This is a genomic window from Rhodoferax sp. (assembly GCF_023700745.1).
Classification (GTDB): domain Bacteria; phylum Pseudomonadota; class Gammaproteobacteria; order Burkholderiales; family Burkholderiaceae_C; genus Rhodoferax.
On record NZ_JAMPYG010000005.1, the window covers coordinates 57,672 to 173,014 of the forward strand.

General features: G+C 60.6%; 93 protein-coding genes and 1 tRNA gene (2 of these 94 cut by a window edge). 53 read left to right on the plus strand and 41 right to left on the minus strand.

Annotation, left to right across the window (positions count from 1 at the left end; all coding sequences use genetic code 11):
- Both NDJ10_RS06355 and speB read right to left on the minus strand, forming a co-directional pair.
- Nucleotides 1-304, minus strand: the 5' portion of a protein-coding gene (locus NDJ10_RS06355; protein WP_296160367.1) for an FAD-binding oxidoreductase. 995 nt of this gene lie to the left of the window's left edge; 304 of the gene's 1,299 nt are visible here — the first part of the coding sequence; its start codon is at nucleotides 302-304; its stop codon lies off the left edge, out of view.
- 12 nt (nucleotides 305-316) lie between these two features.
- Complete coding sequence (speB, locus tag NDJ10_RS06360) at nucleotides 317-1,234, minus strand: agmatinase (protein ID WP_296160368.1); 918 nt, start codon at nucleotides 1,232-1,234, stop codon at nucleotides 317-319.
- Between the two features lie 203 nt (nucleotides 1,235-1,437).
- On the opposite strand from speB, the gene NDJ10_RS06365 reads away from it, so the two are divergent.
- Nucleotides 1,438-2,364 (plus strand): DMT family transporter, encoded by a 927-nt coding sequence (locus tag NDJ10_RS06365; protein WP_296160475.1) that lies wholly within the window; start codon nucleotides 1,438-1,440, stop codon nucleotides 2,362-2,364.
- On the opposite strand, the gene rraA is transcribed toward NDJ10_RS06365, so the two are convergent.
- Complete coding sequence (rraA, locus tag NDJ10_RS06370; protein WP_296160369.1) at nucleotides 2,342-2,863, minus strand: ribonuclease E activity regulator RraA; 522 nt, start codon at nucleotides 2,861-2,863, stop codon at nucleotides 2,342-2,344. The two genes, NDJ10_RS06365 and rraA, sit on opposite strands and share 23 nt — an antisense overlap.
- A gap of 189 nt (nucleotides 2,864-3,052) precedes the next feature.
- On the opposite strand from rraA, the gene NDJ10_RS06375 reads away from it, so the two are divergent.
- The 6 genes from NDJ10_RS06375 to NDJ10_RS06400 all read left to right on the plus strand — a co-directional run bounded on the left by NDJ10_RS06375 (nucleotide 3,053) and on the right by NDJ10_RS06400 (nucleotide 9,215).
- The gene (locus NDJ10_RS06375) at nucleotides 3,053-3,505 is read left to right on the plus strand and encodes an SWIB/MDM2 domain-containing protein (protein ID WP_296160370.1); all 453 of its coding nucleotides are present in this window, start codon (nucleotides 3,053-3,055) and stop codon (nucleotides 3,503-3,505) included.
- Between the two features lie 87 nt (nucleotides 3,506-3,592).
- Nucleotides 3,593-4,597 (plus strand): ABC transporter permease subunit, encoded by a 1,005-nt coding sequence (locus tag NDJ10_RS06380; protein WP_296160371.1) that lies wholly within the window; start codon nucleotides 3,593-3,595, stop codon nucleotides 4,595-4,597.
- Nucleotides 4,598-4,607: 10 nt separating this feature from the next.
- A complete protein-coding gene (locus NDJ10_RS06385; protein WP_296160372.1) occupies nucleotides 4,608-5,504 on the plus strand; it encodes an ABC transporter permease subunit in 897 nt (298 codons plus the stop codon).
- Nucleotides 5,505-5,516: 12 nt separating this feature from the next.
- The gene (locus NDJ10_RS06390; protein WP_296160374.1) at nucleotides 5,517-6,524 is read left to right on the plus strand and encodes an ABC transporter ATP-binding protein; all 1,008 of its coding nucleotides are present in this window, start codon (nucleotides 5,517-5,519) and stop codon (nucleotides 6,522-6,524) included.
- Entirely contained in the window at nucleotides 6,521-7,534 is a 1,014-nt protein-coding gene (locus NDJ10_RS06395; protein WP_296160375.1) for a peptide ABC transporter ATP-binding protein, read from the plus strand. Before NDJ10_RS06390 ends, NDJ10_RS06395 begins: the two co-directional genes overlap by 4 nt.
- Nucleotides 7,535-7,589: 55 nt before the next feature.
- Nucleotides 7,590-9,215 carry an ABC transporter substrate-binding protein gene (locus NDJ10_RS06400; RefSeq protein ID WP_296160376.1) on the plus strand — a complete coding sequence of 542 codons (1,626 nt, stop codon included), beginning with the start codon at nucleotides 7,590-7,592 and terminating at the stop codon, nucleotides 9,213-9,215.
- Nucleotides 9,216-9,339: 124 nt separating this feature from the next.
- On the opposite strand, the gene NDJ10_RS06405 is transcribed toward NDJ10_RS06400, so the two are convergent.
- Nucleotides 9,340-10,557, minus strand: coding sequence for an MFS transporter (locus NDJ10_RS06405; protein WP_296160377.1), 1,218 nt, complete (start codon nucleotides 10,555-10,557; stop codon nucleotides 9,340-9,342).
- Between the two features lie 117 nt (nucleotides 10,558-10,674).
- Entirely contained in the window at nucleotides 10,675-13,263 is a 2,589-nt protein-coding gene (gene clpB / locus NDJ10_RS06410; RefSeq protein ID WP_296160378.1) for an ATP-dependent chaperone ClpB, read from the minus strand.
- A 118-nt stretch (nucleotides 13,264-13,381) separates the two neighbouring features.
- On the opposite strand from clpB, the gene hpnC reads away from it, so the two are divergent.
- The 8 genes from hpnC (at nucleotide 13,382) to NDJ10_RS06450 (ending at nucleotide 24,654) form a co-directional block, all read left to right on the plus strand.
- Nucleotides 13,382-14,257, plus strand: a complete 876-nt coding sequence (hpnC, locus tag NDJ10_RS06415; RefSeq protein WP_296160379.1) for a squalene synthase HpnC — start codon at nucleotides 13,382-13,384, stop codon at nucleotides 14,255-14,257.
- 29 nt (nucleotides 14,258-14,286) lie between these two features.
- Complete coding sequence (locus tag NDJ10_RS06420) at nucleotides 14,287-15,786, plus strand: CYTH and CHAD domain-containing protein (RefSeq protein WP_296160381.1); 1,500 nt, start codon at nucleotides 14,287-14,289, stop codon at nucleotides 15,784-15,786.
- A gap of 49 nt (nucleotides 15,787-15,835) precedes the next feature.
- Entirely contained in the window at nucleotides 15,836-16,675 is an 840-nt protein-coding gene (gene hpnD, locus NDJ10_RS06425) for a presqualene diphosphate synthase HpnD (RefSeq protein WP_296160382.1), read from the plus strand.
- Nucleotides 16,672-17,967, plus strand: a complete 1,296-nt coding sequence (gene hpnE, locus NDJ10_RS06430; protein WP_296160383.1) for a hydroxysqualene dehydroxylase HpnE — start codon at nucleotides 16,672-16,674, stop codon at nucleotides 17,965-17,967. Before hpnD ends, hpnE begins: the two co-directional genes overlap by 4 nt.
- 88 nt (nucleotides 17,968-18,055) lie before the next feature.
- Nucleotides 18,056-19,162, plus strand: a complete 1,107-nt coding sequence (hemH, locus tag NDJ10_RS06435) for a ferrochelatase (protein ID WP_296160384.1) — start codon at nucleotides 18,056-18,058, stop codon at nucleotides 19,160-19,162.
- Between the two features lie 89 nt (nucleotides 19,163-19,251).
- A complete protein-coding gene (locus NDJ10_RS06440) occupies nucleotides 19,252-20,355 on the plus strand; it encodes an HD domain-containing phosphohydrolase (protein ID WP_296160477.1) in 1,104 nt (367 codons plus the stop codon).
- A gap of 29 nt (nucleotides 20,356-20,384) precedes the next feature.
- Nucleotides 20,385-23,393, plus strand: a complete 3,009-nt coding sequence (locus tag NDJ10_RS06445) for a PAS domain S-box protein (RefSeq protein WP_296160385.1) — start codon at nucleotides 20,385-20,387, stop codon at nucleotides 23,391-23,393.
- Between the two features lie 37 nt (nucleotides 23,394-23,430).
- A complete protein-coding gene (locus NDJ10_RS06450) occupies nucleotides 23,431-24,654 on the plus strand; it encodes a class I SAM-dependent methyltransferase (RefSeq protein WP_296160386.1) in 1,224 nt (407 codons plus the stop codon).
- Between the two features lie 79 nt (nucleotides 24,655-24,733).
- On the opposite strand, the gene NDJ10_RS06455 is transcribed toward NDJ10_RS06450, so the two are convergent.
- From NDJ10_RS06455 to NDJ10_RS06470, 4 genes are all read right to left on the minus strand, one after another.
- Nucleotides 24,734-26,737, minus strand: a complete 2,004-nt coding sequence (locus tag NDJ10_RS06455) for a tripartite tricarboxylate transporter permease (protein WP_296160388.1) — start codon at nucleotides 26,735-26,737, stop codon at nucleotides 24,734-24,736.
- A gap of 18 nt (nucleotides 26,738-26,755) precedes the next feature.
- Nucleotides 26,756-27,736, minus strand: a complete 981-nt coding sequence (locus NDJ10_RS06460) for a tripartite tricarboxylate transporter substrate binding protein (RefSeq protein WP_296160389.1) — start codon at nucleotides 27,734-27,736, stop codon at nucleotides 26,756-26,758.
- Between the two features lie 97 nt (nucleotides 27,737-27,833).
- Nucleotides 27,834-28,922, minus strand: a complete 1,089-nt coding sequence (locus NDJ10_RS06465; RefSeq protein WP_296160390.1) for a tartrate dehydrogenase — start codon at nucleotides 28,920-28,922, stop codon at nucleotides 27,834-27,836.
- A gap of 107 nt (nucleotides 28,923-29,029) precedes the next feature.
- Entirely contained in the window at nucleotides 29,030-30,196 is a 1,167-nt protein-coding gene (locus NDJ10_RS06470; RefSeq protein ID WP_296160391.1) for a mandelate racemase/muconate lactonizing enzyme family protein, read from the minus strand.
- Between the two features lie 94 nt (nucleotides 30,197-30,290).
- Here NDJ10_RS06470 and NDJ10_RS06475 point away from each other — a divergent pair, with 94 nt between their 5' ends.
- The gene (locus tag NDJ10_RS06475) at nucleotides 30,291-31,232 is read left to right on the plus strand and encodes a LysR family transcriptional regulator (protein ID WP_296160392.1); all 942 of its coding nucleotides are present in this window, start codon (nucleotides 30,291-30,293) and stop codon (nucleotides 31,230-31,232) included.
- Here NDJ10_RS06475 and NDJ10_RS06480 read toward each other — a convergent pair.
- Nucleotides 31,187-32,104: a LysR substrate-binding domain-containing protein gene (locus NDJ10_RS06480; RefSeq protein ID WP_296160394.1), complete on the minus strand. Its 918-nt coding sequence runs from the start codon at nucleotides 32,102-32,104 to the stop codon at nucleotides 31,187-31,189. The genes NDJ10_RS06475 and NDJ10_RS06480 overlap by 46 nt on opposite strands.
- A 99-nt stretch (nucleotides 32,105-32,203) precedes the next feature.
- On the opposite strand from NDJ10_RS06480, the gene NDJ10_RS06485 reads away from it, so the two are divergent.
- Complete coding sequence (locus NDJ10_RS06485) at nucleotides 32,204-33,286, plus strand: tartrate dehydrogenase (protein WP_296160395.1); 1,083 nt, start codon at nucleotides 32,204-32,206, stop codon at nucleotides 33,284-33,286.
- Between the two features lie 67 nt (nucleotides 33,287-33,353).
- On the opposite strand, the gene NDJ10_RS06490 is transcribed toward NDJ10_RS06485, so the two are convergent.
- The 7 genes from NDJ10_RS06490 to NDJ10_RS06520 form a co-directional block, all read right to left on the minus strand.
- The gene (locus tag NDJ10_RS06490; protein ID WP_296160396.1) at nucleotides 33,354-33,935 is read right to left on the minus strand and encodes a Fe-Mn family superoxide dismutase; all 582 of its coding nucleotides are present in this window, start codon (nucleotides 33,933-33,935) and stop codon (nucleotides 33,354-33,356) included.
- Between the two features lie 56 nt (nucleotides 33,936-33,991).
- Entirely contained in the window at nucleotides 33,992-35,269 is a 1,278-nt protein-coding gene (xseA, locus tag NDJ10_RS06495) for an exodeoxyribonuclease VII large subunit (protein ID WP_296160397.1), read from the minus strand.
- A gap of 344 nt (nucleotides 35,270-35,613) precedes the next feature.
- Nucleotides 35,614-37,152, minus strand: a complete 1,539-nt coding sequence (locus NDJ10_RS06500; protein WP_296160398.1) for an adenylate/guanylate cyclase domain-containing protein — start codon at nucleotides 37,150-37,152, stop codon at nucleotides 35,614-35,616.
- Between the two features lie 293 nt (nucleotides 37,153-37,445).
- Nucleotides 37,446-39,323, minus strand: a complete 1,878-nt coding sequence (locus NDJ10_RS06505; RefSeq protein WP_296160399.1) for a patatin-like phospholipase family protein — start codon at nucleotides 39,321-39,323, stop codon at nucleotides 37,446-37,448.
- A gap of 31 nt (nucleotides 39,324-39,354) precedes the next feature.
- Nucleotides 39,355-41,295 carry a GNAT family N-acetyltransferase gene (locus NDJ10_RS06510; protein ID WP_296160400.1) on the minus strand — a complete coding sequence of 647 codons (1,941 nt, stop codon included), beginning with the start codon at nucleotides 41,293-41,295 and terminating at the stop codon, nucleotides 39,355-39,357.
- A gap of 99 nt (nucleotides 41,296-41,394) precedes the next feature.
- Nucleotides 41,395-43,080, minus strand: a complete 1,686-nt coding sequence (locus NDJ10_RS06515) for an AMP-binding protein (RefSeq protein ID WP_296160402.1) — start codon at nucleotides 43,078-43,080, stop codon at nucleotides 41,395-41,397.
- A 271-nt stretch (nucleotides 43,081-43,351) separates the two neighbouring features.
- Complete coding sequence (locus NDJ10_RS06520) at nucleotides 43,352-43,669, minus strand: DUF1840 domain-containing protein (protein ID WP_296160403.1); 318 nt, start codon at nucleotides 43,667-43,669, stop codon at nucleotides 43,352-43,354.
- A 357-nt stretch (nucleotides 43,670-44,026) separates the two neighbouring features.
- Between NDJ10_RS06520 and NDJ10_RS06525 the strand changes: the two genes are divergently transcribed.
- Together NDJ10_RS06525 and NDJ10_RS06530 are read left to right on the plus strand one after the other, a co-directional pair.
- The gene (locus NDJ10_RS06525) at nucleotides 44,027-44,482 is read left to right on the plus strand and encodes a pilin (protein ID WP_296160404.1); all 456 of its coding nucleotides are present in this window, start codon (nucleotides 44,027-44,029) and stop codon (nucleotides 44,480-44,482) included.
- A 136-nt stretch (nucleotides 44,483-44,618) separates the two neighbouring features.
- Entirely contained in the window at nucleotides 44,619-46,388 is a 1,770-nt protein-coding gene (locus tag NDJ10_RS06530) for an O-antigen ligase family protein (RefSeq protein WP_296160405.1), read from the plus strand.
- Nucleotides 46,389-46,442: 54 nt separating this feature from the next.
- On the opposite strand, the gene NDJ10_RS06535 is transcribed toward NDJ10_RS06530, so the two are convergent.
- Nucleotides 46,443-46,982 (minus strand): winged helix DNA-binding protein, encoded by a 540-nt coding sequence (locus NDJ10_RS06535; protein ID WP_296160406.1) that lies wholly within the window; start codon nucleotides 46,980-46,982, stop codon nucleotides 46,443-46,445.
- A gap of 230 nt (nucleotides 46,983-47,212) precedes the next feature.
- On the opposite strand from NDJ10_RS06535, the gene NDJ10_RS06540 reads away from it, so the two are divergent.
- The 6 genes from NDJ10_RS06540 to NDJ10_RS06565 are packed head-to-tail and all read left to right on the plus strand — an operon-like array spanning nucleotide 47,213 to nucleotide 52,639.
- A complete protein-coding gene (locus NDJ10_RS06540; RefSeq protein ID WP_296160479.1) occupies nucleotides 47,213-48,160 on the plus strand; it encodes a TRAP transporter substrate-binding protein in 948 nt (315 codons plus the stop codon).
- A gap of 59 nt (nucleotides 48,161-48,219) precedes the next feature.
- A complete protein-coding gene (locus NDJ10_RS06545) occupies nucleotides 48,220-48,738 on the plus strand; it encodes a TRAP transporter small permease (protein ID WP_296160407.1) in 519 nt (172 codons plus the stop codon).
- A 6-nt stretch (nucleotides 48,739-48,744) separates the two neighbouring features.
- Nucleotides 48,745-50,046 (plus strand): TRAP transporter large permease subunit, encoded by a 1,302-nt coding sequence (locus NDJ10_RS06550; protein WP_296160481.1) that lies wholly within the window; start codon nucleotides 48,745-48,747, stop codon nucleotides 50,044-50,046.
- A 3-nt stretch (nucleotides 50,047-50,049) separates the two neighbouring features.
- Nucleotides 50,050-50,826: an allophanate hydrolase subunit 1 gene (locus NDJ10_RS06555; protein ID WP_296160408.1), complete on the plus strand. Its 777-nt coding sequence runs from the start codon at nucleotides 50,050-50,052 to the stop codon at nucleotides 50,824-50,826.
- Nucleotides 50,814-51,851, plus strand: a complete 1,038-nt coding sequence (locus tag NDJ10_RS06560; protein ID WP_296160410.1) for a biotin-dependent carboxyltransferase family protein — start codon at nucleotides 50,814-50,816, stop codon at nucleotides 51,849-51,851. Before NDJ10_RS06555 ends, NDJ10_RS06560 begins: the two co-directional genes overlap by 13 nt.
- A gap of 14 nt (nucleotides 51,852-51,865) precedes the next feature.
- On the plus strand, nucleotides 51,866-52,639 hold the full coding sequence (locus NDJ10_RS06565; RefSeq protein ID WP_296160411.1) for a 5-oxoprolinase subunit PxpA: 774 nt from the start codon (nucleotides 51,866-51,868) through the stop codon (nucleotides 52,637-52,639).
- Nucleotides 52,640-52,795: 156 nt separating this feature from the next.
- Here NDJ10_RS06565 and lpdA read toward each other — a convergent pair whose 3' ends face one another.
- The 3 genes from lpdA to aceE form a co-directional block, all read right to left on the minus strand.
- Nucleotides 52,796-54,640 (minus strand): dihydrolipoyl dehydrogenase, encoded by a 1,845-nt coding sequence (gene lpdA, locus NDJ10_RS06570; RefSeq protein ID WP_296160412.1) that lies wholly within the window; start codon nucleotides 54,638-54,640, stop codon nucleotides 52,796-52,798.
- Between the two features lie 137 nt (nucleotides 54,641-54,777).
- Complete coding sequence (aceF, locus tag NDJ10_RS06575) at nucleotides 54,778-56,430, minus strand: dihydrolipoyllysine-residue acetyltransferase (RefSeq protein WP_296160413.1); 1,653 nt, start codon at nucleotides 56,428-56,430, stop codon at nucleotides 54,778-54,780.
- Nucleotides 56,431-56,529: 99 nt separating this feature from the next.
- Nucleotides 56,530-59,241 carry a pyruvate dehydrogenase (acetyl-transferring), homodimeric type gene (gene aceE, locus NDJ10_RS06580; RefSeq protein ID WP_296160414.1) on the minus strand — a complete coding sequence of 904 codons (2,712 nt, stop codon included), beginning with the start codon at nucleotides 59,239-59,241 and terminating at the stop codon, nucleotides 56,530-56,532.
- Nucleotides 59,242-59,434: 193 nt separating this feature from the next.
- Here aceE and NDJ10_RS06585 point away from each other — a divergent pair, with 193 nt between their 5' ends.
- The 5 genes from NDJ10_RS06585 (at nucleotide 59,435) to NDJ10_RS06605 (ending at nucleotide 66,340) form a co-directional block, all read left to right on the plus strand.
- Complete coding sequence (locus NDJ10_RS06585) at nucleotides 59,435-61,951, plus strand: PAS domain-containing sensor histidine kinase (protein WP_296160415.1); 2,517 nt, start codon at nucleotides 59,435-59,437, stop codon at nucleotides 61,949-61,951.
- Nucleotides 61,948-62,574 (plus strand): response regulator, encoded by a 627-nt coding sequence (locus tag NDJ10_RS06590; RefSeq protein ID WP_296160416.1) that lies wholly within the window; start codon nucleotides 61,948-61,950, stop codon nucleotides 62,572-62,574. The genes NDJ10_RS06585 and NDJ10_RS06590 overlap by 4 nt, the downstream gene beginning before the upstream one ends.
- Before the next feature lie 76 nt (nucleotides 62,575-62,650).
- Nucleotides 62,651-63,520 (plus strand): bifunctional methylenetetrahydrofolate dehydrogenase/methenyltetrahydrofolate cyclohydrolase FolD, encoded by an 870-nt coding sequence (gene folD / locus NDJ10_RS06595; protein WP_296160417.1) that lies wholly within the window; start codon nucleotides 62,651-62,653, stop codon nucleotides 63,518-63,520.
- A gap of 60 nt (nucleotides 63,521-63,580) precedes the next feature.
- Nucleotides 63,581-65,635 carry a M3 family metallopeptidase gene (locus NDJ10_RS06600; RefSeq protein ID WP_296160418.1) on the plus strand — a complete coding sequence of 685 codons (2,055 nt, stop codon included), beginning with the start codon at nucleotides 63,581-63,583 and terminating at the stop codon, nucleotides 65,633-65,635.
- 12 nt (nucleotides 65,636-65,647) lie between these two features.
- A complete protein-coding gene (locus tag NDJ10_RS06605) occupies nucleotides 65,648-66,340 on the plus strand; it encodes a glutaredoxin family protein (protein WP_296160419.1) in 693 nt (230 codons plus the stop codon).
- An 11-nt stretch (nucleotides 66,341-66,351) separates the two neighbouring features.
- Here NDJ10_RS06605 and NDJ10_RS06610 read toward each other — a convergent pair whose 3' ends face one another.
- A complete protein-coding gene (locus tag NDJ10_RS06610; RefSeq protein WP_296160420.1) occupies nucleotides 66,352-67,596 on the minus strand; it encodes a nitronate monooxygenase in 1,245 nt (414 codons plus the stop codon).
- Nucleotides 67,597-67,859: 263 nt separating this feature from the next.
- Here NDJ10_RS06610 and NDJ10_RS06615 point away from each other — a divergent pair, with 263 nt between their 5' ends.
- Nucleotides 67,860-68,765, plus strand: coding sequence for a CoA transferase (locus NDJ10_RS06615; RefSeq protein WP_296160421.1), 906 nt, complete (start codon nucleotides 67,860-67,862; stop codon nucleotides 68,763-68,765).
- Between the two features lie 3 nt (nucleotides 68,766-68,768).
- On the opposite strand, the gene ispF is transcribed toward NDJ10_RS06615, so the two are convergent.
- A complete protein-coding gene (gene ispF / locus NDJ10_RS06620) occupies nucleotides 68,769-69,245 on the minus strand; it encodes a 2-C-methyl-D-erythritol 2,4-cyclodiphosphate synthase (protein ID WP_296160422.1) in 477 nt (158 codons plus the stop codon).
- A gap of 22 nt (nucleotides 69,246-69,267) precedes the next feature.
- Nucleotides 69,268-69,993 (minus strand): 2-C-methyl-D-erythritol 4-phosphate cytidylyltransferase, encoded by a 726-nt coding sequence (ispD, locus tag NDJ10_RS06625; RefSeq protein ID WP_296160423.1) that lies wholly within the window; start codon nucleotides 69,991-69,993, stop codon nucleotides 69,268-69,270.
- Nucleotides 69,994-70,101: 108 nt separating this feature from the next.
- On the opposite strand from ispD, the gene mfd reads away from it, so the two are divergent.
- From mfd to NDJ10_RS06650, 5 genes are all read left to right on the plus strand, one after another.
- Nucleotides 70,102-73,590 carry a transcription-repair coupling factor gene (mfd, locus tag NDJ10_RS06630; RefSeq protein WP_296160483.1) on the plus strand — a complete coding sequence of 1,163 codons (3,489 nt, stop codon included), beginning with the start codon at nucleotides 70,102-70,104 and terminating at the stop codon, nucleotides 73,588-73,590.
- A 16-nt stretch (nucleotides 73,591-73,606) separates the two neighbouring features.
- A complete protein-coding gene (locus NDJ10_RS06635; protein WP_296160424.1) occupies nucleotides 73,607-74,368 on the plus strand; it encodes an NRDE family protein in 762 nt (253 codons plus the stop codon).
- Nucleotides 74,369-74,431: 63 nt separating this feature from the next.
- Nucleotides 74,432-75,145: a phosphoserine phosphatase SerB gene (gene serB, locus NDJ10_RS06640; RefSeq protein ID WP_296160425.1), complete on the plus strand. Its 714-nt coding sequence runs from the start codon at nucleotides 74,432-74,434 to the stop codon at nucleotides 75,143-75,145.
- Between the two features lie 8 nt (nucleotides 75,146-75,153).
- Entirely contained in the window at nucleotides 75,154-76,803 is a 1,650-nt protein-coding gene (locus tag NDJ10_RS06645) for an ExeA family protein (protein WP_296160426.1), read from the plus strand.
- Between the two features lie 4 nt (nucleotides 76,804-76,807).
- The gene (locus NDJ10_RS06650; RefSeq protein ID WP_296160427.1) at nucleotides 76,808-77,533 is read left to right on the plus strand and encodes a general secretion pathway protein GspB; all 726 of its coding nucleotides are present in this window, start codon (nucleotides 76,808-76,810) and stop codon (nucleotides 77,531-77,533) included.
- Nucleotides 77,534-77,562: 29 nt separating this feature from the next.
- On the opposite strand, the gene NDJ10_RS06655 is transcribed toward NDJ10_RS06650, so the two are convergent.
- Both NDJ10_RS06655 and rpiA read right to left on the minus strand, forming a co-directional pair.
- Entirely contained in the window at nucleotides 77,563-78,933 is a 1,371-nt protein-coding gene (locus NDJ10_RS06655) for a TrpB-like pyridoxal phosphate-dependent enzyme (protein WP_296160428.1), read from the minus strand.
- 88 nt (nucleotides 78,934-79,021) lie between these two features.
- Nucleotides 79,022-79,702 (minus strand): ribose-5-phosphate isomerase RpiA, encoded by a 681-nt coding sequence (gene rpiA, locus NDJ10_RS06660; protein WP_296160429.1) that lies wholly within the window; start codon nucleotides 79,700-79,702, stop codon nucleotides 79,022-79,024.
- 57 nt (nucleotides 79,703-79,759) lie between these two features.
- Here rpiA and NDJ10_RS06665 point away from each other — a divergent pair, with 57 nt between their 5' ends.
- On the plus strand, nucleotides 79,760-80,854 hold the full coding sequence (locus NDJ10_RS06665; protein WP_296160430.1) for a quinone-dependent dihydroorotate dehydrogenase: 1,095 nt from the start codon (nucleotides 79,760-79,762) through the stop codon (nucleotides 80,852-80,854).
- A 176-nt stretch (nucleotides 80,855-81,030) separates the two neighbouring features.
- Here NDJ10_RS06665 and NDJ10_RS06670 read toward each other — a convergent pair whose 3' ends face one another.
- Complete coding sequence (locus NDJ10_RS06670; RefSeq protein ID WP_296160431.1) at nucleotides 81,031-82,128, minus strand: NAD(P)/FAD-dependent oxidoreductase; 1,098 nt, start codon at nucleotides 82,126-82,128, stop codon at nucleotides 81,031-81,033.
- A gap of 143 nt (nucleotides 82,129-82,271) precedes the next feature.
- Between NDJ10_RS06670 and NDJ10_RS06675 the strand changes: the two genes are divergently transcribed.
- The 4 genes from NDJ10_RS06675 to rsxB are packed head-to-tail and all read left to right on the plus strand — an operon-like array spanning nucleotide 82,272 to nucleotide 86,542.
- A complete protein-coding gene (locus NDJ10_RS06675; RefSeq protein WP_296160432.1) occupies nucleotides 82,272-83,468 on the plus strand; it encodes an amino acid aminotransferase in 1,197 nt (398 codons plus the stop codon).
- A 14-nt stretch (nucleotides 83,469-83,482) separates the two neighbouring features.
- Nucleotides 83,483-84,334: a Rossmann-like and DUF2520 domain-containing protein gene (locus NDJ10_RS06680; RefSeq protein ID WP_296160433.1), complete on the plus strand. Its 852-nt coding sequence runs from the start codon at nucleotides 83,483-83,485 to the stop codon at nucleotides 84,332-84,334.
- A gap of 46 nt (nucleotides 84,335-84,380) precedes the next feature.
- A complete protein-coding gene (phaZ, locus tag NDJ10_RS06685) occupies nucleotides 84,381-85,886 on the plus strand; it encodes a polyhydroxyalkanoate depolymerase (protein WP_296160434.1) in 1,506 nt (501 codons plus the stop codon).
- The gene (gene rsxB / locus NDJ10_RS06690) at nucleotides 85,883-86,542 is read left to right on the plus strand and encodes an electron transport complex subunit RsxB (protein WP_296160436.1); all 660 of its coding nucleotides are present in this window, start codon (nucleotides 85,883-85,885) and stop codon (nucleotides 86,540-86,542) included. The genes phaZ and rsxB overlap by 4 nt, the downstream gene beginning before the upstream one ends.
- Here rsxB and NDJ10_RS06695 read toward each other — a convergent pair.
- The 8 genes from NDJ10_RS06695 to scpA form a co-directional block, all read right to left on the minus strand.
- On the minus strand, nucleotides 86,539-87,015 hold the full coding sequence (locus tag NDJ10_RS06695) for a VOC family protein (protein WP_296160437.1): 477 nt from the start codon (nucleotides 87,013-87,015) through the stop codon (nucleotides 86,539-86,541). The two genes, rsxB and NDJ10_RS06695, sit on opposite strands and share 4 nt — an antisense overlap.
- Entirely contained in the window at nucleotides 87,012-89,060 is a 2,049-nt protein-coding gene (locus NDJ10_RS06700; protein WP_296160438.1) for an acetyl/propionyl/methylcrotonyl-CoA carboxylase subunit alpha, read from the minus strand. Before NDJ10_RS06700 ends, NDJ10_RS06695 begins: the two co-directional genes overlap by 4 nt.
- A gap of 365 nt (nucleotides 89,061-89,425) precedes the next feature.
- On the minus strand, nucleotides 89,426-90,958 hold the full coding sequence (locus tag NDJ10_RS06705; RefSeq protein ID WP_296160439.1) for an acyl-CoA carboxylase subunit beta: 1,533 nt from the start codon (nucleotides 90,956-90,958) through the stop codon (nucleotides 89,426-89,428).
- 63 nt (nucleotides 90,959-91,021) lie between these two features.
- Nucleotides 91,022-92,038 carry a methylmalonyl Co-A mutase-associated GTPase MeaB gene (gene meaB / locus NDJ10_RS06710; RefSeq protein WP_296160440.1) on the minus strand — a complete coding sequence of 339 codons (1,017 nt, stop codon included), beginning with the start codon at nucleotides 92,036-92,038 and terminating at the stop codon, nucleotides 91,022-91,024.
- A 9-nt stretch (nucleotides 92,039-92,047) separates the two neighbouring features.
- On the minus strand, nucleotides 92,048-92,944 hold the full coding sequence (locus tag NDJ10_RS06715; protein WP_296160441.1) for a restriction endonuclease: 897 nt from the start codon (nucleotides 92,942-92,944) through the stop codon (nucleotides 92,048-92,050).
- Nucleotides 92,945-92,972: 28 nt separating this feature from the next.
- Complete coding sequence (locus tag NDJ10_RS06720; RefSeq protein WP_296160442.1) at nucleotides 92,973-93,380, minus strand: type II toxin-antitoxin system VapC family toxin; 408 nt, start codon at nucleotides 93,378-93,380, stop codon at nucleotides 92,973-92,975.
- Entirely contained in the window at nucleotides 93,377-93,628 is a 252-nt protein-coding gene (vapB, locus tag NDJ10_RS06725; RefSeq protein ID WP_296160443.1) for a type II toxin-antitoxin system VapB family antitoxin, read from the minus strand. Before vapB ends, NDJ10_RS06720 begins: the two co-directional genes overlap by 4 nt.
- A 57-nt stretch (nucleotides 93,629-93,685) precedes the next feature.
- Nucleotides 93,686-95,863, minus strand: a complete 2,178-nt coding sequence (gene scpA / locus NDJ10_RS06730) for a methylmalonyl-CoA mutase (RefSeq protein WP_296160445.1) — start codon at nucleotides 95,861-95,863, stop codon at nucleotides 93,686-93,688.
- Between the two features lie 129 nt (nucleotides 95,864-95,992).
- Here scpA and NDJ10_RS06735 point away from each other — a divergent pair, with 129 nt between their 5' ends.
- From NDJ10_RS06735 to NDJ10_RS06745, 3 genes are read left to right on the plus strand one after another with little or no spacing between them, the layout of a single operon-like run.
- A complete protein-coding gene (locus NDJ10_RS06735) occupies nucleotides 95,993-96,640 on the plus strand; it encodes a GntR family transcriptional regulator (RefSeq protein ID WP_296160446.1) in 648 nt (215 codons plus the stop codon).
- A 28-nt stretch (nucleotides 96,641-96,668) separates the two neighbouring features.
- On the plus strand, nucleotides 96,669-97,781 hold the full coding sequence (ribD, locus tag NDJ10_RS06740) for a bifunctional diaminohydroxyphosphoribosylaminopyrimidine deaminase/5-amino-6-(5-phosphoribosylamino)uracil reductase RibD (RefSeq protein WP_296160447.1): 1,113 nt from the start codon (nucleotides 96,669-96,671) through the stop codon (nucleotides 97,779-97,781).
- 10 nt (nucleotides 97,782-97,791) lie between these two features.
- The gene (locus NDJ10_RS06745) at nucleotides 97,792-98,418 is read left to right on the plus strand and encodes a riboflavin synthase (protein WP_296160448.1); all 627 of its coding nucleotides are present in this window, start codon (nucleotides 97,792-97,794) and stop codon (nucleotides 98,416-98,418) included.
- Between the two features lie 14 nt (nucleotides 98,419-98,432).
- Here the strand turns inward: NDJ10_RS06745 and NDJ10_RS06750 are convergent, their stop codons facing one another.
- The 3 genes from NDJ10_RS06750 to NDJ10_RS06760 form a co-directional block, all read right to left on the minus strand.
- Nucleotides 98,433-101,057, minus strand: a complete 2,625-nt coding sequence (locus NDJ10_RS06750; protein WP_296160449.1) for a diguanylate cyclase — start codon at nucleotides 101,055-101,057, stop codon at nucleotides 98,433-98,435.
- Between the two features lie 52 nt (nucleotides 101,058-101,109).
- Nucleotides 101,110-102,477 carry a beta/gamma crystallin-related protein gene (locus NDJ10_RS06755; protein WP_296160450.1) on the minus strand — a complete coding sequence of 456 codons (1,368 nt, stop codon included), beginning with the start codon at nucleotides 102,475-102,477 and terminating at the stop codon, nucleotides 101,110-101,112.
- Nucleotides 102,478-102,577: 100 nt separating this feature from the next.
- Nucleotides 102,578-102,700, minus strand: a complete 123-nt coding sequence (locus NDJ10_RS06760; protein ID WP_296160451.1) for a hypothetical protein — start codon at nucleotides 102,698-102,700, stop codon at nucleotides 102,578-102,580.
- On the opposite strand from NDJ10_RS06760, the gene NDJ10_RS06765 reads away from it, so the two are divergent.
- From NDJ10_RS06765 to NDJ10_RS06790, 6 genes are all read left to right on the plus strand, one after another.
- Nucleotides 102,668-102,874, plus strand: coding sequence for a c-type cytochrome (locus NDJ10_RS06765; protein WP_296160485.1), 207 nt, complete (start codon nucleotides 102,668-102,670; stop codon nucleotides 102,872-102,874). The two genes, NDJ10_RS06760 and NDJ10_RS06765, sit on opposite strands and share 33 nt — an antisense overlap.
- A 104-nt stretch (nucleotides 102,875-102,978) precedes the next feature.
- A complete protein-coding gene (locus NDJ10_RS06770; protein WP_296160453.1) occupies nucleotides 102,979-104,190 on the plus strand; it encodes a multidrug effflux MFS transporter in 1,212 nt (403 codons plus the stop codon).
- Nucleotides 104,190-105,197 (plus strand): tRNA (adenosine(37)-N6)-dimethylallyltransferase MiaA, encoded by a 1,008-nt coding sequence (gene miaA / locus NDJ10_RS06775; protein WP_296160454.1) that lies wholly within the window; start codon nucleotides 104,190-104,192, stop codon nucleotides 105,195-105,197. The genes NDJ10_RS06770 and miaA overlap by 1 nt, the downstream gene beginning before the upstream one ends.
- Nucleotides 105,188-105,850, plus strand: coding sequence for an ABC transporter ATP-binding protein (locus NDJ10_RS06780; protein ID WP_296160455.1), 663 nt, complete (start codon nucleotides 105,188-105,190; stop codon nucleotides 105,848-105,850). Before miaA ends, NDJ10_RS06780 begins: the two co-directional genes overlap by 10 nt.
- Nucleotides 105,834-107,624, plus strand: a complete 1,791-nt coding sequence (gene pabB, locus NDJ10_RS06785) for an aminodeoxychorismate synthase component I (RefSeq protein ID WP_296160456.1) — start codon at nucleotides 105,834-105,836, stop codon at nucleotides 107,622-107,624. Before NDJ10_RS06780 ends, pabB begins: the two co-directional genes overlap by 17 nt.
- The gene (locus NDJ10_RS06790) at nucleotides 107,617-110,184 is read left to right on the plus strand and encodes an FtsX-like permease family protein (protein ID WP_296160457.1); all 2,568 of its coding nucleotides are present in this window, start codon (nucleotides 107,617-107,619) and stop codon (nucleotides 110,182-110,184) included. Before pabB ends, NDJ10_RS06790 begins: the two co-directional genes overlap by 8 nt.
- A 111-nt stretch (nucleotides 110,185-110,295) precedes the next feature.
- Here NDJ10_RS06790 and NDJ10_RS06795 read toward each other — a convergent pair.
- A tRNA-Pro gene (locus tag NDJ10_RS06795) sits at nucleotides 110,296-110,372 on the minus strand.
- A gap of 75 nt (nucleotides 110,373-110,447) precedes the next feature.
- On the opposite strand from NDJ10_RS06795, the gene aat reads away from it, so the two are divergent.
- Genes aat through NDJ10_RS06810 form a run of 3 tightly spaced genes read left to right on the plus strand, consistent with a single transcriptional unit; the run spans nucleotide 110,448 to nucleotide 112,806 of the window.
- Complete coding sequence (gene aat, locus NDJ10_RS06800) at nucleotides 110,448-111,212, plus strand: leucyl/phenylalanyl-tRNA--protein transferase (RefSeq protein WP_296160458.1); 765 nt, start codon at nucleotides 110,448-110,450, stop codon at nucleotides 111,210-111,212.
- The gene (locus NDJ10_RS06805) at nucleotides 111,209-111,991 is read left to right on the plus strand and encodes an arginyltransferase (protein ID WP_296160459.1); all 783 of its coding nucleotides are present in this window, start codon (nucleotides 111,209-111,211) and stop codon (nucleotides 111,989-111,991) included. Before aat ends, NDJ10_RS06805 begins: the two co-directional genes overlap by 4 nt.
- A gap of 26 nt (nucleotides 111,992-112,017) precedes the next feature.
- Complete coding sequence (locus NDJ10_RS06810; RefSeq protein ID WP_296160460.1) at nucleotides 112,018-112,806, plus strand: IclR family transcriptional regulator; 789 nt, start codon at nucleotides 112,018-112,020, stop codon at nucleotides 112,804-112,806.
- Here NDJ10_RS06810 and pbpG read toward each other — a convergent pair whose 3' ends face one another.
- Both pbpG and NDJ10_RS06820 read right to left on the minus strand, forming a co-directional pair.
- Nucleotides 112,807-113,886: a D-alanyl-D-alanine endopeptidase gene (pbpG, locus tag NDJ10_RS06815; RefSeq protein ID WP_296160462.1), complete on the minus strand. Its 1,080-nt coding sequence runs from the start codon at nucleotides 113,884-113,886 to the stop codon at nucleotides 112,807-112,809.
- Nucleotides 113,887-113,987: 101 nt separating this feature from the next.
- Nucleotides 113,988-115,343, minus strand: the 3' portion of a protein-coding gene (locus NDJ10_RS06820; RefSeq protein WP_296160463.1) for a 2-isopropylmalate synthase. The gene runs 183 nt beyond the window's last position; 1,356 of the gene's 1,539 nt are visible here — the last part of the coding sequence; its start codon lies off the right edge, out of view; it ends in the stop codon at nucleotides 113,988-113,990.

The window sequence follows — 115,343 nt, forward strand, 5'->3', positions numbered from 1 at the left end:
CCAGCATGGCCTGGGCGGGACCGAGTTGCTGCTCAAAGGGTTCCTGGCCACTGGCATACCCCACAATGGCCTGGCCGCCGTTGCGCCCGGAAGCCCCGGCACACACCCGGTCGGCTTCGAGCACCACCACTTGGTAGCCGCGCTGCGCCAGCTCAATGGCAGCCGACAAACCGGCAAAACCGGCGCCCACCACCAGCACGTCGGCAGTGACCTCGCCTTGCAACGGCGCTGCCACGGCGTCGCGCGTGACGCTGGCTTCGTAATAGCTGCGCTGGTTGAGTTGGGTATCCGAGTCAAGCAGCATGCCATGTCACTTTCAGGCCAATTTTGCAATCTGGCCGCACAAATAGGTCCAGACGAACGTGGCGGCGGCGTTGCTGGTGAGCTCGGCGTGGTCATAGGCGGGCGCCACTTCGACGCAGTCCATGCCGACCATGTTGAGCAGGCTGAGTTCTTCTAGCAGGGTCAGCAGCTGCGAGCTGCTCAGGCCACCGGGCTCGGGGGTGCCGGTGCCGGGCGCAAAGGCGGGGTCAAGGCAGTCGATGTCGAGCGTGAGGTAACACGGGCGGTTCCCGAGGCGCGCCAAAATTTGCGCCACCACGGGCTGCAGGGCCGCGCCGTCGAGGCCGCGCAACTGGCGCCCGGTAAAGATCAGGCCACCCTGGTCCTGCACGTAGTGGCGCGCCGCACGCGCGCCGCTGGAGCGCAGGCCGATTTGTACCGTGTGCTGCGGGCTGACCAGCCCCTCCTGAATGGCTTCATAGGTCCAGGTGCCATGGCCCGAGGGCTCGCCAAAGTGGTCGATCCAGGTGTCGCAGTGGGCGTCAAAGTGGACCAGCGCCAGCGCGCCATGTTTTTCATGGGCCGCCCGCAACAGCGGCAAGGTGATGGAATGGTCGCCCCCCAGAAATACGCAGTGGTGGCGCGCCATGAGTGCGCTGGCCTGGGCCTGGATGCGCGCACGAACTTCGGCCAGCGGCGAGGCATTGGGCAGACGCATGTCGTGGCCGTCACCCAGGTGCCCGAGCGGTGTGACCTCGAAATGCGGGTGCAGGCCGTCGCACAGCATCAGGCTGGCGCTGCGAATGGCCTGCGGGCCAAAGCGTGCGCCGGGCCGGTGGGTGACCGCGCCGTCAAAGGGCACCCCGACCACGGCAAAGCGCTGCTGCGCCAAGGCCGGCGCAGCCAGAAAACGGTTGCTGTTGTTGGCGTAGGCAAATTCACCGATTGGCATGGACACCTCCTTGAAAATAAATCCCCGGCCCGCGTTGGCCCGTCGCCACGGGCACGCCAAATTATTCTGAGTTAAGCCAATTTCAAGGGGCCAATTCACCTACCATTGATCAATCCACTGACCCGCAAAGCGTCTGAGCCTTTGGCATCGGGCCTCATGGATGCCATTTTTTCATCGTTCCATTCTTAAACGTGACACCACCCATCCAAGATTCGACCCACGCCGCACCCCGCTGGCTCGCCTACCTGTTGCTGGCCACCAGCATGTCCCTGGTCGGCAGCTATGTGGCCCTGAGCAAACCCCTGGTGCTCGCCCTGCCCGTCTTTTTATTGGCCTGGCTACGCTTTGGTATCGGCGTGCTGGCCATGCCGCACTGGTTGATCAAACCAGACCATGAACCGCCCATGCGCCGAGGCACCCATGGCCTGTTGTTTCTGGAGGCCTTGCTGGGTAATTTTCTGTTCACAATTTGTATGTTGTTTGGCGTCAGCATGACCACGGCGGTGTCAGCCGGCATCATCATGGCCACCCTACCTACTGTCGTGGCACTACTGAGCTGGCTGGTTTTAAGGGAGCGTATTGACCTGCGCGTGTGGGCGGCCATCGCCTTGGCCGTCATCGGCATCAGCTTGTTTTCGATCGTCAAACCAGCGCTGTCCGTACCGGCTGGGCACAACGCGTTTTGGGGCAACCTGCTGGTCTTTGCCGCCGTGCTGTGTGAAGCCGCTTATGCCGTGATTGGAAAGAAGCTGACCGGCAGCTTGACACCCAAACGCATCACCGCACTGATCAACTTGTGGGGCTTTGCCTTGATGACCCCTTTTGGGGTGTATGCCGCCTGGGGCTTTGACTTTGCGGGCGTGCCCACTCCCATGTGGCTGCTGCTGGTGTTTTATGCGCTGGCCGCCAGCGTCTGGACGGTGTGGCTTTGGATGACCGGGCTCAAAACCATTGCGGCTGCACGCGCCGGCGTGTTCACCGTCATGCTGCCCATTTCAGCGGCTCTGGTGGGCGTGCTCTTTTTAGGTGAAAGCCTGGGTGGCCTGCAATTGTTTGCGTTTGCGCTCTGTCTGGCAGGCGTGCTGCTGGCAACACTGCCGGGGCGCGTCAAAGCAGCCGCGCCGCGCTGACCACCATGCCGTCGGCGTCGGCATACAGCCACTCGCCGGGCTTCACCCAGACACCCTGGACCTGCACCGGCAAGTCTTTCAAGCCCTGATTCTGCTTGTCAGTGGGCATGGGCATGCTGGCCAGTGCCCGGATGCCCACATCCAGCACCGCGAGTTCAGCCACATCACGCACACAGCCGTCGATCACCACACCGGCCCAACCGTTTTTGGCAGCGGCTGCACCCAGGTTGCCACCCAGCAAGGCGCGCCGCAAGGAGCCGGCACCATCGACCACCAGCACCTTGCCGACCCGGCCTTCGGGCGTCTCCTCAAAGCCGCAGGAATCTACCGCCGCCTTGACCAGCGTGTTGTCTTCGAAGCACTTGACGGTGACCACCGGACCGCAAAAAACACGACGCGCACCGAAGTCCCTGAACACCGGTGGCAGCGTCCGAAAGTGCTCCGGGGTCGCATTTTTGTGGGCATCGCACAAATCACAGGTGGCAAAAGATGGGGTCATGAAAATCGTCCTGGCTTGGTTAATTGGCACTGAAAATTGTAAATCTGCAAAAAACCCAACATAAATAACTTTTTCCTCGCAGAATTTGCGTCTTCCCCCTATGAAGGTGCTGCTTTCTCCAGTAGGATTCGCCCCAACCAGCCGATCTTTTTTTGCTGGTGTTTGATCAACTACGAAAAGGACTTTCTTATGGCAACTGCAAAAAAAGCACCGGCTAAAAAAGCTGCTCCCGTCACCAAAGCCGCTCCCGCTAAAAAAGCAGCCCCGGCAAAAGCTGCGGCACCCGCTAAAAAGGTCGCTGCAAAAGCTGCGGCTCCTGCTAAAAAAGCTGCTCCTGCCAAGAAAGCCGCTCCCGCTAAAAAAGTCGCTGCAAAAAAAGCTCCCGCTGCCAAACGCGCCGTCAATGCCGCTTTCATGAAAGCCATGACACCCAGCGCTGCACTGGCTGCCGTCGTGGGTTCAAAAGCCCTGCCACGTACCGAGGTGGTCAAGCAATTGTGGGTCTACATCAAGGCCAACAAACTGCAGGACGCTATCAACAAACGCCTGATCAACGCTGATGCCAAGCTCAAGGAAGTTTTTGGCAAAGCGCAAGTCACCATGTTCGAAATGGCTGGCTTGATTGGCAAACATTTGAAATAAAACAGCCAAGCCAGAGTTTTCAAGGCCGACGCAAGTCGGCCTTTTGTTTGTGGCATCATTGCGCCCAACAACACCAATCGTTTACCGATGCTTCGTTTTTTCCTGACCCGATTCAGCCTGATCATCCCCACCTTCATCGGCATGACGCTGGTTGCGTTCTTTCTGATCCGCATGGTGCCGGGTGACCCCATTGAAACATTGGCCGGCGAGCGCGGCATTGACCCACAACGCCACGCCGAGCTGCTCAAAGCCTACGGACTGGACCGCCCGGTGCTGGTGCAATACGGTATCTACATTGGCCGTGTCCTGCAAGGCGACCTTGGCAAATCCATCATCACGCATGAGCCAGTCCTCAATGAATTCATGGCACTGTTCCCGGCCACCATCGAACTGGCAGTTTGTGCCATTTTGTTCGCGCTGAGCATCGGCATTCCGGCGGGCATCCTGGCCGCAGTGAAGCGCAACACCATTTTGGACCACGGCGTGATGGGCGTCTCGCTCACCGGCTACTCGATGCCGATTTTTTGGTGGGGTCTGCTGCTGATCCTGCTGTTTTCAGTGCAACTCGACCTGACCCCGGTGTCCGGTCGCATTGCGGTGCAGTATTTCATTGAACCCGTGACCGGTTTCCTGCTGATCGATACCTGGCTGGCCGGTGACATGGACGCCTTCTGGTCAGCTGCCACCCATCTGATCCTGCCCACCATCGTGCTCGGTACCAACCCGCTGGCCGTGATCGCCCGCATGACGCGCTCGGCCATGCTCGAAGTCCTGGGCGAAGACTACATTCGTACCGCACGGGCCAAGGGCCTGTCGAACTTCCGGGTAGTCACCCTGCATGCGCTGCGCAATGCCCTGATCCCGGTGATCACGGTGATTGGCTTGCAGGTCGGCGTGCTGTTCACCGGAGCGATCCTGACCGAGACCATTTTTTCCTGGCCCGGCGTGGGCAAGTGGATGATCGAAGCCATCGGCCGGCGTGACTACCCTGTGCTGCAAGGCGGCATGCTGTTGCTGGGCGGCATGGTCATGGTGGTTAACCTGCTGGTGGACGTGACCTACGGCATCATCAACCCACGTATCCGGCACTGAAGACCCCACCATGACCACGCTTGCCGACACCCCTGCCCTGATCGAGCCCCCGCACCGTTTGCGCGAATTCTGGGATTATTTCAGCACCAACAAAGGCGCTGTAGCGGGCCTGGTTATCGTGCTGCTGGTGCTGCTGATGGCAGCGTTTGCGCCCTGGATTGCCCCTTACGCCCCCAATGACACCGACCCCAGCGTCTTCCTGACACCGCCGGCCTGGCAGACCGGTGGCTCCAGTGCGCACTGGCTGGGCACCGACGCCATTGGCCGCGATATCTTGTCGCGCCTGATTCATGGCGCCCGCCTGTCCCTCGCCATTGGGCTGGCAGTGGTGGCGCTGTCGGTGGTGCTGGGCACCGTGCTGGGCCTCACGGCGGGCTATTTCCGCGGCATCTTCGAGGTGGCGGTGATGCGCCTGATGGACATCATCCTGACCCTGCCCAGTCTGCTGCTGGCAATTGTGATCGTGGCCATTCTTGGCCCCGGACTGGTCAACGCCATGCTGGCCGTGGCCGTGGTGGTGCTGCCGCATTACGTGCGCATCACACGGGCCGCCGTCATCACCGAGATGAGCCGCGACTACGTCACCGCAGCCCGCATGAACGGAGCCGGCCATCTGCGCCTGATGTTCAACGAAGTGCTGCCCAACTGCACCGCGCCGCTCATTGTGCAGGCGTCATTGGGCATTTCCTCGGCCATCCTGGACGCCGCCGCGCTGGGCTTTCTGGGCCTGGGTGCGCAGCCACCGTCGCCCGAGTGGGGCACCATGCTGGCCGATGCGCGCGAGTTTGTGTTGCGCGCCTGGTGGGTCGTGACCTTTCCCGGGCTCGCCATTTTGATCACCGTGCTGGCCTTCAACCTGCTGGGTGACGGTCTGCGAGACGCATTTGACCCCAAGCTCAAACGCTAACCAATACGTTTTATGGCGCTCCTTGAAATAGAAAATCTCTCGGTCAAGTTTCCCTCCAAAACCGCCGTGATGCACGCCGTCGATGGGGTTTCCCTGTCGATCGAAGCAGGCGACGTGTTGGGCATTGTGGGCGAATCGGGCTCGGGTAAAAGCGTCACCATGATGGCGCTGATGGGGCTGGTGTCTTTCCCCGGCGTGGTCACGGCCGACAAGCTGCGCTTTGACGGCCATGACCTGCTCCAGCTCTCGGGCAGTGAACGCGCCAAGCTCACCGGCAAAGACGTGGCCATGATCTTCCAGGACCCGACCACCAGCCTGAACCCCTGCTTTACCGTGGGTTTCCAACTGGCAGAAACACTCAAGCTCCACTTGGGGCTGGACGGCAAAGCGGCGCGCAAACGCTCCATCGAGCTGCTGGAGCAAGTGGGCATCCCGGCGCCTGAAAGCCGCTTGAATGTGTTTCCGCACCAGATGTCGGGCGGCATGAACCAGCGCGTCATGATTGCCATGGCCATTTCCTGCAATCCCAAGCTGCTGATTGCCGACGAGCCCACCACGGCGCTCGACGTCACCATCCAGGCGCAGATTCTGGACTTGCTGCGCACCCTGCAAAAAGAACGCAACATGGCGCTGGTGCTGATCACCCACAACATGGGCGTGGTGTCCGAGATGGCGCAGCGCGTGGCCGTGATGTACGCCGGCCAGATCATGGAGACGCGCAGCGCCTACGATATTTTCGAGTCACCCCAGCACCCTTACACCGAGGCCCTTTTGGCCGCCATGCCCGAGCGCAGCGACGGCGCCAGCCGCCTGGCCACCATCCCCGGCATGGTGCCCGGCCTATATGACCGGCCTACCGGCTGCCTGTTTGCGCCGCGCTGCCTCTACGCCAACAACCATTGCCGCGCCGAGCGCCCTGCCCTGCGTGAATGGCAAAACGGCTGGGTGCGCTGCCATTACCCATTGGAACCTCTGTCTGACGCAGCGTTGTCGGCACCGCTGCAAGGGGCAGCCCTATGACCGAGACCCTTCAAAACGTGATGCCAACGACCGAGCCCGTGGTGGTGGCGCGCGACCTGAAACAGGTCTACAAGATCAGCCGCGGGTTCATGCACCCGGCCGACCACCTGCAAGCGGTCAGCGGCGTCTCGTTCACCGTGCAGGCGGGCAAAACGCTGGCCGTGGTGGGTGAGTCTGGCTGCGGCAAGTCGACCCTGGCACGCATGGTGTCACTGATCGAAACACCGACTTCCGGCGAGTTGTCGCTGGGCGATGTCGACGTGGTCAAAGCCAGCCCGCAGCAGCGCCATGCCTTGCGCCGCACCGTACAACTGGTGTTCCAGAACCCTTTTGGCTCGCTCAACCCGCGCAAAAAAATCGGTGCCATTCTTGAGTCACCGCTGGAAATCAACACGGACCTGGATGCCAAATCGCGCACTGAGCAGGCCCGTGCCATGCTGGCGTTGGTGGGTTTGCGCCCTGAACACTATGACCGCTACCCGCACATGTTTTCAGGTGGCCAGCGCCAGCGCATCGCGATTGCGCGTGCACTCATGCTCAAGCCGGCCCTGATCGTGGCCGACGAACCAGTTTCGGCGCTCGACGTGTCCATTCAAGCCCAGGTGCTCAACCTGCTGGCCGACCTGCAACAAGAGCTCGGGCTGGCTTATTTGTTCATTTCGCACGACCTCGGCGTGGTCCGGCACATTGCCCATGATGTGCTGGTGATGTACCTCGGCCATGCCGTCGAGCAGGGCGAAAAGAAAACCATTTTTGCCCAGCCGCTGCATCCCTACACACAAGCCTTGCTGGCCTCAACACCCGGCATTGTCGGCACCGGCGCGGCGAAAAAACGCATCGTCCTCACTGGCGAACTGCCCTCCCCTTTGAGTCCGCCCAGTGGCTGCGTGTTCTCCACCCGCTGTCCGCACGTTGTAGCACAATGCCACAACGAACGGCCGCCATTGCGAGAGCTTGCCGGACGGCATGTGGCCTGCCATCTGGCTGAACAATTTGTCCAATCCGCTTAGTTCCTGATTCAACCACCCTGCTGCAGCGCAGCATCAACCTGTAGGAGTCCACAAGATGACTGTTCTCAAATCAAACCACAAGTTTGCGCTCAAGCGCACGGCGCTGTGCGCCCTGGCGCTGCCTGCGCTGTTGGCCGTTGGTCAGGTCGGTGCCAAAACGCTGGTGTACTGCTCCGAAGGCAGCCCGGAGAATTTTGCCCCCAGCATCAACACCACCGGTACCTCGTTTGATGCCAGCGAACAAATTTACGACAACCTGGTCGATTTCGAGCGTGGTGGCACCAAGGTCGTTCCGGGTCTGGCCGAAAAGTGGGAAGTCTCCAAAGACGGCTTGGAATACACCTTTCACTTGCGCAAAGGCGTGAAGTGGCAATCCAACAAAAACTTCAAGCCCTCGCGCGACATGAACGCCGACGACATCCTGTTCATGTTCGAGCGCCAATGGAAGGAAAACGACCCCTACTTCAAGGTCACCAGTTCCAACCATGCCTACTTTGGCGACATGGGCATGCCCAAGCTGCTCAAGTCGGTCGACAAGGTTGACGAGTACACCGTCAAGATCGTGTTGAACGCCCCTGAGGCACCGTTCCTGTCGAACCTGGCCATGCAATATGCGGGTGTCCAGTCCAAGGAATACGCCATTGCCATGCTCAAGGCCGGTACCCCTGAAAAGCTGGACCAGGAACCCGTGGGCACCGGCCCCTTCATGCTGGTGCAGTACCAGAAAGACGCCATCATCCGCTACAAGGCGTTCCCCCAGTACTGGGCGGGCAAGGCCAAGATTGACGACCTGATCTTCTCGATCACACCCGATGCCTCGGTGCGCTGGGCCAAGCTGCAAAAAGGCGAGTGCCATGTCATGCCCTACCCCAACCCGGCTGACCTGCCCGCCATCCGCAAGGATGCCAATGTGGTGGTGATGGAGCAACCCGGCCTGAACATCGGCTACCTGGCCTACAACACCACCAAGAAACCGTTCGACGATGTGCGTGTGCGCAAGGCCGTCAACATGGCCATCAACAAGAAAGCCATTGTCGATGCCGTCTACCTGGGCACCGGCGTGCCGGCCACCAACCCGATTCCGCCAACGCAGTGGTCTTACAACAAGGCCATCAAGGACGACGCCTTCAACCCCGAAGAAGCCAAGAAATTGCTGGCTGCGGCCGGCCTGAAAGACGGCTTTGCCACCGACCTGTGGGCCATGCCGGTGCAGCGCCCCTACAACCCCAACGCCAAGCGCATTGCCGAGCTGATGCAGGCTGACCTGGCCAAGGTGGGTATTAAGGCCGAAATCAAGAGCTTTGAGTGGGGCGAGTACCGCAAGCGCATGCAGTCCGGTGAACACCAGATGGGCATGCTGGGCTGGACCGGCGACAACGGCGATCCGGACAACTTCCTGAACACGCTGCTGGGATGCAGTTCCGCCAAACAAAACGGCTCGAACGTGGCCAAATTCTGCTACCAGCCGTATGAGGACCTCATCCAAAAGGCCAAGGTGGTTTCCAACCCGGCTGAGCGCACCAAGCTCTACGAAAAAGCCCAGGTGATCTTCAAGGAACAAGCGCCCTGGTTCACCATTGCCCATGCGGTGCAGATCAAACCGGTGCGCAAGGAAGTCATCGGCTTCAAGCTGAGCCCGTTTGGCCGTCACAGCTTCTATGGTGTGGACATGGCCAAGTAAGCCTTTTCTGCTTGATAAAAAAGCCGGCGCAAGCCGGCTTTTTTATAGCGCACCAGCGAACTGCCGCGCTGCTGCCTCTGTCTTTGTCTGAGAGACGGCACCTACCCCATCCAGGGCCACTGACTCATGGCCTGGCGAGCGTACGCTGACCCACCCCCAGTGCCGCCACCACGCTGAGCGACAGCACCACAGCGGCCCCCAGCAGCGTAGCGCCATACCAGCCGCGGTCCATGAAAACGCCAAAGATCAGCGGCGAAATAGCAAAGCCAGTGTCCAGACCCGAGTAGACCAGGCCATAAACCCGGCCAGTGGCGCCTTTGGGTGTGGCTTTCTTGATCATCATGTCACGCGACGGCCCGCCGATGCCAACCGCAAAACCGGTGGCAGCCAGCACCACCATGGTCAGTGTGGCGCCCAAAAGACCAGTCGCACACAGCGCCAGCAACAAAGCACCCGCTGCCATCGCCAGCGCCACCACCCGGTCGCTATGGCGCGATTTGGCGGCCACAAAACCACCCACAAACATGCCCATGGCGCCGCACAGCATGTAGGCCGTGAGCGTCAGCGTGGCCGACTCGAAACTCACGCCATGCATGGCCTTGAGAATGGACACCGAAAAACTCTGTACCACCGCCAGCGTCATGGTGGAAAGCAAAAAGAAGGCAAAACACCACCACACCACCGGCAGCTTCATGAACGCCATACTGTGCTCGGCCGGCGTGTCTGCATGGTGCACCACGGCCTGTGTCCTGAGCTTGTCACGCTGCAGCCACATCAGCGCCAGCACGCCCACATAAAGCAGCGCAGCCACGACATAGGCCGTGCGCCAATTACTCACCGCGGTGAAGGTGGCAAAAAACACCGGCGCCGCCGCCCAGCCCAGATTGCCCGTGAGGCCATGGGCGCTGAAAGCGTGGCCCAGGCGCGGCGCCGACACGCGCTGGTTCAAAATGGTGAAGTCCACCGGGTGAAAGGTGGCATTGGCCAGGCCCGCCAGCGCCGCCACCATGAGCAAGCCGCTGTAGCCCGTCACTGTGGAGGCCAGCAACGCAGCCAGCGCGAACAGCGCCAGCGCAGCAAACAACATGGGCCGGGCGCCAACCTTGTCGACCACAAAACCAGCCGATGCTTGGCCGATCCCCGACACCACAAAAAACACGCTCATGAGCGCACCCAATTGCGAAAAGCTGAGGCCAAATTCAGCCATGAACACCGGGAACAACGGCGGCAGCAACAAATGGCCGAAGTGCGAAGACGCGTGCGCCAGGCCCACCAGGCCAATGATGGTGGCGTCTTGCTTGAGCGGAACGGAAATGGGTAAGGTTTGGGAAGCTGCGGTCATGCCGGGATGTTAGCGGGAAGATCCCGAAATGATCCGCAAAGGGTTTCTAAAAGGACATGCGGCGATGCATGGTGCAAGCATCATCAACTTCGCTCATGACAGCGCACGCAGCCCTCCTCACGCAAAGTTGAACTGCCCCGGCGCGCGGATCGGGTCCACATCGACATGAATGCTGTCCTTGGGCGCAAACTTGCCTTCCAGCAGCAGCTTGGACAGCGGGTTTTCCAGCCGCTGCTGAATCGCACGCTTGAGCGGCCGGGCACCAAATACCGGATCAAAACCGACCTTGGCCAGTTCGGCCACCGCGGCCTCGCTCACCACCAGACCCAGCTCCATGTGTTCCAGTCGCGCCTTGAGCACCGCCAGCTGGATGCGGGCAATGTCGGCAATGTGGCTGGCGTCGAGCGAATGGAACACCACGGTTTCGTCGATGCGGTTCAGGAACTCGGGACGGAAATGGTTCTTGAGTTCACCGGTCACTGCTTCCTTGACGTCTTCGTAATCCTGCCCCACCATGGCCTGGATCATCTGCGAACCGATGTTGCTGGTCATCACGATCACGGTGTTCTTGAAGTCCACGGTGCGGCCCTGGCCGTCGGTCAGGCGGCCATCGTCGAGCACCTGCAACAGCACGTTGAACACGTCAGGATGGGCTTTTTCCACCTCGTCGAGCAGCAGCACGCTGTAGGGTTTGCGGCGCACCGCTTCGGTCAGGTAACCACCTTCCTCGTAACCGACATAGCCGGGCGGTGCACCAATCAGGCGGGCCACGGAATGTTTTTCCATGAATTCACTCATGTCGATGCGCACCAGGTGGTCCTCGCTGTCAAACATGAAGCCGGCCAGCGCCTTGCACAGCTCGGTTTTGCCGACACCCGTCGGGCCCAGGAACAGGAAGCTCCCCGTAGGTCGGTTCGGGTCACTCAGGCCCGAACGCGAACGCCGGATGGCGTTGGCCACGGCAGCAATGGCCTCGTCCTGGCCCACCACGCGCTGGTGCAGTTTGCCCTCCATTTGCAGCAATTTGTCGCGCTCGCCCTGCATCATCTTGGCCACCGGAATGCCGGTGGCACGGCTCACCACCTCGGCAATTTCCTCGGCGCCGACCGAGGTGCGCAACAGCCGTGGGGCAGCGCCTTCGGCACGGTTGCTCTCCTTGTCCTGCGCTTCCTTGAGTTGTTTCTCAAGCTCGGGCAGCTTGCCGTATTGCAGCTCGGCGACCTTGTTGAAGTCGCCCTTGCGGGTGAGTTCCTCGATCTGGAACCTGAGCTGGTCAATCTGCTCGCGCAGATCGCCACTGCCCTGGGCGCTGGCTTTCTCGGTCTTCCAGATTTCATCGAGGTTGGCAACTTCCTTTTGCAGGCTGTTGATTTCCTCGTTGATCAGGTCCAGGCGTTTGCGCGAGGCCTCGTCCTTTTCTTTTTTGACGGCTTCGCGTTCAATCTGCAACTGGATCAGGCGCCGGTCCAGCTTGTCCATGACCTCGGGCTTGGAGTCCATCTCGATCTTGACTTTGGACGCCGCTTCGTCGATCAGGTCGATCGCCTTGTCGGGCAGGAAGCGGTCGGTGATGTAGCGGTGGCTCAGCTCGGCCGCCGCCACGATGGCCGGGTCGGTAATGTCGACGTTGTGGTGTTTTTCGTAGCGCTCCTTGAGGCCGCGCAGGATGGCAATGGTGGCCTCCACGGTGGGCTCGCCGACCAGGATTTTCTGGAAACGGCGCTCCAGCGCAGCGTCTTTTTCGATGTATTTGCGGTATTCGTCGAGCGTGGTCGCGCCCACGCAATGCAGTTCGCCACGCGCCAGCGCGGGTTTCAGCATGTTGCCGGCATCCATGGCGCCTTCGGCCTTGCCGGCGCCCACCATGGTGTGCAACTCATCGATGAAAACAATGGTCTGGCCTTCATCTTTGGCCAGGTCCTTGAGCACGTTTTTCAGGCGTTCCTCGAACTCACCGCGGAACTTGGCGCCAGCCAGCAGCGAGGCCATATCAAGCGAAAGTACCCGTTTGCCCTTGAGCGACTCCGGCACCTCGCCGGCCACAATGCGCTGCGCCAGACCTTCCACGATGGCGGTCTTGCCGACACCGGGTTCACCGATCAAAACGGGGTTGTTCTTGGTGCGGCGCTGCAGCACCTGGATGGCGCGGCGGATTTCGTCGTCGCGGCCAATCACCGGGTCGAGCTTGCCTTGGCGCGCGCGTTCGGTCAGGTCCAGGCAATACTTTTTGAGCGATTCACGCTGGTCTTCGGCGTCGGCGCTGTCGACATTCTGGCCACCGCGCACCGCCTCGATGGCGGCCTCCAGGCTCTTGCGCGTCAGGCCGTTGGCGCGTGCCATGTCGCCCAGAGCACCCTTGGCGTCGGTCACCGCCAACAGAAACAGCTCGCTGGCAATGAACTGGTCGCCACGCTTGAGCGCTTCTTTCTCGGTCGCCTGCAGCAATTTGGCCAGCTCGGGGTTGACCTGCACCTGTTCCTGACCGCTGACCTGGGGCAGGCGTTTGACGGCAGCCTCGGCTGCGCTCAACAGGCCGGGCACATTAACGCCGGCGCGCTGCAACAGCGCTTTCGGGCCGTCGGCCTGCTTGAACATGGCCACCAGCAGGTGCACCGGCTCGATGTAGGCGTGGTCCTGGCCCAGCGCCAGGCTTTGCGCGTCGCCCAGGGCTTCCTGAAATTTGGTGGTCAATTTGTCTTGTCGCATGAGAGTTCCCTTGAGATTGGATTGTTCAGGAGATGAGGCCATAGTGACGGTTTTCAAGCCTGTGCCTGCTACAGTTGCCCTCCATCTTGCGCAAGAGCCGATCTCTGCGCCAACCCCTGTGAATACACCGCCCCCTAGCACCCACACCGTCAGCCCCCCGCTTGACCACTACGAAAATTTTCCGGTGGCCTCCTGGCTGTGCCCGCCGCGCCTGCGCCCGGCCATTGCCGCCATCTACCACTTTGCCCGCACTGCCGACGACCTGGCGGACGAAGGTGATGCCGACGCTGCGCAAAGGCTGGACGCGCTGGCGCAGTACCGGGCTGACTTGCTGGCCATTGCCAGCGGCCAGGCCCACAGCGGTCAATGGACGCAGGTGTTTGACCCCTTGCGCAAGATGCTGCAGGACTTTCAGCTGCCGGTGCCGCTGCTGGCCGACCTGCTCGACGCCTTTGCGCAGGACGTGCGTTACACCGCAACCCAGCGCCGTTACCGCGATGACGCCGAGCTGCTGGACTACTGCACGCGCTCGGCCAACCCGGTGGGCCGACTGCTGCTGCACCTGTACGGCGTGACTGACGCGGCGTCACTGGCGCAAAGCGACCGGATTTGCAGTGCCTTGCAGCTCATCAATTTCTGGCAGGACGTGTCGGTGGACGTGGCGCGCGGGCGCTGGTACCCGTCACAGCAAGCCATGGCCGCGCATGGCGTGCTGGACGCCGACCTGCAAGCCGACAGTACTTCGGAGAATGCACGGCGCTTGATTGCCGCCTACGCCAACGCGGCCAAAGCCCTGATGCAAGCTGGCGCGCCGCTGGCCTGCCGCATCCCGGGCCGGGCGGGCTGGGAGTTGCGGCTGGTGGTGCAAGGCGGCCTGCGCATGCTGGACAAGATCGAGGCGCTGGACTTTGCCACCTGGCGTACCCGGCCCAAGCTGACGGTGTGGGATGCCCCACGGCTGGCGTGGCGCGCGGTGTGGATGCGCCAGCGATAAACCATCTTCACGCAACCAATCATTACTTCATGAAACAACGCCTTCACAAGCCCCTGTCACAGGAAATCGAACTCAAATTGTGGCTGCCAAACCCGGACCCATCGGCCCTGACCAGGCGGCTGGCGCGCACTTCCGTGCTGGCGCGTCGCAAGTCATCGCAGCAGTCCTTGCACAATATTTACTTTGATACGCCGGATCAGCAATTGCGCCAGCAGCAAACGGCCTTGCGACTGCGCTGCATTGATCACGCGACGGGCCCCCAGTGGCTGCAGACGCTCAAAACAGGCGACAGCACCTCCTCCGCCTTGAGCCGGCGTGGTGAATGGGAAACGTCTGTTGCGGGCGCCCGGCTGGAGCGCGATGCGCTTGATGCCACACCCTGGCCAGACCTTGACCCCGATGGCCGCCTGTTTGCATCCCTGGTGCCATGTTTTGCCACGATTTTTCAAAGAACCCTCTGGTGGGTACGCCGGCGCGATGGCAGTGTGGTCGAGGTGGCGCTGGATATCGGCTACATGGAAGCTGACGGCCGGCGTGCGCCCATTTGCGAACTGGAACTTGAACTGAAGTCTGGTCAGCCAGCCGCCTTGTTTGACGTCGCCCGTGACATTGCGGCCACGGTTGCCGTGCTTCCGGCCAGCCAGAGCAAGGCCGAGCGCGGTTTTCTGCTGGCACAGGGTGACTTGCATCAGCCGCTGGGCGCCCAGGCCCTCGACTTGCCTGTCAAACTGCCCAAAGTGGTGCTGGCCCACACGGTGTTGCGTGAAATGTTCACCCAATTCACCACCAACCTGAACGCGTTGCAAACGTCGGACGACCCCGAGCTGGCACACCAGGCCCGAATTGGCTGGCGGCGCTTCAAAAGCGGCCTGCAACTTTTCAGGAAAGTGCTGGCCGACACCCCGCCGCCTTCCCGGGAAGCGCTGCGCCCGCTGCTGTCGTGCCTGAGCGAACTGCGCAACCTGGATGTGGCCCTGACCGAGACGCTGCCACCACTGACAGCCGCTTATTCAATGGGAGACGGGCAACGCACCCAAGCATGGCAAGCCCTGATGCTGGCCCTGGCGCAAACCACCGGAATCCAACGCAAAGCGGTTCGCTACGCACTGCATGAACCCACGGTTGGCGCCTGTTTGCTGACCATCACGCAGTGGCTGGAAAACCTGTCAGCCACGGCAGAGAACCAGCGTGTTCGCCCAAATTCCCTGCGTCACTGGGCCAAGCACCGGGTCCGGCGATGGCGTGCCCAACTGGAACATGCGCAACAACACGCCAGCACCCCCGAGGATTGGCACCGCGTCCGGATACTCGCCAAACGTCTGCGCTACGGCACGCAAACCCTGGGCAACCTGTTGCCCAGCCGGCTTGCCAAGCAGTGTTCCCGGCAGGCCACCGAGCTGCAGACAAGCATCGGTGCCAGGCGTGACCTGTCGCAAGCGGCAGTGCTGGTAGCCCAGCTCGAGTTGAACCGTGGCATGGTGGAGTTTTTGCGCGGTGTGGCGGTAGGTGCCTCTCTTCCCGGCGCGTAATCAGTTGGCTCGTTCCTGATTAAACTCGGACGCAATTCTCAAACTGCCCATGACCCCCCAAGACTACGTCCAGCAAAAAGCCGCCGCCTCGGGCAGCAGCTTTTATTACGCTTTTTTGTTTTTGCCAGCGCCCAAGCGCGCCGCCATCACCGCTTTTTACGCCTTTTGCCGCGAAGTCGACGATGTGGTGGACGAGATGGTGGATCCCGGCGTGGCCGCCACCAAACTGCAATGGTGGCGCACCGAGGTAGCACAGGCTTTTGCAGGCACGCCCAGCCACCCGGTACTGCAGGCACTGATGCCGCTGGCGGCCAGTTACCAGATTGAGCAGCGCCACTTGCAGGCCGTCATCGAGGGCTGCCAGATGGACCTGAACCAGACCCGCTACCTGGACTACGCAGGCCTGCAGAATTACTGCCATCTGGTGGCCGGCGTGGTGGGCGAGGTGGCAGCGCAGATTTTTGGCCAGACCGATTCCCAGACCACCCGGTACGCGCATACCCTGGGGCAGGCACTGCAACTCACCAACATCATTCGCGATGTCGGCGAAGACGCCCGGCGTGGCCGGATTTACCTGCCAGTCAACGACCTGAAACAGTTTGACGTCACCGCGCAGGAAATTCTGGACGGCAGCTACTCAGACCGTTTTACCGCGCTGATGCGCTTTCAGGCCGAGCGCGCCCAGGGCTTGTATGACCAGGCGCTGGCGCTGCTGCCAGCCGCCGACTGCCGCGCGCAAAAACCTGGCTTGATGATGGCCAGCATTTACCGCGCCTTGCTGGCAGAGATCGAGCGCGACAACTTTGCCGTGCTGCACCAGCGCATCAGCCTGACGCCCTTGCGCAAATTCTGGCTGGCCTGGAAAGTGCAGGCGCTGGGCCGCCTGTGAAAGTTGCCATCGTCGGCGCCGGCTGGGCCGGTTTGACGGCAGCCGTCAAAGCCACCGAGGCCGGCCACCACGTCACCCTGTTCGAAGCAGCCCATGCCATGGGTGGCCGTGCCAGAGCCTTGCCCGGCAACCCTGCCCGGGTCCTGCCGGACGGCACACCGATACCACTCGACAACGGCCAGCACATCTTGATCGGAGCCTACACCGAAACCCTGGCCTTGATGTGCCTGGTCGGCATCTCCCCCAAAGCCGCGCTGCTCGACGTGCCCATGACACTGCAGTTCCCAGATAGCCAGGGCCTGCAATTTACCGGCTGGCCGACACCACTGGATGCACTGGGCGGCATCCTGCAAGCGCAGGGCTGGTCGCTGGCCGACAAGTGGTCATTGCTGCGTGCTGCGCTGGGCTGGCAAGGCCAGGGCTTCCGTTGCGCTGAGACGCTTTCCGTGGCTGACTTATGCCAGCGCCTGACGCCCAGAATCAGGGCCGAACTGATCGAGCCCCTGTGTGTCTCGGCACTCAACACCCCGCCCGGACAAGCCAGCGCCCAGGTGTTTTTGCGCGTCATGCATGACGCCCTTTTTGGTGTGCAGGGCGGCTCGCGCCTGCTGCTGCCCCGAGTCGACCTGGGCGCCCTGTTTCCTGACGCGGCAGCAAGCTGGCTGCTTGAACGTGGCGGCCTGCTGAGGCTGGGGCAGCGGGTTGCATCGCTGCAGGCACAAGGCCCGCAATGGCTGGTACAAGGTGAATTGTTTGACACGGTGATCCTCGCCACCGCGGCCTCCCAGGCAGCCCAGGTGCTGACGCAATCTGTGCTTCAAGTTCCGCAAGACAGCGTGGCAAACGTAACGGACTGGATTCGTCTGACCCAGAGCCTGCGCCATGAAGCCATCGCCACGGTCTATGCCTGGGCCCCGCAAATTGCCCTGCCCCGGGCCATGCTGGCCTTGCGCAACAACACGCAGCAGCCAGCCCAGTTTGTCTTCGATCGGGGTCAGCTGGGTGGCCCGGCAGGCTTGCTGGCTTTTGTGGTGAGCGCTGCCCAGGGTGGGCGTGCCACGCTGCAGGCACAGGTGCTGGCGCAGGCCCGGGCCCAGCTCGGCCTGGACTTGCAAGCGGTACAAACGGTCGTTGAAAAACGGGCCACCTTTGCCTGCACCCCGGCGCTGCAGCGGCCGCCACCCGCCATTGCGCCGGGCCTGCTGGCCTGTGGTGATTACCTGGCAGGCCCCTACCCCGCCACGCTGGAAGGTGCCGTGCGCAGTGGCTGCGCTGCGGCGGCGCTGCTGTGACCCCTGCCGCTCCTGCAACCTGGCCATCATTGGAAAACAGACCCAATCCCCGTATGCGGTGTCAATCCGACTCAACGAAAATAGCAAGATGAATCTTCTCACCTCCCCCTTCGCCAAAGAGCCGCCTTTTACCCACGGACAAAAGCCACGCACCGCCGTGCTTTACTGCAACCTGGGTACACCGGACTCGCCCGGTACCCCTGATGTGCGTCGCTTCCTGGGTGAGTTCCTGGGCGACCCGCGGGTGGTCGAAGTGCCCCGACTGCTCTGGCTGCTGATCCTGCACGGCATCATCCTGCGCTTTCGACCGGCCAAATCAGGCGCCAAGTACGCCAGCATCTGGCTGCCCGAAGGTTCACCCCTGAAAATCTGGACCGAAAAGCAGGCCAAGATGCTGCAAGGCTGGCTGGCCCAGCGTGGCCACGACGTGCAGGTGCGCTACGCCATGCGTTATGGCAGCACCTCGATTGCCTCGCAACTCGACCAGCTCAAGGCTGCGGGCACGACCCGCGTGCTGATCGTACCGGCTTATCCGCAGTATTCGGCCACCACCACGGCCAGCCTGTTCGATGCGGTTTATGACTGGGCCGGCAAGGTGCGCAACCTGCCTGAACTACGTTTCATCAACCACTACCATGACGACGCCCGCTACATCGCTGCCCTGGCAGGCCGGGTGCGACACCATTGGCAAGTGAACGGCCGCCCCGATGTGCTGTTGATGAGTTTTCACGGCGTGCCTGAGCGCACCCTGCATCTGGGCGACCCCTACCACTGCGAATGCTTCAAGACGGCGCGGCTGCTGGCCGAGCAACTGGGCCTGTCCAAAGAACAATACAAAGTGAGTTTTCAGTCGCGCCTGGGCCGGGCCAAATGGTTGCAGCCCTACACCGAACCGACCCTGATTGCGATGGGCCAGGCCGGCGTCAAACGGGTCGACGTGCTGTGCCCGGCCTTCACCAGCGACTGCCTGGAAACGCTGGAAGAAATCAACATGGAAGGACGCGAGGCGTTCCTGCATGCCGGCGGCCAGGAATTTCATTACATCCCCTGCCTCAACGACGACCCCGCCTGGATCACCGCGCTGTGTGACATCACCCAGCAACACCTGCAGGGCTGGCCGACCCAGACCGCGCCAGACACGGCAACGCTGGACGCCGCCAGGGCGGCAGCACTGGCGCTGGGTGCAAGGCAATAAAGCCACGCCCTCAGTGACAGACAGCAACGCATATACTTTTCATGTTTAATACAGCCTGGATCAAGCATTCCAACATGAGCAAAACCTGCATGAATGACTCGACCCGCCCGACTTTGTTGATTGTGGACGACGCACCAGAGAACCTGTTTGTTCTGAGTGAATTATTGCAACCGCACTACCGGGTACTGGCCGCCAACAATGGCGAACGCGGTCTGCAGGTAGCCCGCAGCGCACCACGGCCCGATCTGATTTTGCTCGACGTGATGATGCCGGGAATGAACGGTTACCAGGTGTTGCAGGCATTGCAGGCTGACGCACTCTGTGCCAATATCCCGGTCATTTTCCTGACCGCACTCGCCAGCCCGCGCGAGGAAGAGCGTGGCCTGAGCCTGGGTGCGGTGGACTACATCACCAAACCCATCACGCCGGCCATTGTGCTGGCCCGGGTGCGCACCCAGTTGCAGGCCAAGCAGGCACGCGACTGGCTCAAAGATCAAAATACTGCGCTGGAAGCAGAGGTAGCCCGGCGCATGGCCGAGAACGACCTGACCCAGCAGGTGAGCATCCGCGCGCTGGCGCATCTGGCCGAAACACGCGATCCCGAAACCGGCAAACACCTGGCACGCACCCAGGGCTACATGGCGTTGCTGGCTGACTTACTCAAAGGGCACCCCCGATTCCAGCACACCCTCTCGCCACGTTGCATCAGCCTGTTGACGCGCTCGGCCCCCATGCACGACATCGGCAAGGTGGGCATCCCCGACCATATTCTGAACAAACCCGGCAAGCTCACGGCGCCGGAATGGGCCATCATGCAAACCCACGCCAGACTGGGCAGCGATGCAATCGAACTGGCCGAACAAGACATCGAAAGACCATTGGAGTTTCTGACCCTGGCCAAGGAAATTGCCCACTGGCACCATGAAAAATGGGACGGCACGGGCTACCCCGACCAACTGGCAGGCGATGCCATTCCCGTCTCCGCCCGCCTGATGGCCATCGCCGATGTGTTCGACGCCCTGATCTCGGCGCGGGTGTACAAACCGGCGTTTTCCTTTGAGATGGCGCGGGAACTGATCGCCGAGCAGCGCGGCAAACATTTTGATCCCGATATGACAGATGCCTTTCTGAGTCATTTCGCCGCCTTTGTTGCCATTGCCATGCAACACCGGGACGACCAGGCCAGTGCCTGAACCCGACCATCGGCGCCCTCCATCACACCATGCGAGCGTCTCAACTCACGCCCAAACAGGTGGCGCAGAAAATCGCCCTGAGTTATGCCACCTTTGCCGCGTTATGGATCGTCTTTTCTGACCATGTCCTGGGCTGGCTGGTCACTGACCCGGCCGATATCGTCAGATTCAGCACCTTCAAGGGGGGTGTCTTTGTACTGGTGACCACCACCTGGCTGTTTGTCTTGAGCCGGCGCTGGCTGCAAAAATCAACCCGGGCGTTGCTGCACGAACAACACACCATCGCCCAGTTGGCCCGGCGCACGCAGACGCTGCTGGACCTGCCCGTTGCCGCCGAAACCATGGACGAGTCCAGCTTCATGCAACAGGGTCTGAACGCCGCCGAACAACTCACCGGCAGCCAGATTGGCTTTATCCACTTTGTCAACGAAGACCAGGAAAGCCTTGAAATGGCGACGTGGTCCGGTGGCTCGCTGACCCATTACGGCAGCGCTGCCTTTGACAGCCATTACCCCATCCATCAGGCCGGCATCTGGGCCGATGCGCTGCGCCAGCGGCGCGCGGTGGTGTTCAACGACTACCCCCATGCCGGCGACCCATACGGCCTGCCCGAAGGACACGCCCCTTTGCACCGGCTGATCAGCGTGCCCGTGATGGAGGGTGGCCTGGTACGTATGATGGTCAGTGTGGGCAACAAGCCAGCGCCCTACAGCGACACCGATACCGAAACGGTGCGTCTGGTCGCCGAGGCCATCTGGCGCATCGTGCGCCAACGTCGCGCCGATACCGCTTTGCAACGTAGCGAAGCCCTTTACAAAACCATGTTTGACAACAATCCACTGCCGATGTGGGTTTACGAGTTGCAAACGCTGGCGTTTATGGCGGTGAACGACGCGGCAGTGGCGCACTATGGCTACAACCGCACAGAATTTCTGGCCATGACACTGCGTGACATTCGGCCAGCAGAAGATGTGCCGCGAATGCTTGACAACATTGCGCCGGACCGCAAAGCGGGTGAACACTGGCGGCACCGGCACAAAAACGGCGACATTCGACTGGTAGAAATTACCTCGAACCCCCTCACTTTTATGGATCGTGCGGCAAAACTGGTACTTGCCTATGACATCACCGAGCGCGAAAAAACACTTGAACAATTGCGCAAGTTGTCACAGGCCGTGGCGCAAAGCCCCGAGAGCATCGTCATCACCAATCTGAATGCCGAAATTGAATACGTCAACGAGGCGTTTGAGCACATCACCGGTTATCTGGCGCACGAAGTGATCGGTCAAAACCCGAAAATTTTGCAATCTGGCAAAACGCCCAAACGCACCTACGAGGATCTTTGGGCGGCCATGACACAAGGCCGCATGTGGAAAGGCGAGTTTTACAACAAGCGCAAGGACGGCAGCGAATACATTGAATTTGCCATCATCACCCCGCTGCGCCAGGAAGATGGCCGTATCAGCCACTATGTGGCGGTCAAGGAGGACATCACCGAAAAGAAACACATCGGCATCGAGCTTGACGGCTACCGCCATCACCTCGAAGATCTGGTCGCGCAGCGGACCCAGGAACTCACCGCAGCACACCAGGAAGCGAACGCGGCGAACCAGGCCAAAAGTGCCTTTCTGGCCAACATGAGCCATGAAATCCGCACCCCCATGAACGCCATCATGGGTTTGAACCACCTGCTGCGCAGCGACTGCGCCAGCCCGGCACAACTGGACAAACTCAACAAAATCGACAGCGCCTGCCGCCATCTGTTGAACATCATCAACGATGTGCTGGACATTTCCAAAATTGAAGCCGGAAAAATCACGCTGGAGCAGCAACTGTTCCAGATCACCGAGGTGGTCGGCAACGTGCAAACCCTGATTGAACCCGACGCACTGGCCAAAGGTTTGAACTTGCAGATCGGCGGAGACGCCTTGGCACTGTGGGTGCAGGCCGACGCCACCCGGCTGCGTCAGGCGCTGCTCAACCTGGCCAGCAATGCGATCAAGTTCACCCCCAAAGGGGGCGTCAGCATCGACGTCTCCAAAGTGGAACAGCAAGGTGAACAAGCCACCTTGCGCTTTCAAGTGAATGACACCGGCATTGGCATGGATGAAGAGACCATGCAGCGGCTGTTCAGGAATTTCGAGCAGGGTGACGCCTCCACCACCCGGCGCTATGGGGGTACCGGTTTGGGGCTGGCCATCACCCGCAGCCTGGCGCAACTCATGGGGGGTGACGCCGGAGCGAGCAGCGTGCCGGGCCAGGGCAGCACGTTCTGGTTCACCGCCAGGGTCACACTCAGCCACAGTCCGCAGCACCTGCTCCCGCAGCCACTGACCACGGATTCCGGGCAACAACTGCTGGCCCGGCACCGCGGTCAGCGTGTGTTAGTGGTCGATGACAACCGCTTGAACCTGGAGGTGGCACAAGAGCTGCTCAGCCACGTCGGCCTGCAGGTGCGCACCGCCAGCGATGGTCAGCAGGCGCTGGCACAGGTCTGCGAATCAGATGAAACCTATGACCTGGTCCTGATGGACCTGCAAATGCCGCTGATGGACGGTTTTCAGGCCACCCGTGCCCTGCGCGCCTTGCCCCAGTGGCAAAACCTGCCCATCATTGCCTTGTCGGGCAGCGCCTTTGCGCCCGACCGGTTGGCCGCCCGCGAGGCGGGCATGAACGACTTCATCAGCAAGCCGATCGAGCCTGAAACCCTGTACACGACCCTGCTGACCTGGCTGCCAGGCCCCGGCAGTGGCAGCACCGACACGACCGGTGATGGCGCATCTGTCAAACTGCCTCCAGAGGTTCAGAACCCGCCAGTCATGCCCGATGCGGGTCTGATGCAACAGGTGTTGACGCAGCTTGAAGACTTGCTGCGCCACAGCGATGCAGCGGCCTTGCACCTGTTCCAGCAACACAACAAGGAACTGGCGCTGGTACTGGGCGAAGACTTCAGCCCGCTGGCAAGCCAATTGCAGCAATTCGCTTTTGACGAAGCCTGTCAAACCCTGCGGCAAAGAGGCCGATCAGGCCCGACTTGATGTTACAACTCACAGGTTTCAAATTTCCCATCACTTTATGCCACTCACGCCACCTGACACTCTGCCCGAACAATCGCCCAGCCACCTTCAATGGCAGGAGAACGGGCTGCCATGCAGTGCCCGCTGGCGCTCGGAACGCGGCCTGATGCCAGCGCAACGCGTGCTGCTGGCCGATGACACCATACCGGCTGACAGCGCCTTCCGAGCCGCCTGCGAAGGCACTGCCCTGCTCTGGCGCGGCGACTTTCAAAACGCACGCCACCTGCTGCAGGCCATGGCCCGCCGGGCTGATCAGGTGTCACCCGGCAAACGCCAAAAAATGACGCAACCCGCGACTTTGCTTGATGCCCTGAACCAGCATCGCCAGGCGCAGGCGCGGCGCGCCCGCCTGCTCGGCATGCTGCTGATCGAGGTGAATGCCGACTACAGCATCAGCTTGCGCCGGGCCCCGGACACCAAGGAGGCATTGACCGAAGCCTGGGGTGCACCCGACCTGGACGGTGCCAAATCGGTGGTGTCACTGCGCGAGCTGCTGGGCATTCGCAGCGCCCATGAATGGCAACGCGTCGGGGTGGAAATCCCGGCGCTTGGGACACCGCCGCACAACCGCATTCACCCGCATTACGGCGTTTTTTCACCAGTTCGGGGGGAATACCTCCAGTTGGTGGCCACCGCCCATTTGCCCAAGCCGCCCAAGGGCCAAAACCAGCTCACCGCCTTCGACATCGGCACCGGCACCGGGGTACTGGCCGCCGTGCTGGCACGCCGTGGTGTGGGCCAGATTGTGGCCACCGACACCGACCCGCGTGCGCTGGCCTGTGCCCGCAGCAACATCGCGCAACTCGGACTGGAACAACAGGTGAGCGTGGTCCAGGCTGACCTGTTTCCCGCTGGGCTGGCCTCTTTGATAGTCTGCAACCCACCCTGGCTGCCGCTGCGACCGGGATCGCCGCTGGAGCGCGCGGTGTACGATGAAGAGGGGCGCATGTTGCTTGGTTTTCTGCAGGGCTTGTGCGCCCACCTGGCGGCCAAGGGTGAGGCTTGGCTGATTTTGTCGAATCTGGCCGAACTGCTGGGCCTGCGCACCCGTGACGAATTGCTGGCCGAGTTTGAGCGCAATGGCTTGCGCGTAGTAAGCCGTATCGACGCCAAGCCGCTGCACCCCAAAGCCAGCGATGCCAGTGACCCACTGCACCAGGCGCGCGCCAAAGAGGTCACCTCGCTGTGGCGACTGGCGGCCCTGCCGGTAGCCACAGCCTGAGGCCACCCGCATGAAGCTGCTCTTGATCAAGGATGACGTTGCACTGCACGCATGGTGGGCGACCGGGTGCAGGTCTTGGTCAGAATAAAAGTCCGGCTGGCATCCGCAGTCCCAGTACCTTGTCCATCAACAGCTGGAAACTGCCCACAATGAGCAAGGCCGTCACGGCATACAGGACCAGTTCACGGACACTGGGCCGCTCAAACGATGCGATTGCAGTCAGAACCCCAAAGGCCACCAGACTGGTGACAAAAAAGCCAATGGAAGGCAGTAACAACGCCCAGAGCGCCATCGCCACGATCAGTGCCAAACGCCTCGGCGTCGACGGCTTGACCTCGTCAGGTACTTCGGTTTTCCTGGGCGCCTTTGGTCGCCCCACCTGAAAAGCAAACAGCATCACCGACAGCAAAACCAATGCCGCTGACAAGGTGCCGGGGAAAACCGATCCCATCGACGACATGTCTTTGGTCTGCACATAGGCCATCACACCCATAACCACAAACAGCACGCCAAAAAGCATGGCGGGAACGTCCCGGTACTTTGCCTGCACCGCAGACTTCACCACAGTGTCGGTGGCCTCAACCACGCCGGCTTTGCGACGGCGGCTGAACAAACCGGCAAGCAAGGGGTAAAACAGCGTCAGCAAGGAAAACGCAATGATGCCCATGCTGATCGGTCGTCCGAAAAACATGGCTGCGAGCGAATTGGTGGCGTTGCCAATCATGTAGGACTGCACGAACCCCTGCTCGGCGATTTGCCCCAGCACCAGCCCCAGCACAATGGGCGACGGTGCGAAGCCGTAGCGCTGCAGTACCCAAGCCAGCACGCCCAGCACAAACATCATCTGCATGTCGTGCGCATTGCTGTGGATGGCAAAGCTGCCCAAAATGGTCAGAAAAGCCACCGTGGGAACCAGCAGAGACTTGGGAATGCGGACAATGGATTTGTAGGCGTAACGGCCCAGCAGCAAACCCACCGGCAGCATCAGGATGGTGGCAATCAGCAAGCCGAACATGAAGGTGTAGACCACATCACCTTGTTCATTGAACAGGCTGGGGCCAATCTTGAGACCCTGCACCAGCAGCGCGCCCAGAATGATGGCGTCGGGTGGCGTACCAGGAATACCCAGCACCAGGGTTGGAATAAAACCGCCACCCACCGTCGCATTATTGGAAGATTCGGTCGCAAGGACACCGTTCGGCTCACCCCTGCCAAAGCGTTCCGGGTGTTTTGACGCACGACGCGCCTCGGAGTAAGCGATCAGGCCGGCAATGGAGCCACCCGCCCCGGGCAGGATGCCGACGACTGTGCCAATCAACGAGCTCCGGATCATGTTGAACTTGCTTGACCAACTGATGCGTAGCGCCTCGGGCAAGCGGTAACCTCGTGTGTCCTCCAGCACCGACAGGTGCGGTGCCCTGGTGGCGACCAGATCAATCACAACAGGGACGCAATACAAGCCGATCAAAGCCGAAGTGATGTCAATACCGCCCAGCAATATCTGGGAATCCATCGTGTAGCGCACATCACCGCCAACCACGGCCACGCCAATGGTGGACATCAGCAGGCCCAGACAGGCGCCGATCAGACCCTTGACGGTGTTGCCCACCGAGAGCGCCGAAATCAGGGTCAGCCCGAAGATCGCCAGCCAGAAATACTCGGTCGGACCAAAAGCCAGCGCCACATTGGCCAGCGGAGGTGCCAGCAGAATCAGCGTCAGCGCGCCAACGAGGCCACCAAACACCGAGGCTATCGTGGCCAGTGTGACCGCCAGACCGCCATCCCCCCGCTTGGCCATCGGGTAACCATCAAAGGTGGTGGCGATCGACGAGGGCGTGCCCGGGGTATTGACCAGAATGGCAGCAAAGGCACCGCCGTAGATGGCCCCGGTGTAGATCGCCCCCAGGGCGATCAAGCCCGATGCCGGCGCCATGGCGAAGGTAAATGGCACCAGAATGGCCACGGCCATGGTCGCCGACAGGCCCGGCAAGGCCCCGATGATGGTGCCCAGCGTCACCCCGGCCAATGCCAATACCAAATTGAAGAGCGTCAGGGCATCGATCAGGTAGCTGAGGATTTCCATGGCAGCGTCTCTCTTCGATTACTGCTTTTTGATGCCGAGTTTTTCAGCCAGCGCAGCGTATTCCTTTTTCTTCTCGGTCATGAACTTGGGCATGTCCTTGTAGGTGATGTCGGTCAGAACAAAGCCGCCGTCTTCCATTTTCTTTTTGAATGTGGGTTCGGCATTGATGCTGCTGATGATGTCGGACACCTTTTGGCGCACCGCCTCAGGCGTTGACTTGGGCACCGACAGGCCACGGTAAGCACCGCCGACCAGGTCAAAACCCAGCTCACGGAAAGTGGGCACATCCGGGAAGGCGGGCATGCGCTTCTCTGACGCAACAGCCAGCATGCGCATCTTGTCGGCATGGGCAATGGCAGAAGGGGCGTAATTGAAGCCGGCGACGGTTTGCTTGCCCAGAATGGCCGTGACGGCCGGGCCGGTGCCACTGAACGGAATGTAGGTGGTCTTGATGCCGGCAAGTTCATCAAAGCGCACCTGCGCCAGGTTGTTCGACGAGTTCGAACCGGAGCCGCTGAAAGTCACCATGCCGGGTGATTTTTTGGCATAGTCGATCAAGTCTTTGAGCGTCTTGAACTGGCTGTCCTTGTGCACAAAAATGGCGTCGGGCGTGTAGTGAAAGTAGTGCACCGGCGTCAGGTCATCTGTTTTGTAACCGACGTCTTTTTGCATCGGCTGCAGCACGGTGTGTGGCAGGTTGATGCCCATGATGGTGTAGCCGTCGCCCGGCATGGTGTTGAGCTGCGACCAGGCCTGCGCACCACCAGCACCTGCCACGTACTGAATGACGATATCAACACCGGCAATTTGCTTGAAGACCGACTGCTGGAATCGTGCCGAAATATCAGACTCACCACCCGCGTTGAAGGGAAGAATGTAGTTGATCGACTTGCTGGGGTAACTCTGAGCGGCAGCGCCTGTGGCGTAGACCAGGCTGACGGCCAGGGTGCTGCCGAGCAAGGCGGTTGAGAGCAGTTTTTGAATGTTGAATTTGCGCATGGTTGTCTCCAGTTCTATGAATTTCGAAAAAGTCTGACTCAAACGGTTAGTGGGGGAAAGAATGCAGTCGGTCGTCCAGTGGGCTGTCTCCTTTGCTTCAAGCGGGCTGGCGCTGTGATTGGGCTGCCAGCATGTCACACACGGCCTGCGTAACCTGAGCCGTGGTGGCCTTGCCGCCCAGGTCGCCCGTGTGCAGGGCCGGGTTGGCCGTGACCTGCTTGATGGCCTGCATGAGGCGTTGGGCAGCAGCGCGTTCACCCAGGTGCTCCAGCAACATCACACAGCTCCAGAAGGTGCCGACCGGATTGGCCAGGCCCTTGCCCATGATATCGAAGGCCGAGCCGTGGATCGGTTCGAACATCGACGGATAACGGCGCTCGGGGTCGATATTGCCCGTGGGGGCAATGCCCAGGCTGCCCGCCAGGGCAGCCGCCAGATCACTGAGGATGTCGGCGTGCAGGTTGGTGGCGACCAGCGTATCGAGGGTGGCGGGACGGTTCACCATGCGCGCGGTGGCCGCATCCACCAGCTCCTTGTCCCAGCGCACATCGGGAAACTCTTTGGCAACCTGGACCGCAATCTCGTCCCACATCACCATGGCATGGCGTTGCGCGTTCGACTTGGTCACCACGGTCAGCAACTTGCGCGGGCGGGACTGCGCCAGCCTGAAGGCAAAACGCATGATGCGCTCGACCCCCGCGCGGGTCATCATCGACACATCGGTGGCGGCTTCGATCGGTTGGCCCTGGTGCACCCGCCCGCCGACACCCGAATACTCGCCTTCGGAGTTCTCGCGCACGATCACCCAGTCCAGGTCTTCGGCTTTGCAGCGTTTCAACGGGCCATCAATGCCGGGCAGGATGCGGGTGGGCCGCACGTTGGCATACTGGTCAAAACCCTGGCAAATCTTGAGGCGCAAGCCCCACAAGGTGATGTGGTCGGGAATGTGCGGGTCGCCCGCCGAGCCAAACAGGATGGCATCCTTGTGGCGCAACGCATCCAGGCCATGGGCCGGCATCATTTCGCCGTGCGCGCGATACCAGTCGCCGCCCCAGCCGAAATGCTCGAAGTCAAACCTGAAGGTGCTGCCTGAACCGGCCAGCGCTTCCAGCACGGTCTGGCCAGCAGGCACCACTTCCTTGCCAATGCCGTCACCGGGAATACAGGCAATCTTGTAGGTCTTCATGAAGTCTCCTGTTGATTCATATGAGGTACAGGTCAAATATACCCACTGCTCATTTTTATGGATCAGATTAAAGTGACATCATTGTTTACTTTGAATTAACAATTTCATCAGACCGAGAGCGCTTGCATGTGCGCGTAGAGATCGGCCTTGGCCTCAAAGCCGATGCCGGGCAGATCAGGCAGGGTCACATGGCCATCAAGCACCTTGACGCCATCCGGGAAACCGCCAAAAGGCTGGAACAGGTCGGGGTAAGACTCGTTGCCACCCAGGCCCAGACCGGCAGCGATGTTCAGCGACATCTGGTGACCGCCGTGCGGGATGCAGCGGCTGGCAGACCAGCCGTGCTCCTTCAGCATGTCCAGCGTGCGCAGGTATTCAACCAGACCGTAGCTCAGAGCGCAGTCAAACTGCAGCCAGTCCCGGTCCGGGCGCATGCCGCCGTAACGGATCAGGTTGCGTGCGTCCTGCATCGAGAACAGGTTTTCGCCCGTGGCCATCGGATTTTTGTAGTAACTGCGCAGCGTGGCCTGGAGCTCGAAGTCAAGCGGGTCGCCCGCTTCCTCGTACCAGAACAGATCGTATTGCGACAGCGCCTTGGCGTACCGGATGGCGGTGTCCAGGTCGAAGCGGCCATTGGCATCCACACACAGCCTCTGGCCGTCCTGCAACACGCTCAGAATCGCGTCGATGCGGCGCAGGTCTTCGTCCAGCGACGCCCCGCCGATCTTCTTCTTGACCACGGTGTAGCCGCGGTCGATGTAGCTGCGCATCTCATCTTTCAGCTTGCCGTGGTCCTGGCCAGGGTAGTAGTAGCCACCGGCAGCATAAACAAAGATTTTGCGGTTCGGTTTGCCGTCGCCATAACGGTCGGCCAGCAACTGGAACAGCGGTTTGCCCGCGATCTTGGCCACCGCGTCCCACACCGCCATGTCGATGGTGCCGATGGCGACCGAGCGTTCACCGTGGCCACCGGGCTTTTCGTTGGTGAACATGGTGTCCCAGATCTTGTGCGGGTCAAGATTGTTGCCGCTGTCATCCATCAGCGCCTCGGGGCTGGCTTCCAGGATGCGCGGAATGAAGCGCTCCCGCATCAGTTTGCCCTGGCCATAACGACCGTTGGAATTGAAACCATAGCCCACCACCGGTTTGCCATCACGGATCACGTCGGTGATCACGGCCACCAGACTCAGCGTCATCTTGCTGAAGTCGATGTAGGCGTTGCGGATGGGGGAACTGATCGGCAGGGTGATCTCTCTGATGTCGGTGATTTTCATGAAGGCTCCGTGGATGGGAACGCTATGATCGCCAGAACCCTTCGATTTGACCAATGCTGTTTTTCTTCTCTTCAATGCTTTCAAAGCACCGGGCATGAACCTCTCGTGGCTTGACGACTTTCTGGCGCTGGCCGCAACCGGCAACTTCTCGCGCGCCGCAGAGGACCGCCACATGACGCAGCCTGCGTTCGGCCGTCGTGTACGGGCGCTGGAAGAGTGGCTTGGAACCGAACTTTTTGACCGGAGTTCACAACCTGTGCGGCTGACAGCGACGGGCGAGTGGTTTCACCGCGTGGCCCATGACCTCCTGGCGCAGGTGGCGCGCGTTCCCGGAGAAGCGCGTGCCGTTGCCGAAGCCAGTTCAAATCGCCTCCGGTTTGCAGCCACACATGCTTTGTCGTTCACCTTCATGCCCGGCTGGTTGCGCAGTCTTGAAGCGCACACGACGGGGGCAAGGATACAGCTGGAGTCCGACATGCTGCAACGCTGCGAGGCACTGATTGCGCAGGGCAAGGTGCAATTCGTCGTCTGCCATGTGCATGCGCAGGCGCCGGGACGATTGCATGCAGAGGCTTACCCGTCGGTGCAAATCGGCAGTGACATGCTGATTCCTGTGTCCGCAGCGGGTACCAACGGACGGCCGCTTCACCTGCTGGAGTCGGGGGCTTCTCCGGTGTCGCTGCTGACCTACAGTACCGAGTCCGGACTCGGGCGGATATTGCATGAGACCCGTCACAGTGCCCTGGAGAAAATTGCCAGGCAAACTCCTTTTACCGCCCATCTTGCATCGGTGTTGAAGACCATGGTGCTCGACGGGCGTGGCATCGCCTGGTTACCCAAAAGTCTCATTGCCGACGATCTGGCTGCCAGCCGGCTGGTGCCGGCGGCCTCCGATGCCTGGTTTGTCGATCTGGAAATCAGGCTTTACCGTGATCGCGCATCCATGGGACAGGCTGCCGAAGCGCTTTGGCAAGTGGTGCGCCAAACTGGCTATTCCGTTCCCGGGGAAGTCGTGGCAAAGGCCTCACCGAGGTAGCTGACAAATGCCTTGACGCGGGTCGCCGTCTGGAGCCGCTGGGGGTAAATGGCGTAGATATCGGCAGACGGTGTCTGCCAGTTTTCGAGTACCCGCTTGAGGCGCCCGCTGTGCAGGTGTTTGGCAATGTCCCATTCCGACCGCATCAAAATACCGTGACCATCCAGCGCCCAGTTCAGGGCCGTTTCGCCATCGTTGCTGCTGAGCGTTCCCCGCACCTTGATGGTTTGGCTTTGCTGGCCGGAACTCAGGTGCCAAATGCCATAGGCCTCGTCACCTTGACGAATGCCAATGCAGTCATGCTGCGCCAGTTCAGATGGATTGCGCGGTGTCCCGCGTTGGGCCAGATAAGCCGGTGACGCGCATAAAAGCCGGCGATTGTTGGCAATTCGCTTGGCAATGACCCGCGCATCGGGGGGCTCGCCAAAGCGGATGCAAACATCAAAAGCATCGACGGTCAACGCTGGCGGGTTGACCGTCAGTTGCAACTGCACCTGAACTTCAGGGTAACGTTTGACAAAACGAGAGATCAGCGGCGAAATGTGATTGCGACCAAAGCCCAGCGTCGCGTTCACGCGCAACAAGCCCTTGGGCGCGGCGATGGCGCTGCCGATGAGCTGTTCCATGTCGTCGATCTCGACCAGTATCCGGCGGGCATGCTCCAGGTACAACTCGCCCTCGGCGGTGAGGCTGACCCGCCGGGTCGTGCGGTTCAGCAGCTGCGCGCCGAGCCGGGCCTCCATCTGGTTCAAGCGCTTGCTCACCGCCGGCGTCGTGATGTTAAGCTCTCGTGCCGCCGCCGAGAAGCTGCCAAGCCGCGCCAGCAAGCTGAAGAAAGCCATCTCGGATGGCGCTGTGGTAGGTGATGACATTGTTGATTCAAAGTAAACAATGCTGTCACTTTAACTTGATCCATAAACCGTAGCAATGGGTAAATTACGGTTCGATCTCACAACCTTTCAGGAAACTTCATGAAGACCTACAAAATTGCTTGCATCGCCGGTGACGGCATTGGCAAGGAAGTCATGCCCGAGGGCCTGCGTGCCTTGCAAGCGGCCGACCAGCGCTTCAAACTGGGGCTGGAATTTACCCATTTCAACTGGGCTCACTGCGACTATTACCTGGCGCACGGCAAGATGATGCCTGACGACTGGAAGCAGCAGCTGTCCGGTTTCGACGCCATTTATTTCGGTGCGGTCGGCTGGCCCGCCACGGTGCCCGACCATGTCTCGCTGTGGGGCTCGCTGCTGAAGTTCCGGCGCGAATTTGACCAGTACATCAACCTGCGCCCGGTGCGACTCTTTGAAGGCGTACCCTGCCCACTGGCGGGTCGCAAAGCCGGCGACATCGACTACTTGGTGGTGCGCGAGAACACCGAGGGTGAGTACACCTCGCTGGGCGGCATCATGTACGAGGGTACCGAGCGCGAAATCGTCATCCAGGAGTCGGTCTATTCGCGCCACGGCGCAGACCGGCTGCTGAAATATGCCTTTGAGCTGGCCCAGAGCCGCCCACGCAAGCACCTCACGCTGGCCACCAAATCCAACGGCATCGCCATCAGCATGCCCTGGTGGAACAGCCGTGCCGATGCGGTGGGTAGCGGCTACCCCGAAGTGACCGTGGACAAGCAGCACATCGACATCCTGAGCGCACGCTTCGTGTTGCAGCCCGGCCGCTTTGACGTGGTGGCGGCCACCAACCTGTTTGGCGACATCCTGTCGGACCTGGGGCCGGCCACCACCGGCACCATCGGCCTGGCACCGTCAGCCAACCTCAACCCGGAGCGTGTGTTTCCGTCGCTGTTCGAACCCGTGCATGGCTCGGCACCCGACATCTACGGCAAGAACATTGCCAACCCGGTGGCCATGATCTGGTCCGGCGCGCTGATGCTGGACTTTCTGGGCGCTGGGCAAGGCGTGATGCGCGAGGCGCACGACGCCATCGTCCAGGCGATCGAGACTGTCTTGAAACAGGGTCCACGCACGCCTGACCTGGGTGGGGATGCTTCAACGACGGCAATGGGTGAGGCCCTGGCGGCGCAAATTGCCCGTTGACCGCCATATTGACCGGCACAAAAAAACCACCCTCGGGTGGTTTTTTTGCTTTCAAGGCTTATGCCGCTCAGGCAAAGTTGGCTTCGGCAAAGCGCCAGTTCACCAGATTGCCCAGGAAGGTTTCCACATACTTGGGGCGCAGGTTGCGGTAGTCGATGTAGTAGGCGTGCTCCCACACGTCAACGGTCAGCAGGGCTTTGTCGGCCGTGGTCAGCGGGGTGCCGGCGGCACCCATGTTGACGATGTCGACCGAACCGTCAGGCTTTTTCACCAGCCAGGTCCAGCCGGAGCCAAAGTTGCCCACGGCGCTCTTGACGAAGGCTTCCTTGAACGCGGCGTAAGAACCCCACTTGGCAGTGATGGCTGCTGCCAGGGCACCGGTAGGTTCACCGCCGCCGTTGGGGGTCATGCAGTTCCAGAAGAAGGTGTGGTTCCAGATCTGGGCGGCGTTGTTGTAAATGCCGGCGCTGGATTTTTTGACGATGGACTCAAGGTCCATGCTTTCAAATTCGGTGCCCTTTTGCAGGTTGTTGAGGTTGACCACATAAGCGTTGTGGTGCTTGCCATAGTGGTACTCCAGGGTTTCCTGTGAGTAATGGGGTGCCAGGGCATCCATCGCAAAAGGCAGGGCGGGCAAAGTGTGTTCCATGTGATCCTCGGTATTGAGTTGCAAAAATGAAATTGTAAAAACTTTCAGTGTCTAGCTTACACGACTCTCAAATCAACCGTGCCGTCAACAAGGGTAGCCTTGACAGCCATACCCGGCGCGGTCTGCCGGCAACTGGCAAGGGTGTTGCCCTGATCATCTGACAGCATGGCGTAACCGCGTGCCAATACCAGATGCGGGTCCAGCAGATTCAGCCGCAGGCTGGAGCGCTCCAGCCGCTGCGCTTGCTGTTGCCAGGCGCGCTGCAGGGCGGTCGGCAATTGGGCTGCGATACGCTGCTGATGCTGCTCTTTTTGCTGCAAAAAATGCCGTGCCGCACTTTGCAGGCCATGGGCGCTGGCCGCCAGCCGCAGGCGCTGGCTGGCCAGATGCCCGGACGGGCGACCCAGGCGCGCCACGGCCCGGTCCAGCCGCTGGCCCTGCCGGTCAAGCTGGCGCAGTACCGCATCACCCAGGCGCCGCTGTGCCAGGTCCAGCGCGCCCAGCCAGGCCTCGCGCGGTTGAGCCACCAGCTCGGCGGCAGCGGTGGGTGTGGGGGCGCGCAAGTCTGCACAGAAGTCGGCAATGGTGAAGTCGGTCTCGTGGCCGACGCCACAAATGATCGGCACCGGGCTTTGCACGATCAACCGGGCCAGCGCTTCATCATTGAAAGCCCACAGGTCTTCCAGGGCGCCACCGCCACGCACCAGCAAGATCACGTCAATCGGAACACGCTTCAATTGGTATAACTGTGTCAGCGCGGCCATCAACTCGGCCGGGGCATTGGCGCCCTGCACCGAGGCCGGCGCCAGCACCACCGGAATGTGCGGCACGCGCCTCTGCAAGGCGGTGACCACATCGTGCAGCGCCGCAGCCCCAAGCGAAGTCACCAGGCCGATGGCCCGCGGCATCACCGGCAGCGCCCGCTTGCGTGCGGGGTCAAACAAGCCCTGCGCTTCCAGCCGGTCCTTGAGCTTGAGAAACTCCTCAAACAAACTGCCCTGGCCGGCGCGGCACATGCCTTCCACGATCAATTGCAGGTCACCGCGCGGCTCATAGACACCCAGGCGCCCCTGCACTTCCACCAATTCGCCATCACGCGGCGCAAAGTCCAGGCTGCCAGCCGCACGCTTGAACATGGCGCAACGCAACTGCCCGGAAGCATCCTTGAGCGAAAAATAGCAATGACCGCTGGCCGCGCGTGAAAACCCGGACAACTCACCGCGCACGGTCACCGGATTGAAGCGCGCCTGCAGCGCATCGGCAATGGCACGGCACAGCGCGCCGACCGACCAGACGGTGCCGGAAACCGGCTGAAAAGACGCCGCCGGGCTCATGCCAAACCACCTGCCGCTAGCAATGCGATAGCTAATTGCCCACAGTTGCGCGCTTTGCCCGAAAACTTAAAAAAGCTAGCAGCTATTTGTGATTCCTCGTAATAAATCATTGATTTCATTAAGTTTTTTACTGATTAATTTGTCATCAAAGTAACACAAACCAAGCGCAGAGCCATTTAGAGACGTTTATCAGGGTATTTACTCACAAAGTTATCCACAGAAATTGTGAGCTATTCACAAGGACGCCTGAAAAAATTGATCCAGCTCATGCAAACCCTGAAAACGGGCCACACTTTTGACCACATGGGCGATTTGACCATGCACTCAAAATCATGGCGGGATTCTCACAGCTTGGGCAGCACCTCGGCCACAGCGCAGGTGGCAATGTCCATGAGTTTGGCATGTCGCGGTTCGTTGCTCGACAACAGTGAGGTCACCTGGGCGTAGGAGTTGTTGACAAACACCTTGCCCTCGGGCGTGTCCCGCTCCACGCCGTAGCGGATTTTTGAGCGTTCGGTGTTGGACAGTTTGCTGATCAATCCCTTGGTAGCCCAGATCTTGCCAAAACGTGCCAGATCAGACAAGCGTCCGCAAATATTGATGGTTTCACCCAGCACCACCAATTCAAAGTTGGTATTGGTCTTGAATGTGCCGAGCCATTCCTCACCCTCGCTCAAACCGATATTCATGTACAACTGGTTGGTCCAGCCCTTGCGTACCTTCCAGTCATGGCTGATGCCCTGCATGGTTTCGCGCACCTTGTTGGCACACAGCACGGCGTTCATCAGGTAATTGCGGTCGGGCTGCGGAAAGAAGTAATAGACCATGCCGTCGCCCGTGTGCTTGCCATAGGCGCCGTAATACTCCCGGAAGATCGGATCGAGCGTGGACCAGATCTGGTTGATCAGCTGAAAGTAATCCTCGGGCGGCAACTCGGAACAAATACGCACCGAGTTTTGCAGGTCGGCCACCATCACCGCCAGCGGGGTCAACACCGGCAGACGCTGGCTCAGCAAACTGCGGATGAAGGTGTCGCGCCGTGATATCGATTTCAACAGCTGATCCACGTCCTGCTTGTCGGGCACATAGACAATCAACACACCTTCGCGAAACCCCAGGGCCAGGACCTGGCAGGGACCGACGTCAGGATCAGGATGCATCAGCCCAACAATGTGCTGGATCCGGTTGTCGGGCTCGGGACATTGGTCGTAACAGGTCATCAGCCAGTGCCGCTGCGCATCAGGCAGGTCGCCCAGATTCTGGCTGAAGGTCTGGCGCGGCAAACGGCTTTTGATCAGGCCCAGATGGGCATTGAACAGGTTGGACTGCTCCGGCGCGGGCAGATCGGCCGCCCAGTCAAGCAGGGTCGGCACGATCGAACGATCGACGGCGCGCTCCGGGATCTGGTTGCCGGCAAAGAATTCTTTCTGGGCCAGCGCGTTGAGCCAGATCAGCTGAAACTCGAAGTTGACCATGTAGGCGGCATAGGGAATGTTTTCCACCGAGACCTGGACAGACTCACTGGCCTGGACAGTGGCGCTGCGTTTTTCAACCATCGGGGGCTTGTCAGCCGGTGCGCTGGCGACTGGCGATGGCAGTTGTTGCCGTGGCGGCGGTGGTGCCGTCTGCGTGGCGGGTTCGGGCGCATCGGCCAGCTGGTGCCTGATGTCATCCATGCTGGCACCCTCGCGCTTGAGTTGCTGGATCTGCCGGATGCGTTCCAGCGCCCAATCCGGGAAATAGCCCAGCGTGGTGGGCGCCTCGCCAGGCGCCGCCGCTTGCCGACGCACCTCGGGCCGGGGCAGCAACCCGACCGCAATGTAGTTATTGAGGGTGGCACGCGAGATACCAGTTCCTTCAAGCAGCGCAACGCTAGTTAACATGAGATGGCTCACTGTTTCTTTATTAGACAATTGCAACTATACAGATAGACAGATGAAATGCAAGTGTCCAACATAGACAGTTATTATTTAGACAGTTACTGTTGTCAAGATGCATCAGTTGTCTAATTCATACAGCTGTACAAATCAATGGCGATTGAACCGGCAGTGCTAATTTGTAGGAGGCCCACCGCCGGACCGATAGCTGCTGGAATGCCATAGCGGCGGGGGCGCCGCTCCTACAGGGCGCCTGGTAATTTGTAGGAGGCCCGTCCTCAGGCCGATGGCTTTCTGCCTCAGGCGCGCGGCCGGAAAGCCCTCAGCTGGTCTTCAGGCATGGCATCCAGCACCTCGCAGGCGTAGTCATAACCCTGCTTGGTGATGCTGTCAAAGCGCTGCCACTGCAACATGCCCACGCGCTCCAGCGGCGGGCTGAAGTAGAGGTCGGTCAGCCTGCGTGATTCGCCCTGGCGCGAGTTGCTGTACATGATATTGACATTGAGCAGATAAGCCATGAACGAGGGCAGCTTGTAGCGGCGCTGCTGGCGCGGGCGCAGGCGATCGCGCAACAGCGCCCAGGTGCCCGGTACTTCTTCAAACGTCACGGGCTTGGGCTTGCGCACGCCCAGGTCCATGCCGATCACCTTGCCAACGCCGCGCCGCTTGCGCATGATGCTGACGGGGAAGTTGTTGAAGGTGCCACCGTCAAACAGCAGGTCACCTGCAACCGGGACCGGCGGGAACGCACCGGGGATGGCGGTGCTGGCCAGAAGCGACTGGGTCAGCGGCCCCTCGCTGATCACCTGCTCGCAGGCCTTGGTGTAGTTGCTGGCCACGCAAAAGTAGTTTTTCCAGGTGTCTTCAATGTCCGCCGGGTGACCGAAGATCTGCTCCAGCGCCACCTGCAGAATGCGGCGCATGCGGCGTCCGCGAATCAGCGAAATCAGCGGCAGCAGGTTGAAGTCGCCGGTGGGTTTGTCGGCAAAGGCCGCGCGCGCAATGGGCATCACGCTGGCCAGCGGCTGGTCTGAGGCGACCATGGCCGCCATGATGGCGCCAATGCTGGTGCCGCCGACAAAATCCACCACCAGGCCGCGCTCCAGCAAGGCCTGGTAAAGCCCCAGGTGCGCCAGCCCCTTGGCGCCACCACCGGCAAGCACCAGGCCCACCGCGGTCCGGCTCTGAATGCGCGCCAGCCGCGCCATGTCACTGTCGAGTGCCGGCCGCACGTGCACATGGTCGGCAACAGGCCGGCGCGCCAGCCATTGCCGGGTGCCACTGGGGCAGCGCACGTCAGCCGCGTGCAGCAGCACCAGGATTTGGGCCGCATCACTCTGCCCGCCCCGCTGCATCAGGCAGGCGGCCTCTGAAGCATGCAGCACGGGGGGCTGGCTGGCGTCGGCCAGCAGCAGGATCTCGTCGCTGTGGCGGCTGCAGCGTTGGGTCCAGGCGCTGGCATCGGCATCGCCCACCAGCAGCACAAAATCGTGCGCCAATTCCAGTTGGTCCAGGTACTGGGCGATGCGGCGGTTGGCGGCGTTGTCGGCGTTGTCGGCGTTGTCGGTGACGGCAGTGTGCGTCAGACCAGACTGCTGCAGGGCCGTATCGACACTGGCGGCATCGACCAGGCAGACCTTGCCCATGCGGCCCAACTGGACAGCCAAACGTCGTGCGAAGTCGGCGCCGTCCACCCCTGCCGTGACGGGCAGCAGCGCCATGACCAGCGGCGGCGGCACTGCCGTGCGCGGGCTGGTACTGGTGAGCCGCTTGATCATCTGGCGGGTCAGCGCAATCGACATCTGCGCGCTGCTGGCCAGCAAGCTGGCAAACTCGGACTTGGCCAGGCGCACCAGCACCGAGTTGCGAATGGCCACCACCGTGGCCGTCCGCGGCTCGTCGGTGTACAGGCTCATTTCACCAATCACCTCGCCCCGCCCCATCTCGCGCACCATGTGTTCAGCGCCGTCGTCGCCCAGCACCGAGGCCCGCAGGCGTCCGCTGATCGACAGGTACATGGCGTCGCCTTGTTCGCCCTGGCGCATCAAAGTGTCGCCAGCGGCCAGTTCAACCCACTCAAGGTGGCGCCGCAAAAGCTGCAGGGCCTCGGCATCGACCTCGCCGAGCATGCGTTGCAAATGGTGGATGAGCACCTGCTCGGGGTAGTCGGTCGGCATAGGAATCCAGTCAAGGTTTGGGGGAAACGCCTTAGAACAAGGTGGTCACGCGCACGGTGTCCATGGTGGGTTCGGTACTGACCTGCAGCGAACCATTGCGGGCCAGCCGGATCATCTTGTCGTTGTCGGGTAGGATTTCGGCGAGGAAACCGCGCACACCGCGCGCCTTGGCGTGGCGAACCATGCACGCCTGCAGGCTGGACCCCAGGCCGCAGCCCTGCCAGTCCGGGTGCACCATGAAGGCGGTTTCCGCGAGGTTGGTGGACGGGTCGACAAAATAACAGCCCTGGGCCACGATCTGCGCGTTTTCGCGGCTACCGATGGCCGCGACAAACGCCACCTCGGACTCAAAATTGAGGTTGCACAGGCGCTGCACCTCTTTAGCAGACAGGCCACGCACCTTGCGGAAAAAGCGGGTGTAGACGTCCTGCTCGGGCAAGCAATGAAACAGCGCGCGAATCGCCTCCCCGTCCGACGAGGTGGCCGGACGCAGCAACACCTGCCTTTTGTCGCGCAGCAGCACGCCCTGCTCTTCTTCCACCGGATAGGCCCGCATGTTGTGCAGGGTTTGCCCCGGCGGCAGGTAGCCCAGCGCCTGGGCCTGCGCGAACAGCTCGGCCCGGAACCGGGGATGCGCCACTTCAATCAGCGCCACCGCGCGTTCGCGGATGGACTTGCCAAACAGGTAGGCAATACCGAATTCGGTGATCACGTAGTGCACCGCCGTACGCGGCAGGCTGGCGCCCTCCCCTGGCTGCAGCATGGCCCGGATGCGCGAGGTTTCGCCATCGTCTTCGGTCGAGGTCAGACAAATGATGGGCTTGCCGCCTTCGGACAAGGAAGCCCCTTCGAGAAATTCCATCTGGGCGGCCATGCCGCTGTAGTAATCGCCCTGCAGCTGATCCACGCACACCTGTCCGGTGAGGTCGATGGCGAAGGCCTGGGTAACCGACACCATGCGGTGCTGCGCGGCAATGGTGGCGCTGTGGCAAACCGCCTCGATCGGCTGGAACGAAAACAGCGGGTTGCGGTCGATCAGGTCATACAGCCGGCGCGAACCCATGGCAAAGCTGGTCACGATCTTGCCGACCTGGCGGCTTTTGCGCTTGCCGGTCAGGATGCCGCGCTCCAGCAGCGGAATGATGGCGTCGGTCACCACGTCGGAGTGGATGCCGAGGTCCTTGCGGTCGGCGAGGTATTTGAGCGCTTCGTTGGTGATGCGGCCGAGCCCGATTTGCAGCGTGGAGCCGTCTTCGATGATGCCGCTGATGTAGCGCGCAATCTGCTCCATGGCCTGCTCGGACGCCGGCGGATGCACAAACTCGACGACCGGGGTGTCGACCAGCACCAGATGGTGGATCTGGCTGATATGCAGGGTCGAGTCACCCATGGAACGCGGCATGGCCGGGTTCACTTCGGCAATCACCAGCCGGGCCCTGGCCACGGCAGCGGGGATCACATCCACCGAAATGCCCAGGCTGACATAACCGAACTCGTCGGGCAAGGACACCTGGATCAGCGCGACATCGACCGCAATACGGCCAATCGCCATCAGGCCCGGCACCCGGGCAATCGACATCGGCACATACTCGGCCAGCCCCTGCCTGACGGCAGCGCGCATGTCCTGGCCGACAAAAAAAGTACGGTGCCGGTAGTGGGAGGTGCATTGGCCCTGCGCATCGTGCGGCACCGCATGGTCGGTCAGGAAGTGCACCAGCTCCACGTCCGAGGGCCGCGGTTTGCAGGCTTCCAGCGCCGCCACCAGCGCACGCGGTGTGGCGCAGGCGGTGCCCACAAACACATGATCGCCATCACGCACCTGCAACAGCGCCTGCCCGGCGCTGGTGAGCTTGTCAGCATGTGCTTGCAGGGTGTCCGGCAAGTCGGGTTGTGCCACTTGCGCCGGCCCACCCAGACGGGCACGCAAACCCTTGCCCAGGCGGGACATGAGACTGTCAGCAGGTTGATCCATGGAACATATTGGATAGGCACCCTGGCAAATGGGCTGCAGTTAAAACGGGGGTTGTCTGACCACTGTATCGAATCATCTTACCTGATCCAGGTCAAACAATCATTGCCAGATCACCGGCTGACCGGAGTCTTCCCAGCGGGTGTAATTGGCTGAATAGATGTCTTCGATACGGTTTCTCTTCACCTTGAAGGTGGGCGTCACAATGTCGTTCTCGATGGTCCACGCGGTGCTGGCGACCACCAGGCACTGGAGCTGTTCATGCGGGTCGAGGCTGGCATTGATGGTTTTCAGGTGTTGCCCCAGCGCTGCTTCGACCAGGCCGCGCTTGGCGGGGTCTGCGGCACGCGCCACCGCTTCGGCATTGAGCATCACAATGCCCAGCGGCTGCCCCAGATTGGCCCCGGTCACCACACAGGCCTCCACCAATTCGTGCATCACCAGCTTGTCTTCGATGGGCGCGGGCGCCACGTATTTACCCTTGCTGGTTTTGAACAGATCCTTGACGCGCCCGGTGATGTGCAAGTTACCCTGCGCATCGATGTGACCCTTGTCACCGGTGTGCAGCCAGCCGTCGGCGGTAAAAGCTTCACGGGTCAGTTCAGGCTCTTTGTAGTAGCCTTGCATCACGGCCGGGCTGCGCATCTGAATCTCGCCGGTGGCCGCGTCAATGCGAACATCCACACCGGCATAAGGTGGGCCGACGGTGCCTTCCTGATTTTGGCCAAGCAGCGTGAGGTTGGAGACCGCCAGGTTTTCGGTCATGCCATAACCTTCGTTGATGGGCAGGCCCAGCTTGCGGTACCAGGCCAGCAACGGCACCGGCATAGGCGCGGCACCGCCGGCGGCAAAGCGGCATTGGTCCAGCCCCAGCGCTTTTTTCACCTTGCGGCGTACCAGGCCGCCAATGAGCGGGATGGCCAGCAGCCGGTTGAGCTTGGCGGGTGGTAATTTGTGGTGCACGCCCTGCTGGAACTTGACCCAAAGCCGTGGCACCGAAAAGAAAATGGTCGGCCGCGCACGCTGCAGATCCTTGGCAAAGGTGTCGAGCGATTCGGCAAAGAAAACATGCATGCCGGTGGCCAGCCAGCCATGCTCAACCAGCGCGCGCTCGACCACATGGGCCAGGGGCAGATAGGACAGCATGCGGTCTTCCTGCGTCATCTTCACACTGTCGACACCGCGACCGATGGCCCAGGCGAAATTGCCAAAACTGTGCATCACGCCTTTGGGTTGGCCCGTGGTGCCCGAGGTGTAGATCAGCGTGGCAAGTTCATCAGCATCGCGCACCACCTCACCGTTGAGAGGGGTGTTACGGGCGATGATGGCATCCCAGCCCTCAAAACGCCTGATGGCATCTGCCGGCGAAAGTGGGTAGCTGATGCAGGGCATGTCGGCAGGCAAGCCAGGCATCATGCGCTCCCAGTCATCGAGTTTGCCGACAAAACAGGCCTGTGCTTCGCTGTGCGACAAAATATGCCGCACCGTGCCATGTGCCAACGTGGGGTACAGGGGTACCGACACGTAGCCGGCCATCCAGATCGCCAGATCGCTCATCAACCACCAGGCACAGTTCTTGGACAGAATGGCTACCTTTGAGCCTGGCGCCCAGCCCTGGGCCTGAAGGTGGGTTGCCATGCGCCGGACTTCATCGCCCACTTGAGCCCAGGTGAAGTCCCGGATGACACCGCCGCCCATCGGCTGGGTCAACGCAATCCGATCAGGTGCCGTCCTTTCCCAAAAATACAGGCGTTGCAAAGCCAGCAAATCAGATGAAACCGGGTTCATGGTCGTTGTCTCCGTCGCGGTTGGTGTTGCGCTCCCAATGGAGTTCACTGCGCCCAGTATAGGCAGACCACCTTGATTTGTGAACCCTCCCAACCGTCAAAACCGCCCTACTACCCTTGCAGGGTTTTCTGAAAGAATGCCAGTGTGCGCTGCCAGGCCAATTTGGCACTGGCGGCATCAAGTTCGGGCAGGCGCCTACGGCAAAATTTTGCGCCCCCGCCAAAAAACCGCGCCGGTCAATGGCGCCATGAACGCAGGCATCAAACAGGATTCACACACCCCAAACGACATCCTTGCCCACCTGCGCGCTGGTTCTAAGTAAATCGATGAAGGGCGCTGCACGTTGACGCAACATGATGCTGTCGCCTTCGACTTCAATTTGAAGGCCAGGGTTGGCACGACGACGGGCTTCAACCTCCTCGTGAAGCACAATGGCTGATTCCAGTGCGGCAATGGCGGCAGGAATCTGGGCCACGGTAATGATGCCCTGCGCTGAGGGCTCTTTGCCAATAATGGTGAGCATTTGCTCCCCATTGGACTGGAGCATGATGACGTCTGCGGCAGCTTGGGACTTGAATTTATAGATCATGATGATCGCTCCAAAAGTTGATTTGTGTGAACCCTGCTATTCATTATGTTACGCAGGTTAGACCACGTTGGCGGCTTCTTGATTGATAAAAATCAGTGCCACTGCCGTGCGCCACTTCCGCAGCCCTGCCCGGTGCAGGCGGCAGCGCGGTCTACGCTACCGCGAAGCCGATCGATGCGACAAAAATGTCAGATTCAGCAGAAATGCGTCAGCGCAGTTGACAAAAATGATCAGATCCAGATGTTTGGATCGATCAAATTCATCTAAAAACTTCAATTATTGATAACAAAGCACTTGGCACAATAACTGCTTTAATTGCTGTCTCGTTCCGTTGTTTCATTTTTTAAGGAGTTCCTCATGAAACGTTCCATGCGTACAGTACAAAAGGGTTTTACCCTGATCGAGTTGATGATCGTTGTGGCGATCATTGGTATTCTGGCTGCCGTGGCGCTGCCGGCTTATCAGGATTACACGGTGAAGTCCAAAGTCTCCGAGGCTGTGAGCTTGTCTTCGCCGGCACGGACGTCTTTGGGTGTTGCCTGCAGTGAAGCCACATTGGCCTCCGGTATTACTCATGCGTCATTAGGTCTGCCTGATGCAGCGGACATTAAAGGAAAATACACAAAGCAAGTACTCGCTGCGGCTACATCAGCTTCTGAAGCGACGGTGACCATTCAAATGTTAGCTATTGGTAGCGCGATAACTGACGGACAAGACATTGTTTATAAGGGAACTTGTGGTGTGGCGGGTATGACTTGGGAGATTGACGCAGGAGCTTCTGAAGTAGCCGACAAGTACCTGCCCAAGGTTTGATGCGATTGACTGAAGCCTGATTTGATTCCCCACTGCTGACTTCCTTGTGTGGGGTCAGTGTAGAGAATTCCGACATAAGGCACCCCTTTGAGGGTGCCTTTTTTTGTGCGTCAATACTTAAGAATGGCTTGAGCTGATGAAAACCGATAAGCCGATCATGTCATCTTTTTGGCTGGTTGCATGGTCATGCACGCTAGCCCTGGGCTGGTTACTCCCAAACCATTATCACCCTTGGTTATCTTTTCATTCTGACGCATGGGTCGCGCTGTCGGCGTCATTGGCTTCGTTCGCTGTCATTTGGCGTGCACGTCAACCTCTTGCATGGCATCGCATCACCATCCTGGTTGCGCTGCTGCTGTGTCTGATCTGGCTACAACATTTTCTCGGCCTGATACCCATCATGGGGAGCGCCTGGATATCGTCGGCATATTTGATTGGCCTATTGCTGGCGATGCTGACGAGTGCGCATTGGGAAGCACGTTCCCCAGCCCAGCTTGGTGATGGGCTGTTCCTGGCGATTGGCATCGCCGCCTTGGTGTCGGTGAGTTTGCAGATGCAACAAATGTTGCAATTGGTGGGTCTCACCTCGGTGTCGTCGCTCGGGCCGCAACTCCAGCAATCTCTGCAACTCGATGGACTGGGCCTCTGGATCATGGGCAGTAACACAGATCGCCCACACGCCAACCTGGGCCAGCCCAATCAGTTAGCCACCTTGTTGTTATGGGGGGTGCTGGCTGCCGCATGGGGCCTTATAAGAAAACGCATCGGCGGCACGATCGCGCTGCTCATGATGCTATTTCTTTTGTTGGGTATCGCTTTGACCAGCTCGCGCACCGCCTGGGTTGGGGTGGCTTTGTTGGTTGGAGCGGCGTGGTGGTGGCGACAGTTGTGGCGCAACGCACGCTGGCCCTGGGTCGCCACGGGCTTGGGCTTGTATTTTGTCGTTTGTGTTGTGGGCGTGAACTGGATGCGCCAAATATGGCTGGGCACGTCACAGATGGATATTGACCATTTGATTCGGCTCAGTGGTGAAATTCGTCCACTTGCGTGGTCGATTTTTCTGGATGCGGCCTGGCAGCGGCCATGGTTCGGCTACGGCTGGAACCAGACTGCGCTGGCGCAAATGGCAGTGGCAAGTGAGCATCCACCGTTGCATGTTGTGTTTACTTATGGGCACAACCTGTTTCTTGATCTGGTGCTGTGGTGCGGCGTTCCGCTGGGTTTGCTGATATCGGCTTCGCTGATCGGGTGGTTCTGGAAACGGCTTCGCGCGATTCAGAGCGCGGAAAATGCCGTGCTTTGGCTTGTTTTACTGGTCGTGGCTAACCACGCCATGTTCGAGTTGCCTTTGTACTATGCCTATTTTTTGCTGCCCGCCGGTTTGGTGATGGGGTCGTTGCATACGCGACTGGGTGTGTCGCCCATTGTGTCGATGGGACGCAGGGCTTTTCTGGCACTGTGGTTTGCAATGACGACACTTTTGGCACTCATCATTCGTGATTACACCCGTGTCGAGCCAAGCTATCAGACCCTGCGTCTGGAGTGGTCGCGCATCAAAATGACCTTGCCGGTAGGGCCGCCAGACGTATTGCTCTTGACCCAGTGGCATGACTACATCAAGTATGCAAGGATCGAACCCACAGCGGGTTTGAGTGCTGCAGAATTGAATTGGATGCGCAACGTCACAGGCTTGTACCCCAACCCCATTCTCATGCACAAATTTGCAATCACTTTGGCGCTGAACCAACGTCCCGATGAAGCCCGGTTATGGCTGAAAACGCTGTGCAAGGTGGCACCTGACTCCGAATGTCTTATTGCAGAGAAGTTATGGGCCAGACAGTCTTTAAAGTATCCCGAAATCGCCGCAATTCCCTGGCCAATCAAGAAAACCGATCTCGCCCCTTAACTCCCCGTGCACGAGCCATGCGCAATCTCCGTGGCCGAGGGTCTCGTCAGCCAATTAATAGGAAGTCGCTGACCGCGCCGCCTGATCGTAGCGCCCTGAAATGATGCGCAGCAGTTCAGAGAATTCACCAAGCTGGCGGTTTTCCTCTGCTGTTCCGGAAAAGCCCGGCATGAGGCACGCCTCCCGCACTTCCCGGTAGCGCATGCACAACGCGGCACCCGCCTCGGTGGTGGAGAAGAACACCTCTTTGCCCTTCTTCTGGCTGCGCACATAGCCTGCATTCACCAGCTTCTTGAGCGAGTAAGACACCACATGCGTGTCTTCAATATTCAGCACGAAGCAAATATCCGCCAGGCGCTTTTCCATGCCGCGGTGGTTGGTGTGGTGCAGTACCAGCACATCGATGCTCGCCATGTCCTTCACCCCTGCGGCGCCCATGCAGCGGGTGATCCACCGGTTGAACGCATGGGTGGCAATGATGAGTCCAAACTCGAATTCGGATAGTTCTGGCGACTTTTCAGACACCAAATGCGCAGACGTCACGATCCGTTGCGGACCGCTGGTCTTCACAGGATCGGAGGAGGATTTTTGCATCATTGTTTACATCAGTTCTTGAAAAACATACCATGGAAGGGCTATCGGACCGTTATTTCATGATAACAACATTGGCAATTCGGGTAAACGATGATGTCATAACGTAGATAAATTGTTAACATTTTGCTGTTGTAAATGATTTAGCAACGCAAACTGGCTTCTCTTGGTCGCCTTTTCTTTTCTTCAAGGAGTACACCATGGTCTATGTCAAACAGTGGGCAGCAGCAGGGATGACGGCAGCCCTTTTATCTCTCGCCAACCCGGTAATGGCCCAACAGAAGTGGGACATGCCCACTGGCTACCCGGCATCCAACTTTCACACCGAAAACATTCAACAGTTTGCAAAAGACGTTGATCAGGCGACTGCAGGCAAACTGAAGATCACGGTGCACGATGGCGGCTCGCTCTTCAAGGCCAACGAAATCAAGCGTGCCGTACAAGGCGGGCAGGCACAGCTGGGCGAAATCATCATTTCCGGCTACTCCAACGAGAACCCGTTATTTGGTCTGGACTCGATTCCTTTCCTCGCCACCAGCTATGCTGAGGCCCAAAAACTCTGGAAAGTCTCACAGGCACCGACAGAGGCTGCTCTGGCCAAGCAGGGCATGAAAGTGCTGTATGCGGTGGCATGGCCGCCCCAGGGCATTTTCAGCGCCAAACCAATTCAGTCCACCGCAGATCTCAAAGGCGTGAAATGGCGTGCCTACAACCCGAATACCAGCCGCATCGCACAACTCGTGGGCGCACAGCCGGTCACCGTGCAAGCGGCAGAGTTGACACAAGCCTTGGCCACGGGCGCGGTCACCACCTTCATGACATCGGGTGCCACCGGTTACGACAGCAAGGTGTGGGAGCAGGTCAAGTACTACTACGACGTGAGCGCGTGGTTGCCCAAAAACCTCGTGCTGGTGTCGCAAAAAGCATTTGACAGCCTGGATCAACCCACCAAAGCCGCTTTGACCAAGGCAGCCGAGGCGGCGGAAGCGCGTGGCTGGAAAGTCAGTGCCGAGAAAAACACCTGGTACCTGGAACAACTGCGCAAGAACGGCATGACGGTCGATGCAGGCAGCCCGGCACTGCGTGCCGAACTCAAGAAGATTGGCGAAACCATGGTGGCGGACTGGGTGAAGCAGACCGGTAGCGATGGCCAGGCCATCATCGACGCCTTCCGCAAGTGATCGCCTCAAGCCGATGAATACGCCCCCATTCGGGGGCAAGCTACTTTGAAAGGAAAGCCATGCGCCAATTTTTGGATCGCGTTTTCAACGCTGTGGGATACCTCGCCGGGATATTCATGGTGGGTACCCTGTTGGCCGTCTTGACCAGCATTGCGGGCCGCCTGGTCCCTGCCCTGGATCTCCCCGGCGCCGATGCTTACGCCGGGTACTGCATGGCCTGCTCTGCCTTTCTCGCGCTGGCGCCCACATTGCGCCGCGGCGAACACATCCGTGTCACCTTATTGCTCAACCTGTTGCCGCATACCCCCCGGAAAACCCTGGACATCCTGTGCCATGTCGTCGCCATTGGCATTGCTGGGGCGCTGGCGTGGTACTCCGTCCGGCTGGTGGCGCAGTCGCGTGAGTTTTTTGATATCTCCACGGGTCTGGATGCCACACCTTTGTGGATTCCCCAACTCGGCATGGCCTTGGGCACCTCGCTGCTGGTGTTGGCCTTTGCAGGCGATCTGATCCTTTTATTGCGCGGCGAAGCATTGCGCGACGAATCTTCTGATAACGAACCCGTGCGCGTGGAATAAGGACACATCATGGATTTAACAATTACCGCATTGCTGATTGCAGCACTCTTCCTCATGCTCGGTAGCGGAGTTTGGGTTGGTCTGGCGCTGACCGGCGTCGCGTGGATTGGCATGGAATTGTTCACCAGCCGGGCCGTGGGCGATGCCATGGCGGTGACGATCTGGGGATCTTCGTCGTCATGGACCCTGACCGCCCTACCCCTCTTCATCTGGATGGGCGAAATTCTGTTCCGTACCAAACTGTCAGAAGACATGTTCAAGGGTCTGGCGCCCTGGCTGGAGCGTTTGCCCGGTCGTCTGCTGCACACCAACATCATTGGCTGCACCATTTTTGCGGCCGTGTCCGGCTCCTCTGCTGCCACCTGCGCCACCATCGGCAAGATGACCCTGCCCGAGTTGGCCAAGCGTGGCTACCCAGAGCACATGGCACTGGGCACGCTGGCTGGGGCTGGCACCCTGGGCCTGATGATCCCGCCCTCCATCATCATGATCGTCTACGGTGTGGCGGCCAACGTGTCGATCGCCCAGCTGTTCATCGCCGGCGTGATGCCGGGCCTGCTGCTGGCCAGCCTGTTCATGGGCTACACCATGGTGTGGGCATTGCTGAATCCAGGAAAAATCCCACCGGCTGGCCCCGCCATGTCCTTCGTTGCCAAGCTCAAGGAATCGCGCAATCTGTTGCCGGTGGTGGCGCTGATTGGTGCCGTACTGGGCTCCGTCTACAGCGGTATTGCCACGGCCACCGAGTCGGCGGCGCTGGGTGTGGTCGGCGCGCTGATCATTGCCGCGGTGCAAGGCGAGTTGCGCTGGCGCCAGTTCCGCGACAGCCTGCTGGGCGCCACGCGCTTGTACTGCATGATTGCGCTGATCCTGGCCGGTGCCGCCTTTCTGACCCTGTCCATGGGTTACATGGGCTTGCCACGCCAATTGGCCGGGTGGATCAGCGGGCTGGGCTTGTCGCAGTTTCAGTTGATCGCTGCCTTGATGGTCTTTTTCATAGTGCTGGGCTGCTTCCTGGATGGCATCTCGATCGTGGTGCTCACCATGGGCGTGCTGTTACCCACCATCGAAAAGGCCGGCATTGACCTCGTTTGGTTCGGGATTTTTGTGGTGATGGTGGTGGAAATGGCTCAGATCACGCCGCCGGTGGGCTTCAACCTGTTCGTGCTGCAAGGCATGACCAAAAAGGAAATCACCTACCTCGCCAGGCATGCGATGCCGATGTTTTTGCTGATGGTGTTTGCGGTACTGCTCATCTATTTTGTTCCCGGCATCGTCACCTGGATGCCGGCCCAGATGGCGGGGTGATCCATGGAGACTCTGAACCAACAGGTGCCGCGTTTGCTGGCACTGGGTGATGGTGCGTGGACACTGGAGTTCGGCAACGAGATCAGCGCATCCATCAATGCGCGTGTGACCGGCCTGGCTGATCGAGTCAACCGGGTGCGCCATGAACTGCCCTTGCTCGCCAGCGTCACCGACGTGGTGCCCACTTACCGCTCACTCACCGTGCATTTCGACCCCAGTGATTCGCACGCCGATGAATTGGGCGCATGGCTACTGGCCTTGGGACGCGCCGGCCACACGGACGAACGCAAAGGCCGGCAGTGGTGCCTTCCGGTCTGCTTTGACGAAGACTTTGCACCTGATCTGCCGACCCTGGCGGCCGCCAAAGAACTGACCGCAGACCAGGTGATAGAACGTCTCCTGGCAGCAGAGTTCCGGGTCTACCTGATCGGCTTCTTGCCGGGCTTTCCCTACATGGGTGGCTTGCCTGCCGAGTTGTCCATGCCCCGCCTGGCCAGCCCGCGGCAACGGGTGCCCAAGAACTCGCTCGCCGTGGCCGGAGAAATGTGCTCTGTTTATCCGTGGGAAAGCCCCGGTGGCTGGAACCTGTTGGGACGAACCCCGGTGCAATTGTTTGACCTCCAGCATGCCGAGCAACCGGCCATGCTGGCGGCGGGCGACCGGGTTCGCTGGTACGCCATACAGCGCGATGAATACGAACGTCTGCTGGCACTGAGCCAGAGCAGTGGTTTGCCGCGTGAGACCTTTCTGCAGCAGGAGGACGTGACATGCCAGGCATGATCGAAGTGCTGCAACCCGGCTTTGGCACCACCATCCAGGACCGTGGCCGACTCGGCCACCGCCACCAAGGCATCCCGCAGTCGGGCTGGCTTGATGGTCCGCTGGCGCAGGCTGCCAATGCCCTGGTCGGCAACAGCAGCGGTGATGCGGTGCTGGAGCTTCGTGGCCAGGGGACACAGCTGCGTGTCAAAGCAGGCCCCGTGCGGGTGGCACTGGCTGGAAGCATCAAGGCGCAATGTCTGCGCGCAGACGGTCAGAGCGTGCCACTGCCCGCGTGGCAGAGCATCACTTTGCAAACGGGTGACCACCTGCAACTTGGCGCTGCCGAAAGTGGTTGTGCTTATTTGGCCGTATCGGGGGGGTGTCTGTTGCCGATGCAAATGGGCAGCCGATCCAGCTACTGGCGCGCTGGCCTGGCCGGCATATTGGGACGCGCGTTGCAACCTGGCGACATGCTGCCCTGCAACACCTGGACAGCGCCAGAACCCAAAGAGTGGCGCACGCCCGGCGCATGGTTGCCCGCCGGCGGCCCTATTCGCGTGCTGCTGGGGCCCCAGCAGGACCATTTCCAGGACCGTGCGATCGAGGCATTTCTCAACAATGCGTGGGAGGCCACCGCCGAACAAGACCGCATGGGTTTGCGGCTGCGCGGAACAGCCCTGGCCCATCGCTCGCCTTCGGCGGCAGACATTGTTTCCGACGCTGTCACCCCCGGTGCCATCCAGGTACCTGCGAATGGGCAGCCGATTGTGTTGCTGGCAGACAGCCAGACCGTCGGTGGTTATCCAAAAATCGCCACCGTCATCACGGCCGATCTGCCGCGACTGGCGCACCTGAAACCCGGCACACGCCTGCAATTCGAGGCGGTGAGCAGCGCACAGGCACGGCAAGCACTGCAAGACCAAAAAACCGGCTGGATGCAATGGCTGGCAAGCCGGGAAACCTTTTTGCCGGCTGGCTTCATCGACGAGACTGCGCTTTACAACAACAACTTGATCAGCGGCGTTTTGCACGCTGAATGGTGAACCGGGATATTGAGATGACAACTTCTTTCATCAACCTCAACGCTGACCTGGGCGAGGGATTCGGTGCCTGGCAGATGGGCGACGATGGCGCCCTGCTGGGAATCATCAACAGTGCCAATGTGGCTTGTGGTTTCCATGCCGGTGACCCCGCCATCATGCGCGACACGGTACGCCAGGCTTTTGCCCAAGGCGTGAGCGTCGGCGCGCACCCCTCGTTTCCAGACCTGCAGGGCTTCGGACGACGCGCCATGCAAATGTCACCCAAAGACCTTGAAGCCAACATCCTCTACCAGGTCGGCGCGCTGCAAGCCATGGCGGCGGCAGAGGGCGGGCGGGTCACCCACGTCAAGCCCCATGGTGCCCTGAACAACATCGCCTGCGTCGATGTGGCCGTGGCAGAAAGCGTGGTGCGCGCAGTGCAAAGCCTGAACCAAGGACTCATTCTTCTGGCACCCGCACATTCCGCGCTGGTCCGGGCTGCCGAGGCCGCAGGCCTGCCGGTGCGCTACGAGGTGTTTGCCGACCGCGCTTACCTGGACGATGGCCAGTTGATGCCTCGCTCGCGCCCAGGTGCCGTGCTGCACGATGCTCAGGCCTGTGTGGCACATGTGCTTCGCATGCTGCGCGAAAAAGCGATTGTGACGGCCACGGGTGGCTTCTTGCCCACCCGGATTGACAGCATTTGTGTGCACGGTGACGGACCGGATGCGGTACACACTGCCCGCCTGATTCGCCAGGCTCTGGCGTCAGAGGGCTACACGCTGGTTCCACTTGATCGCCTGACGTGACCGTTGAAACCTGACCCAGCAGATTCCTCAGTCACCGCCCGCCTGACAATTTGCGCCAGAATCGCCAGTGATAGCTTACGCACATCCCCCACCCCCACAGCAAAAAGCCCGAACCGGTGAGGGCTCGGGCTTTGCGGGGTAGCGAAGACACTTGCTCTACTTGCGTGCCGGCGGCACATCCGTGCAACTGCCGTGCGCAATCTCGGCCGCCATGCCGATGCTCTCGCCCAGCGTCGGGTGCGGGTGGATCGTCTTGCCGATGTCCACCGCGTCAGCGCCCATTTCAATGGCCAGCGCAATCTCGCCGATCATGTCACCCGCGTGGGTACCGACCATGCCACCGCCCAGGATCTTGCCGTGGCCATGCGCTTCGGGGGAGTCATCAAACAGCAGCTTGGTGACGCCTTCGTCGCGGCCATTGGCAATGGCACGCCCCGAGGCATTCCACGGGAACAGGCCCTTCTTGACCTTGATGCCCTGCGCCTTGGCCTGGTCTTCGGTGAGGCCGACCCAGGCCACTTCGGGGTCGGTGTAGGCCACGCTTGGAATCACGCGGGCGTTGAAAGCGGCAGCTGCCAGTTCCTTGTTGCCCTGCAGTTCACCGGCAATCACTTCGGCCGCCACATGCGCTTCGTGAACGGCCTTGTGCGCCAGCATGGGCTGGCCGACGATGTCACCGATGGCGAAGATATGCGGCACGTTGGTGCGCATCTGGATGTCGACGTTGATGAAGCCGCGGTCGGTCACGGCCACGCCGGCCTTGTCGGCGGCGATCTTCTTGCCATTGGGCGTGCGGCCCACGGCTTGCAGCACCAGGTCGTAGACCTGCGGTGCGGGGGCGGTGCCGCCCTCCTCCGCAGGCGCAAACGTCACCTCGATGCCTTCAGGCAAAGCGCGTGCCGACACCGTCTTGGTCTTGAGCATGATGTTGTCGAAGCGCTTGGCGTTCATCTTCTGCCAGATCTTGACCAGGTCGCGGTCGGCGCCCTGCATCAGGCCGTCGAGCATTTCAACCACGTCCAGGCGCGCGCCGAGCGTGCTGTAGACCGTGCCCATTTCCAGGCCGATGATGCCGCCGCCCAGGATCAGCATGCGCTTGGGCACTTCCTTGAGCGCCAAAGCGCCAGTGCTGTCCACCACGCGCGGATCGTCAGGCATGAAGGGCAGGCGCACGGCCTGGCTGCCGGCGGCGATGATGGCTTTCTTGAACGCGATGGTTTGGGTTTTACCGGTTTTCTCTTGTGAGCTTCCCGTGGTTTCCTCGACCTGCACATGGTTGGCTCCCACAAAGGCGCCGTAGCCGCGCACGATGGTGACCTTGCGCATCTTGGCCATGGCGGCGAGGCCACCGGTCAGCTTGCTGATGACCTTTTCCTTGTGGCCGCGTAGCGTGTCCACATTGACCTTGGGCGCACCAAAGTCAACGCCAAGCGCCGCCATGTGGCTTACTTCGTCGATCACGGCGGCCACATGCAGCAACGCCTTGCTTGGGATGCAACCCACATTGAGGCAAACGCCACCCAGCGTGGTGTAGCGCTCAACCAAGATGACCTTGAGCCCCAGGTCGGCAGCGCGGAACGCGGCTGAATACCCCCCCGGGCCGGCGCCGAGCACCAGCAAGTCGCAGTCGAGGTCGGCACTGCCAGCAAAACTGGCCGCCGTGGGCGCGTTGACGGGAACGGCAGCGGGTGCCGCTGCTTGTGGTGCGGCTGGCGCGGCGGCCGGTGCAGGCGCGGCCTGGCTTGTCGGCACCGCAGCGGCGTCAGAGGACTCCAGCACCAGCAGCAGCGAGCCTTCGGAAACCTTGTCGCCCAGTGCCACTTTGAGTTCCTTGACCACGCCGGCGTGGCTGCAGGGGATTTCCATGGACGCCTTGTCGGACTCCACGGTGATCAGGCTTTGCTCGGCCTTGACGGTGTCGCCGGGCTTGACCAGCAGTTCAATGACGGTGACTTCAGCGAAGTCGCCAATGTCGGGGACCTTGATGTCGATGAGTGCCATGTTGGTTTCCAATAAATGAGATTGAAGGTTCGCCGAAAAAAAAGCTCTCTTGACTTCGTAGGAGTCGCGCCCTCGCGACGAAGGCTGTTTTGAATACCTTCGCGGCGGGGCGCCACTCCTACAGGTGCGTCAGCCTTTTAGAGCAGCACGCGACGGAAATCCCCCAGGATCTGGCCCAGGTACACGTTAAAACGGGCCGCAGCAGCACCGTCGATCACGCGGTGATCCCAGGTCAGGCTGAGCGGCAGCATCAGGCGCGGCTGGAAGGCCTTGCCGTCCCACACCGGCTCAATGGTGGAGCGGCAGACGCCCAGAATGGCGACCTCGGGCGCATTGATGATGGGCGTGAAATAACGCCCGCCAATGCCACCGAGGCTGCTGATGGTGAAGCTGGCACCCGACATTTCGGCCGGACTCAGTTTGCCGTCACGCGCCTTCTTGGCGAGTTCACCCATCTCGGTGCTGATCTGGAAAATGCCTTTTTTGTCGGCATCCTTGATCACCGGCACCATCAGGCCGTTGGGCGTGTCGGCGGCGAAACCGATGTGGAAATACTGCTTGTAGATCAGCGCATCGCCGTCCAGGCTGCTGTTGAACTCGGGGTATTTCTTGAGCGCGGCGACGCAGGCCTTGATCAGGAATGCGAGCATGGTGACCTTGACGCCGCTCTTCTCGTTTTCCTTGTTGGTGGAAACGCGGAACGCCTCCAGGTCGGTGATGTCGCAGTCGTCATGGTTGGTGACGGCCGGGATCATGATGGCGTTGCGCAGCAGGTTGGCACCGCTGATCTTCTTGATGCGCGACATTTCCTTGCGCTCTACCGGGCCGAACTTGGTGAAGTCGACTTTGGGCCACGGGATCAGGCCGAGCTCGGAGCCCCCACCGCCGGCGGCTGGCTTGGCCGCCTGCTGGGCCGAAATGGCCAGGGTTTGCACCGCACCGCTCATGACCGAGCGGGTGAAGGCCTGCACGTCGGCGTCGGTGATGCGGCCCTTCAGGCCACTGCCCTTGACTTCGTTCAGCGGCACGCCCAGCTGGCGGGCGAACTTGCGCACCGAGGGTGAGGCATGCGGCAGACCGAGTGCCGGCGTCGCGGTGGGAACGTGGGCCGGTGCGGCCACTGCGGCTGGAACAGCAGCAGCTTGGGCCGGTGCCGCTGCAACCACTGCCGGGGCGGCAGGTGCAGATGCAGATGCCACGGCAGCAGTGGGAGCCGTTCCCTCCAGAATCGCCAGCAGGTCGCCAATATTGACCTTGTCGCCCATCTTGACCTTGAGGTCCTTGATGACACCGGCTGCGCTCGAAGGGATTTCCATCGAGGCCTTGTCCGACTCGACGGTGATCAGGCTTTGCTCAAGTCTGACGCTGTCACCCGCCTTGACCATGATCTCGATCACGGTCACGTCCTTGAAGTCGCCAATGTCGGGCACGCGCACCTCGACCGGGCCGCTCGCCACAGCGGGTGCTGCGGCAGCGGGTGCCGGCGCTGCGGCTGGAGGTGCCACTGCGGCGGGTGCTGCTGGCGCAGACACTGCCGGTGCGGGCGCTTCGCCGGCCACTTCGAGCATCAGTATGAGTGAGCCCTTTTTCACCTTGTCGCCCAAAGCGACCTTGAGTTCCTTGACCACGCCGGCGTGGCTTGACGGGATTTCCATGGAAGCCTTGTCGGACTCCACGGTGATCAGGCTTTGCTCGGCCCGGACAGCGTCGCCGGGTTTGACCATCAATTCAATAACGGCTACTTCATCAAAGTCCCCAATGTCCGGGACTGTCACTTCTATGGTTGCCATGTTGGTGTCTCCAAATGTGTTTTTGCCACTGCGAGCGCAGCGCGGCAGTCCAGGGTTTCATGGATTGCCGCGTCGCTGCACGCCTCGCAATGACGGTGGTTACGCGTAAAGTGGATTGACCTTGTCGGTATTGATGCCGTATTTGGCAATGGCCTCGGCCACTTTGGCGACTGGCAGCTTGCCGTCTTCGCTGAGCGCCTTGAGAGCCGCAACCACAATGTAGTGGCGGTTGATCTCGAAGTGTTCGCGCAACTTGGAGCGGAAGTCACTGCGGCCGTAACCGTCGGTGCCCAGCACCTTGTAAGTGCGATCCTTGGGAATGAAAGAACGGATCTGCTCGGCATAGGACTTCATGTAGTCGGTCGATGCGACCACCGGGCCGTCATGACCGGCAAGTTGCTGCGCCACAAACGACACTTTCGGCTCGGCTGTGGGGTGCAGCAGGTTGTCGCGTTCGCAGGCCTGGCCGTCGCGCGCCAGCTCGTTGAAGCTGGGGCAGCTCCAGACATCGGCAGACACGCCCCAGTCCTGGGCCAGCAGTTGCTGTGCAAAAAAGCTCTCGCGCAGGATGGTGCCCGAACCCAGCAACTGGACGCGCGGTCCGCTGGCCCCCGCATCCCCGGGCCTGCTCAGGTACATGCCCTTGATGATCTGTTCTTCGGTGCCCGGGGTGAGGCCGGGCATGGCGTAGTTCTCGTTGAGCAGGGTGATGTAGTAATACACGTTCTCCTGCTTCTCGACCATGCGCTTGAGGCCATGGTGCAGGATCACGCCGACTTCATGCGCGAAGGTCGGGTCGTAGCTGACGCAATTCGGAATGGTGCCGGCCAGAATGTGGCTGTGGCCGTCTTCGTGCTGCAAACCTTCGCCATTGAGCGTGGTGCGCCCGCTGGTGCCGCCCAGCAAAAAGCCGCGTGCCTGCATGTCGCCCGCAGCCCAGGCCAGGTCGCCAATGCGCTGGAAGCCGAACATCGAGTAGTACACATAAAAAGGCACCATGATGCGGTTGCTGGTGGAGTAGCTGGTGGCAGCAGCAATCCAGCTGGCCATGCCACCCGCCTCGTTGATGCCTTCCTGCAGCACCTGGCCCTTGACATCTTCCTTGTAATACATGACCTGGTCTTTGTCGACCGGGGTGTATTGCTGGCCATCGGGGTTGTAGATGCCAATCTGACGAAACAGCCCTTCCATGCCGAAGGTACGGCCTTCGTCAACCAGGATCGGCACCACACGCGGGCCCAAAGCCTGGTCGCGCAGCAGCTGCGTCAGAAAGCGCACATAGGCCTGCGTGGTGGAGATCTCGCGGCCTTCAGCGGTCGGCTCGATCACACTCTTGAACACTTCGAGGGCCGGCACGGTAAAGTGCTCGTCGGCCTTGGTGCGGCGGTGCGGCAGGTAACCGCCCAGGGCCTTGCGGCGCTCGTGCAGGTATTTCATTTCCGGCGTGTCGTCAGCCGGCTTGTAGAACGGAATGTCGGCAATCTGGCTGTCGGGGATCGGGATGTTGAAACGGTCACGGAAAATCTTGATGTCTTCGTCGGTGAGCTTCTTGGTCTGGTGCACGTTGTTTTTGCCCTCGCCGCTCTTGCCCATGCCAAAACCCTTGACGGTCTTGATCAGCAGCACGCTCGGCTGGCCCTTGTGATTCACCGCAGCGTGGTAGGCGGCGTAGACCTTTTGCGGGTCGTGGCCACCGCGGCGCAGGTTCCAGATGTCGTCGTCGCTCATCTTGGCCACCATCTCCAGCGTCTTCGGGTCACGGCCAAAGAAATGCTTGCGCACATAGGCGCCGTCGTTGGACTTGAAGGTCTGGTAGTCGCCGTCAAGCGTGTCCATCATGACCTTGCGCAGGGCGCCGTCCTTGTCGCGCGCCAGCAGCGGGTCCCAGTTGCTGCCCCACAGCAGCTTGATCACGTTCCAGCCGGCACCGCGGAAGGTGCCTTCGAGTTCCTGGATGATCTTGCCGTTGCCGCGCACCGGGCCGTCCAGGCGCTGCAGGTTGCAGTTGATGACAAACACCAGGTTGTCGAGTTTCTCGCGGGCCGCCAGACCAATCGCGCCAAGACTCTCCACCTCGTCCATTTCGCCGTCACCGCAGAACACCCAGACCTTGCGGTTCTCGGTGTTGGCAATGCCGCGGGCGTGCAAATACTTGAGGAACCGTGCCTGGTAAATCGCCATCAGCGGGCCCAGACCCATGGACACGGTGGGAAACTGCCAGAACTCGGGCATGAGCTTGGGGTGCGGGTAGCTCGACAAACCCTTGCCAGCGGTTTCCTGGCGGAAATGCAGCAACTGCTCTTCGGTCAGGCGGCCTTCCATGTAGGCCCGGGCGTAGACACCGGGCGCCACATGGCCCTGGATGTAGAGGCAGTCGCCGCCATGGTTTTCCGATTCTGCGTGCCAGAAATGGTTGAAGCCAGCGCCAAACATATGGGCCAGCGAAGCGAATGAGCCAATGTGACCACCCAGGTCGCCACCGTCCTCAGGGTGATGGCGATTGGCCTTGACGACCATGGCCATGGCGTTCCAGCGCATGTAGGCACGCAGGCGTTCTTCGATTTCGATGTTGCCGGGGCAGCGCTCTTCCTGGTCGGTCTCGATGGTGTTGACATAGCCGGTGTTGGCCGAGAACGGCATGTCGATGCTGCTTTGACGTGCATGCTCCAGCAGCTGCTCCAGCAGGAAGTGCGCGCGCTCGGGGCCTTCACTCTCAATGACGGCGCTCAAGGCGTCCATCCATTCGCGGGTTTCCTGGCTGTCGGCATCCGGTGCGGAAATACCTACTCGGCTCTCGGGTATGACTGACATGTGTTGTCTCCTGTATTGTTCGGCCCATCAATGGTAGTGGAATTTGCCATTTTGGGGATTGTTTAAATTCTAGCGGGATTTTTCAAAAATTTCAAATCGTGTATTGTGTTTTTACAATACGAAATAAATAAAAGCGATCACACACACCTACACTTGCCCAATGTTTCCGTCAAAACAATTTCTGCCCACTGCGATGCAAGCAAGCCCCTTGCCGCGCCTGAAAACCTGGTGGTCTCGCCTGACACCCCAGCGCCAGGATCGTTTTGCCATGCTTGCTCCGCTGGCGGCGGTAGTCCTTTTTCTGGTCGCCATCCTGTCCGCCTTTGCCTACCTGCGACTCGAAGAAATCTCACGCGAACGCGAGGCCATCAGCCGCGACGTGGAATACACGCAACAACGTCTGCGCCTGCGCCTGCTCGAACAACAGGAGCAGTTAGGACGCTTTGCCCGTGAAGTGGCCAGCCGTGAAATCAGCCACAAGGACTTCGTGAGCCGGGCCGAGGCCCTGGTCAACCTTTATCCCGAATTGCATGGACTGACCTGGAGTGACGAGCGGCGCCGGATACGGGTGGGCTACCACTCGGCCCATCTGCCAACACCAGCACAAAAGACAGATGAAACAGCCAATGGCAGTGCGCAAGCCGTCGACAACTTTGCGCTGACGCGCGAGTGGCTGATACCCATCTATTCCAAACCGCAGGTCAGACCCGGACTGGACAGCACACTGGAACTGCACTTGCCACTGATAGAGAAGGCCAAATTCAAAGGTACCTTGATGGCGCTTTATTCGGTGGATGCCATGTTCCGCTATGGCATACCAAACGAAATCAATGCCAAATATGCCATCTCGCTGCAAGATGAACAAGGCAAATTATTGGCCGGCACCATCATGTCCGAGGGCAAGCTCAAACGCAAATTATTACCCTGGGCCAGTCCCATCAACACCTATGACATGCCGGTTTCCCCCATTGGCAATGGCTTGATCATCCGGGGCCAGGCCTACCGGACATCACTCGGCGTGATTGGCAGCGGCCTGTTCTGGCTGGTGATGGTGCTCAGCGCCATCACGGCCTGGCTGCTGTTGGCCAACTGGAGCCATACCCGCAGGCGCATTCGTGCACAAGACGCACTGGTACAGGAAACCGCCTTTCGCCGCGCCATGGAGAACTCGATCCTTACCGGCATGCGTGCCATGGATCTGCAGGGACGCATCACCTACGTCAACGCCGCTTTTTGCCAGATGACGGGCTGGAGCGAAGCTGACCTGGTGGGCAAAACCGCGCCATTTCCGTACTGGCCCGATGGCGATTTTGATATGCTGAAGCAACGGCTGAACGAAGAACTTGCGGGCGATGTTTCACCCAGCGGCATCCAGTTTCGCGTCAAACGCAAAAATGGTGATCTCTTTGATGCCCGGCTCTACGTGTCACCCCTGATCGATGCCTTTGGCCAACAAACCGGCTGGATGACCTCCATGACCGACATCACTGAACCGACCCGGGTGCGTGAACAGTTGGCAGCCTCACACGAACGGTTTACCACGGTGCTGGAAGCGCTGGACGCGTCCATTTCGGTTGCCCCCCTGGGCAGCAACGAGATCCTGTTTGCCAACAAACTCTATCGCCAATGGTTTGGCACCCAGACCGGGGGACACCTTCAACTGGTGGCCGAAGCCGGCGTGCCCCCTCCTTTGACCAGCGATGAAACCCTTGACACGGTGGATGCCTATGCCGGTTTACCCACCGATCAACTGGCTGAAAAAGAGGCCGAAAGCACCGAGATTTACCTGGGCAGCCTGGGGCTCTGGCTCGAAGTGCGCACCCGTTACCTGAGTTGGGTCGATGGTCGGCTGGCGCAAATGGTGATTGCCACCGACATCACCGCCCGGCGCAATGCCGAAGAACAAGCCCAGGTGCAAGCCGAGCGCGCGCAGAACGCCAGCCGCTTGATCACCATGGGCGAAATGGCCTCCAGCGTTGCCCATGAACTCAACCAGCCGCTGACAGCCATCAACAACTATTGCAATGGCATGGTGTCGCGCATCAGGAGCCATCAGATCAGTCAGGATGAGTTGCTCGGCGCGCTTGAAAAAACGGCCAAGCAGGCGCACCGCGCGGGCCAGATCATCCATCGCATCCGCTCCTTTGTGAAACGAAGCGAACCCAACCGCACCATTTCCAACGTGGAGACCATGGTCGCGGAGGCCGTGGAGCTGGCAGAAATTGAGCTGCGCCGGCGCAATGTCAAACTCAATCAATACCTGGTAACCAAGCTGCCCAACCTGCTGGTGGACCCGATTTTGATTGAACAGGTGCTGCTCAATCTGCTGAAAAATGCCGCCGAGTCGGTGGATGCCGCACAGCGACCCACGGAGCAACGTATTGTCAAACTCAGGGTGGCGCAAACCTACGTCAATGACAAACCGGTGGTTGAGTTCATGGTGATCGACTCAGGCGCAGGCATCGCCCCTGACGCGATGGAGCGCCTGTACGAGGCGTTTTATTCGACCAAGGCCGATGGCATGGGCATTGGCCTGTCTTTGTGCCGCTCCATTGTCGAGTCGCACCTGGGCAGAATGAAAGCCGAGAACCTCTACAATGGGGAAGTCGTAACAGGTTGTTGCTTCACCTTCTGGATCCCGATAGCCGAGCCCCAGCCGACAGCGCCCACAAAGCGTACCGTTCAACCCACATTGCTGATATCACCATGAGTTTGATTCCCAAAAAAGGCACGGTTTACGTCATTGATGATGATGAAGCGGTGCGCGATTCCCTGCAATGGATGCTCGAAGGCAAAGACTACCGCGTACGCTGCTTTGACTCCGCAGAATCTTTTCTGAGCCGTTTTGATGCGCGCGAGGTGGCCTGCCTGATTGTTGACATCCGCATGGGCGGCATGACCGGTCTGGAGCTGCAAAACCGGCTGCTGGAAAGCAGTTCGCCGCTGCCACTGGCGTTCATCACCGGCCACGGCGACGTGCCCATGGCGGTTGATTCCATGAAAAAAGGCGCCATGGACTTTATCCAGAAACCCTTTAACGAAGAACAACTGGTGCCTCTGGTGGAGCGCATGCTGGAGCAGGCCAAGGAATCATTTTCCGAATTTCAAAACGCACTCAATCGTGACGCCCTGATGGCGCGCCTGACACTGCGCGAATCGCAGGTACTCGAGCGCATCGTGGCGGGCCGGCTGAACAAACAGATTGCCGACGACCTTGGCATCAGCATCAAGACGGTGGAGGCGCACCGCGCCAACATCATGGAAAAACTCAGCGCCAACACGGTGGCCGATCTGCTCAAAATTGCACTGGGGCCCAATGCCGTCAAGGCCTGAGCACCGGATCATTTTTGCAAAACCCCACACGCCCGCCCCATCCGGACCAGCGGGCTTTTTTTATGGATGAATTGACATGACCACTCCCGCCCAAGGCGCCCACATCATCGATGGTGTAGCGCTCTCCAAAAAGCTGCGCACCGACGTCACCGCCCGGACCCAGGCCCTCAAGGCGCGCGGCGTCACACCCGGCCTGGCGGTCATCCTGGTGGGTGACAACCCGGCCAGCGAGGTCTATGTGCGCAACAAGGTCAAGGGCTGTGAAGACTGCGGCTTTCATTCGGTGCTGGAAAAGTACGATGCCAGCATGCTTGAGTCCGAACTGCTGGCGCGCATTGCGGCGCTCAACGCCGACCCTGCCATTCACGGCATCCTGGTGCAGTTGCCGGTGCCCAAACACATCGACGCCAGCAAGGTCATCGAAGCCATTTCGCCGCTCAAAGACGTCGACGGCTTTCACGTGGCCAGCGCTGGTGCCCTGATGACCGGCATGCCCGGTTTCTGGCCCTGCACGCCCTACGGCTGCATGAAGATGCTGGAGTCCATCAACTACGACCTGCGTGGCAAACACGCGGTGGTGATTGGCCGCTCCAACATCGTCGGCAAACCCATGGCCTTGATGCTGTTGCAAAAAAATGCCACGGTCACCATTTGCCACAGCGCCACGCCCGACCTCAAGGCCTTCACGCTGCAGGCCGACGTGATCGTGGCCGCCGTGGGCAAGCGCAATGTGCTCACCAAAGACATGGTCAAGCCCGGTGCCGTGGTGCTGGACGTCGGCATGAACCGCAACGAAGCCGGCAAGCTCTGCGGCGACGTCGATTTTGACGGTGTGCGCCAGGTCGCCAGCGCCATTACCCCGGTGCCAGGCGGGGTTGGCCCGATGACCATTACCATGTTGCTGATGAACACCCTTGAAGCTGCTGAAAGAACCGCAAACCAATAACCTTGCGGGACAGACCGCAGTACACGAAGTGAACCAGCTCTGTCCTCAACCATTTAAAGCATGAACAATCCCCTGCTCTCTTTTGAAGGTCTTCCGCACTTTGACCAGATTGGCCCGGAGCACGTCGAGCCCGCGATTGAGCAACTGCTTGAGCAAGCCAACACCGCACTGGAGACGGTCACGGCACCAGACTTCGCGCCCAGCTGGTCTGGTATTGCCGTGGTGCTGGATGTCGCCACCGAGCACTTGTCGCGTGCCTGGGGCAGCGTCAGCCACCTCAACAGTGTGGCCGACACGCCCGAATTGCGTGCCGCCTACAACGCCGCCCTGCCCAAGGTCACCGAGTTCTACACGCGCCTGGGCGCAGACGAACGGCTGTACGCCAAGTACCGCGCCATCAACCCGGAAGCCCTCAACAGCGAACAGCGCCAGGCGCTCAAAAATGCGCTGCGCAACTTTGTGCTGGGCGGTGCCGACCTGCAGGGCGCTGACCGCGAGCGCTTTGCAGCCATTGCCGAACGCCAGGCTTTCCTGGGCCAGAAGTTCAGCGAAAACGCCCTCGATGCCACCGACGCCTTTGCCTATTACGCGACGGAGGCCGAGCTTGATGGCTTGCCCGACGACGTCAAGCAAACCGCCCGCAACGCCGCCCAGGCCGACGGCAAGGAAGGCTACAAGCTCACCCTGAAAATGCCGTGCTACCTGCCGGTGATGCAGTTTGCCAGCAGCAGCGCGCTGCGCCAGACGCTGTACCGTGCCTATGTCACCCGCGCCTCCGACCAGGCCGGCACCGACCTGAGTCAGTTCGACAACACCGACATCATCAACGAGCTGCTGGCGCTGCGCCTGGAGGAAGCCAAATTGTTGGGTTACCCCAATTTCGGCACGCTGTCGGTGGTGCCCAAAATGGCCGACTCACCCGAGCAGGTGGTGACGTTTCTGCGCGACCTGGCCCAGCGCGCCCGCCCCTTTGCCGAGCAGGACCTGGCCGACCTGCGCCGCTTTGCAAAAGCGCAACTGGGTCTGCCTGATCCGCAAGCCTGGGACTGGCCTTTTATCAGCGAAAAGCTCAAGGAAGCGCGTTACGCCTTCAACGAGCAGGAAGTCAAACAGTACTTCCCGCTGCCGCGCGTGCTGGCCGGCCTGTTCAACATTGTGCAAACCCTGTTCGAAGTGTCCATCCGCGAGGACCACGCGCCGGTGTGGCATGAGTCGGTGCGCTTTTTCCGCATCGAGCGCGCGAACACGCAAGGCACGCCTGAGCTGGTGGGCCAGTTTTACCTGGACCCGCAGGCGCGCAACGGCAAGCGCGGCGGTGCCTGGATGGACGATGTGCGTGCCCGTTGGCTGCGCCCCGACACACAGCAATTGCAAACACCGGTGGCGCATCTGGTGTGCAACTTTGCCAGTGGCGTCAACGGCAAGCCGGCCTTGCTGACCCACGACGACGTCACCACCCTGTTCCACGAATTCGGCCACGGCCTGCACCACCTGCTGACCCAGGTCAACGAGCGTGACGTCTCGGGCATCAGCGGTGTCGAGTGGGACGCCGTGGAACTGCCGAGCCAGTTCATGGAAAACTTCTGCTGGGAATGGGACGTCATCAAGAACATGAGCGCCCATGTCGATACCGATGCGCCGCTGCCGCGCGCGCTGTTCGACAAGATGCTGGCTGCCAAAAATTACCAAAGCGGCATGCAGACGCTGCGGCAAATCGAGTTTTCGCTGTTTGACATGCTGCTGCACACGTCGCACGACCCGGCGCACGACATCATGCCGCTGCTGCAACAGGTGCGCCAGGAAGTGGCCGTGCTGCTGCCTCCCGCCTGGTCCCGCACCGCGCACACCTTCAGCCATATTTTTGCCGGTGGCTATGCCGCTGGTTATTACAGCTACAAATGGGCCGAAGTGCTCAGCAGCGACGCCTACGCGGCCTTTGAAGAAACCATGGGGCCGGACGGCCAGCCCAATGTGCAAACCGGGCAAAAATACCGCCAGGCCATTCTGGAAGCCGGCGGCAGTCGCCCGGCCATCGCGTCATTCAAGGCATTTCGTGGCCGCGAACCCACCCTGGATGCGCTGCTACGTCACCAGGGGATGACGCCAACTGCTTAAGGAGCGACCAAGATGCAAACACCTGTTTCTGCCGATCACATTGCTGGCCTGAACGCATCCCCGGTGCCACGCTGGCTGCTGGCCTGGGTCTGTGGCTGCATCGTGTTGGGGTCGGGTCAGCTGCAGGCGCAAACCATTTACCGCATCGTCGGACCCGATGGCCAGGTGACGTTTTCGGACATCCCAGGCGCCTCATCTGCCAGTAAATTGAGCCCCCTCGACAACACCACGGCAGCCGCCGCCCCGCTTGGCGCAGCGCTGCCCTTCGAGTTGCGCCAGGTGGTTGGCAAATATCCAGTCACGCTTTACACCAGCAGCAATTGCGCACCTTGCGAGAGCGGGCGCAGCCTGCTGACATCAAGAGGTGTGCCATTTGCAGAAAAAACCATCAACTCGGTGCAGGATGCCGAGGCTTTGCAGAAGTTGAGCGGCAGCAACTCACTGCCATTTTTGACGGTTGGGGCACAGCATGTGGCGGGGTTTTCAGCCTCGGAATGGACCCAGTACCTGAACGCTGCGGGTTACCCTGAAAACAGCAGCTTGCCAGCCAACTACCGCACGCCCCCGGCGACGCCCATGGTCACGACAGAAAAGCCCGGTGTTCCAAGCCCTGCGGCGAGCGCGGCAGCACCGGCAGCCCCGACGCTGCCGCCCGCCACAGACCGCAAAGCCAGCCCCGGCAACCCGGCTGGCATCCAGTTTTAACCCGTGCCGGGTCAGACCGGCAGCGCGATCTGGTGGTCCACGCTGAACTGGTAGTCCTTGAAGATGTGCTCTGCACTGAGCGTCTGATACGTGCCATCCGCATTGCGGCGGGTGGTGTCCTTGAGACGGTAGGTGTAATGGCCGCAGGTCCAGAGCTTGAAGTTGCGCATCTGCGTGCACAGGCAGGTTTTGTCCATGACCGAGATGTTTTTGCCATCGGGATGCAGCGCCAGCTCCCGGTTGTAGGATGTGATGTAGGCGCAGTTGCCATTGGCATCAAGCAGATAGCCATACGACTCGCAGCCGGGCCGGATGCCGTCGCCAATGGCTGGGGAACTTTTGAGCATGCGCATCGGGTAGCCGGTGGGTGAAATGGTGTTGACCTCGATGTCATCCTCGTTGGCCCGGTAGTAATCCTGTTTGACATCGGCCGGCAGACCGCATTCGTTGGCCACGGTAAAACGCGTGGCGACCTGCACCGCCGCGGAACCAGATTCAAGAAACGACACGGCATCGCTGCCGGTAAAAATACCGCCTGCAGCGATCACGGGGATATTGAGCTGCTCGTCTTTCACATACTGGATGACCTCGGCGATGATGGTCGCCAGGTCGTATTGCGCCCAGTCCAGTCCAAAACCCAGGTGGCCACCGGCCAGTGGACCTTCCACAATCACAAAATCAGGCAGGCGATTGAGTCGCGCGTTCTTGCGCAAGAACAACTGCAGCGCACGCACGCTGGAGACGATGATGCCGAGCTTGGCATCGCGAAAACGCGGGTGGTCGGCAATCAGGCCAAACGAGCCCAGATGCAGACCCGCGCTCATGGTGATGCCGTCAATGCCGGCATCCAGCGCCGAGGCCATGCGCACTTGCAGTGTCTCACGCGGGCCGTTCATGGTGAGCTTTTCCATGCAGTTGACAAAAATCAGGCCATCGCCCTTTTTGGCCTCCATGGTGGCGCCCACATGGCGGCGCGTCGCTTCGGCCAGCACATCCAGGTCGAACTTGACGCCCGATTTGTCCAGGTTGTTGATGTTGTATTTGTACAGCTTGGTCTTGTCCTTGACAAAACTGGTGTCAAAACGCCGGTCCGACACATCATTGACCATGGCATCCGAGATGTGGCCAATGCCGCCGAGCCGTGCTGCTTCCAGCGCCAGTTCAGCCGTAGAGATGTCCACACCCATGCCGCCGACCATGATCGGAACATACTCTTTCTGGCCGAACTTCAGGCGAAAATCATCAACACGTTTCATGAAAATCCTTGAGCGAAAAAATCGCTTCGAGAGACTCCGTCAGACACATCCTGCAGGCTGTCCAACGGCAAAAAATGGCAAGATGCAATGATCTTGCAGGTCCGCAATTCTAACCATCCCACCCTGCGACAACCAGCACACCCTGTTTACCCATGATGGCCCCACGTGCTTCACAATAGACGCTCATCAAGACCGTCTCATGACTAGCGGCCCACACGGCTGCAGCCCAGGCAATCACCCATTTTTTTGTTTTCCCTGACACCATGGCCACCTTACCCAAGACACCGCAAGTCCTCAAGGGCGTGCACATCCTGAGCCTGAGCCTCAATCTGCCCGGCCCGGCCGCGCTACTGCGGCTCAAACACATGGGCGCCAGCTGCGCCAAACTCGAACCGCCGGCCCTGGCCAATGCGCCCGGCAGCGTCACGGGCGACCCGATGAGCGCCTACAACCGCACGGCATATGACGCCTTGCACTCAGGTATTGATGTCCGGAGCGTCAACCTCAAAACAGAAGCCGGTCAAAAAGTGCTGCAGCGCGAGCTGGCCAAAGCCGACGTGTTGCTGACCTCGTTTCGCCCCAGCGCCTTGAAAAAATTGGGAGTGGACTGGGCGACGCTACACCAGGACCATCCGGCGCTGTCGCTGGTAATGATCGTCGGCGCACCAGGTGCCGAGGCCGAAGCACCTGGCCACGACCTCACTTACCAGGCTGGAAACGGCCTCGTCACCGGGCTCGATTTGCCCGCCTCGCTGTATGCCGACATGACGGGCGCCTTGATGGCCGTCGAGGCCGTTCTGCAGGCCGTGCTGCAGCAAGGCAGGACCGGCAAGGGCCATCGTTTTGAGGTGGCCTTATCGAAAGCCACTGCCCATCTGGCCCTGCCACGCCACTGGGGCCTGACCCTGCCTGGCACACTGCTTGGCGGCGGGCACGCCGGCTACCAGCTTTACCCTTGTCTGGACGGCCGGGTGGCGCTGGCCGCCCTGGAGCCACATTTTGCCAAGTCCCTGTGCATGGCGGCAGGCCTACCCTGGACCACCCCGACCATGATGACGGAGGCAACAACACATCAGGCCATTGCCGGCTTTGTCGCCGGACGCAGTTGCAAGGCGCTGGAGGATCTGGCGCGCGAGCACGACATCCCGCTGCACACCCTGCCGAACTGAATATCAGAGCTTTAGCAACACCACCGCGCGCGCTTCCATCGCATGGCCCAGGCCGACCGGACCCATTTTTTCTGCGGTCTTGGCTTTCACATTGACCTGATCCACCTCAACGCCCAGGGTCTGCGCCACACTGGCGCGAATGGCGGGCATGAACGGCATCAGCTTGGGTGCCTGGGCGATGATGGTGCTGTCCACATTGCCTATTTCATAGCCTCTGGCACGCACCCGGCGCGCGGCTTCGGCCAGCAAGACACGGGAATCGGCACCCTTGAACTGCGCATCGGTGTCCGGGAAGTGGGTGCCAATGTCGCCCAGCGCCGCCGCACCCAGCAAGGCGTCGGTGATGGCATGCAGCAGCACATCGGCGTCGGAATGCCCCAACAGCCCCAGGTGGTACGGTACCTCAACACCGCCCAGCACAAGCTTGCGCCCCGCCACCAGCGCATGGATGTCCCAGCCTTCTCCGATTCTGAAATTCATGGCATCGCCTTGTTGATTGGGCTCAGGCCTGACGGCTTTGCAGCAGGGCTTGCGCCAGGGAAAAATCTTCCGGGTAGGTCACCTTGAAATTTTGCGCACTCCCAGGCACCAGCTTCGGGCTCAGGCCCATGGCCTCAATGGCGCTGGATTCGTCGGTAACAGCGTCACCCGCCAGTTCCAGGGCCTCCTGCAGGCTGCCAATGCGGAACATTTGCGGCGTTTGTGCCAGCCATTTCTCCTCGCGCGGCAGCGTCGCTGCCACCCTGCCCGCCTGCGCCACTTTCAATGTGTCCGGCAGCGGCAAGGCCAGCAGGCCACCAACCTCGTCAGCCAGGCAGGCATCAAGCAGTTGATTGATTTGCGCGGGCGTGATCAGGCAGCGCGCGGCGTCGTGTACCAGCACCCAGTCGTGCGCCACCGCACCTTCGGCCAGCAAGGCGCTCAAGCCATTGAAGACACTGGCGGCCCGGGTCGAACCACCGCAAGCAGCGATCAGGAAGGACGCATTGCGTGCGTCTGGCGTCAGAAAAAAAGTATCTTCGGGCGACACCACCACCAGGGTCTGGTCAATGCGCGGCACCTCGGCAAATGCTGCCAGGGTGTGCATCACCATGGGTTTGCCCGCCAGCACCTGGTATTGCTTGGGGCCGGCAGCACCTGCGCGCGAGCCCGTGCCGGCACAGGGAATGAGCGCCCAGCAACGGGGCGCGGCGGTGGGCGCAAGGCTAATGTCGTTAAGTTCTGTCATGGTATGGCCCGCATTCTAGAATCCAGCCCACACACCCTGCCAGACTTTGCGCAGGGTTTTGGCGTTTTTGTCACGCCCCACACACTGCTGATGAGCTGCTCGCCTTTCATGGAATTACCCAAACTTACCGCCGGCAAACGCTACACCCTGCCGCGCCCGGTCGGCTCGGCCGATGCCCTGCTGCTGGCACAATTGGCCTTGCGCGACAAGGCCACCCACAAGGTGACTGCCATCGTCACGGCGGACGCCACCGACGCCCAGCGCCTGATCGAGGAAATGGCTTTCTTTGCGCCAGCACTGCGCTGTGTGCTGTTCCCGGACTGGGAAACCCTGCCGTATGACACTTTTTCGCCGCACCAGGACCTGATCAGCGAACGCCTGGCGACCCTGTGGCGGATCAGCCAGCGCGACCACGATACCGGCGCTGACGTGGTGATCGTGCCTGCCACCACGGCGCTGTACCGGCTGGCCCCGCCCTCTTTTCTGGCGGCCTACACTTTTCACTTCAAGGTCAAGCAGCAGCTCAATGAGGCCAAGCTCAAGGCCCAATTGACGCTGGCGGGCTACAGCCATGTGACGCAAGTGGTCAGCCCGGGCGAATACGCGGTGCGTGGCGGCCTGATCGACCTGTTTCCCATGGGCAGTCTGGTGCCGTACCGCGTGGACCTGTTCGACGACGAGATCGACAGCATCCGCACCTTCGACCCCGACAGCCAGCGCAGCCTGTACCCGGTGCCCGAGGTGCGCCTGCTGCCCGGGCGCGAATTTCCGATGGACGACGACGCCCGCGCCCGCTTTCGCAGCCGCTGGCGCGAACTGCTTGAAGGGGACCCGACCCGCAGCCGCATTTACAAGGACATCGGCACCGGTGTCGCCACGGCGGGCATCGAGTACTACCTGCCGCTGTTTTTTGACGACACCGCCACCGTCTTCGACTACCTGGGCGATGCCGCCACCGTGGTGCTGCACGGCGACCTGGAACCCGCCTTTGCCCACTTCTGGCAGGACACGCGCGAGCGCTACCGACTGGTGCAAGGCGACCCGGAGCGCCCGGTGCTGCCACCCGATACGCTGTTTTTAAGCGCCGAGCAGTTTTACGCGCGGGTCAACCAGCATGCCCAGCTGGCCTTGCGAACGGCCGTGGATGAGGTGACTGACAGCACCCACTTTGTGCGCCTGGGCGACCTGACGGTGGTGCGCGGCGCCGAAGACCCGCTGGCCAAACTCAAGGCCCACATCCGCAACTCGCAACAACGGATGCTGGTGCTGGCCGAGAGCGATGGCCGGCGCGCCAGCCTGCTCGACTTTTTGCACAGCAGCCAGTTCGACCCGCCGTCGTTTGACTCGCTGGCCGAATTCCAGCACAGCGACGAAAAAATCGGCATCGCCACGTCGGGCCTGGCCATGGGCTTTGCCTGGCTCGATGCCGGCATCGACTTTGTCACCGAAACCGAACTCTTTGCCGCCAGCCCGACCACGCGGCGGCGCAAGAAACAGGAACAGGTGAGCGACGTTGAAGCGCTCATCAAGGACTTGAGCGAACTCAAAGTCGGCGACCCGGTAGTGCATTCCGCCCACGGCATCGGCCGGTACCGGGGCCTGGTGAACCTGGATCTGGGCAACAAGCTGCCCAATGGCGAGCCCGAGGTGCAGGAGTTTCTGCATCTGGAATATGCGGACAAGGCCACGCTGTACGTCCCGGTGAGCCAGTTGCAGTTGATCAGCCGCTATACCGGCGTCAGCCCGGACGAAGCGCCCTTGCACAAACTCGGCAGCGGCCAGTGGGAAAAGGCCAAACGCCGGGCCGCCGAGCAGGTACGCGACAGTGCTGCCGAGCTGCTCAACATTTACGCCCGCCGGGCCGCGCGCCAAGGCCATGCCTTCCGCTACTCGCCTGCGGATTACGAGGCCTTTGCCAACGAATTCGGCTTTGAGGAAACCGCCGACCAGAAAGCCGCCATCCACGCCGTGATCCAGGACATGATCAGCCCGCGCCCGATGGACCGGCTGGTCTGCGGCGACGTCGGCTTTGGCAAAACCGAAGTCGCCTTGCGCGCCGCTTTTGTTGCCATCACGGGCGGCAAGCAGGTGGCTTTCCTGGCGCCCACCACGCTGCTGGCCGAGCAGCATTACCAGACACTGGTGGACCGTTTTGCCAAGTGGCCGGTGAAAGTGGCCGAGATGAGCCGTTTCCGCTCGGCCAAGGAAATCACCGCGGCCCTGAAGGGCGTAGCCGATGGCACCGTTGACATCGTGGTGGGCACCCACAAACTGCTGAGCCAGAACACCCACTTCAAGAACCTCGGGCTGTTGATCATCGACGAAGAGCACCGCTTCGGCGTGCGCCACAAAGAACAAATGAAAGCGCTGCGCGCCGAAGTGGACGTGCTGACCCTCACCGCCACGCCGATTCCGCGCACGCTGGGCATGGCGCTGGAGGGCCTGCGCGACCTGAGCGTGATCGCCACCGCGCCGCAGCGCCGGCTGGCGATCAAGACCTTTGTGCGCACCGAGGGCAATGGCGTGATCCGCGAAGCCGTGCTGCGCGAGCTCAAGCGGGGCGGCCAGATCTACTTTTTGCACAACGAGGTCGAGACCATCGAAAACCGCCGCGCAAAACTGGAAGAGTTGCTGCCCGAAGCCCGCATTGCCGTGGCCCACGGCCAGATGCCCGAGCGCCAGCTGGAGAGCGTGATGCGCGACTTTGTCGCCCAGCGCACCAATTTGCTGCTGTGCTCGACCATCATCGAGACCGGCATCGACGTGCCCACCGCCAACACCATCGTGATGAGCCGCGCCGACAAGTTTGGCCTGGCCCAGCTTCACCAGTTGCGCGGCCGCGTGGGTCGCAGCCACCACCAGGCCTACGCCTACCTGCTGGTGCCCGACCTCGAAGGCCTGACCAAGCAGGCCCAGCAGCGGCTCGACGCGATTCAGGCCATGGAAGAACTCGGCAGCGGTTTTTACCTGGCCATGCACGACCTGGAGATTCGCGGCGCCGGTGAGGTGCTGGGTGAAAACCAGAGCGGCAACATGCTGGAAGTGGGCTTTCAGCTGTACAACGAAATGCTGAGTGAGGCGGTGCGCTGCCTGAAGGCCGGCATCGAGCCCGATTTGCTCAACCCGCTCAACGTGGCGACCGACATCAACCTGCACGCGCCGGCGTTGTTGCCCGATGACTTCTGTGGCGACGTGCACCTGCGCCTGTCGTTTTACAAAAAACTGGCGACGGCCAAGACCGGCGAGCAGATCGACAGCCTGATGGAAGAAATCATCGACCGCTTCGGCAAACTGCCGCCGCAGGCGCAAACCCTGATCGACGTGCACCGGCTGCGCGTCATCAGCCAGCCTTACGGTGTGCTCAAGGTCGACGCCGCGCCGGGCATCATCACCATCACCTTCAAGAAAGACCCGCCGATCGACGCCATGAAAATCATCGCGCTGATTCAGAAAAACAAGCACATCCGCTTGGCTGGCAACGAAAAACTGCGCATCGAACGCGCGCTGCCGGAAGCCGCAGACCGCGCCAAGATGGTGCGCGATGTGCTGCGCAACCTGGGGCAGCCGGTGATGGCAAGCGCTGCGGCTGTGGCATGACCAAGGAGTACCCACCATGTGCCTGATCGCCTGGAACTGGCAACCGGACAGTCCCCACCCGCTGCTGCTGATTGCCAACCGCGACGAGTTCTACGCGCGCCCGACCGCACCGCTGCACTGGTGGCAGGACGGCGGTATTCTGGCCGGGCGCGACTTGCAGGCCGGTGGCACCTGGCTCGGCATCAGCCGCAGCGGCCGCCTGGCAGCCCTGACCAACCACCGCGACCCGGCCAACATGCGGACCGATGCGCCGTCGCGTGGCGAGCTGGTCAGCGCGTTCTTGCAGACCGAAACCAGTGCCTTCGATTACCTGGACGCCTTGGCCGGTCGCGCCGGCCACTACAACCCGTTCAATCTGCTGGTCTTTGACGGCACCCGGCTGTTGGGTCTGGAGAGCCGCCATGCCAGGGTCATCACCATGCAACCCGGCATCGGTGCCGTCTCCAACGCCGACTTTCTGACCCCCTGGCCCAAGCTGGCAAACTTGAGCGGCGGTCTGCAAACCCTGCTGGCCCAGGCCCACCCCAGCGATGCCGACTTGCTGGCGCTGCTGCACAACCCGACGCCTGCCCTTGATGCCGATTTGCCAGCCACCGGCATTCCGCTGGAACTTGAACGTGCGCTCTCGGCCGCTTTTGTTGCCCTGCCCGATTACGGCACCCGAGCCTGCAGCGTGGTACGCTTTGAGGCCGATCAGGTCTCATTTCTGGAGCAGGGCTTTGATGCCAAAGGTGTCATCCACACCGAAAAAATCACGACACAATCGCCAGCCTGCTGAGTTGCCACCAACAACCGCTACGATTACAAGCAGAATTTTTCCAAATAGGTCCACCCGTTTCCGATGAAAACCCGCCTTTTCGCCCCTGGCCTGATCATTGCAGGCATCACCCCACCGCTGCGCTTGACTGATTTCAGGCTGATCGCCTTCGACATGGACTCGACCCTGATCGACATCGAGTGTGTCGATGAAATTGCCGCCGCGGTAGGCCGCAAGCCGCAGGTCGCGGCCATCACCGAAGCCGCCATGCGCGGCGAGATCAATGACTACAAGGAGAGCCTGCGCCAGCGCGTCGCCTTGCTCAAGGGCGTCACGGTGGCCGACATGGAGCGCATTTACCAAAACCACCTGCAGCTCAACCCCGGCGCGGCCGAACTGGTGAGCGCCTGCCAGCAGGCCGGGCTCAAGGTGCTGCTGGTGTCTGGCGGCTTCACCTTCTTTACCGACCGCATTCGCGACCGCCTCGGCATCGACTACACCCGCGCCAATGTGCTGGAGCTGGACAATGGCGTGCTGACCGGGCGCATGGTGGACCAGCCCTGGGGCGACATTTGTGATGGTGCGGAAAAGCGCACCATGCTGCTGCAAACCTGCGCCTTGCTGGGCATCAGCCCGCACCAGGCGATTACCGTGGGCGACGGTGCCAACGACCTGCCGATGATGGCCGCATCCGGCCTGTCGGTGGCCTACCATGCCAAGCCGGCAGTGCGCGAACTCGCCAACGTGTCGATCGAGTCCGGCGGGCTGGACCGGTTGCTGACGCTCTTCCAGAACTGATCACAAGCATGTACACCTCCCACTTCGGCCTCAGCCAGGACCCGTTTTCGATCGCACCCGACCCGCGCTACCTGTTCATGAGCGAGCGCCACCGCGAGGCCCTGGCGCACCTGCTCTATGGCGTGGCGGGTTCGACCCAGGCCACGGGAGGAACGGGGGGCGGCTTTGTGCTGCTGACGGGCGACATCGGCACCGGCAAGACCACCATCTGCCGCTGCTTTCTGGCGCAGATTCCACCCAATTGCCACGTCGCCTACATCTTCAACCCCAAACTCAGCGTGCCGGAGTTGCTGCAGTCGATCTGCGAAGAGTTTCACATCACGCTCAGCCCGGCCGTGTCCGGCACACCCACGGTCAAGGACTACATTGACGCGCTCAACGCTTTTTTGCTGCAAAGCCATGCCAGCGGTCAAAGCAGTGTGCTCATCATCGACGAGGCACAAAACCTGGCCCCTGACGTGCTGGAACAATTGCGCCTGCTGACCAACCTGGAAACCAACGAGCGCAAGCTGCTGCAGATTGTGCTGATCGGCCAACCTGAGCTGCGCGACATGCTGGCACGGCCCGAACTGGAACAGCTGGCGCAACGCGTGATTGCGCGTTTTCACCTTGACGCGCTGACCCCGGCCGAGGCCACGCAGTACATCGGGCACCGCCTGGGCGTGGCGGGGCACGCTGGCGCGCTGCCGTTTGAGCCCAAGGCCATGCAGCGTATCCACCACCTCACGCGCGGTGTGCCCCGGCGCATCAATCTGCTCTGCGGGCGGGCACTGTTGGGCGCGTGGGCCAATGGACTGCCCAGTGTCAGCCGGTCGGTGGTGGACAAAGCCGCCGCCGAGGTGTTTGGCGCCGAGCCAACGCACGCCCCCAATGCGAGGAGACAACGCATGAGCTACGCGCTGGCGGGCCTGGCCCTGCTGGCGGCCTTGCTGGGTTATGTGCTTTGGTCAGCGCAAAAAGAAACCCGAGCGACAGCCCAGGCAGTGGCATCCACGGCACAAGCGCTCCCCCCCAAAGCAGCCGCCTTGCCAGTCGCCCAAATTGAAAGCCTGCAGACCCTGTGGCCGCAACTACCAACCGACATCGACAGCGCCTGGCGCGAACTGGCGCCTGACTGGAAGCTGCCGTCCAACCACACCGATCCCTGCCAAGTTGCCAGCGGCGTGCAGTGTTACCGCGCCAGCAAATTGACCATACCCCTGCTGCGCCAGCTCGATCGCCCCGGCATCCTGACCCTGCAAGCGGCCCAAGGCCCCGCGGTGCATGCCCTGCTGGTGGGCCTGTCAGACCAAACGGCCACACTGCGGCTCGCCGGGCGCATGCACACCGTCAGGCTGATCGAATTGGCACAGTTCTGGCGTGGCGACTTTGCCACTTACTGGCAGCTGCCGGAGGGTTACAACACCGGTCTGCAAGAAGGCAGCACCGGCCCAGCCATCGACTGGCTGGCCAGCCGTTTGACCCAGCTCGACGGCGGGCCGTCCAAGGGCACCGATGCCGCCCCGCTCGCTCTGGATGCTGACCTGCGCGCACGGGTACGGGCTTTCCAGCGCGCCCGCGGCATCGCACCGGACGGCAAGCCCGGCCCCATGACTTTCATGCAGATCGAGAGCGCCACCCAGGGCCAGTTTCCCCATCTGCTCACCGACCCGCAATAAACCCATGTCTTATATTCTTGATGCCCTCAAAAGGGCCGATACCGAACGCGAACGTGGCGCAGCACCCGGTCTGCACACACGCCACCAGCTCCCCTCCGGCGGCCCGGCCAATCCAACCACCCGCCGACCGCTGTGGCTGGCCGTGGCAGGTGGCGTGACGCTGCTCTTGCTGGCGGCAGGTTTCTGGCTTTGGCGCGCACCTGTCCAGCCAGGCTCGGTCGCGCTACAAGCGCCAGCACAGCCGCAACCAGCGCCGATTGCGCCCACTGAACCGATCGTCGCCAGCGCGCCACCCACCGCGATACCGCCCATGACACCGGCACCCGTTCAAGTTGCCCAAACGCCCAGGGTCCAGGCGCCGCCGCTGGCAACCCCCACTCCGGCCAAAGCAGCGGCAGCGCCTTCATCCAAGCCCGCCGCAACCGTCAAAACTCCCGTTTCGGCGCCCGCAGCCACGGCACCACCAAGCCCGGTTGCAGCAACGTCAGCCCCCGCACCCGCCGCTGTACCGCTGCTGGCGGAATTGCCGCAAGACTTGCGCAGCCAGATCCCCAAAATCACCATCACCGGCAGCGTGTATTCAGCCAGCCCGACTCAGCGCTTGCTGCTGGCCAACAACCTGGTGCTGGCCCAAGGCGCCCAGATCGCCCCGGACCTGACGCTGGAAGAAATCCAGCCACGCAGTTCGGTATTTACCTTCCAGGGCACCCGCTTTCGCGTGATGCACTGAAGAGACAGCCCGGCACCGGAAACTTTTCTTCACACCGGCTCCGGCACGCTGGGCAGGCCCGCCAGCGCCATGGCCAGTTCGGCCTCGTCGTAGTGCTCGTCGGTGAGTTCACCGGCAAAGTACTTCTGGTACGAGGTCATGTCAAAGTGGCCATGGCCGCACAGGTTGAACAGAATGGTCTCGACCTTGCCTTCGGCCTTGCAGCGCAGCGCCTCAACAATGGCGCCCTTGATGGCATGGTTGGCCTCAGGCGCCGGCACGATGCCCTCATGGCGCGCGAACAGCACGCCAGCCTCGAAACAATCGACCTGGTTGTACGACACCGCCTCGATCAGGCCCAGTTCCTTGACGTGCGACACCATCGGCGCCATGCCGTGGTAGCGCAGGCCACCCGCATGAAAGCCGGGCGGCGTGAACTGGCTGCCCAGCGTGTGCATTTTGGTCAGCGGTGTCATGTGGCCGGTGTCGCCAAAGTCGTAGGCATATTTGCCACGCGTAAGCGACGGGCAAGCGGCAGGCTCGACCGCCACAATGCGCGGCTTGGGGCCGCCACGCAAACCGTGGCCAATGAACGGGAAGGCAATGCCGGCAAAGTTGGAGCCGCCACCGGTGCAGCCCACCACCACGTCGGGCCAGGTGTCGGCCATTTCCATTTGCAGCATGGCTTCCTGGCCAATGATGGTCTGGTGCAGCAGCACATGGTTGAGCACCGAGCCCAGCGCGTATTTGGTGTCGTCACGCTGCACGGCAAGCTCCACCGCTTCGGAAATGGCAATGCCCAGGCTGCCAGGGTGGTGCGGGTCTTTGGCCAGCACCGAGCGGCCGTAAGCGGTCTCGGTGGAGGGCGAGGCAAAACAGCGGGCGCCATAGGTCTCCATGACAGCGCGGCGGTAGGGCTTCTGGTCGTAGGACACACGCACCTGAAACACCTCGACCTCCATGCCGTAGAGCGATCCGGCAAACGCCAGTGACGTGCCCCACTGACCCGCGCCGGTCTCGGTCACCAGACGCTTGACACCCGCTTCCTTGTTGTAAAAAGCCTGGGGCACCGCAGTGTTGGGCTTGTGGCTGCCCGCCGGACTGCCACCTTCGTATTTGTAAAAAATCCTGGCCGGCGTGCCCAGCGCCTTTTCCAGCCGATGGGCACGAAACAGGGGGGCCGGACGCCACAGCTGAAACACGTCGCGCACCGGCTCGGGGATTTCAATTTCGCGCTCCTGGCTCACCTCCTGCAGGATCAGGGACATCGGGAACAGCGGGGCCAGATCGTCCGGGCTCACCGGCTTCATGGTGCCGGGGTGCAGCACGGCAGGCAAGGGCTTGGGCAAGTCGGCCTGCAGGTTGTACCAGAACCTGGGCATCTGGCTTTCGTTCAACAGGTATTTGGTTTGCTGGCTCATGAGGGCTCCTGAAATTTACAAACACGGTCTGCCGAAGTATGCCTTTGATCCGTTCGCCCACTGCCGGGTCAAGCGCCTGGGTTTACCCTCAGAACGTCAGCGTTTTTACCCCGGAGGCGGTACCCAGCAGACAAACCTGCGCCTTTTGCAGGGCAAACACACCCACTGTCACGACGCCCGGCCACTGGTTCACTTCCGACTCGAAAGCCAGCGGGTCGCTGATCTGCAAACCGGTGACATCGACCAGGTACTGGCCGTTGTCAGTGACCAGAGGTGAGTCGTAGCGCAGGCGCAACGTTGCTTGCCCGCCCATGGCGGCGAACTGGCGCATGATGCGTTGCGCCGCCATCGGGATCACTTCCACCGGCAGCGGGTACTTGCCCAGCCTTGTCACCAGCTTGGACTCGTCGGCAATGCAGACGAACTGGCGCGACTGCGCCGCCACAATTTTTTCACGTGTCAGCGCCGCACCCCCCCCTTTGATCATGTAGCCCTGAGCGTCGATCTCGTCGGCGCCATCGATGTACACCGCCAGCTGGTCCACCTCATTGGCATCAAAGACCCGGATGCCCAGTGCCTGCAAGCGCTCGGTGCTGGCCACCGAACTCGACACCGCACCCTTGATTTGGTCCTTGATGCTGGCCAGCGCGTCAATGAATTTATTGACGGTAGAGCCGGTGCCCACGCCCACAATCTCGCCCGGCACCACGTACTTGAGCGCCGCCTGACCCACCAGGGTTTTGAGTTCGTCTTGAGAAAGTGTTGCCATGAGAGGGTCCTTGAGGTGGTTGATCGGGGAAAATAAGAACAAATTAGGAATTATCCAATGGCTCTTGTCCCCTATGCCCTCACCCGGCCGTTTTTATTCAAGCTGGCTCCGGAAGCGGCCCACGAACTGACCCTGCATTCCCTGGCGCGCACCCAGGGCAGCGCCCTGAAATGGGCCTACGCCAGTGCGCGCGTGAACGATCCCCTGGAATTGGCCGGGTTGACCTTTCCCAACCGCGTCGGCATGGCCGCCGGACTGGACAAAAACGCCCGCTGCATCGACGGCCTGGGTGCGATGGGCTTTGGCTTTGTCGAGGTCGGCACCGTGACGCCGCTGGCACAACCGGGCAACCCCAAGCCGCGCATGTTCCGTCTGCCACAGGCGCACGCGCTGATCAACCGGCTGGGCTTCAACAATGACGGGCTGGCTGCTTTTATTGACAACGTCAGGCAATCCAGGCTGTACAAGCAAAGCCAGTCCGGCGCGCCAGACGCCTCCCCCATGTTGCTGGGCCTGAACATTGGCAAAAATGCCAGCACGCCCATTGAGCGCGCCGCCGACGACTACCTGACCTGCCTAGACGGGGTCTACCCCTATGCCGACTACGTCACGGTCAATATCTCCAGCCCCAACACCAAGAACTTGCGCAGCCTGCAAAGCGATGAAGCGCTGGACGGCCTGCTCGGCGCCATTTCAGAGCGGCGTGAGGCGCTGGCCCAAAAGCATGGCAAGCATATCCCGATCTTCCTCAAAATTGCACCCGACCTGGACGCAGACCAGATCCAGGTGATCGCCCAAACCCTGAAACGCTACGGGCTTAACAGCACCGGCCAGGTCAACAACGCCTGGGGCGTGGTGGCTACCAACACCACCCTGAGCCGCGAAGCCGTCAAGGGTCTGGCCCATGCCGACGAAGCCGGCGGCCTGTCGGGCGCACCGGTATTGGCCATGAGCAACCAGGTGGTCAGCCAGTTGCGCGCTGCCCTGGGTCCGCAGTTCCCGATCATCGGCGTTGGCGGCATCATGACGGCCGAAGACGCCGTGAGCAAAATCAGGGCCGGTGCCGATCTGGTGCAAATCTACACCGGCCTGATCTACCAGGGCCCGGGCTTGGTCAGGCAGGCCGCCAACCTGATCAAGAAAACCTTTTAATTGGGGTCAGATTCCAATTAATACCCTTGGGTGCTAGCGCTGGTGATGGGCCAAGCGGGCTAAGGCAGTGGGCCGATTTCGCAAAGCGAAGCGCGTATGAGGCGATCTCCCATACCCTACCCACTGCCACCACCAACCGCAACAAATTAATTGGACTCTGACCCCAATTACTCCAATTAATTTACCAACCCGGCAACCAGTTGGCCAATGGCCAGGCAGCTGGTCAGACCGGGCGACTCGATGCCGAACAGGTTGACCAGGCCGGGCACGCCATGGTCGCGTGGGCCCTGGATCAGGAAGTCGCTGGCCGGCGCATCCGGGCCGCTTATCTTGGGGCGAATACCGGCGTAACCGGGCAGCAGCGCACCGTCTGGTAGACCCGGCCAGTATTTGCGCACCTCGGCGTAAAAACTGTCACCGCGCGCCGGGTCCACGGTCAGGTCGTCCGGGCTATCGACCCACTGCACATCGGGGCCAAATTTGGCCTGCCCACCCAGGTCCAGCGTCAGGTGCACGCCCAAGCCTGCAACTTGTGGCACCGGGTAAATCAGGTGCGAAAACGGTGCCCGCGCGGCCAGCGTGAAATAGTTGCCCTTGGCGTAGAAAGCTTGCGGCACGAAGCGAGCGTCCAGGCCGACAAAACGCGCAGCCAGCACAGGCGCGTGCAAACCCGCGGCATTGATGACGGTTCTGGCCAGCAATCGGGTGCCGTCAGTGGCAAACAATTCAATTCCGGACGGCACCAGGCAAGCTTTTTCCAACGGTGACTGGAGCGCGACAACACCGCCAGCATTTTCCAGGTCACCCAGCAGCGCCAGCATCAGCCCGTGGCTGTCGACAATGCCGGTACTGGGCGACAGCAGCGCGGCCTGGCACACCAGTTGTGGCTCGATCTGGCGTGCCTCGTGCGTGCTGAGCAACTTCAAATCTGTCACGCCGTTGCGCCGCGCCTGCTCGGCAATGCCCAGCAATTGCGGCACTTGTGCCGCTTCGGTGGCAACCAAGAGTTTGCCGCAGCGCCGGTGGCTGATGCCGCGCTGCTGGCAGTAGTCGTACAGCAGCGCCCGGCCCTGCACACACAAGCTGGCTTTGCGTGAACCCGGCGCGTAGTAAATGCCGGCGTGAATCACCTCGCTGTTGCGCGAACTGGTGCCGGTGCCAATCGCGTTGGCGGCTTCGAGCACCAGCACCTCGCGCCCCTGCAGCGCCAGGGCCCGCGCTACCGCCAGGCCGATCACGCCGGCGCCCACCACCACACAATCCACTTGATCCATCGGTTTTCTCCAGGCTCTGACCAACTTTTTTCAAAAAAAATCAGTTTAACGAATCGGTCCATAGCGCTAAGCGCATCGGTAAAATACAGGGTTTCTACCAGTGGCCGGATGGTCACTCTCACAACCTTTCACAGGACTTTGTCATGTCACTCTTTTCCGCTGTCGAAATGGCCCCGCGCGACCCGATTCTGGGCTTGAACGAACAATTCAATGCCGACACCAACCCCGCCAAGGTCAATCTGGGTGTGGGCGTGTACTTCGACGACAACGGCAAGCTGCCTTTGCTGGGCTGTGTGCTGGCCGCAGAAAAAGCCATGATGGACGCCCCCAAGCCGCACGGCTACCTGCCCATCGACGGCATTGCCGCCTACGACGCCGCCGTCAAGGCGCTGGTCTTTGGCGCCGACAGCGAGCCCGTCACCTCGGGCCGTGTGGCCACCATTCAGGCGCTCGGTGGCACCGGCGGCCTCAAGGTCGGTGCCGACTTTTTGAAATTCCTCAACACCGGCGCCAAAGTGCTCATCAGCGACCCGAGCTGGGAAAACCACCGCGCCCTGTTCACCAATGCCGGCTTCACGGTTGCGTCCTACCGCTATTACGACGCCAGCACCCGCGCCCTCAATTTTGACGGCATGCTGGCCGACCTGAACGCCGCAACAGCGGGCACGATCGTGGTATTGCACGCCTGCTGCCACAACCCCACCGGTTACGACATCACACCGGCCCAATGGGATCAGGTGATTGCGGTGGTCAAGGCCAAAAATCTGGTGCCCTTCCTCGACATGGCGTACCAGGGTTTCGGCTATGGCCTGAAAGAGGACGGTGCCGTGATCGGCAAGTTTGTCGCCGCCGGCCTTCTGTTTTTTGTCGCCACCAGCTTCAGCAAGAGCTTCAGCCTGTACGGTGAGCGCGTTGGCGCCCTGAGCGTGGTGTGTGAAAGCAAAGAAGAAGCGGCCCGCGTGCTGAGCCAGCTCAAGATCGTGATCCGCACCAACTACAGCAACCCGCCCACCCATGGCGGCGCCATCGTCACCACGGTGCTGAGCAACCCCGAACTGCGCGCACAGTGGGAGGCAGAACTGGGCGAGATGCGCGTGCGCATCAAGGCCATGCGGCAAAAACTGGTTGACGGCCTCAAGGCTGCCGGTGTCAAGCAGGACATGAGCTTCATCACCCAGCAGATCGGCATGTTCAGCTATTCAGGTCTTTCCAAGGACCAGATGGTGCGCTTACGCAATGAGTTTGGCGTCTATGGCACCGACACCGGACGCATGTGTGTGGCCGCACTCAACAGCAAGAACATCGACCACGTCTGCGCCAGCATTGCCAAGGTGATCTAAGAGCACCGCTTGTCTTGAAAACCATCAACCTGATTGGTGGCGGCCGGGTCGGCCAGACGCTGGGGCGGCTGCTGGCCCAGGATGAGAAGTACCAGGTGCAGGACCTGCTGACCCGCAGCACGGTATCTGCCGGGCAAGCCCTGGCCTTCATAGGCTCCGGGCGTACTGTCAGCAAAATGCAGGATATGCGCCCGGCCGATCTGTGGCTGCTGGCGGTACCGGATGGCCAGATTGCCCCCGTCGCGGCGGCGCTGGCATGTTGCGACCGCTTGCCACCTGCCACGGCTTTTCATGCCAGCGGCGCCTTGAGCGCCGACATCCTCAAACCCTTGCAAGACAAAGGCTGGCAAGTAGCCAGTGCCCACTGCCTGTTGAGCTTTGCCAGCCCGCAACTGGCGCTTGCGCAATTTGCCGGCACCCCCTGCGCCCTCGAAGGCGATGCGCCAACACTGGTTGAACTGCGACAGCTTTTTACCCGCCTCGGTGCCCAGTGCTTTGATGTCCGGGCGCAAGACAAGATGCTCTATCACGCCGGTGCCATTTTTGCCACCAACTTCCTGCCTGTGCTGCAAGACCTGGCCGAACAGCTTTGGCAGCATACTGGCATGCCACTGCCGATGGTGCAACACCTGCGCGTCAGCCTGTTGCAGAATTCTGTCAACAACATCAGCAGCCTGGGGCCACAAGCGGCCCTGACTGGCCCCGCCTCCCGTGGTGACTTGGCACTGGTGGCCTCACAGGGCCAGGCCGTGTTGCAGTGGAACAACACCGCCGGTCAGGCTTACCAGGCATTGAGTGAGCTGGCCCGGTCACTGGCGCTGCGTCAACATCAATCATCAACCCCGAGCCAGACGCAACTACGTTAGACCTGTTATATTGCACTGCAACATTTTCTATGAAAGGTGAATTCCCGTGCTCTATAAATTTTACGAAGCCCAACGTTCGCTGATGGAGCCATTCACTGATCTGGCGCAGTCTGCGGCCAAGGTGTATGGCAATCCCTTGTCATTGTTCGGCCAGCATCCCCTGGCACAACGCATTTCAGCTGGTTACGACCTGATGCACCGCCTGGGCAAGGATTATGAGAAGCCTGAATTTGGCCTGCGCATCGTGGATGTGGACGGGGTTGAAGTGGCGGTTCATGAGCGTGTTGAAGTCAAGAAGCCGTTTTGCGAATTACGCCGCTTCAAGCGCTTTACCGATGATGTCACCACGTTGTCCAAACTCAAGGGGCAACCTGCCGTGCTGATCGTGGCCCCGCTATCGGGCCATTACGCCACCCTGCTGCGCGATACCGTCAAAACCATGCTGAAAGACCACAAGGTCTATGTCACCGACTGGACCAACGCCCGACTGGTGCCCACCTCCGAGGGCGATTTCAGCCTCGACGACTACATTAATTACGTACAGGAATTCATTCGCCACGTACAAAACCGCTACGGCAACTGCCATGTCATGAGCGTCTGTCAACCCACCGTGCCGGTGCTGGCCGCGGTGTCACTGATGGCCAGCCGGGGCGAACTCACGCCCTTGAGCATGGTCATGATGGGTGGCCCGATTGACGCACGCCTGTCACCTACCGCCGTCAACAACCTTGCCATGAACAAAAGCATCGAGTGGTTTGAGCACAACGTGATTTACCGCGTACCGACCCGTTTCCCGGGCGCCGGGCGCAAGGTTTACCCCGGCTTTTTGCAGCATTCCGGCTTTGTTGCCATGAACCCCAGCAACCATGCCCGCAGCCATTACGACTACTTCAAGGACTTGATCAAGGGCGACGATGCCAGTGCCGATGCCCACCGCAAGTTCTACGACGAGTACAACGCCGTGCTGGACATGGATGCGCAGTACTACCTCGACACCATCAAGGTGGTGTTCCAGGAATTCAACCTGGTCAACGGCACCTGGGACGTCAAGGGGGTTGACGGCAAGATTGAGCGCGTACACCCCGAAGACATCCACAACACGGCCCTGTTGTCCATAGAGGGAGAGCTTGACGACATTTCAGGCTCCGGTCAAACGGCCGCCGTGCACACCATTTGCACTGGCGTGGACAAGGCCAACCAACGACACATCGAGGTGGAAGGCGCCGGTCACTATGGTATTTTTGCCGGTCGCCGTTGGCGTGAAGTGGTCTACCCGCAAGTCAAAGCCTTCATTCAGGCCTACCAGCCCAAGCCGGTTGCAGCAACCCCTGTGATGGCGGCGACACCAGCAGCCCCGGTACTGACCAACCCCGAGCCCGGGTTGCCTGAGCCGGCACCGGCATTTGTTTTACCCGAAGCAGCAGTCACGGCTGAAGTCAAGGTGCACAGCAAGCGCCCCGAACCACGTCAGCAACCGGCAGCCAAAGCCGCCGTCAACGTGGCCGAACCGACCAAACCGGCACGCAAACGCCCGACCCAACGTCACGGATGAAACCCGGTGCCGCCGAACTTTTGGCGGTGTTGCCGCAAACCCAGTGCACGCGCTGCGGTTACCCTGACTGTGCAGGCTACGCACAGGCCTTGCATGACGGCAGCGCGGATATCAACCAGTGCCCACCCGGCGGGGCTGCCGGGGTGCAGCGCCTGGCTGAACTGACCGGGCGCCCCCCCAAACCGCTCAACCCCGACAACGGCACGGAGGGACCACGTTCAGTGGTTTTTATCGACGAGGACTGGTGCATTGGCTGCACGCTGTGCATCAAAGTCTGCCCGGTGGATGCCATTGTGGGCGCCAACAAGCTGATGCATACCGTGATCGAGCCCTATTGCACCGGCTGCGAGCTGTGTCTGCCAGTATGCCCGGTCGATTGCATTGAAGTTGAAAACGTCAGTGGCAGCGCCACAGGTTGGGCCGCCTGGTCGCAAGAGCAGGCTGAACAAGCCCGCCAACGTTATGAATTTAATCGTTTGCGACGGGCGCGTGAGTCGCTTGAAAATGACCAAAGGCTGGAAGAAAAAGCGGAGCTGAAATTGTCCGACCTGGCCGCCCACTCGCAACACACCGACCCGGCCGTGCTGGACAAGAAGCGGGCCGTGATCGAAGCCGCGCTGGCCCGGGCCCGGGCCAAACGCCAAGCAGCGCCCTAAGCCGCCAGTCTGGCAAATGCGGCCACCACCTCGGGCGGCGCCTGCACCATCTCGATCAACACCCCCTCGCCCGCAATCGGAAACTCGTCGTTGGCCTTGGGATGCAGGAAGCAAATGTCAAAGCCTGCAGCCCCCTTGCGGATGCCCCCCGGCGCAAAGCGAACGCCTTGCGCCGTGAGCCATGCCACCGCCTTGGGCAGGTCGTCAATCCACAGGCCGACATGGTTCAGTGGTGTGGCGTGCACGGCAGGTTTTTTGTCGATGTCCATGGGCTGCATCAGGTCGACCTCGACCTTGAACGGGCCGACGCCCATGGCGCAGATGTCTTCATCAACATTCTCGCGCTCGCTCTGAAATGTACCGGTGACCTCCAGGCCCAGCATCTCGACCCAGAGCTTTTGCAGACGCGTTTTACTGGTACCACCAATGGCGATCTGCTGGATGCCCAGCACCTTAAAGGGGCGCTGGCTCATACAAATTCCACAATCGGCTGGTCCACGGTGAGACTTTCGCCTTTGGCGGCCAGCACCTTGCCGACCACGCCATCGGCGGCAGCAAACAGCACGTTTTCCATCTTCATGGCTTCGATCACGGCAACGCGTTCACCGGCCTGCACCTTTTGGCCCACTTGCACGGCCACATCGACCAGCAAGCCCGGCATTGGCGACAACACATAACGGCTCATGTCTGGTGCTGCCTTGAACGGCATCAGCGCATGCAACTCGGCCATGCGCTTGGATACCACCAGCACATCAATGCGTGTGCCATTGTGTTGCAAGCGCAAAGCCAGCGGATTCTTGGGCGTGCCGCGTTCGACCTGGGCAGTAAAGGGCGCGCCATTGACCGTACCCGTGATGCAGATGTCATTCAGCCTCGAATCGCTGCTGATTTCATAACTGCTGGCGCCCAACCTGACGCGTGCCGAGCCCGTCTGTCCAACAAACTCATCAACATGCACCGGGGTGTAGGCGTTCGTGCCGTCATCGCCCAAGGTGACCACCACGTAATCACTGCCCGCATTGACGGCATAACCCGGCAACTGGCCGCTGATGCCGGCCGCCCGTTCGCGCGATTTGCGCCGCACAAAGGCGGCCAGCGCCAGCATGAAATGCGGGTCTTCGTGAGGCACATCTTCGGCTTTGAAACCGTGGGCGTAGTTTTCGGCAATAAAACCCGTATTGAAATTGCCGGAAACAAACTTGGGGTGCGCCAGCAAGGCCGCCTGGAACGGAATATTGCTGCTGATACCGCGAATCACAAAACCGTTGAGCGCTTCACGCATTTTGGCGATCGCATCGAGCCGGTCGACACCGTGCACGATGAGCTTGGCGATCATCGAGTCGTAATACATCGGAATTTCGCCGCCGTCCTGCACCCCGGTGTCAACCCGCACGCCAAACCAGTCGCTGGTGTTGGCCTGCGCCATGGTCTGGGTGGGGGGCGCAAAACGCACCAGGCGCCCGGTGCTGGGCAAAAAGTTGCGGTACGGGTCTTCGGCATTGATGCGGCACTCCATGGCCCAACCGTTGCGCTTGACCTCGGCCTGCGTCAGCGGCAATTTTTCACCGGCGGCAACACGAATCATCAGCTCCACCAGGTCCAGCCCGGTGATGCATTCGGTCACCGGGTGCTCCACCTGCAGGCGCGTGTTCATTTCCAGAAAGTAAAAACTCTGGTCCTTGCCAACCACAAATTCCACGGTGCCGGCGCTCTGGTACTTGACCGCCTTGGCCAAGGCCACGGCCTGCTCCCCCATGGCCTTGCGTGTCGCATCGGAAATAAAAGGCGATGGCGCTTCTTCGATCACCTTCTGGTGGCGGCGCTGAATGGAACACTCGCGCTCGTTCAAATACACCACGTTGCCAAAGCTGTCGCCAATGAGCTGGATTTCGATGTGGCGTGGTTCTTCGACAAATTTTTCGACAAACACGCGGTCGTCGCCAAAGCTGTTGCGCGCTTCATTGCGACAACTGGTGAAACCCTCAAACGCTTCCTTGTCGTTGTAGGCCACGCGCAGCCCTTTGCCGCCGCCGCCGGCGCTGGCCTTGATCATCACCGGGTAACCAATGCCCTGGGCAATTTCCACCGCCTGTTCGGCTGACTCGATGGCGCTGTTGACGCCCGGAATGCAGTTGACCCCGGCAGCCCCGGCCAGCTTCTTGGACTCGATCTTGTCGCCCATGGCCGCCATGGAATAGTGCTTGGGCCCGATGAAGACGATGCCCTCTTCTTCGACGCGCTTGGCAAACTCGGCGTTTTCGCTGAGGAAGCCATAACCCGGATGCAGGGCTTGCGCGCCGGTTTGTTTGCAGGCGGCGATGATTTTCTCGCCCACCAGGTAGCTTTCGCGGCTCGGCGGGGCGCCAATGTGCACGGCTTCATCGGCCATCAACACAAAGCGCGCGTCCTTGTCGGCATCCGAATAGACGGCAACCGTCTTGATGCCCATTTTTTTGGCGGTGGTGATGACGCGGCAGGCAATCTCGCCACGGTTGGCGATCAAAATTTTTGTAAACATAATTCTCTCCTAACGTTATTCGGTCAGCGAATATGAAGTTCGCTGTGATGTTGAGTCTGACCTTTTGACGGGACGCCGTGTTTGTGGGTCCGCAACAGGGCGAGGGTGTCTGCTTCCGCTCATGTCCCCCTCCAAAGGCTCTCGCCTTTGGATTCCTCCTTGACTTCGCTGCAACAGACACCCCCACCCTGCCGCTGCGTAACCCTGACCTTGTATTTCATGCCCGCACGCCAACCGACCAGGATTGGGTTGCCTGGGCGTTTTGCGCAGGTAAAGGAGGAGGCTGCAGGCCGGGGGACACGGAGCAAAACGCCCAGGCTACCCGATCCAGCGCGATACACAGTCATGCTGTATTCCACAAAAATTTAAAGCGGAATGTTGCCGTGTTTACGCCACGGGTTCTCAAGCTTCTTGTCTTTGAGCATGACCAGGCTGCGGCAAATGCGCTTGCGGGTCTCCGACGGCAGAATCACGTCGTCAATAAAGCCGCGGGCACCCGCCACAAACGGGTTGGCAAAACGGGCTTTGTACTCGGCCTCCTTGGCCGCCAGTTTCTCCGGGTGACCCTTGTCTTCGCGGAAGATGATCTCCACCGCACCCTTGGCACCCATCACGGCAATTTCAGCGTTGGGCCAGGCAAAGTTGACGTCGCCGCGCAAGTGTTTGGAGGCCATCACGTCATAGGCACCGCCGTAGGCTTTACGTGTGATCACGGTGATCTTGGGCACGGTGCACTCGGCGTAGGCATAGAGCAACTTGGCGCCGTGCTTGATGATGCCGCCGAATTCCTGAGAGGTGCCGGGCATGAAACCGGGCACATCGACAAAGGTGATCACCGGAATATTAAAGGCATCGCAAAAACGCACAAAACGCGCCGCCTTGATGCTGCTCTTGATGTCCAGGCAACCCGCCAGCACCAGCGGCTGGTTGGCCACAATACCGACGGTCTGGCCGTCCATGCGGGCAAAGCCGATCAGGATATTTTTGGCGTACTCGGGTTGCAGCTCAAAGAAGTCGCCGTCGTCGACCGTCTTGACGATCAGCTCCTTCATGTCATAAGCCTTGTTCGGGTTGTCAGGCACCAGCGTGTCCAGGCTGTGTTCCATGCGGCCGGCCGGGTCGCCGCTCTGGCGCACCGGGGCTTTTTCGCGGTTGTTCAGCGGCAGGTAGTTGTACAGGCGGCGCAGCATCAGCAGCGCCTCGACATCGTTCTCAAAAGCCAGGTCGGCCACCCCGCTTTTGGTGGTGTGGCTGATGGCGCCACCAAGTTCCTCGGCCGTCACCTCCTCGTGCGTCACGGTCTTGACCACTTCCGGGCCGGTGACAAACATGTAGCTCGAATCCTTCACCATGAAGATGAAATCGGTCATGGCGGGCGAATACACCGCGCCACCTGCTGAAGGCCCCATGATCATGCTGATCTGCGGCACCACGCCACTGGCCATCACGTTGCGCTGGAACACCTCGGCATAACCACCAAGCGAGGCCACGCCTTCCTGGATACGCGCACCGCCCGAGTCGTTCAGGCCGATCACCGGCGCACCGACCTTCATGGCCTGGTCCATGATCTTGCAGATTTTCTCGGCATGGGCCTCCGACAGGGCACCGCCGAACACCGTGAAGTCCTGGCTGAAGACGAACACCAGACGGCCATTGATCATGCCGTAACCCGTCACCACGCCGTCACCCGGGATCTTGTTGTCCTGCATGCCGAAGTCGGCACAGCGGTGCTCGACAAACATGTCCCACTCTTCGAACGTGCCTTCATCGAGCAGCACTTCCAGCCGCTCACGCGCGGTGAGCTTGCCCTTTTTGTGCTGCGCATCAATGCGGTTCTGGCCCCCACCCAAACGGGCAAGTTGGCGCTTTTTTTCCAGTTGTTCAAGAATATCGTGCATGGCTTGGTCTCTCTCTTAGGTCAGGAAATGGTTCGGTTTTCGGATTTTGATGTGATGCGTGGCTTAGGCAGTTTCAGCATAAGCCTGGAGCATGTTGCGGGCGGCCGTGGAGGCCGCCACGCGGCCTGCCAGGACCTCCTGGGTCAACTGGGGCAACAGAGTTCTGACCGCCGGATGCTGGGCAAAGGCCTGTTTCAGGCCGGCGTCAATGCGTTCCCACATCCACGCCAGGGACTGCTTCTGGCGGCGTGCAGCAAACTTGCCATTGCCGGTTTGCAGGGCCTTGAATTCGAGCACCTTGTCCCAGAAGGCATCCACCCCCTGGGCATGCAGGGCGCTGAGCTGGATCACCTGGGGGTGCCATGTTTTCTGGTCGTGGTGCATGTGCTCCGGGCTGCCGTGCAAACCCAGCAAACGCAGGCTGGAATTGATCTGGGCGCGGGCCCGGGTGGCGGCATCGGGGTCAATGTCGGCCTTGTTGATGACCACCAGGTCGGCCAGCTCCATCACACCTTTCTTGATGGCCTGCAAATCGTCACCCGCGTTGGGCAACTGCAGCAGCACAAACATGTCGGTCATGTTGGCGACTGCCGTCTCGCTTTGCCCCACACCCACGGTTTCCACAATCACCACGTCATACCCGGCTGCTTCGCAAACCAGCATGGCCTCGCGGGTTTTTTCGGCCACACCGCCCAGCGTGCCGCTGCTGGGGCTGGGGCGGATGTAGGCTTTTTCATGCACAGACAGCAGTTCCATTCGGGTCTTGTCACCCAGGATGGAACCGCCGGAAACGGTTGAAGAAGGGTCAATCGTCAGCACCGCCACGCGGTGGCCCTGGGCAATCAGGTACAGGCCCAAGGCCTCGATGAAGGTCGATTTCCCAACGCCCGGCACGCCGCTGATGCCCAAGCGGAACGACTGACCGGTGTGCGGCAACAAGGCGGTGAGGAGTTCATCGGCCTGCAGCCGGTGGTCGGCACGCGTGGACTCCAGCAAGGTGATGGCCTTGGCGATAGCGCGGCGCTGTGCGAGCGATTCACCTTGCAGGACCGCCTGTAACGAGTTTTGAAGATTAAACAACTTCAAACCTCATTCAAATTGTTCAAAGAACGATAGGTCAATATCGAAGACGATTCGAGGTTTCAAGCCCAACTCATGCCGCTTGAACATCTCAAAAAGTTTTTCACCATCAACCAACTCTATGGGAACAGCACCCGGTCGCTCTGCTTCTGCACGCGCGTTACTTGAAAAGGTGCTCGTTGTCAGAAATATTCCTTTATCTGCGCGACCATCCATGGCACCTCGCAAGTCACGTATTTCTTTTGGTGGTACTGATTGCTCCCATTTCTTGCATTGGAATACGACATTGAAACTCATCAAGTCGTTTAGTTGCAAGACACCCACCCCATCGATGCCCCCATCATTTGACCGTCCAGTCACTTGCACTCGTTCGAACCCGGACTCTCGAAGTAGTCGCATGCACAAACGTTCAAATCCGCTCGGGGACAAACCCTTCACAACACGTAAAAAACCTTGAAGACTGGCATCTTCATCTGCTTGCGGCGTGTCAGCAGGAACGCCATCGTCTTCAATCGCTTGCGCTGCAGCACCAGATGCGACCTTACGAAGTTTTGCTTGTCGTTGCACTTGCCTGAGAAATATTTCCCGTGCCTCATCTGCAGACAAAATTACATTCTTGCCTTGCTGCGTCAAAGACCAAACACCGCGCCGCCCCGAATCAATAAAGCCTTCCCATACCAAATATTGGCGTGCCCACATCACTTGGTTATAAAACCGCTCTTGACCCGACTTGAGAACCACTTCCCTGACAGAGTCAGGAACTTTCTCAATTTGAGCAATTCTTTCGATGGCCTCACGCGGTGATGCCGAACCACCCAAATCGCGCAAAGCCTGCAACAAAGGTCCAAACCATCTAACAAATTCCGATTGCCTGGTTTTTTGCTTTAGAACCGAAGTGGTACTCATTGATCAATCTTTCTTAAGGATTCGAACCTCATACCCAATTCTCCAGTTTCAAGCCCGGAACACGCTCAAACTCTCGGGTGTTGTTCGTTACCAGAATCAGGTTTTGCGCCAGCGCATGGCAGGCAATCAACAAATCCCTCTCGCCAATTCGCTGGCCTGTGCACTCCAAAGCAAGCCGCGTTTGACCGTAGTGCCATATCGCTTCTTCGCCCCATGACAAAGCAGGCAAACTTTCAAAAAATGCTTCCAGTTTGACTTTCGTGTCAGGACGCGAACTTTTGGCAGCGCCAAAAGCCAACTCTGCAGCCGTGATACTGGACAAGCAGGTCGCGCCCGCACCTGCATCAATCAACCTTTGCAAGACATTCTCTGGTCGGTGGTTGATGGCATAAATGCAGATGTTGGTGTCCAACATGTATTTAAGTGAACGATTCATGGCAACAAAGACTCACGCTCGTTTTGCGACCACTCAGGTTCACGTGAAAACGGTTCAACATCAGCAAAAAGATCGAAAACTGACCGCACTCTAAAAGCCCAATCGCCTCCCATAGGGGTCAAGATCACACTGTCGCCCACGCGACGAATGACAACTTCATCCACATCAAATCGAAAGTTTTTGGGCAAACGCACAGCCTGGCTGCGGCCAGACATGAACACTTTGGCTGTTTCAGTGGGAGAAATCATGGCATCACCTGAAATTAAGTTAAGACATCTCAATGATATATCTCAATCAATAATCCATCAAGCCAACGCCTTTTTGATTTGATTGAGCACATCCTTGGCGCTCACCGGAATGGGGGTGCCGGGGCCGTAGATGCCTTTGACGCCGGACTGGTACAAAAAGTCGTAGTCCTGCCGCGGAACCACACCGCCGACAAACACGATGATGTCGTCGGCGCCCTGCTTCCTGAGCTCGGCAATGATGGCCGGCACCAGCGTCTTGTGACCGGCGGCCAGCGTGCTCACACCAACGGCATGCACATCGTTTTCGATGGCCTGGCGCGCGCATTCCTCGGGGGTCTGGAACAGCGGGCCCATGTCAACGTCAAAACCGAGGTCGGCAAAAGCCGTGGCCACCACCTTGGCACCGCGGTCATGGCCGTCCTGGCCCAGCTTGCTGATCATGACGCGCGGGCGGCGACCCTGCCCGGCGGCAAACTCCTCAATTTCTGCCTTGAGTGCGTTCCAGTAGTCCATGGTGTCTCCGGCCGTGGTATCGGTATCAAAAGCCGCTGCATAAACGCCGGTCACCTTTTGTGTGTCGGCGCGGTGGCGGCCAAAGGATTTCTCCATGGCGTCGCTGATTTCGCCCACGGTGGCGCGGGCGCGCACGGCCTTGATGCTCAGGTCCAGCAGGTTGCCGTTGCCACTGGCGGCAGCTTCTTCGATGGCTTTCAGGGCTTGCTGCACCCGGGCTGCGTCACGTTGCTGCCTGATCGCGTTGAGCCGGGCAATTTGCGAGTCGCGCACCGCCACGTTGTCGATGTCACGGGCTTCAATGGCGTCCTCGGTCTTGAGCTTGTACTTGTTGACGCCCACGATCACGTCCTTGCCGCTGTCGATGCGCGCCTGTTTTTCTGCCGCCGCCGCCTCGATCTTGAGCTTGGCCCAGCCCGAATCCACGGCCTTGGTCATGCCGCCCATGGCTTCGACTTCCTCGATGATGGCCCAGGCGGCATCGGCCATGTCCTGCGTCAGCTTTTCCATCATGTAGCTGCCCGCCCAGGGGTCGATCACGTTGGTGATGTGGGTTTCTTCCTGGATGATGAGCTGGGTGTTGCGGGCAATGCGTGCGCTGAATTCGGTCGGCAGCGCGATGGCCTCGTCGAACGAATTGGTGTGCAGGCTTTGCGTGCCGCCAAAGACCGCCGCCATGGCCTCGATGGTGGTGCGCACCACGTTGTTGTAGGGGTCCTGCTCGGTCAGGCTCCAGCCGCTGGTCTGGCAATGCGTGCGCAGCATGAGCGACTTGGGGTTTTTGGCGTCAAAGCCCTTCATGATGCGGCACCACAGCAGGCGCGCGGCGCGCATCTTGGCCACTTCCAGGTAGAAATTCATGCCAATGGCCCAGAAAAAGCTCAGGCGGCCGGCAAAGTCATCGACATCCATGCCCTTGGCAATGGCGGTTTTCACGTATTCCTTGCCATCGGCCAGGGTGAAGGCCAGTTCCAGCGCCTGGTTGGCGCCGGCTTCCTGCATGTGGTAACCGCTGATCGAAATCGAGTTGAATTTCGGCATGTGCTTGGCCGTGTACTCGATGATGTCGCCGATGATCTTCATCGACGGCTCGGGCGGGTAGATGTAGGTGTTGCGCACCATGAACTCTTTCAGAATGTCGTTCTGAATCGTTCCGCTGAGCTTGTCCTGCGACACGCCCTGCTCTTCCGCAGCCACCACGTAGCCGGCCAGCACCGGCAGCACGGCGCCGTTCATGGTCATGGAGACCGAAACCTTGTCCAGCGGAATCTGGTCAAACAGGATCTTCATGTCCTCCACCGAGTCGATCGCCACGCCAGCCTTGCCGACGTCGCCGGTCACGCGCGGGTGGTCGCTGTCGTAGCCGCGGTGGGTGGCCAGGTCGAACGCCACCGACACACCCTGGCCGCCCGCCGCCAGCGCCTTGCGGTAAAACGCGTTGGACTCTTCGGCGGTGGAAAACCCGGCGTACTGGCGGATGGTCCAGGGTCGCACCGCGTACATGGTGGCCTGCGGGCCGCGCAGGTAGGGCTCAAACCCCGGCAACGTGTTGGCGTAAGGCAGGTTTTGCGTGTCCTCGGCGGTGTACAGCGGTTTGACCGAAATGCCATCGGGTGTCAGCCAATTGAGCGCATTCACATCACCACCGGGCGCGGATTTGGCGGCGGCCTTGGCCCAGGCGTCCAGACTGGCAGGCTGAAATTCAGGATTGGTGTGTGTCATGGTGGCAAACAGTTAAGGAATAAATCGCAACGCACGCCACTGTGACAGCGGCGCACATTTTGAGCAAGCAAGTTTACATTATTTATAATTATTGATACAAAAAATTCCTTCCAGCTTACAATTTGTCCTATGGCCGCACTCTCATTAGCTCCCCGCGCACTCTACGAAGAAGTGGCTGAACTGCTGCGTCAGCGCATTTTCAGCCGCGAACTGGAGCCCGGCAGCTGGATCGACGAACTCAAGATTGCCCAGGACTACGGCATCAGCCGCACGCCGATGCGCGAAGCGCTCAAGGTGCTGGCGACCGAAGGCCTGGTGACCATGAAGGTGCGTCGTGGTGCCTATGTGACCGAGGTTTCCGAACGCGATCTGGCCGATGTTTACCACTTGTTGAGCCTGCTCGAATCCGATGCCGCCGGGGTCGTGGCCCAAAGGGCCACCGCAGCCCAGATGGCCGAACTGCAAGCGCTGCACCAGGAACTTGAAGAAGCCGCCCGGCCAGAGCAACAGGACCGTCAACGCTTTTTTGAAATCAATGAGCGTTTTCACATGCGTCTGCTGGAAATCGCCGACAACCGCTGGCGCAACCAGATGGTGGCCGACCTGCGCAAGGTCATGAAACTCAACCGCCACAACTCACTACTGAAAACAGGGCGAATCGGCGAATCGCTGGATGAACACCGCGCCATCATGGCCGCGCTGGCAGCGCGCGACCCGCAGCTCTGCACACAGCGCATGCAGACGCATTTTGCCAACGGCCTCGAAGCAGCGGTTTAACGACAACAAGCCCACGCCACCGATCCTCATGACCCTGCCGCCAACCAACACTTTCATGCAACAGGCACTGGCACTGGCCACGCAAAGCCTGCTGCTCACCTCCCCCAACCCCCGCGTGGGCTGCGTCATCACCACAGCCGCCGGTCAGGTGCTTGGCCAGGGCGCCACCCAGCGCGCTGGTGAGGCGCACGCAGAAGTCATGGCGCTGCGCGACGCTACCGCCCGCGGCCACAGCGTGGTGGGTGCCACGGCCTATGTCACGCTGGAGCCCTGTTCACACCAGGGCCGCACCGGGCCCTGCTGCGATGCCCTGGCGGCGGCGGGCATCAAAAAAGTGGTGGCCGCCATTGGCGACCCCAACCCCCTGGTCACCGGCAATGGTTTCACAAGGCTGCGCGCCGCCGGCATCGAGGTCGAAATCGGCCCCGGTGGCGCCGAATCGCGCGAACTCAACCTCGGTTTCTTCAGCCGCATGGTACGCAAAACCCCCTGGGTGCGCATGAAGCTGGCGGCCTCGCTGGACGGCAAGACCGCCCTCGACAATGGCGTCAGCCAATGGATCACCTCGCCCCCGGCCCGCGCTGACGGCCACGCCTGGCGCGCCCGCGCCTGTGCCGTGCTGACCGGCATTGGCACGGTGCTGGCCGACAACCCCAAGCTTGACGTGCGGCTGGTTGACACGCCCCGCCAACCGGCGCTGGTGCTGGTTGACAGCCGCCTGGAAACCCCGCTGGACGCAGCGCTGTTTACCCCAGCGCGGGCGCTGTACATCTACGCGGCGGTGCCGGACGAAGCCAGACAGGCGGCGCTGCAGGCACGCGGCGCCAGGGTGGTGCTGCTGCCCGGCCCCAACGACAAGGTCGATCTGGCAGCCATGCTGCGCGACCTGGCGCGCCGCGAAGTCAACGAGCTGCATGTGGAAGCCGGTGAAAAACTCAACGGCTCGCTGATCCGCGCGGGTCTGGTTGATGAATTTCTGGTTTATCTGGCCCCCAAACTGATCGGCCAGGGGCGCGGCATGGCACACTTTGGTCCGCTGCAGGATCTGGCCCAGGCGCTGCCACTGGACTTCACGTCCACGGCCATGCTGGGGCCGGACCTGCGCATCGTCGCCCGCGTATGCGGCCGAGACGTTTTTTAATGAAATTACTATGTTCACAGGCATCATCACAGGCATCGGCCGCATCACCAACGTTCAGCCCCTGGGCGAAACTGCCACCCATGGCAAGCGCCTGACCATCACCTGCCCACCGGGCTACCTCGACGACGTCGGGCTGGGCGACAGCATTGCGCTCAACGGCGCCTGCATGACCGTCACAAGCTTCGACGCGGCCCAAAACCAGTTCACCATCGATATTTCGGCCGAGTCGCTCAACAAGACCGCCGGGCTTGACCAGTTGGGCACCGTCAACCTGGAAAAGGCCCTGCGCGCCCATGACCGGCTGGGCGGCCACATTGTTTCTGGCCATGTCGACGGCATCGGCCACGTCACTTACTTTGCCGAAATCGGCGAAAGCTGGCAATTGCGCGTGATGGCGCCGCCAGCCTTGGCCAAGTACCTGGCCTACAAGGGCTCGATCACCGTCAACGGTGTCAGCCTGACCGTGAACCAGATTCAGGACAGCGCCGAGGGCTGCGAGATGTCGATCAACCTGATCCCGCACACGGTGCAGAACACCGCGCTGGGGACGCTCAAGGTGGGCTCACGGGTGAACCTGGAGATTGACCTGATTGCGCGCTATTGCGAGAGGATGTTGAGCTCTCACAATACCGTCTAAAGCGGAAAACAGGCTTAAGCGCGTGATCGGTGACTAAAAAAGTGCACGCCATTGCGGCCTGCGGCTTTGGCCTGGTACATGGCCATGTCGGCCTGCTTCAACAGGTCTTCGGGCAACGCCCTGGCATTCACCAGCAGCGCCACGCCAATGCTGACCGACAGGCTCCAGGTCACTTCAGGCAAGACAAACTGCCGTGCCATGGCTTGCAAAATCTTGTTGGCCACCGCTTGCGCCCCAGCCTGCGCCAGCTCTTCATCTTCGCTCAATTGCGCCAAGGCCACCACAAACTCATCGCCCCCCAGGCGCGCGACGGTATCAACCTCGCGCACACAAGCCTGCAGGCGCTGCGCCACCTGGATCAATAACTCATCACCCTGGTCATGGCCATGGTTGTCATTAAGCAATTTGAACCGGTCCAGATCCAGAAACAACACCGCCGCGATCTGGTTGTTGCGGGCCCGCACCGCGCTCAATTGCTGCAAACGGTCCAGCAGCAGGCGGCGGTTGGGCAGTTGTGTCAACGGATCAAAAAACGCCAATTTGCGAATGTCTTCCTCGAACCGCTTGCGCAAGCTAATGTCGGTATGCACCGACACATAGTGGGTGACCTGGCCCTGCATATCTTTGACCACGGTGATCGACAACCAATCCGGGTACACATCGCCATTTTTACGCCGGTTCCACAGCTCACCCTCCCAATGGCCGGTTTGCGTCAGGCTGTGCCACATGGCTTGGTAAAAAGCCGGGTCATGGCGGCCAGACCTGAGCATGTTGCTGGACTGGCCCACTGCTTCGTCAAAGCTGTACCCAGTCAAATCCACAAAAGCGTGATTCACCCTCAAAATGCGCAAATCTGCCGAACTGACCACCATGGCGGCGCTGGATTCAAACGCCACCGCCGCCACCCGTTGCGCTTCTTCGGCCTGTTTACGCTCGGTGATGTCAAAAATGGCCCCATGAAAGACCACACTGCCATCATCACGTTTTTGCGGCACGCCACGACCACCACGCCAACTCACGCTGCCGTCGGGCAGCTTCAATCGGTATTCCGTTTGCCAGGGTGTCAGGTGGGTCACGGACTGCTGGATCGACAGCTTGACCCTGGCGACATCGTCGGGATGCTGCCAGGCAAAAAGCAGCGACGCATCATGCTGCACCTGTGCCAGTGTCAAGCCATAAAAATCCAGGAAATACTTGGACAAATAGGAAAAATGAATACGCCCGTCGGCATCCATATTGAACTGAAACAACTCGGCAGGCACCTGGTCGGTGAGATTTTGCAACAAGGTCTGGCTTTGCTGCACGGCCAGCTCCAGCCGTTTTTGTTCACTGCGATCGACCGCAGTACCCGTCATGCGCAACGCCCGTCCTGCCGCATCACGCGCAACCACTTGCCCGCGCACCATCAAATGCACCCAATGTCCATCCTTGTGGCGCAGTCGGTGTTCCAGCAACAAACGCGGCACCTCGCTTTTAAGCACTGGCGGCAAGCGTTCGGCCAGCATCCGCCTGTCGTCCGGGTGCAACAACTCGACAAACAGCTTGTTGTCAAATTGTTGCGCGCCTGGCAGAAAGCCCAGCATGACCCCTGAGCGTTCGTCCACTTCTATCTGCCCGGTGACCAAATCCCAGGACCACAGCGCCAGGCCCCCACTGTCAAGCGCCAGCTTCATCTGCTTATGACTTTGCGCCAATTGCCGGTGTTGCCGCTGGATAAGGGAGCGGTCCCACGAAAAAATGGCGGCACACCCCAGCAACAACAGGCCACCCAGGGTTGCCAGCAGCCAATCCAGCCGGTTCGTCTGCAGGCCCTCTTTCTGGTACTCCTGTTTGCCCAAAGCCACCGACACATAGAGCGGGAAACCCGGCACCGGCCTGGCATGGTACAAGCGCGGCACGCCATCCGCGGCCATGTCCGAATCAAAAAAACCTTCCACTGGCGCTTGCGGCAAAACCTCCTGTGCCGCGCCTGCTGACAGCTTGGCGCGCTGCGCCCAGACCCTGCCGTCACGCCCCAGCAGCATCGCATTACCTTGCTCCCCCAGGTCCAGGCTGGCGTAAAAACGGGCAAAATAATCGGCATCCAGCGACACCACCACCACCCCGGCAAAACTGCCATCAGGCTGGTTGATGCGCCGGGTGAGCTGAATCGTCCATTTTTTGGAGAACTGTTCCAGCATCGGTGGCGAGACAAGCAGTTCATCGCTGGCACGCGCCAGATGCATCTTGAAGTATTCCCGGTCGTCCAGGTTGACCGTCGGTGTCTGGGGCAAGTTGCTCAAGCGGAAAATACCCTGGGCATCGATGATGCCCACGTGGTGCACCAATGCCACATCCAGCGTACTCCGGCGTACCAAGTCAGCCAGGTCGAGCGCCATGCCATCGCGCAGGTAGAGTGCGCGAACAATTTTCAGCGTCTGGTCAACCGTATGCAGGGTCCGTCTGACGTGCTGCTGGCTGAGGTACGACAGATTGACCAGCTCACGCCGGGCGGTGCGCTCATCTTTTTCCAAATTGGATTGAGTGACCTGACGCGTCAGCAACAACAACGCCAGCACTGCGACCAAAGCCAAGGTCCAGGCCACCAGATGCGGCAAATGAATTTTCCAGCGTTGGCTCAACGGCGATTCCTTGGTCATGAACAGAGTCTTTTGTGTACCGAGTTTACGCCCTCCACGTTGAGTCCAAATCCTACCGGCGAGGCTCACCCCGCTCGTTAACGGTCACGGTGGCGCCGGGCGGCGTCGTCATTTGCGTGCGGTGCTCCTGACCCCGAAAGTTGTAGCTGACATCCCAATACTGGGCCTGGGCCTGGTTGGGAGTGCTTTCACAACGCTGTACATCCTGCGTTGTCCCGTCGGTGCGACCGACGTTCGCACCTATCGCGGCCCCGGCGATCAGGCCGCCGACGGTGGCAATGTCCTTGCCGCTTCCGCCGCCAACCTGATGGCCCAGAATGCCGCCAATGAGGGCACCTGCAATCGCGCCGGGAATGTTGGCATTGCCTTGCGTCTGGGCGACTTGCCCGGGCTCGACCCAGCAGCGCTGCTCAGGGGTTCCGACCACCGCACGCACGGACGTCACATTGGCCTCGTAGAGCCGCTCATTGTTGCGCCGACGGTAGTCAGGTGCCGCAACCGGCTGGGACTCATATCCTTGACCACCATTGTTCACGCCAGGGCTCATGGCGCGCACCGACGACACACGGTCATTCAGACCCATCGCCGCCATCGAGGGGTACTGGCCTGGACGCAAAACAACGCATCGACCGCTGTACCGATTGTTTTCACAAAGCTCCCAAGGGCCGCCGGCAACCACCACTGAGGAAGCGCGGTCATTGAAGTTGTTTTGCACAAAGTTGTCGATCGACTGAACCGTGGTGAATGCGCGACCGGTAAATCCTTCACGTTCGTAGAAGGTGACCTGTCCGGTTGCCGGACCGGGCGCATAGCGGTCATCAATGCGTGCGTCACGGCTCGCAAGCCGGACTGAGGAAACGCGGTCGTTCAAGCCCATCGCCGACATGGACGGATACTGTCCCGGACGCAGGACGACACATTGACCTCTGAACTGATTGTTTTCACAAAGCTCCCAAGGGCCGCCCACCACGACCACCGAGGAGGCGCGGTCATTGAACTGATTGCGGGCGAAATTCCTGACCAGCTCTTGAGTAACGAAAGAACGACCGATAAACCCTTCGTTTTCATAGAAGGTGATCTGTGGTGTCTCCGGAGCAGGCGCCGTGTTGCGCGCAGCCCGCACCGACGACACACGGTCGTTCAGGCCCATCGCGCTCAATGACGGATATTGGCCAGGCTGCAAGACCGCACAACGACCGCCGAACTGGGTGTCTTCGCAAACCTCCCAGCTTTCGCGGGCTACCACGACTGACGAGGCCCGGTCATTAAAGCCGAAACGCTCAAAATTCCCGACCTGTCTCTCGGTGGTGAAAGAGCGGCCGCGAAAGTTGTCCTGTTCGAAAAAAGTGACCTGTGCCATCGCCTGGCTGGCGACCGCGACAGCGGTCAGCGCCAATGCGTTTTTCAAGTGGGTGTTCATTGATGGTTTCTCCAGAAAGTTGTATGCATCTGCCAAGCCGCAGCTTGCATGTCCTGCCACCAGGGGATTCAAGTGACACAGACCGGACTATGTTGGGCCTTTAAGGCTGGGTCTGTGCGTTGGCGCACGGTGCGCGTTTGAGCAAGCCGGTGCGGAATCCAAAGCTGTCGATGCCGATGCAGCCAAAGCCCTGTTCAAGGACAACGATTGCACCAAGTGCCATGCGGTTGACAAAACCAAAAAAGGCCCTTCATTGAAAAAAAAATTGCAACCAGCCAAAAGACAGATGGCCAAGAAAAAATCATCAAAAACATCACGACCGGTCCCAATATTCAGTTCGAGGACGGCACCGTGGAAAAAGACAAAATCATCGACACCAAAGACCCCAAGGAGCTGAAGAATCTGGCGGACTGGATTCTTTCGGAATAGCAAACCGGGTTTCAGCGCGGGGCTGCCTGGCCTGCAGCAAAAACGGGCGTGCTATCTGCTACCCTCCAAGGCATGCCAAATCAAGCCACCACCACAGCCATGCCACCTGCTGTGATCGTCCTGCTGTTGTCGCTTTTGCTCGGCCTGCAGCCCATCACCACCGACCTGTATTTACCCGCGCTGCCGGTGCTGACCACCGGCTTTGCTGCGCCCATGCACCAGGCACAGTTGACGCTGACGGCGCTGTTGCTGGCGTTTGGTGTGTCGCAACTGGTGTGGGGGCCGCTGTCCGACCGCTTTGGCAGGCGGCCCATTTTGCTGGTCGGCCTGAGCGCTTACGTGCTGGCTGCCGTTGGCAGCACGCTGGCACCCAGCATGACCGCCTTGATTGTCTGGCGTACCGTGCAAGGTGCCGCCATGGGTGCGGCGGTGATGTGCGCACGCGCCATCGTGCGTGACCTGTACGCGCCGGTGCAGGGCGCGCGGGTCATGAGCAAGGGCTTGAGCGGCCTGGGCGTGATTGCCTTTTTGAGTGCCCCCAGCGGCGGACTGCTGACCGAGGTCTTCAACTGGCGCATCGCCCTGCTGGCGCTGGCCATCTTTGGTGCCGCCAGCCTGGCCATGATTGCCTGGCGTTTTGAGGAAACCCTGCAGCGCAAGAACCCCCAGGCCTTGCAGGCCGCCACATTGCTGAAAACCTGGCAAAGTATTTTTCGTCACCCTGCTTTCCTGGCTTTTTCAGCGCTGTCAGCCGCGTCTTACGGTGGCCTGTTCACCCTTTTGGCGGCTTCGTCGTTTGTCTTCATGAATGTACTGGGCCTGAGCAAGACGCAGTACGGCGCCTTGATGGCACTGAACTCGCTGGGCTACATTGCCGGTACCTTTTTGTGCCGCTACTGGTTGGCGCGCCTTGGCGTGCGCCGCACGCTCAAATGGGCGGGCGGGCTGTCGCTCGCTGGTGGCACCTTGATGGCTGTGCTCAGCCTGGCCGGCGTGCAAAACGTGTGGGCCATCATGGGGCCGCAAATGCTGTTTGTCATCGGCCACGGCATCCACCAGCCCTGTGGCCAAAGCGGTTCGGTGGGACCGTTCCCGCACGCGGCCGGCGCCGCCTCGGCCATGAACGGCTTTTTGATGATGCTGGCGGCATTTGCCATGGGCAGTTGGCTCGGCGGGCACATGGACGGCACCGTGCTGCCGCTGACGCTGGGCGTGTGGTTCTGGAGCGCCCTGATCGCGCTGACCGCCTGGACGCTGGTGCAGAAGTATGGAGAATCCAAGTAATGGGGGTCAGATTCCAATTAAATTCCACCCTGCCCCACTATTTGGCGCTGGCCGGCCCCACCGCGTCAGGCAAAACAGCGGCCGCGCTGGCCATTGCCCAGGCCTGGCCGGTAGAGATCATCAGCGTTGATTCGGCCCTGGTCTATCGCGGCATGGACATTGGCACGGCCAAGCCCACGGCAGCCGAACTGGCGGCCGTGCCGCACCACCTGATCGACATCCGCGACCCGCTGCAGGCCTACAGCGCTGCCGAGTTCGTGGCCGACGCACAAAAATTGATAACCGACATCACAGCGCGTGGCAAGCTGCCGCTGCTGGTGGGCGGCACCATGCTGTATTTCAAGGCGCTGCGCGACGGGCTCGACGACATGCCCCGCGCCGACCCGGCCATTCGCGCCGACATCGAAATGCAGGCAGCGCGGGTCGGCTGGCCCGCCATGCACGCCGAGTTGATGCAAGTGGACCCGGTCACCGCCGCCAGGCTGGCCCCGGCGGATTCGCAACGCATCGCCAGGGCGCTGGAGGTGCACCGCATCTCGGGGCAACCGCTGTCGTCTTTTCAAACCAGAAAATCTGGCCACAGCATTGACACCCCTCAGGCCTCGAATAGCCTGCTGATCTCGCTGGAGCCGCAAGACCGCGCCTGGCTGCACCAGCGCATCGCCCAGCGCTTCGATGCCATGCTGGCCAACGGTTTTCTGGACGAGGTCAGGGCCCTGCGTGCGCGCGGCGATCTGCATCCTGATTTGCCGTCCATGCGCTGCGTCGGCTACCGTCAGGCGTGGGAGTATCTGGACGCGCATGAAACGCGCGGACTGGCCGGTGAGCTGCCCTTGAGCGAACTGCGCGACAAGGGCATTTTTGCCACGCGCCAGCTCGCCAAACGCCAGATCACCTGGCTGCGTTCCATGCCGGAGCGGCGCGTCATCGCCTGTGATGCGCCCGATGCGCTGGCGCAGGTGCTGACCCTGGCAAGGTGTTTCATCGAAGGCAATCCATGGCCCTGATCATTGAACATTTGAGCAAGCGCTACGGCGATGTGCCGGTGTTCAGCCAAGTCTCGTTGCACGTGGCGCCGGGCGAATTTGTCGCCATCGTCGGCGAGTCGGGTGTGGGCAAATCAACCCTGCTCAACTGCATGGCGGGCCTGGATAACTGGGACAGCGGCACGGTGGTACTGGACGGGCAGGATCTGGGCACGCTCAGTGACGAGCAACTGGCGCGCCTGCGCCGTGAAAAAACCGGTTTTGTGTTTCAGGCCTTCCACGTGCTGCCACATCTGAGCGTGGCGCAAAACGTGGCGCTGCCGCTGATGCTGCTGGGCCAGCATGACGACGCGCGGGTGCAAGCCATGCTCGATGCCGTTGGCCTGGCCGGTTTGGGCGAGCGCCTGCCGCAGCAACTCAGCGGCGGCCAGTTGCAGCGCGTGGCGATTGCCCGTGCGCTGGTGCACCGTCCGATGCTGCTGCTGGCCGACGAGCCCACCGGCAATCTCGACCCCGGCACCGCCACGCTGGTGATGGACGCGTTGGTGGAACAAACCCGCCAGCACGGCGCCGCCATGGTGCTGGTCACGCATTCACTGGCGGCATCCGGGCGCGCCGACCGGGTACTCAGACTCACCCCCGGGGGGCTGGTTGCACATGCAAGTCCTGCTTGATTTTTCCGATCCGCACGGCCAGCAGGCCGCGTTGCGCTGTGCCTTTGACCAACCGGTACAAACGCTGATGGCGCACACGCTGGATCAGGTCAAGCCGCTGCTGGCCACCGTCGATGCCCTGTCCAGGCAAGGCTTCTGGTGCGTGGGTCATGTGCGTTATGAGGCCGCGCCCGCGTTTGATAGCGCGCTGGTTGTGCACGACCACAGCGGCCCTCTGGCCTGGTTCGGGGTGTATGACCAGGTCCGGCCCTGGCCCGCCGAAACCCAAAAGGACGACGACTCGACCCGCGTGCAATGGCGCAGCGGACTGGGCCGACCTGATTTTGATGCCGCCATGGCACACATCCACCAGGCCATTGCGGCAGGTGATCTGTACCAGGTCAATTACACCGCACCGCTGCACGGCGATTTTTCTGGTGATGCGCAAACACTTTTCCAGCGCCTGCACCGCGCCCAGCCCCAGGGCTACTCGGCCTTTATCGACACCGGCTTTGAGCAGATTCTGTCGGTCTCGCCTGAACTGTTTTTTGACTGGCGGGACGAACAGCTGCTCACCCGCCCGATGAAGGGCACCGCGCCGCGTGGCAACACCCCGGCCGAGGACGATGCGCTGGCCCAGACGCTGGTGGCATCGCCCAAGGAACGTGCCGAGAACGTGATGATTGTCGATTTGCTGCGCAACGACGTGTCGCGCATCGCCCAGCCTCATAGCGTCAGGGTTCCGCGTCTTTTTACCGTGCAAACGCTGCCCACGGTGTTGCAAATGGTGTCGGACGTGACCGCAGTCACCCGGTCTGGCATAACCCTGTGCGATGTCTTTAGCGCACTGTTCCCGTGCGGCTCGGTCACCGGCGCGCCCAAGGTCCAGTCCATGCGCATGATCCGGGCGCTGGAACCGGCACCGCGCGGCATTTACTGCGGCGCCATCGGCGTGGTGCGCCCGGGCGGGCACGCCACCTTCAACGTGGCCATCCGTACCGTCACCTTGCGCGGCTCACACGCCAGTTGCGGCATTGGCAGCGGCATCACCTTTGACGCCACGGCAGACGCGGAATGGCAGGAGTGGCGTATCAAACGCGGTTTTCTGGAGCGCGCCAGCCAACCCTTTCAGTTGCTGGAAACCCTGCGCCTGGAGCATGGTGTATTCCATTACCTGGATGCGCACCTGGCCCGTCTGCAGCGGGCGGCAAAGCATTTTGGGTATCCATTTGACGCGGGTGTGATGGCGAACGCAGTGCGGCAATCCATGCCCCCCGAAGCCGTGGACTGCCACGTCGCTGGAGCGACTCACCATGACGTCTCTGCCTGGCGGGTGCGATTGCTGCTTGATGCCGGCGGCCATGCGCAGGTGCAGTTTTTTGCGCTGCTGCCTTCACCATCCCAGGTGATCTTGCAGCTGGCCGATCGCCCCTTCGACGAAGCTCAGAGCGAATTCACCCGTTTCAAAACCACGCACCGCGCGCACTACGAAGCCTTTGCCACCACCGACCCCCAGGTGTTTGACACGCTGCTCTACAACACGCAGGGTGAACTGACCGAATGCACCCGCGGCAACATCGCCCTGCTGCTTGACGGCCGCTGGGTGACACCACCGCTGCGCTGCGGGCTGCTTGATGGCGTTGGACGCGAGATGGCGCTGAAAGAAGGGCGTCTGCGCGAGTCCGTGGTGCGTCTGGACGACCTGCCGCGGGTACAGGCGCTGGCCTTTGTCAACAGCTTGCGCGGCTGGTTGCCGGCGCAACTTTTGCCATCACGCCCTCGGCCCCATGCTTGATTTGCTCAAGACCTTCTCCTGGCAAGAACTCAAACACCACCCGTGGCGCAATGCAGCGGCAGTGGTGGCGGTGATGCTGGGCGTGGCGCTGGCGTACTCGGTACATTTGATCAACGCCTCGGCGCTCGATGAATTCTCGCAGGCGGCGCGCTCGGTGGGTGGCCAGCCCGACCTGGAATTGCGCGGCGCACAGGGCCGGTTTGACGAGTCCCTGTTTGCCCGCGTGGCCAGATTGCCGCAGGTGGCGCGGGCCTCACCAGTGCTCGAAGTGGGTACTTACGCCATCACGCCCGGAAGCAAACGCAGCCTGCAGGTGGTCGGTATCGATGCGCTCGTGGTGGCGTATGTGGCACCCGATCTGATGCCACTCCCCACACCCCCCAGCGACAAGCAAACAGTTGACCGCTTCGCGTTGTTTGCGCCGGGGCAGGTGTTCTTGAACCCGGCGGCACAACTGCTTGCGGGACCCAACCTGAAGCTGCAAAGCGGCCTCGGGCTGCTGCCCGTCACTGTAGCCGGCACCGTGCGCGCCAGCGGCCGGGCGCTCGCCGTGATGGACATTGGCGCAGCGCAGGAGCTGTTTGGCAAGCAAGGGCAACTGAGCCGTATCGATCTGCGTTTGAAGCCAGGCGTGAACCGCGACGACTTTGCTCGCAACCTGCAAAGCGCCCCCGACTGGCCCACCGACCTCACCTTGAGCGTGCCAGGTGATGCGCAGTCGCAGATCAACAACCTGTCGCGCGCCTACCGTGTCAACCTGACCGTGCTGGCTTTCATTGCCCTGTTCACCGGGGCCTTTCTGGTGTTCTCGGTGCTGTCCCTGAGTGTGGCCAAACGTGCGCAGCAATTTGCGCTGTTGGGCGTGCTCGGCCTGAGTGGCCGCAAACGGCTGAGTCTGGTGTTGTGGGAGTCGCTTTTTCTCGGCCTGTTGGGCAGTGCCGCCGGCATCGCCCTGGGCACGACCCTGGCGGCCCTGGCTTTGAAATTGCTGGGCGGCGACCTGGGTGGCGGCTTTTTTGCCGGCACCGCGCCGCGGCTGCAATTGAATGGCTGGGCCGCTCTGGTTTACGGCGCCATGGGCGTGGCCGCCGCTTTGGCGGGCGGCTGGTGGCCGGCTCGGACGGCGCAAGCCCTGCCACCGGCGCAAACCCTGAAGGGGTTGGGTGGCACGCTGGTGAATCCGCACAGCCACTGGCTCAGCTTGCTTTTGATCCTGGTTGGCACAGCGCTGACCCAGGCGCCAGCTGTCTGGGGCATTCCGGTGGCGGCTTATCTGTCGGTGGCCTTGTTGCTGGTGGGTGGCATCACCGCCTTGCCCTGGCTGATCGGCCTGCTGCTGGACCGCATCGCCCCACTGGTGACGCGTCAGACCCTGCCGCTGCTGGCGGTGGCGCGGGCCCGACACCAACGTGAAACGGCTGCAGTGGCGGTCAGCGGTGTGGTAGCTTCGCTGAGCCTGGCCGTGGCTTTGACCGTGATGGTGGCGAGTTTTCGGGATTCGGTCAGCCTGTGGCTGGACCAGGTGCTGCCCGCCGATTTGTATGTGCGCAGCACCCCAAATTTGGGTGCCAGCGACACGGTTTATTTCAGCCCGGCGTATGTACAGGCTGCAGCAGCCTTGAACGGCGTCAAGCAGTTGCAGGCGCAACGCGTGCTGCCCTTGCTGCTCAAACCCACCTTGCCGCCGGTGGCGCTGATCGCCCGCGAGCTGGCTGATCCGGCCAAAAACCTGCCCCTGGTGGGAGAAGCGCTGCCGGTGCCCGTCGGGCAGATCGGCATTTACGTGAGCGAAGCGGTGGTGGACCTGCACGGGGCCGTGGCGGGCCAGACCTTTGCCCCACTTGGCAAGACTTTCAGAACCCTTGCCCGAACAGGGTTGGCGGACGAGGCCTCCTACTTTGTCGCGGGCGTCTGGCGCGACTATGCACGCCAAAGCGGCGCCATTGTCATCGACCGGGCTGTTTTCGAGCGCCTCACCGGTGACCAGCGCGCCAATGACCTGGCGCTGTGGCTGACCGATCCGGCGGACGCGCCCAAACAACAGCAGGAACTGCGTGCGCTGGCAGAACAAATGGGGCCTGGCAACGGTGATCTGATGGAGTTCGGCACACCGAGTCAGATCCGGGCCACTTCACTGCGCATTTTTGATCGCAGTTTTGCCGTCACCTACTGGCTGCAGGCCGTGGCGATTGCGATTGGCCTGTTTGGCGTGGCCGCCAGTTTCAGTGCCCAGGTGCTGGCGCGGCGCAAGGAATTTGGCCTGCTGGCGCATTTGGGACTGACACGGCGGCAAATCCTGACCGTGGTCGCCCTTGAAGGTGCAGCCTGGACGCTGCTGGGCGCGCTGGCGGGTCTGGGCCTGGGCCTGGTGGTGTCAGTGGTGCTGGTGCAGGTGGTGAATCCGCAAAGTTTTCACTGGACCATGGACCTGATGCTGCCCTGGCTCAAACTGCTGGGCCTATGCCTGGCCGTGGTGGCGGCAGGCACGCTGACCGCCTGGCTGGCCGCCCGGGCAGCGGCGGGCCAGGATGCGGTACTGGCGGTCAAAGAGGATTGGTGAAACCAGGAGGACATCGTCATTGGGGGAGCTCAGCTGCGTGGCCATCCAGATCATTCATGCCTGAAAAAAAGCCTTTAAGGATTTCTCCTTAAAGGCTTTTGTAGAATGAATTGGTCGGGGCGAAAGGATTCGAACCTTCGACCCTCTGGTCCCAAACCAGATGCGCTACCAGGCTGCGCTACGCCCCGACTCATATATTGTAATCGCTGAAGCCACTGTTTTTGGACGACTCCCCCCACGCAATCACCTTGCAGCGCAGTTAAATGACACACAATCCTGCCCCTTTGTCCTGGCTTGCCAGCGGCGAGGCTTTTCCACCCGTCGAATCGGCATGGGGGGTTGACACGGTGGCGCCCGGCCTGTTGTGTGCGGGGGCTGATTTGTCGGTTGCGACCCTGCAAAAAGCTTACCAGAACGGTATTTTCCCGTGGTTCAGTGCCGGTCAGCCCATTTTGTGGTGGAGTCCGGCACCGCGCATGGTGCTTGAAGTGGAGCAGTTCAAGCTGTCTCCTTCCCTGAAAAAAACCCTGAAGAAGTTTGCCAACGATCCGGACTGCGAAATCCGCATTGACAACGCCTTCGCGCAAGTGATTCAAGCCTGCGCGTCAAACCCCAGACCGAACGCGCACGGCACCTGGATCGTGCCCGACATGATCAACGCCTATATCAACCTGCACCATGCGGGTCTGGCCCACAGCGTCGAAACCTGGGTCAGGGGTGAATTGGTCGGCGGGCTGTATTGCGTCGCCAGCGGGCAAGCGGTGTTTGGCGAGTCGATGTTTTACCGCCAGACCGATGCCTCCAAAATTGCGCTGGCGGCGCTGGTGGGCCTGTGCCGCCAGCATCAGATCAGCCAGATTGATTGCCAGCAGAATACCGCTCACCTCGCATCGCTGGGAGCACACGAAATGCCAAGGCCTGAATTTGTCAGGCGGGTTCGGGCCTTGTGCCGGCAGCCTGCGCTTGACTGGCATTTCAAGTCCCTATACTGGCAACATCTCTTTGCATTCAATTCGGCTTCAGCGTGAACCAGTCCCAGGAAACAGCATTCAAAACGCTTCAGTTTTATGCGACGGCAAGCTACCCTTGCAGTTATCTTGACGGGCGGACGGCCCGATCCCAAGTGGCTACGCCCGCCCATCTGATCGACGCCACGGGCTATTCAGTGTTGATGCGCAATGGTTTTCGGCGCAGCGGTCTGTTTTATTACCGTCCGCATTGTGATCACTGCCAGGCGTGTCTTTCGCTGCGCTTGCCCGTGGCCGACTTCAAGGCGGACCGCAGTCAAAAACGCGCCTGGTTCCAACATGCTCATTTAAAGGCCACGGTCAGCTCCCTGACTTTTTTGCCGGAACACTTTGCCCTCTACCAGCGCTACCAGCAGGCCCGGCACCCGGGTGGCGGCATGGACGCCGATGATGTGGCGCAGTACCAGGATTTCCTGATGGACAGCCACGTTGACTCCTTGCTGGTCGAGTTTCGTGAGCCTTCGCCAGACAATGCCCCCGGCGTTCTGAAAATGGTGTCCATCATCGACCAGCTTGACGACGGCATGTCTGCCGTTTACACCTTTTACGATCCTGAGCCTGGACGCTCTTATGGCACCTACAGCGTACTGTGGCAGATCAAGCGGGCGCAAGCTTGTGGCCTGAAGTACCTTTACCTGGGGTATTGGGTGGCGCAGAGCCAGAAGATGTCCTACAAGTCACGCTTCAGGCCGTTTGAGATTTTCACCGGGCAGCAGTGGCACGCTGTGGCTGACAGGACAGACATCGCCAGGCTCATGGACGAAGATTTCACAAGATAAAATGAAACACCACTTCAGGATGTTGCATGCGAAAAATTGATTCTTCCCTTACATCCACGCCAACCATCCAGGTCATTGAACGCATGATGACCCTGATGGATGTGCTGGCCTCCCAGGAAGAGGCCATTTCACTCAAGGAAATCAGCGCCAAAACAGGGCTCCATCCTTCCACCGCGCATCGCATTTTGAACGACCTGGTGATGGGCCGCTTTGTCGACCATCCCCAGGCCGGCAGTTACCGTCTGGGCATGCGCCTGCTGGAGCTGGGCAATCTGGTCAAGAACCGGTTGAATGTGCGCGACGCCGCGCTGGAACCGATGCGTGAGTTGCACCGCCTGACGCAACAAGCGGTCAACCTGAGCATCCGCCAGGGCGATGAAATCATTTATATCGAAAGAGCCTACAGCGAACGCTCGGGCATGCAGGTGATCCGGGCCATTGGCGGCCGTGCGCCCTTGCACCTGACGTCGGTAGGAAAATTATTTCTGGCGGCAGATGACGCCCAGAAAGTACGGTCTTATGCGCTGCGCACCGGCCTCAGTGGCCACACGCGCAACAGCCTGACCCAACTGCCGACACTTGAACGCGAACTCACCAAAGTGCGCCGTGATGGTTTCTCCACTGACAACGAAGAGTTGGAGCTTGGGGTGCGCTGCATGGCGGCAGGCATCCGGGATGATCAGGGGAAATTGGTTGCGGGATTGTCGATTTCAGCGCCAACCGGCCGGCTGGACGAGTCATGGTTGCCCAAACTCAAAGCCACGGCCCAGGAGATTTCAGCCAACCTGGGAGCCCGGGTGAGCCACGTTGAATGATCAGCCGCCAGACACTTTGGTGTCTGCCTTGATAACAGCCGCATTGGCAGCGGATTCGACCCAGTGACGCACGCGCTCGGCATCTCCCAGACGGCTCAGTTTACCCGCCGAGTCCAGGAAAATCATGATCAATTGCCGGCCAGCCACCTTGGTCTGCATGACCAGGCATCGCCCGGCCTCGGAGATGTAACCGGTTTTTTGCAGGCCAATGTCCCAGGACGGATTCTTGACCAGTCTGTTGGTGTTGTTGAATTGCAGCGTCCGATTGCCCACCGCGACCTGATGCCCCGTTGACGTGGTCAATTCCCGAAGCAAGGGATTCTGGTGCGCGACGTCTACCAGCTTGGCGAGGTCACGCGCGCTGGACATGTTGCTGCTGGACAAACCCGTGGGCTCGACGTAGCGGGTGTCTTTCATGCCCAACAATTGCGCCTTGTTGTTCATCAGTTTGGTAAAAACAGCCAGTCCACCCGGATAGGTACGCCCCAGCGCATGGGCCGCGCGGTTTTCGCTGGACATCAGCGCAAGGTGCAGCAACTCACCCCGGCTCAGTTCTGTGCCCACTCGCAAACGGGAGCTGCTGCCTTTTTCGGTATCGACATCCTGCTGCGTGATGGTGATGTTTTCATCCATCGGCAAGTTGGCTTCAGTGACGATCAAACCCGTCATCAATTTGGTCAGTGAAGCAATCGGCAACACGGCCTGGTCGTTTTTGCTGATCAGCACTTCCTGGGTGTCCTGATCGATGACAAACGCAACACTTGATTTGAGATTGAGGTCGTCAGCAGCCTGATGCAAGCCGGCCATTTGGCCAAATGATGGTTTTGGCGGGGTACGAGCCACGCTGACAGAGGCGGCTTTTCGCTTGCCAGAGACCAGTGTTTTGCTAACGCGGCGTTTGGCAACCGTTGCCGTTTTTTTCTGCTTGCCAACCTGCGTTTTATGGACTTTTTGAGTTTTCTGCGTTTTGGCGGGTGCTGCCTGGACAACGGGTGCCCAGGCAAACCAACTCATCAGGCTCAAAAAACAAATCAAACCACGTACTTTTTTCCCGAAAAAACGGTTTAGGTCGGTGGTCATGAACTTGTCTCCTTAAGGCCAATTAGCAGTGACTAAGTTTAAACACAAAAATTCAGCTGTAGCAAGTACTTACAAAACTTTGTTAAACCAGTTTGCGTTCATCAGACCTGGGCCGATACCCGTTCGGCCTGGCTCTGGAGTTTATTCAAGGCACTCAGGTAGGCTTTGGCCGAGGCCACCACAATGTCGGGGTCGGCACCCACACCATTGACGATGCGGCCATTACTTTGCAGGCGCACGGTCACCTCACCCTGGCTTTCGGTGGAGCCGCTGATGGCGTTGACCGAATAAAGCACCATCTCGGCACCACTGTTGACGTTGGCTTCAATGGCTTTGAGCGAAGCATCCACCGGCCCGTTGCCATTGGCCGTGCTGGACACTTCCTTGCCGCCAATGGTCATGACCACTGTGGCCTGCGGAATTTCGCCAGTTTCACTGTGCTGGGACAAAGAAACAAAACTGAACTGCTCATGACTTTGGGCCACATTTTCTTCGCTCACCAAAGCCAGGATGTCTTCGTCAAAAATCTCGCTCTTGCGGTCGGCGAGCTCTTTGAATTTGGCAAAGGCCAGATTCACATCGGCTTCGCTTTCCATTTGTACGCCCAGTTCCTGCAAGCGCTGTTTGAAGGCATTGCGCCCGCTCAATTTGCCGAGCACGATCTTGTTGGCGGTCCAGCCCACATCTTCAGCCCGCATGATTTCGTAGGTATCGCGCGCTTTCATCATGCCATCCTGATGGATACCCGAAGCGTGGGCAAAGGCATTGGCGCCGACGATGGCCTTATTGGGCTGCACCACAAAACCCGTGGTCTGGCTCACCATGCGGCTGGCCGCCAGAATCTGGGTGGTGTCGACACCGACATCGAGATCAAAATAGTCACGCCGGGTGCGCACGGCCATCACCACCTCTTCCAGACTGCAGTTGCCGGCACGCTCACCAAGACCGTTGATGGTGCATTCGATCTGGCGTGCGCCACCGATCATGACGCCGGCCAGCGAATTGGCCACCGCCATGCCGAGGTCGTTGTGGCAATGCACCGACCAGATGGCCTTGTCAGCATTGGGCACACGTTCACGCAGACGCTTGATGAAGTTGCCATACAGCTCGGGAATGGCATACCCCACGGTATCGGGCACATTGATGGTGGTGGCGCCCTCCTTGATCACCGCCTCAATCACCCGGCACAGAAAATCTTCCTCGCTGCGGTAGGCGTCTTCGGCACTGAATTCAATGTCGGTCACCCGGTTGCGGGCAAAGCGCACCGCCTGTTTGGCCTGCTCCAGCACCTGCTCGGGCGTCATCCGGAGTTTTTTCTCCATGTGCACCGGCGATGTGGCAATGAAGGTGTGGATGCGCGGCCGGTTGGCGCCTTGTACCGCATCTGCTGCCAGCGTGATGTCACGGTCATTGGCACGCGACAAGGAACACACCGTGGAGTCCTTGATGGCATGGGC

Bases quoted from the DNA above. Each gene is read 5' to 3' on its own strand.
- speB (WP_296160368.1), bottom strand. From the start codon at position 1,234: ATGCCAATCGGTGAATTTGCCTACGCCAACAACAGCAACCGTTTTCTG.
- rraA (WP_296160369.1), bottom strand. From the start codon at position 2,863: ATGACCCCATCTTTTGCCACCTGTGATTTGTGCGATGCCCACAAAAAT.
- NDJ10_RS06375 (WP_296160370.1), top strand. From the start codon at position 3,053: ATGGCAACTGCAAAAAAAGCACCGGCTAAAAAAGCTGCTCCCGTCACC.
- NDJ10_RS06380 (WP_296160371.1), top strand. From the start codon at position 3,593: ATGCTTCGTTTTTTCCTGACCCGATTCAGCCTGATCATCCCCACCTTC.
- NDJ10_RS06385 (WP_296160372.1), top strand. From the start codon at position 4,608: ATGACCACGCTTGCCGACACCCCTGCCCTGATCGAGCCCCCGCACCGT.
- NDJ10_RS06390 (WP_296160374.1), top strand. From the start codon at position 5,517: ATGGCGCTCCTTGAAATAGAAAATCTCTCGGTCAAGTTTCCCTCCAAA.
- NDJ10_RS06395 (WP_296160375.1), top strand. From the start codon at position 6,521: ATGACCGAGACCCTTCAAAACGTGATGCCAACGACCGAGCCCGTGGTG.
- NDJ10_RS06400 (WP_296160376.1), top strand. From the start codon at position 7,590: ATGACTGTTCTCAAATCAAACCACAAGTTTGCGCTCAAGCGCACGGCG.
- NDJ10_RS06405 (WP_296160377.1), bottom strand. From the start codon at position 10,557: ATGACCGCAGCTTCCCAAACCTTACCCATTTCCGTTCCGCTCAAGCAA.
- clpB (WP_296160378.1), bottom strand. From the start codon at position 13,263: ATGCGACAAGACAAATTGACCACCAAATTTCAGGAAGCCCTGGGCGAC.
- NDJ10_RS06420 (WP_296160381.1), top strand. From the start codon at position 14,287: ATGAAACAACGCCTTCACAAGCCCCTGTCACAGGAAATCGAACTCAAA.
- hpnD (WP_296160382.1), top strand. From the start codon at position 15,836: ATGACCCCCCAAGACTACGTCCAGCAAAAAGCCGCCGCCTCGGGCAGC.
- hemH (WP_296160384.1), top strand. From the start codon at position 18,056: ATGAATCTTCTCACCTCCCCCTTCGCCAAAGAGCCGCCTTTTACCCAC.
- NDJ10_RS06440 (WP_296160477.1), top strand. From the start codon at position 19,252: ATGAATGACTCGACCCGCCCGACTTTGTTGATTGTGGACGACGCACCA.
- NDJ10_RS06445 (WP_296160385.1), top strand. From the start codon at position 20,385: ATGCGAGCGTCTCAACTCACGCCCAAACAGGTGGCGCAGAAAATCGCC.
- NDJ10_RS06450 (WP_296160386.1), top strand. From the start codon at position 23,431: ATGCCACTCACGCCACCTGACACTCTGCCCGAACAATCGCCCAGCCAC.
- NDJ10_RS06455 (WP_296160388.1), bottom strand. From the start codon at position 26,737: ATGGAAATCCTCAGCTACCTGATCGATGCCCTGACGCTCTTCAATTTG.
- NDJ10_RS06460 (WP_296160389.1), bottom strand. From the start codon at position 27,736: ATGCGCAAATTCAACATTCAAAAACTGCTCTCAACCGCCTTGCTCGGC.
- NDJ10_RS06465 (WP_296160390.1), bottom strand. From the start codon at position 28,922: ATGAAGACCTACAAGATTGCCTGTATTCCCGGTGACGGCATTGGCAAG.
- NDJ10_RS06470 (WP_296160391.1), bottom strand. From the start codon at position 30,196: ATGAAAATCACCGACATCAGAGAGATCACCCTGCCGATCAGTTCCCCC.
- NDJ10_RS06475 (WP_296160392.1), top strand. From the start codon at position 30,291: ATGAACCTCTCGTGGCTTGACGACTTTCTGGCGCTGGCCGCAACCGGC.
- NDJ10_RS06480 (WP_296160394.1), bottom strand. From the start codon at position 32,104: ATGTCATCACCTACCACAGCGCCATCCGAGATGGCTTTCTTCAGCTTG.
- NDJ10_RS06485 (WP_296160395.1), top strand. From the start codon at position 32,204: ATGAAGACCTACAAAATTGCTTGCATCGCCGGTGACGGCATTGGCAAG.
- NDJ10_RS06490 (WP_296160396.1), bottom strand. From the start codon at position 33,935: ATGGAACACACTTTGCCCGCCCTGCCTTTTGCGATGGATGCCCTGGCA.
- xseA (WP_296160397.1), bottom strand. From the start codon at position 35,269: ATGAGCCCGGCGGCGTCTTTTCAGCCGGTTTCCGGCACCGTCTGGTCG.
- NDJ10_RS06500 (WP_296160398.1), bottom strand. From the start codon at position 37,152: ATGTTAACTAGCGTTGCGCTGCTTGAAGGAACTGGTATCTCGCGTGCC.
- NDJ10_RS06505 (WP_296160399.1), bottom strand. From the start codon at position 39,323: ATGCCGACCGACTACCCCGAGCAGGTGCTCATCCACCATTTGCAACGC.
- NDJ10_RS06510 (WP_296160400.1), bottom strand. From the start codon at position 41,295: ATGGATCAACCTGCTGACAGTCTCATGTCCCGCCTGGGCAAGGGTTTG.
- NDJ10_RS06515 (WP_296160402.1), bottom strand. From the start codon at position 43,080: ATGAACCCGGTTTCATCTGATTTGCTGGCTTTGCAACGCCTGTATTTT.
- NDJ10_RS06520 (WP_296160403.1), bottom strand. From the start codon at position 43,669: ATGATCTATAAATTCAAGTCCCAAGCTGCCGCAGACGTCATCATGCTC.
- NDJ10_RS06525 (WP_296160404.1), top strand. From the start codon at position 44,027: ATGAAACGTTCCATGCGTACAGTACAAAAGGGTTTTACCCTGATCGAG.
- NDJ10_RS06530 (WP_296160405.1), top strand. From the start codon at position 44,619: ATGAAAACCGATAAGCCGATCATGTCATCTTTTTGGCTGGTTGCATGG.
- NDJ10_RS06535 (WP_296160406.1), bottom strand. From the start codon at position 46,982: ATGCAAAAATCCTCCTCCGATCCTGTGAAGACCAGCGGTCCGCAACGG.
- NDJ10_RS06540 (WP_296160479.1), top strand. From the start codon at position 47,213: ATGACGGCAGCCCTTTTATCTCTCGCCAACCCGGTAATGGCCCAACAG.
- NDJ10_RS06545 (WP_296160407.1), top strand. From the start codon at position 48,220: ATGCGCCAATTTTTGGATCGCGTTTTCAACGCTGTGGGATACCTCGCC.
- NDJ10_RS06555 (WP_296160408.1), top strand. From the start codon at position 50,050: ATGGAGACTCTGAACCAACAGGTGCCGCGTTTGCTGGCACTGGGTGAT.
- NDJ10_RS06560 (WP_296160410.1), top strand. From the start codon at position 50,814: ATGCCAGGCATGATCGAAGTGCTGCAACCCGGCTTTGGCACCACCATC.
- NDJ10_RS06565 (WP_296160411.1), top strand. From the start codon at position 51,866: ATGACAACTTCTTTCATCAACCTCAACGCTGACCTGGGCGAGGGATTC.
- lpdA (WP_296160412.1), bottom strand. From the start codon at position 54,640: ATGGCACTCATCGACATCAAGGTCCCCGACATTGGCGACTTCGCTGAA.
- aceF (WP_296160413.1), bottom strand. From the start codon at position 56,430: ATGGCAACCATAGAAGTGACAGTCCCGGACATTGGGGACTTTGATGAA.
- aceE (WP_296160414.1), bottom strand. From the start codon at position 59,241: ATGTCAGTCATACCCGAGAGCCGAGTAGGTATTTCCGCACCGGATGCC.
- NDJ10_RS06585 (WP_296160415.1), top strand. From the start codon at position 59,435: ATGCAAGCAAGCCCCTTGCCGCGCCTGAAAACCTGGTGGTCTCGCCTG.
- NDJ10_RS06590 (WP_296160416.1), top strand. From the start codon at position 61,948: ATGAGTTTGATTCCCAAAAAAGGCACGGTTTACGTCATTGATGATGAT.
- folD (WP_296160417.1), top strand. From the start codon at position 62,651: ATGACCACTCCCGCCCAAGGCGCCCACATCATCGATGGTGTAGCGCTC.
- NDJ10_RS06600 (WP_296160418.1), top strand. From the start codon at position 63,581: ATGAACAATCCCCTGCTCTCTTTTGAAGGTCTTCCGCACTTTGACCAG.
- NDJ10_RS06605 (WP_296160419.1), top strand. From the start codon at position 65,648: ATGCAAACACCTGTTTCTGCCGATCACATTGCTGGCCTGAACGCATCC.
- NDJ10_RS06610 (WP_296160420.1), bottom strand. From the start codon at position 67,596: ATGAAACGTGTTGATGATTTTCGCCTGAAGTTCGGCCAGAAAGAGTAT.
- NDJ10_RS06615 (WP_296160421.1), top strand. From the start codon at position 67,860: ATGGCCACCTTACCCAAGACACCGCAAGTCCTCAAGGGCGTGCACATC.
- ispF (WP_296160422.1), bottom strand. From the start codon at position 69,245: ATGAATTTCAGAATCGGAGAAGGCTGGGACATCCATGCGCTGGTGGCG.
- ispD (WP_296160423.1), bottom strand. From the start codon at position 69,993: ATGACAGAACTTAACGACATTAGCCTTGCGCCCACCGCCGCGCCCCGT.
- mfd (WP_296160483.1), top strand. From the start codon at position 70,102: ATGGAATTACCCAAACTTACCGCCGGCAAACGCTACACCCTGCCGCGC.
- NDJ10_RS06635 (WP_296160424.1), top strand. From the start codon at position 73,607: ATGTGCCTGATCGCCTGGAACTGGCAACCGGACAGTCCCCACCCGCTG.
- serB (WP_296160425.1), top strand. From the start codon at position 74,432: ATGAAAACCCGCCTTTTCGCCCCTGGCCTGATCATTGCAGGCATCACC.
- NDJ10_RS06645 (WP_296160426.1), top strand. From the start codon at position 75,154: ATGTACACCTCCCACTTCGGCCTCAGCCAGGACCCGTTTTCGATCGCA.
- NDJ10_RS06650 (WP_296160427.1), top strand. From the start codon at position 76,808: ATGTCTTATATTCTTGATGCCCTCAAAAGGGCCGATACCGAACGCGAA.
- NDJ10_RS06655 (WP_296160428.1), bottom strand. From the start codon at position 78,933: ATGAGCCAGCAAACCAAATACCTGTTGAACGAAAGCCAGATGCCCAGG.
- rpiA (WP_296160429.1), bottom strand. From the start codon at position 79,702: ATGGCAACACTTTCTCAAGACGAACTCAAAACCCTGGTGGGTCAGGCG.
- NDJ10_RS06665 (WP_296160430.1), top strand. From the start codon at position 79,760: ATGGCTCTTGTCCCCTATGCCCTCACCCGGCCGTTTTTATTCAAGCTG.
- NDJ10_RS06670 (WP_296160431.1), bottom strand. From the start codon at position 82,128: ATGGATCAAGTGGATTGTGTGGTGGTGGGCGCCGGCGTGATCGGCCTG.
- NDJ10_RS06675 (WP_296160432.1), top strand. From the start codon at position 82,272: ATGTCACTCTTTTCCGCTGTCGAAATGGCCCCGCGCGACCCGATTCTG.
- rsxB (WP_296160436.1), top strand. From the start codon at position 85,883: ATGAAACCCGGTGCCGCCGAACTTTTGGCGGTGTTGCCGCAAACCCAG.
- NDJ10_RS06695 (WP_296160437.1), bottom strand. From the start codon at position 87,015: ATGAGCCAGCGCCCCTTTAAGGTGCTGGGCATCCAGCAGATCGCCATT.
- NDJ10_RS06700 (WP_296160438.1), bottom strand. From the start codon at position 89,060: ATGTTTACAAAAATTTTGATCGCCAACCGTGGCGAGATTGCCTGCCGC.
- NDJ10_RS06705 (WP_296160439.1), bottom strand. From the start codon at position 90,958: ATGCACGATATTCTTGAACAACTGGAAAAAAAGCGCCAACTTGCCCGT.
- NDJ10_RS06715 (WP_296160441.1), bottom strand. From the start codon at position 92,944: ATGAGTACCACTTCGGTTCTAAAGCAAAAAACCAGGCAATCGGAATTT.
- NDJ10_RS06720 (WP_296160442.1), bottom strand. From the start codon at position 93,380: ATGAATCGTTCACTTAAATACATGTTGGACACCAACATCTGCATTTAT.
- vapB (WP_296160443.1), bottom strand. From the start codon at position 93,628: ATGATTTCTCCCACTGAAACAGCCAAAGTGTTCATGTCTGGCCGCAGC.
- scpA (WP_296160445.1), bottom strand. From the start codon at position 95,863: ATGACACACACCAATCCTGAATTTCAGCCTGCCAGTCTGGACGCCTGG.
- NDJ10_RS06735 (WP_296160446.1), top strand. From the start codon at position 95,993: ATGGCCGCACTCTCATTAGCTCCCCGCGCACTCTACGAAGAAGTGGCT.
- ribD (WP_296160447.1), top strand. From the start codon at position 96,669: ATGACCCTGCCGCCAACCAACACTTTCATGCAACAGGCACTGGCACTG.
- NDJ10_RS06745 (WP_296160448.1), top strand. From the start codon at position 97,792: ATGTTCACAGGCATCATCACAGGCATCGGCCGCATCACCAACGTTCAG.
- NDJ10_RS06750 (WP_296160449.1), bottom strand. From the start codon at position 101,057: ATGACCAAGGAATCGCCGTTGAGCCAACGCTGGAAAATTCATTTGCCG.
- NDJ10_RS06755 (WP_296160450.1), bottom strand. From the start codon at position 102,477: ATGAACACCCACTTGAAAAACGCATTGGCGCTGACCGCTGTCGCGGTC.
- NDJ10_RS06760 (WP_296160451.1), bottom strand. From the start codon at position 102,700: ATGGCACTTGGTGCAATCGTTGTCCTTGAACAGGGCTTTGGCTGCATC.
- NDJ10_RS06770 (WP_296160453.1), top strand. From the start codon at position 102,979: ATGCCAAATCAAGCCACCACCACAGCCATGCCACCTGCTGTGATCGTC.
- miaA (WP_296160454.1), top strand. From the start codon at position 104,190: ATGGGGGTCAGATTCCAATTAAATTCCACCCTGCCCCACTATTTGGCG.
- NDJ10_RS06780 (WP_296160455.1), top strand. From the start codon at position 105,188: ATGGCCCTGATCATTGAACATTTGAGCAAGCGCTACGGCGATGTGCCG.
- pabB (WP_296160456.1), top strand. From the start codon at position 105,834: ATGCAAGTCCTGCTTGATTTTTCCGATCCGCACGGCCAGCAGGCCGCG.
- NDJ10_RS06790 (WP_296160457.1), top strand. From the start codon at position 107,617: ATGCTTGATTTGCTCAAGACCTTCTCCTGGCAAGAACTCAAACACCAC.
- aat (WP_296160458.1), top strand. From the start codon at position 110,448: ATGACACACAATCCTGCCCCTTTGTCCTGGCTTGCCAGCGGCGAGGCT.
- NDJ10_RS06810 (WP_296160460.1), top strand. From the start codon at position 112,018: ATGCGAAAAATTGATTCTTCCCTTACATCCACGCCAACCATCCAGGTC.
- pbpG (WP_296160462.1), bottom strand. From the start codon at position 113,886: ATGACCACCGACCTAAACCGTTTTTTCGGGAAAAAAGTACGTGGTTTG.